Consider the following 112,365-nt stretch of genomic DNA (forward strand, 5'->3'; position numbering starts at 1 on the left):
GTGCCAGAGCAGGATCCGCATGCGGCTCCCGGTTCCCGGAACCGCGCGTCCTATGCGCCGAGAACCGCTAGCGGAATCCTTGCTCCGTGCCGCGTTTCTCGTCGGGCGACGTGAGCACGACGCCTCCCGTGGATGCCGGCGGCTCGACTCGGTGGGCCCGCTGGATCGTGGTGCTGACCGGGTCGATCAGCTGCGACATCACCAGGTCGGGCCACTGCCGCTCGTCCGCATCGTCCGACTCGACACAGGACTCGACCGCGTCGGCCAGCCAGCGGCTGATGGTGGGCAGCAGCGCGCTCATGAACGCCCGGCGTTCCGCTGGCGTGGCCAGGTACAGGGCCTGGTTCAGCTCGGCGATGAGGTCGGTCAACGCTTCGCCCCCTCTCCTACGCTGCGAGAGCCGGTACCCAGCAGTCGGCGACCTACGCGCCGGTCGTACGGGACTTTCGAAAGGCTTCAGGCTTCCGTGGTGTGAGCACGGCCGCGACCAGAGCGGCGACACCCGCCGCGACGGCGCCCGCGGCAAAGCCGCGAGTGAACCCGCTGAGGGTGTCGCCGACCAAACTGGCCGCCGCCACGCTGGAGACGACGGCGGCACCGCCGGCGGCGCCGAACTCGTGGAACGTACTCACGATGCCCGAGGCGATGCCGGCCTCGTGCGGGGCGACCTGTCCCAGCGCCGTCGCCGATGCGACGACGAAGAGGGCACCGGTGCCGGCCGCGGCGACGGACACACCGGCCACGACGGTCGCCGGATGCATCGACACCGCGGGGGCGGCCATCCCGGCCGCGGCGACGAGCAACCCGATGACGGCCAGCGGCCGGGCACCCACCCGGGCGATGGCCCGTCCGGTCAGGTTCGCGCCGGCCATCGTCGCCAGCGCGACCGGAAGGAACAGCAACCCCGTGCGTAGCGCGCCGTAGCCGCGGGCGTGCTGGAAGTAGAACGTGCCCAGGAAGAACACCGCGATCATCAGCGCGGTGGCCAGCAGGATCAGGAAGGTGCCCGTGGCTACCGGCCGGCGGGCGAGCAACCGCACATCCATCAGCGGTGACGCCGCCCGTCGCTGCCAGAGCGCGAACACCAGGTAGCCCAGGGCCGCCAGGACGACGAGCAGGCCGGTCACGGCCGTCAGCCAGCCACCGTCGCCGGCGGAGATGAACGCGTAGATCAGGGTGCCGGTCGACGCGGTCACCAGGAGTGCGCCGAGGACGTCCAGCCGGGCCCGTGGCGCGGCCGCGGCCTGCCGGGGCAGCAACCGGATCAGCGCGACGAGGATGACCAGGCCGATCGGCACGTTCACGAAGAAGACCCACGGCCAACCCGGGCCGGCGGTGAGAGCGCCGCCCAGCAGCACGCCGAGGGCCGCACCGCCACCGCCCAGAGCGGACCACACCCCCAGGGCCTTGTTGCGCTCATCGCCGTCGAACAGGGTGACGACCAGCGACAGCGCTGCCGGTGACAGCAGCGCCGCCCCGACACCCTGCGCGATGCGGCCGCCGAGCAGCAGGCCCGACGACGGCGCCAGCCCGGTGGCCAGCGAGGCGGCGGTGAAGATCACCAGGCCGGCGAGCACGACCCGCTTGGCTCCGATCAGGTCCGCGAGCCGCCCGCCCAGCAGCATCAGGCCGCCGAAGGCCAGCGCATAGGCACTGACCGTCCAGGTCAGGGCCTCGCGGCTGGCGCCGAGGTCGGTTTCGATATGCGGCAGCGCGATCGCCACCACGGTCACGTCGAGAATCAGCATCAGTTGCGCCACGCCGAGGAACCCGAGGATGCGCCAGCGCCACGGATGCGGCGTCCGTTCGGTTTCCGTTGTGTCGTACGTCATGGTTGTCGCCTCCGGATCCATAACTCGTATGTCGATGTACGAGTTCTCAGAACAGGGAGGCTAACTCGTATATTCCAGTACGAGCTAGAGTGGTGCGTATGTCTTCCGCTGTCCGCCCGCGCCGGCGCGCCGACGCCGAGCGCAGCATCGCCCGCATCGTCGCCGCGGCCCGCGACTGCCTCGGCCGTGATCCGGACGCCACCATCGACGACATCGCGAAGACCGCGGGCGTGGGCCGGATGACCCTCTACGGACACTTCCCGAACCGCGCCGAGCTGGTCGAGGCCGCGCTCGCCGACGCGCTGCGGGCCGGTGACCAGACCCTCTCCGCTGTCGACCTCACCGGCGACGCCCGCGACGCCATGGGCCGCCTGCTCGCCTCCAGCTGGTCGCTCGTCGCCGAGTCGTCGGCGCTGCTGGAGGCGGCACAGGACGTCCTACCCCCAGGCCGGGTCAGGCTCCTGCACGCCGAGGCCGCCGACCGGGTCGAGCAGCTCGTCCGGCGCGGCCAGGACGACGGCGTGTTCCGTACCGACCTGCCCGTCGCTTGGCTGGTCAGCGCCGTGCACTATCTGCTGAAGGGCGCTGCGGAGGAGCAGCGGGCCGGGCGCGTCGATGCCGCGGACGTGGCCCAGCTGGTCACCGCCTCGGTGCTGGGGTTGCTGACGCCCCCGCCGGCAGCCCCATGATCATCAAGAGTTGATGCGGCTATGACCGGGTCAACTCTTGATGATCATCGGATGGCGTCGCTGCCTCAGTCGGTGCCGAACTCCATGGCGGCGCGGTCCAGGGCCTCGTCGTCGCTGTCGACCTCGCCGCGGGAGGCGATCGCCTCGGCACCGCCCTCAGGCAGCTCGCCGACCAGATCGATGTGCGTGGCCGCGCCGAGCAGCTCGGTGTGACCGGTGCCCACCATGCCGAAGCCGGCGTACTGCTCGAGCTTGGCGCGGGAGTCGGCGATGTCGAGGTTGCGCATGGTCAGCTGGCCGATCCGGTCCAACGGGCCGAACGCGGAGTCCTCGGTGCGCTCCATCGACAGCTTGTCCGGGTGGTAGCTCAACGCCGGGCCCGTGGTGTCGAGGATCGAGTAGTCCTCGCCGCGCCGCAGCCGCAGCGTGACCTCGCCGGTGACGGCGGCACCCACCCACCGTTGCAGCGACTCGCGCAGCATCAGCGCCTGCGGGTCGAGCCAGCGGCCCTCGTACATGAGCCGTCCCAGCCGCCGCCCCTCGGCGTGGTAGTTGGCGATGGTGTCCTCGTTGTGGATCGCGTTGACCAGCCGCTCGTAGGCGATGTGCAGCAGCGCCATGCCGGGTGCCTCGTAGATGCCCCGGCTCTTGGCCTCGATGATCCGGTTCTCGATCTGGTCGGACATGCCGAGCCCGTGCCGGCCGCCGACGGCGTTGGCCGCCATGACCAGCTCGACGGGGGAGCTGAACTCGGTGCCGTTGATGGTGACCGGCCGGCCCCGCTCGAAGCCGATGGTGACGTCCTCGGGTGCGATCTCGACGGCTGGGTCCCAGAACCGCACGCCCATGATGGGCTGGACCGTCTCGACGCCGGTGTCCAAGTGCTCCAGGGTCTTGGCCTCGTGCGTGGCGCCCCAGATGTTCGCGTCGGTCGAGTACGCCTTCTCGGCGCTGTCGCGGTACGGCAGCCCGTGCTCGAGCAGCCACGCGCTCATCTCGTTCCGGCCGCCCAGTTCGCCCACGAAGGCGGCGTCCAGCCACGGCTTGTAGATGCGCAGGTGGGGATTGGCCAGCAGCCCGTAGCGATAGAACCGCTCGATGTCGTTGCCCTTGAACGTCGAGCCGTCGCCCCAGATCTGGACGTCGTCCTCGAGCATGGCACGCACCAGCATCGTGCCGGTGACCGCGCGGCCCAGCGGGGTGGTGTTGTAGTAGGCCCGGCCGGCGGAGCGGATGTGGAACGCGCCGCAGGTCAGCGCCGCCAGCCCCTCCTCGACGAGCGCCGCGCGGCAGTCGATCAGACGGGCGATCTCGGCGCCGTACAGCTTGGCCCGGCCGGGCACCGAGTCGATGTCGGGCTCGTCGTACTGCCCGATGTCGGCGGTGTAGGTGCACGGCACCGCGCCCTTGTCGCGCATCCACGCGACGGCGACCGAGGTGTCGAGCCCTCCGGAGAAGGCGATGCCGACCCGTTCGCCGACGGGCAGGGAAGTGATGACCTTAGACACAAGCAAAAGTATGCAGGGTTCTGCATGATCATGCAAGCCCAGCTCCCATCCCGATCCTGCTCTCGCGTCCCTCGCCTCACCCAACCCTCCCGCCCGTACGCGCCGACGTCACAACCTCCGCGCGTTTCTGCAGTATTTGGTGCTTGTCCGTGCCGCGTTCGTAGGCATCGAGAGTTCCGGTGCGTTCCGGCTTGCCGATGCCAGCGAACCCGTTGCGGGCGGGGTGACGCGCGTGCTCGCCGCGATGGGCGTCAGCGTGATGGTCCGCCGGTCAACGGGGCTCAGCTCTCGCCCACCATCAGGGCTGACGCACGGGGCGCGAGGAAGTGGTCCATGACGAGTTCTGCGGCACCCTGCGCTGCCACGTGCTCGCCGACGGCGGAGCCTTCGACGACGATGTGCTCGCGCGCGACGACGAGCTCCCGGGTCACCAGCTCGGGTAGGACGCGCAGGAACGACTCGCTCAGCCGGCTCCAGAGCGGGCCGCCCACGACGACGCGCGGCACGTCAAGGAGGTTCATCAGGACGCCGAGCCCGACGGCGACGCGCCCGGCCGCCCGACGCAGGATCCGGACGGCGCCGCCGTCGCCGGCCGAGGCCAGATCGCACAGCGCCGTACAGGCGTCGTCGATGGCCAGGTAGTCGTTGAGGTTCGGCAGCGGGAGCAACCCGACGTGCGCGGCTTGGATGACGAGCGCCTCGGGCACGCACGCTGCCGCCAGCCCGCCGCGCCGGCCGGTCCATTCGAGCTGCTCGGCGTCGGGATCGACGATGATGTCGCCGACCTCGCCGATGTTGTTCGTGCTGCCGCGCAGCACCTGGTTGTCGAGCACCACGGAGGCCCCGACGCCTGAGCCCAGGTAGAGGAAGACGAAGGCGTTCGTGGCGTCGGTGGACGACCGCAGCTCGGCGGTGGCGGCGGCCGTCACGTCCTTGTCGAGCAGGACGGGCAGACCGGTGGCGTGATGGAGATCGGCCCGCAGCTTGACGTTGCGCCAGTTGGGCAGCTGCGGCGGGTCGAGGATGACGCCGGCCTGGACGTCGAGGGGGCCCGGGGTGGCGATGCCCAGTCCCAGCACGCGGTCGCGGTCGACGCCGGCCTCGTCGATGATGGAGTCGACGGAGGCGGCGATGGTGGCCGTGACCTCCGGCGGGTTCGTCGCCTGCGGGGTGCGCTGCTGGCGCTGCAGCCGCACCTCGCCGTCCAGGTCGAGCAGCACCGTGGTCAGGCGCGCGGGATCGATGTGGACTCCGACGGAGAACGCGCCGTCCCGGTCGATGACCAGCGGGATGCTGGGACGCCCGCGGGCACTGCCGCCGGGGGTGGTCTCGCGGATCAGCCCGTCGTCGATCAGGCGGCGGGTGATGTTGGAGATCGTCTGCGAGCTCAGGCCCGATACGCGCCGCAGGTCGGCCCGGCTGACGCCGGGGGAGCGGCGCAGCACGTCGAGCACGACGGCCTGGTTGAAGTCGGCCAGCCGGAGCTGGTTGCTGCCTCGCCGCATGCGACTCCTTCCGCGCCGACGGCATCGGAGCCGTCTCGGGTGGTGATGAACTGCGAAGTTCGTCTACAGGATGGATGAAAGTGCGAGCAGCACCTTCTCGGCGCCGCTGCCGTTCGTCCTGGCCGGCTTGACGTCGTCGAGCGGTCACTTTAGCATCAGGACCGCTCTTTATTCCATCCGGTTGATTAAAAACCGCCCATGGGAAGACTGCAGAGAGGTGACGCAATGCAGCGCAATCGTGTCTTCCTCGCCGCGACGACCGCCGCCCTGATGGCCGGCGTCCTCGCAGCGTGTTCGGAAAGCGATGCCGGTAGCGACGGGCCCGTGACGATCCAGCTCCTCGAGTACCAGCAGAGTCGCGCCGACGTCGTCGAGAAGCTCATCCCCGAGTTCGAGCGTGCCATGGCGGAGCAGGGCAAGGACATCCAGGTCGAGTTGGTGACCGATGTCCTGACCGACGACCAGTTCCGGACGAAGATCACGCAGCAGTTCCATTCGGGTACCGCACCGGACGTGATCGACATGGGCGGCAGCCATGTGACCGGGTTCGCCGGCGCCGGCTATCTGCTGGAGCTGGACGAGTACCTCGACGAGTGGCCGACGTGGGAGGAGTACTACGCGCCCGTCAAGGAGGCGGCCCAGCAGATCGACGGCCACTATTACTCCATCCCGCACGAGGCGAGCGTGCAGAGCCTCTTCTACCGCAAGGACATCCTGGAGCAGCTGGGGGTCGACACCTCACAGCCGCAGACCTGGGACGAGCTGACCGAGCGGCTCGAGGCGGTCACGGCGCAGACCGGGCACCCGTCGATCGTCATCCCGGCCGGCACGGCGTGGGGCGGCGGCACGTGGTCCGAGGGATTCCTGCCGATCGTCGCCGGCACGGGCAGCACGTTCTACGACGAGGAAACCGGGCGATGGACGCTGGAGAGCGACGGCCTCTCCGCGACCTTCGACCTCTACGCCGAGCTCACCGAGGCCGGGCTGCTGCCCGTCCAGGATCTGCTCAACCCGAACCCCTGGGAGCCGACGAAGTACGTGCAGTTCGCGGAGGGAACTCTCCCGGTCGCGGCACAAGGCACCTGGGGCTGGCGGTACGACTGGGGCCCGGAGGGGTCGGCGCCGATCGAGGACGTCCAGAACAAGGTCGCGACGTGGGACTATCCGGCGCTGGTGCCGGGCACCGAGCCGTACTCGATCAGTGGCGGCGGGTTCGTCTACGGCGTCAACGCCGAGACGGAGCACGCCGAGGCCGCGGTCGAGCTCGCGACGTGGCTGAGCACGGGCAGCGCGGCCGCCGAGCAGCTCGTGGCCATCGGTGCCGCGGCACCGCATCCGGGGATCGCGGACATCGAGCCGTACATGAGCGAGCCGACCCTGCTCGACGCGGAGCAGAAGGTCAGCACGAGCATCCGCGCCCCCTTCGGCGACGGTGCCGACCAGGTGTCGCAGGCCGTGCAGAGCGCGACCGAAGGCATCCTGCTCGGTGACTCCGACGGCGAGCAGGCGGCGGCGTCGTTCGCCGAGGACGCCGCAGAGTTGCTCGGCGAGAGTCTGGTCGCTCAGTGACGTCCGTTCCAGTGCCGGTGGCCCGGCCGGGCCGCCGGCGCCGGGACCGCGGCATGCTGCCACTGCTCCTGGGGCCGTCGGTACTGCTCATCGCGGTGTTCGTGGTGGCGCCGGCCGGGTACGGCATCTACCTCAGCTTGACCAACACCCAGCTCACCGGCTTCGCCGCCCGGGATCCGCAGTTCGTCGGGCTCGACAACTTCCGGTACCTGCTGGGATCGGACGACTTCCTCGCGTCGCTGGGGCACACCGGCCAGTTCGTGCTCTTCTCCGCGATCATCGGCCAGACCGTGCTAGGGATGCTCGCCGCGCTGCTGCTGCGACGGACGTGGCTGCGAGGCAAGGGCCTGTTCGGTGCGGCGATCCTGCTCCCGATGGTGGTGCCCGAGGTCGTCGCCGCGCTGACGTGGGCGAGCGTGCTGTCCTCACGCGAGGACGGCACGTTCAACCGGCTGATCGGGCTCTTTGGCGGTGCGTCGGCGGCGCCGCTGCAGGAGTGGCCGATGCTCTCGATCATCATCGTCAACATCTGGCGGGGCATCGCCTTCGCGATGATCATGTTCCAGGCGGCGCTGGAAGACGTCCCCGACGAGCTCATCGAAGCCTCGCGCGTCGACGGTGCGGGCGCGATCCAGGTGTTCCGGTACGTCACGCTGCCGCTGATCCGCGGGCCGGTGTTCCTGTACCTCCTGCTGACCACGATCACCACGGTGGGGGTGTTCGGGCTCGTGTACTTCCTCACCCAGGGCGGCCCCGGCTCCGCCACGCAGCTGACGTCGATCTACATCTTCCAGCACGCGTTCCAGTACTCGCAGATCGGACTCGGCAGTGCCGCGTCCGTCATCCTCCTGGTGTTGCTCATGACGCTCGGCCTCACGTATGTCCGACTGGCGAAGGTGGACGTCTGATGGCGACCACGACGATGCAAAGGACGACCGCTGCCCGTCGGAAGCCGCGGCGCCGTATATCGCCGGTGACGACGCTCCAGCGGGCGATGCAGACCGTGCTGCTGACGATGCTCGCGCTGTTCTGCCTGGTGCCGTTCGCCTGGGTGGCGTTGAGCGCGGTGGACGCGAACGCCGGTCCCACGGTGGGCGCTCCGACGTTCTCGCTGCAGAACTTCACGGAGTTCTTCACGAACGCCGATACTCCGCGGCTGCTGGTGAACAGCCTCATCATCTCGGTCTCGGCGACGGCGCTGAATCTCGCCTGCGGCATTCTCGGCGCCTACGCGTTGTCGCGCTTCCGCTTCCGGGGCCGCAAGTTCTTCATGTTCTCGATCCTGCTCATCCGGGTGATCCCGGCGCCGGCGACCATCGTGGCGCTCTACCTGCTGATGGTGCGGATCAACCTCGACAACAGCTATCTCGGGCTGATCCTGGTCGAAGCCGCAGCCGCGTTGCCGGTGACCCTGTGGTTGTTGAAGGGAACGATCGACGCCATTCCCTTCGAGCTCGAGGAAGCCGCGTGGATGGACGGCAGCACCCGGTTCGGCGCCATCCGCAAGATCATCCTTCCGCTGGTCGGTCCGGGTCTTGGTGCCGCGGCGATGCTGACGTTCATGGCCGTGTGGGGTGACTTCCTCACCCCGCTGGTGCTGCTGCAGTCGCCGGACCTCTACCCGTTGTCGATCGGGCTGTTCCGCGCCTTCTCGGCGTTCAACCAGGTCGACTGGGGCGTGCTGGCCGCCAGCGCCGTCATCTACATGGTGCCGCCGGCGATCCTCTACGGCGTGCTGCGGCGGCATCTCCTCCGGTCCAGCCTCGGCGGTGCCATCAAGGGCTGAGACACGCGGCAGCTGGTTCCTTCACGGCCGGCGGCGCTACGCCGGCACGTCCACTGATCGGGAGATGACATCCTTGCTTGACGACTTCAATCCGAACGGCCGAGTGCAGCTCGACGCCACCGCGCTGGCGATGCTGCGGGTCCGGCGGTTCACCACGTTCTGCATCCGGCCCGCGGTGTACCGGGAGGCGCGACCGGTCGAGGTGAGCGCGTGGACGGTCGGCGGTGAGCCGGTGCCGTTCGCCGAGGCGGTGGCGCAGCGGTTCGAGCCGTTCGCGATCGGGCAGGAGTGGGGCCGGCCGTGGGACACCGTCTGGTTCGACGTCCGCGGCGAGGTGCCCCCCGGCTGGGCGCCCGAGGAGACGGAGCTCGTGGTCGACCTGGGCTTCACCGGCGAGCAGCCCGGCTTCCAGGCGGAGGCGCTGGTGTACCGGCCGGATGGTACGGTGGTCAAGGGGATCGAACCGCTCAACGCCTGGGTGCCGCTGCCCGAGCCGGGCCCGTTCCGCCTGCTGATCGAGGCCGCGGCGAACCCCGTCGTCCAGGTGCCGTACGAGTACGAGCCCACCTCACTCGGTGACAAGGCGACGGCCGGCGACGCGCACCAGTACCGGCTCACCGAGCTGTCGGTGTCGCGACGCGACCTGGTCGTGTGGGAACTGCTGCAGGACGTCCTCACGCTCGACGGGCTCGTCGACGTGCTCCCGGCACACGGCTCGCGTCGCGCCGAGATCGTGCACGCGCTCGAACGCATGGTCGACGTCATGGACCCCGACGACGTGCCCGGCACGGCGGCGCTCGGGCGGGAGGTGCTGACCCCCGTGCTGGCCAGCGGCGCGGCCGAGAGTTCGCTCATCGTGTCCGCCGTCGGGCACGCCCACATCGACTGCGCCTGGCTGTGGCCCACCCGCGAGACCGTGCGGAAGGTCGCGCGGACGTTCGCCAACGTGCTCGACCTCGCGGACCGGCATCCGGGCTTCGTGTTCGCGGCGTCGTCCGCGCAGCAGTACGCGTGGCTCAAGGAGAGCCAGCCGGCCCTGTTCCAGCGGGTGCGCGAGGCGGTGGCGGCCGGCGTCATCCGGCCCGTCGGCGGCATGTGGGTCGAGTCCGACACCAACATGCCCGGCGGCGAGGCACTGGTGCGGCAGCTGGTGCTCGGCAAGCAGTTCTTCCTGCGGGAGTTCGGCGTCGAGAGCGAGGAGGTGTGGCTGCCTGACTCGTTCGGCTACACCGCGGCTCTCCCGCAGATCGTACGAGCGGCAGGAGCGCGGTACTTCCTCACGCAGAAGCCGTCCTGGAACGAGATCAACCGGATGCCGCACTCGAGCTTCCTCTGGGAGGGCATCGACGGCTCGCGAGTGTTCACGCACTTCCCCCCGGCGGAGACGTACAACTCCGACCTCGGTGCGCAGGACCTCGCCCGGACGGAACGTTCCTTCCGGCAGAAGGGCGCGGCGCGGCACGTCCTCGGCCTGTTCGGCTGGGGCGACGGCGGCGGCGGCCCGACCCGCGAGATGCTCGCGGCCGCGGAGCGGAAGCAGGACCTGGACGGCTCGCCGCGGGTGCGGCTCAGTGACCCGCACAGCTTCTTCCAGCAGGCCGAGGCGGAGCTGGAGACCCCGCCGGTCTGGGTGGGGGAGATGTATCTCGAACTGCATCGCGGCACGCTGATCTCACAACAGCGAGGGAAGCGGGGCAATCGCCACAGCGAGGCGCTGCTGCGCGAAGCCGAGCTGTGGGCGGCGACGGCGTCCGTGCTGCGTGGGACCCCGTACCCGTACGACGAGCTCGAGCGCGCCTGGCAGACGGTGCTCCTGCTGCAGTTCCACGACATCCTCCCCGGCACCTCGATCGCCTGGGTGCACCAGGAGGCGGAGCACCAGTACGAACAGCTCGCCAAGGAGCTGACGACGCTGATCGACGCGTCCCTGGGGGCGCTCGCCGGCGACGGCGACACCCCGCTCGCCGCGAACGCGGGGCCGTACGCCCGGCGTGGCGTGGGCGCTCTCGGCATCGGGCCCGCGGCCGCGGCGCCGGCGGCGACACCCCGGCGCGACGGTGACCGCATCGTTCTCGAAGACCGCCGGCTGCGGGTCGAGGTCGGGCCGGACGGCACCCTCGCGTCGGTCGTCGACCGGACCGCGGACCGGGAGCTGCTGCCCTCCGGCGTCACGGGCGGGGTCCTCCAGCTGTTCCGCGACACGCCGCGCGAGTGGGATGCGTGGGACATCAACGACGAGGACAAGCGCAGCGGACGCGACCTGCGCGAACCGGTCTCGGTCGGTGTCCAGGACGACGCCGTGGTGATCCGCCACCAGTGGGGCGGCACGACGATCGACATGACCGTCCGGTTGGTCGAGGGCCGGCTCGACTACCGCTTCGAGATCGACTGGCACGAGTCGCAGAAGCTGCTCAAGCTCGCGTTCCCGCTCGACATCCGGGCCGAACGGGCGACGTCGGAGATCCAGTTCGGCCACCTGCACCGCCCGATCCACCAGAACACGTCCTGGGACGCGGCGAAGTTCGAGACGGCCGCGCATCGCTGGATCCACGTCGGCGAGCCCGGCTACGGCGTCGCCATCGCGAACGACGTGGTGTACGGCCACGACATCCGCAACGGCCACGCACCGGACGGACGGCCGATGACGACGGCGCGCCTCTCGCTGCTGCGTGCGCCTCGCTACCCCGACCCGGCCGCGGACCAGGGGCGGCACGCGTTCACGGTGAGCCTGCGGCCCGGCGGCATCCCCGAGGCGGTCGCCGACGGGTACGCCCAGCACCTGCCGCTGCGGGTCACCCGCGGCACCCCGGTCGAACCGCTGCTGGAGGTCACCGACCCCGCGGTGGTGGTGGAGAGCGTCAAGCTGGCCGAGGATCGATCCGGTGACGTCGTCGTGCGTCTCTACGAGGCGCACGGCAACCGCTCCCGGGCGACGGTGCGCACGTCGTTCGGCTGGCGCGAGGTCAGCGCGACCGACCTGCTCGAGCGGGCGCTACCGAGCGAGGCGGTCGACGCGGTGACCCCCGGCTCCAGCGTCGACCTGCTGATGCGTCCCTTCGAGCTGCTGACCCTGCGTTTTCGCGAACCCACGGCGTGATGGACTCGCGTCAGACCGTCGACCCCTCCGGAAAGGAACGCTCCATGCCCGACGATCAGACACCGCTGCCGCGGGACGAGTATCCGCGGCCGCAGTTCCGCCGTCAGCGGTGGCTGAACCTCAACGGCCGGTGGGGCTTCGAGATCGACCGCGGCGACAGCGGGCTCGAGCGCGGTCTGCGCGACGCCCCGCTGTCCGGCGAGATCCTCGTGCCGTTCGCGCCCGAGAGCACCCTCTCGGGCGTCGGCGACCGCGACTTCCTGCGGGCGGTCTGGTACCGGCGCACGATCAGGGTGCCGGAGGAGTGGGCCGGCCAGCGCGTGCTGCTGCACTTCGGCGCCGTCGACCACGACACGACCGTCTGGGTGGACGGCACCGAGGTCGGCCGGCACCGGGGCGGCTTCTCCAGCTTCACCTTCGACATCACCGACGTGGCTCCCGCCGGTGCGGAGGTGCCGCTGGTGGTGCGCGCCCGGGACGAACCGGAGGCGCCACAGGCGCGCGGCAAGCAGTCGCGCGACTACGCGCCGCACGCGGCCAAGTACTGGCGCACCACGGGGATCTGGCAGACGGTGTGGCTGGAGCCGGTGCCGCAGGTCGCGATGCGCCGTCCCCGGATCACGCCCAACCTCGCCGCGGGATCATTCGACGTCGAGGTGCCGCTCTCGGCCAACCTGCCCGGCGGCGTCGTGCGGGTCGTCGTGTCCGACGGCGCCGGCGAGGTGACGCGTGGCGAGGTCCGCGCCGACCTCGACCTGGCGCCCCGGCTCTCTCTCGCCCTGCCGGCCGGCCGGCGGCGCGTGTGGTCGACCACCGACCCGTTCCTCTACGACCTGCGCTTCGAACTGTCGGATGCGGACGGGCGCCTGGTCGATGCGGTCGACTCCTACGCGGGGTTGCGCAGCGTCGGCATCACCGGCAAGCAGATCCGCATCAACGGTGAGGTGGTCTTCCAGCGGCTGGTGCTCGACCAGGGCTACTACCCGGACGGTCTGATGACCGCGCCCAGCGACGCCGACCTCGTCCGCGACATCGAGCTGTCCCTGGCCGCCGGCTTCAACGGGGCGCGCCTGCACCAGAAGGTGTTCGAGGAGCGTTTCCTCTACCACGCGGACCGGCTGGGCTACCTCGTCTGGGGCGAGTTCGGCGACTGGGGGTGCAACACCGAGCAGGGTGAGACCACGAACCAGCAGCCGGACGCGTCGTACGTCCAGGAGTGGCTGGAGGTGCTGGAGCGCGACTACTCCCACCCGTCGATCGTCGGCTGGTGCCCGCTCAACGAGACCTGGCAGGCCTACGGCGACCGCATCACCGCCCTGGACGACGTGATGCGCGGGATGTTCCTCGCGACGAAGGCGTTCGACACCTCGCGCCCGGTCCTGGACACCTCGGGCTACGCGCACCGCATCGCGGAGTCCGACGTCTTCGACAGCCACGACTACGAGCAGGATCCGGGGACGTTCGCGGCGAACTACGCGCGCCTGGCCGACGGCGACCCGTACGTGAACCGTTCGGACAACACCGGCGACTCCTGGTCGATCGCGTACCGGGGCCAGCCATTCTTCGTCAGCGAGTTCGGCGGCATCTGGTGGAACCCCGCCGCAGCCGGCCGGCCGCAGTCGGCGAGCGAGTCGTGGGGATACGGCGACCGGGTCCGGGACATCGAGGAGTTCTACACCCGCTTCGAAGGACTGGTCGCGGCCCTGCTCGACCACCCCGACATGTTCGGCTACTGCTACACGCAGCTGACGGACGTGTTCCAGGAGCAGAACGGCATCTTCGGGTTCGACCGCACCGACAAGTTCGACCTGGCCAGGATCCGCGCCGCACAGCTGCGGCCCGCGGCGATCGAGCTCGCCGACGGCGCGGCAGGCGGGAGCCGTCATGGCGAATAGGCCGCCGAACGTCGTGGTCATCTACGCCGACGACCTCGGCTACGGCGACCTGGGGTGCTTCGGCGCGGACGACCTCGACACGCCGGCGCTCGACGCACTCTGCGCGACGGGCGCGAAGCTCAGCCAGTGGTACTCGAACTCACCGGTCTGCTCGCCGTCACGCGCCTCGCTGCTGACGGGCCGCTACCCGAGCCGGGCGGGGGTCGAGAACATCCTGGCCGGCTCCCGCGAGACGGTGGGGCTCCCGCCCCAAGCGACCCTTGCGTCGCAGCTGCGTGACCGCGGCTACCGGACCGGGATCTTCGGGAAGTGGCATCTGGGCGTCGACGCCTCGTTCGGCCCGCTGGAGCGCGGCTTCGACACCCACGTCGGGTTCCGGGCCGGCTGCGTCGACTACTTCTCGCACATCTACTACTGGGGCGCCACCAACCCGACCCACGACCTGTGGGAGGACGACGAGGAGATCTGGTCCAACGGGGAGTATCTGACCACGCTGATCGCGGACCGGGCGGCGCGGTTCATCCGGGACCACGCCGAGCAGCCGTTCTTCTGCTACGTGCCGTTCAACGCCCCGCACTACCCGATGCACGCCCCGGCGGAGTACGTGGCGCAGTTCGCCCACCTCCCGCCCGACCGGCGCATCATGGCCGCCATGATCAAGGCGCTCGACGACGGCGTCGCGCGGATCGTCGCGACCCTGGACGAGCTGGGGTTGCGCGAGGACACGATCGTCTTCGTGTCCTCGGACAACGGCCCATCCACCGAGGAGCGCAACTGGCTCAACGGCGAGGAGATCTCCTATCGGGGCGGCTCGGCGGGCGGCCTGCGCGGCCACAAGGGCTCGGTGTTCGACGGGGGCATCCGGGTCCCGGCCATGATCTCGTGGCCGGGACGCATCCCCGCCGGCTGGGAGAGCGCCGACGTCGGCATCATGATGGACCTGGTGCCGACCCTGCTCCACGCGATCGACGGCACCCCACCGCCCGGCGACGACCACGACGGCCGGTCGCTGCTGCCGACCCTGACGACGCCGGGAACCGAACCCGACGCCCGGATGATCTGCTGGGACTACGCGACCCAGCTGGCGGCCCGGGAGGGGACCTGGAAGATCGTCCTCGATGCGCGGGAAGCGATGGGCCCGGAGATCGCCGAGGCCCGGGGGTTGTTCGACCTGAGTGCCGACCCCGGCGAGCAGCACAACCTGGCGGACGTGGAGGCCGAACGCTTCAAGACCATGGAGGCCGACCTGCTCGCGTGGGCCGAGCGCAGCGCCCGGAGCCGGCCCGCGGGCTGGGTGTGAGCGGCCACGCGCGACGACGGCGTGGATCTGCCGGGTGTTGCGGATGTCGGCCAACGGGTCGGCGTCGAGCACCAGGAGGTCGGCGTGTCCGCACCCGCACTGGTCCTCGCTCGTCTCGCCACGGCGGCCCTCTGGCAGGTCGACGTCGAACGACGGCATCGGCAGACGACACACCACCATGCGCCCCCCGCGGGCAGGCCCGACCGCGTCGGTGGTTCCTGACCAGCTCAGAACGGTGGCGGGTCGACGGCGGCTGGCGGGTTCACTGGCGAGTCTGCTGGGGGTCTGGCCGGTGGGTCGGTTGTGGTCCCGATGGGTTCTGGGGGGACGTGGTAGGTGCGTCCGGCGGGACTGGTCCAGGTCAGGGTGCCGGGTTCGGGGCTGTGGAGTTGCCAGCCGTGCAGGGTCTTGTCGAGATGGAACCGGCGGGCTAGTGATTGCAGATTCTGCGGACTGGTGGTGCCGCCGTCGTCGTAGGGGACGCGGTGGTCGAGATCGCACGCCGAGGCTGGGGTGTCGCTGGTGGGGAACCGGCAGGTGCGGTCGCGGGCGATGACGAAGTCGACGAGTGCCTGCGGCGGTTCGTAGGTGGTGCGGCCGTAGTCGAGCAGCCCCGTCGACCGGGTCGGTGAGCAGCCTGCGCAGGGTGCCGTCGGCGGCGAGGTGCCGAGCGGCCGGTGCGGTGATCCAGCCGTGCCCGTCCAGCCAGGCCGGCTCGTCGCCGGCCCCGGCGAGGGTGTCGAACGGCATGGTCACGTTCACCGTGGCGGGCCGGCCGTGGCGGGTGGCCAGTCGCTGCCCGTTGGTGTGCTGGGTGCCGCAGCCGTCCAGGCGGCCGGTGGCCAGCGCCGTCCAGCCGAGGGCGGTGGCGATGTGGAAGCGCAACTGGTCCAGGGTGCGCGGATCGTCGTCGGCCCGGGCGGCGCGGGCGGCGGCGTCCAGAGCGGCCCAGAGGGCGGCCAGGTCCTTGGCCGGGCCGGTCAGGCTCATGATGCTGGTGGAGTCGGCGTCACCGTACGGGCCGGGGCGCTGCACGCGCCGCTGCTCGCGGCCCTGCAGGCGGCGGGTCTCGGCCGCGTCCGGGTCGGCGGTGATGACCAGCCGGTCCAGGCTGCGCGACAGCTGCCGCAGGGTCCGGGCACCGGCGGTGGGCAGTACCCTGGCCTGCACCCGCTGGCGGGCGGGCGGGTCCAGCACGCGGGTCTTCGCCGCGATCAGCTCGGCGCGCCGCTCGTCGATGGCGCCGGCGTCGAGCGCCTCCAGGGTGGCGGGGAGATCCTCGACGAGCTCGACCGCGAGCGCGACCCGGACGTCGGCGTGACCGGGTGTCCAGGCCAGCGCCGCGGACGGTTCCGACCCCTGCGGCGCGCACCGGGTCATGAGTGTGCCGCGGCGACCCAACGCCGTCGCGTCCGCCGCAGGACGCATAGTTCCCCCGGCCGGTCAGCTCCGCCATCGAGCGCAGCTGCAGCGCCCGCAGGTGCGCGATCTGCCGCTCCGCGGCGAGCACGACATCGATGACACCCGAATCCCCCAACGCGGCCGGATCGACCCGCTCCAGCACCCCCGCCAGCTCACCCCCGACCGGCAGCGCCGCCCACTCGGGCGCCGGCGGGGTGAGCTCTGCAACCATGCCCTCATTCTACGGACACCTGTTCGTTTCCGCATCCTCACGAGCAGACCTCAGCGCCGCCGGCTATGTGGTAGGCCGCTGCTCGTCGTGCTCGCGGAACCACACGGACAGTACGGCCGTGACCCCCGGCAGTGCGGCGATGACCAGGAGCGTGATGCCCAGCCACAGCGGGACGATCTGGTCGTAGGCCTCGCCGCCCATGCCTGCGGTCGCCGTCAGCGTGGACATGCCCAGCGCGAAGAGCGTCGTCACGGTGGCCCGCACCGCGCGGTCCCGCTTCGCCGCCCAGATCGCGACCAGCCACCCCGCCAGGCCCAGGACCCCGACGATCACCAGGCCGATGACGATCGCGTTGCGTTCGAGAGCGACCTCGTTCTGGTCCCATTCCGGGTAGGCGCCCTCGACGTGGCTCTCGACCGAGCCGAAGAACCACAGATCGAGAAGCGGCAGCAGGATGGACACCACCTGCAGGCCGACCCCGATCCACAACGCCTGCAGCGTGCTCTCCCAGCGGCGCACCCGCGCCTCCTGCCGTACAGCCATGTCGGCCTCCCCGTCTCTTACGGTGTATATGAGCACTGCGATGCTAGTCTTACGGCGTAAGAGAGGTCAAGGAGGAACCGTGGGCCGGTCGCGGGTGCAAGGCAAGCACGCGGGTCTGACCAGGGACCAGGTACTTCAGGCGGCGGTACGGCTGGTCGACCGGGACGGCGTCGAGGCGCTGTCGATGCGCAAGCTGGCCCGCGAGCTGGACGTCGAGGCCATGACCCTGTACCACCACGTCGAGAACAAGCGGGGCCTCGAAGACGCCATCGTCGAGTACGTCCTCGCCGAGTCACTCGACCCGCCGCGGGAGTCGGCATCGTGGCAGGAGATCATCGCCAGCCATGCCCACGAGCTGGATCGCGGGCTCGCCAGGCACCCCGGCGCCGTGATCCTCTTCGCGACCCGGCCGGCGAACACCACCCGCAACCTCGCCACCGTCGAGAACCTGCTTCGCATCCTGCACGACGCCGGATTCGCGCCCCGGACGGCGTTGCACGTGGTCCACGCGGTCGCGGCCGCCGTCGTCGGGAACCGGCTCGGGTACGCCGCCGACCAGTCGAAGCAGCTCGACGGCGCCGTCGACCTCGCGATCGAGGGGCTGCCCCTGCTCTCCGCGGCCTACGGCGAGGGCCCCGTGACGATCGAGACTCGCCTGCAGTTCACGTTGACGGCACTCATCGCCGGCTTCGAGACCCTCCTGGAAGGCCCCTGACCTACCGACCCGCGTATCAGCCGATCGGCGCCGAGCGCGGCGTGCGGTCGCGGGTCCTGGTGCGCACCACGTACGACACCGATGGTGACGTCGTGCCTGCCACCCGGCGCAAGGGTCAGATGCGGCAGCCGGCCGCGGAGCCGCTGTCACGCACCTGCTGCACGTGCACGCGAAGCTGGGGGTCAACGACCGCGCGGCCGCCGTGGCCGCCGCGTTCTCCCGCGGCTACCTGACTCCGAGCTGACCGGTGACCAGGACAGGTGCGTCAGGCCCGTAGCGGCGCGTGGGCGAACTCCGCCATGCCCGCCGCGAAGGGGACGCGCGCCTCGAAGCCGAGTGCCGCGGCGGCCCGGCCGGGGGAGGCGACGATATGGCGGACGTCGCCGAGGCGGTACTCGCCGGTGACGACGGGCGCCGGCGCGTCGGCACCGAACGCCGTGCACAGGGCGGTCGCCATCTCCAGGATGGTGTGCGGCTCGCCGCTGGCGACGTTCGCCGCGCCGGTCCACGTCGACGCGAGCGCCAGGGCGTTCGCCTGGGCGACGTCGCGGACGTGGACGAAGTCGCGGCGCTGACCGCCGTCCTCGAACACGCGCGGTGCGGCGCCGCGGGCCAGCGCGCTGCGGAAGATGCTGGCCACGCCTGCGTACGGGGTGTCGCGGGGCATCCTGGGCCCGTAGACGTTGTGGTAGCGCAGCGCGCACACGGGCGCGCCGGTCTCGCGGCCGTACCCGGCGGCCAGATGCTCGGTGTGCAGCTTCGTCGCGGCGTAGACGTTACGCGGGTCCGGTGGAGCGTCTTCGTCGACGCGGTCCCAGGCCAGCTGCGCGCCGCAGCGCGGGCAGGGCGGATCGAATCGGCGGGCGTCGAGGTCGGCGGCCGATCGCGGCCCGGGAGCGACCGGGCCGTGCGTGGCGCAGCGGTAGCGGCCCTCGCCGTAGACGACCATCGATGACGCCACCACGAGGCGGCCGGTGAACCGGCGCCGCCACAGAGCGCGCAGGAGCACGGCCGTGCCCAGGTCGTTGTCGGACACGTAGTCGACGATGTCACCGAGGTCCACGCCCAGGCCGACGCGGGCGGCCTGGTGACAGACGGCGTCGACGTCGCCGACGGCGTGCGCGACGGCGTCGGCATCGCGCAGGTCGGCGACCCTCAGGTCCGCACCGTCCGGCAGGTGGGCGGGCGGCTCGGCGTGGGCGGCCAGTGAGTCGAGGACGACCACGTCGGCGCCCCCGCCCAGCAGGTGTTCGACGACGTGTCCGCCGACGAAGCCGGCACCACCGGTGACCAGCACCTTCATGAGCTCTCCTTCTGATGGACGGCCGCGGTCACCACGGCGATCGCAGGGCTGCCTGGAGAACGACGGCCACGGCGACCTGCGGGGTGAGCCAGCGCCGGGCGCCCTGACGCGACGACGCGAGCGCACCGCCGGCCAGCAACGCCAGTGGCATGAACGGCTGCCAGATCCGCTCGGTCTCGGCCGACGACAGGCCGGACAGATCCGCCAGCAGCACGACGGTCAACCCCGAGCCGACCACCAGCCACGCCCGCCGGTCGCGGAGCCGGGCCAACCCGGCCGCCGTCGCCGGGCCGACCGCCAGCGCGAAGACCGCCAGATTCGCCAGCAGGAAGTACTCGTACGGCCGGTCGGCGCCCACACCCGCGTAGTACTGGACGCGGGTGGTGGCCAGCCCGTCGAGCCACCAGAACCCCCACAGCAGCGGCAATGCCACCACGACGGCGCTGACCGCGGCAGCGACCGCCAGCACCCCGGGCCGCCGGCGCCACAGCGCGACCGCCGCGATCGGCACGGCGAGCAGCGCGACTCCGTAACTGAACAACAGCGACAGCCCGAACACCGCACCGCCCGCTCCGGCCAGCAGCCATCGCGACCGGGCGTCCCGGCCGGTGGCCAGCACCACCAGGGCCACCCCGGTCAGGGCCAGGCCGCCGAAGACCACGTCGGCGTTGGTGTGCCAGACGGCCGCCGGGGCCAGCACGACGAACGGCGCCGCGGCGCGGGCGAACCGGTCGGACACCACGTCGCGCGCCACCACTAGCGCCGCGACGGCGGCCGCGGCGACCCCCGCCATCGCCAGTGCTGTCTCCCAGCCGGGACCGGACAGCCCGACCCGGGCGGACGCCCACAGCGTCAGCACGAGCCCCGGTGGATGCGCCTGCAGATGGACCGGGACGGCGTCCTGGTGCTCGACGTAGGTGCCAAGGAACGCCGCCGGCCCGCCGCGCTCGTCGACCAGCCCGATGTGCCGGCCGTACTGGTTGCCGATGTCGGCGAACCCGCCGGCGCCGTCGACGGCGGCCAGCACGAGGCTCCAGGCGACGGCCGTCGCCGCGACCGCACCGAGCCCGCGCCGCCACGGCCACCGGGCGATGAGCGCGGGCAGCGCCAGCACGGCCGCGGCACCGACGGCGACCGGTGCGGCCAGCCGCCAGGTGGCGACGGGATCCCACCGGCCGTAGAACGGGATGGCGTCCAGGTGCAGGTCCGGCTCGGCCGGTAGCGCCAGGCCCCAGACCCGTGCGACCACCAGGAGCAGGACCCAACCGGCCACGGCGAGCGCGACGATCGCCCGGCGCGACGGCGCCGCGGGCCTGGCCGGCCCGGCCACGACCGTAGCGGACCCCGTCACGCCGGCAGCCGGACGGTGAACCGGCAGCCTTGTTCGTGGTTGGCGACCTCGACGGAGCCGGCGTGCGCCTCGACCAGGCCGCGCGCGATGGCCAGCCCCAGCCCGCCGCCGCCGTGGTCGCGGCCGCGTGCGGTGTCGCCGCGGAAGGCGACGTCGAACACGCGGTCCAGGTCGGATTCCGGGATGCCGCCGCACTCGTCGATGACCTGCAGCACGGCGCCGTCGTCGTCGCGGCCGGCGCGGATCACCACCCGGCCGCCGGCAGGCGTGTGCCGGATCGCGTTGTCCAGCAGGTTGTTCAGCGCCCGGGAGAACTCGTGCGCCGACACCTCCGTCGCGGGCAGGTCGGCGAGCGCCTCGACCAGCTCCACGCCCTTGACCGAGGCCTGCGAGGCCGCGCCGGCCAGCGACTCGGCGACGGCGTCGGCGATCGAGACGAGCTCCGGCCCGAGCCGCACGGCACCGCTGTTGATCCGCGACAGCTCGAACAGGTCGTCCACGAGGGCCGTGAGCCGTTCCGCGTCGCCACGAATCTGCCGGTGGTAGCGCTGGACGGTCGCGGCGTCGTCGGCCACCTCGTCGTCGAGCGCTTCCGCCATCGCCCGGATCGTCGCCAGCGGGCTGCGCAGATCGTGCGACACCCAGGCGATCAGTTCACGCCGCGACGCCTCCAGCGCCCGTTCGCGCCGCCGCGACTCGTCCAGCCGGGCGGAGACGTCGGCCAGCTCGGAGGCCAGCGCTGACAGCTCGCCTGGTCCGGTGACGCTCGCCGGCCCGTCGCCGCCGTCGACCATGGTGCGGGCCAGGTGCCCGACCTGCAACGTCGCGGTGCCGATGTCGTCGCCCAGCTGCAGCGCCGCCCCGACCGCCATGGCCGTCGCCACCGCGACCACGATGAACAAGGCCACGAGGTCGTGGGTCGAGATGAACATCGCCAACGCCGCCGCGACGACCCCGGCCACGGTCACCAGCAGCGACGACACCGCGACGACCATCACCTGGGCACGTACGGGACGGCCGCGGAACCGGCGCAGGACGGTCGCGCCGCCGAGGAAGGCCGCACCGGAGGCGAGCGCCGTCACCGCGACGAGCACGACGGTGTCACCGGCCGGGATGCCGGCCGACGCGGCGATGACACCGGCGACGACGAGACCGGTCGCCAGGACGGAGACGGTGGTCGCTCGGCGGCTCATGGCTCGAACCGGTATCCGACACCGCGGACGGTCAGCAGGTGCTTCGGCGCGGACGCGTCGGCCTCGATCTTCTCCCGCAGGCGGCGCAGGTGCACCGTCACGGTGGAGGTGTCGCCGAAGCGCCACCCCCACACGGCCTCGAGCAGTTCCTCGCGGCGGTAGGCCCGGCCCGGATTCGTCATGAAGTGCACGAGCAGATCGAACTCCTTGGTCGTGAGCGCAACCAGCTGGCCGTCCCTGCGCACCTGGTGGGCGACCAGGTCGACGTCGCAGCCGGCGCCGCTCAGGCGGGGCGCCGCCGTCGCCGGCCGGACGTTGCCGGCCGCGGCTCGCCGCAGCACCGCCTTGACCCGGGCGGACAACTCACGCGGCGAGAACGGCTTGGTGACGTAGTCGTCGGCGCCGAACTCGAGCCCGGCGATGCGGTCGTTCTCCTCGCCCAGCGCGGTGAGCATGACGACGGGGATCGGCGCGACCCGGCGCAGCCGCCGGCACACCTCGAGACCGTCGAGGCCGGGCAGCATGAGGTCCAGCACGATGAGGTCGGGCAGGGTGTCGAGGGCCTTCGCGAGGCCGGTGGTTCCGTCGGCGGCGTAGTCGACCTCGAAGCCGTCGCGCTGCAGGTACCGGCCGACCACCTCGGACAGTGCCGGGTCGTCGTCCACCACCAGCACGCGCTGGCCCGGTCCGGGATCCATGGCTCCACCATGCCACTGCCGGTGACCGCTTCGCCCCAGGTCGGGCAGGTGCGGCGGCAGAGTTTCGCGCTTTGTAAGAATCACGCCAGCCGGTCACTCCTACGGTCGGGAGTGTGAACCGAACCCACGTGCTCGTGGTCGCGAAGGAGCCGATTCCCGGCCGGGTGAAGACCCGGCTCTGCCCGCCACTCGACCCTGCCGAAGCCGCGAGGGTCGCCGCGGCGGCACTGGCCGACACCTTGGACGCCGTCGCGCGATGCGGTGCGGACCGGCGCGTCGTCGCCCTCGACGGCCGGCCCGGACCGTGGCTGCCCGCCGGCTTCGAGGTGGTCCCTCAGGTCCGCGGCCCGCTCGGAGTACGGCTCGCCGCGGCGTGGCGCCGCGTCGGCGGCCCGGGCGTGCAGATCGGCATGGACACCCCGCAGGTGACACCGTCGTTGCTGGACGACGCACTGGGTCTGCTCACCGGCGGCGACTCGCGTACCGCGCTACTGGGGCCGGCCGAGGACGGCGGATGGTGGGCGCTCGGTCTGCACCGCTGGTGGCCGGGCCTCTTCGACGGGGTTCCCATGAGCACGGCGCACACCGGCGCCCGGCAGGCGGACCGGCTGCGCTCACGAGGCCTCACCGTGACGGCGCTCCCGATGTTGCGCGACATCGACACGGCCGCCGACGCGGTCGCGGTGGCCGACGCCGCGCCCGGCTTGCGGACCGCCGGTGTGGTGCGTGCGCTGCTGGCCGGGCCGGTGGCGCGGTGAACCTGCCGCGCGTACCGGGCCGGCTGCGGGCGGTGGCCGTGGCACGTGACGAGGCGCTGCGGCGGCCGGTGCACGACGCGCGCACCGCTGCGATCCTGGGGATCTGTCTCGGGGTGTGCTTCCTGGTCTGCTTCCTGACCGGCCTCTACTCGCATCTGCAGCAGAACCCGGTGACCTGGCTGCCGGTCCCGCCGCGGCCGGCGTCGCTGTACCGGGTCACGCAAGGCCTGCACGTGGCGACGGGGTTCGCCACCGTGCCGCTGCTCCTGGCGAAGCTGTGGTCGGTGTACCCGCGGCTGTTCCGCTGGCCGCCGGTGAGCGGTGCCGCCCACACCGTCGAGCGTCTCATGCTGGTGCCGCTGGTGTGCGGCGCGGTGTTCATGCTGTTCTCCGGGGTGGCGAACGTGTCGCGCTGGTACCCGTGGGGGTTCTACTTCCCGGCCGCCCACTACTGGGTGGCGTGGATCACCGTCGGAGCGCTGGTGGCGCACGTGGGGGCGAAGGCCGCCGTGGCGCGGGCGGCGCTCGCCCGGCCCGGTGACGCGGCGGCGCTGGGTGATGCGGCGGCGCTGGGTGATCCGGCGTCGGGTGACCCGATGACGGCGCCGGCGCGCGGCGCGCTCGGCCGGCGCGGCTTCCTGGGTGCGGTGGCCGTCGCCACCGGCGTTGTCACCGTCACCACCGTGGGCCAGACCGTGTCGCCGCTGCGTCCGCTGACGCTGTTCGCGCAGCGCCGGCCGGACATCGGCCCGCAGGGCGTGCCGGTGAACCGCAGCGCCGTCCAGGCCGGCGTGGTCGACGCCGCGGGCGACCCGGCGTTCCGGTTGCGGGTCACCGGCGCGGTGACCCGGCGGGTCGAGCTCACCGGGACCGACCTCGACCGGCTGGCGCGCCGCGAGGCCGAGCTGCCGATCGCCTGCGTCGAAGGCTGGAGCACGTCGGCCCGGTGGCGCGGCGTCCCGGTCGCCGACCTGCTGGCCGCGGCCGGCGTCGAACCCGACGACGGCGTCACCGTGCGGGTGGAGTCGTTGCAGGCCCGTGGCCGGTACCGGGCGTCGGAGCTGAACCACCGGCAGGCCGGCGACCTCGACACCATGCTGGCCGTAGCCCTGAACGGGGAACGCCTCGACCTCGACCACGGCTACCCGTGCCGGCTCATCGGGCCCAACCGCGCCGGCGTCCTGCAGACGAAATGGGTGCACGAACTGGTGGTGGTGCGCGCATGACCGAGCGGCCGGCAGTACCCGAGGCGACGCCCTCGGGACCGTTCTTCTGGACCTGCCTGATCGCCGGGGCCGGGATCGTCGGCTACGGCCTGGCCGGGGCGTGGGCCGATCGCGCCGACACCCGACCGGCCGACCTCGTCGTCTGGCTGGCCGGCTCCGGGGTGGCTCACGACGTGCTGGTGGCACCGGCCGTGGTCGTCGCGGCACTGGCCACTCGCCGGCTACCGGTCGCCGCCCGGCTGCCGGTTCGGCTGGGCCTGGCCGCGTCGGCGATGCTGACCGTCCTGTTCTGGCCGGTCGTGCGGGGATGGGGGCGCTCGCCGTCGGTGCCGAGTGCGCTGCCGCTGGACTACGGCCGCAACCTCGTCGTCGTCCTCGTGCTGCTCTGGCTGGCCGTCGGTGTCGCCGTGGCGGTTCGGGCCGTGCGGGCCCGCCGGCGGGAGAGGACGGCGCGGTGACGGTGCTGCTGCGTAGCCGCGACGGATCGGCGCAACCGCTCGCCGTCGCCGACTGGGCCGCGCCGGCCACGGCTGCCGAACGGGTGTTGCTGGCGTCGCTGCGCGGACCGGTCCTCGATCTCGGCTGCGGTCCGGGCCGGCTGGTGGTGGCGCTGGCAGAGCTGGGCGTCCCGGCCCTCGGGGTCGACGCGTCCGCGCACGCCATCGACCGAGCTCGGGAGCGTGGCGCCACGGCACTGCGCCATTCGGTGTTCGACGCGCTGCCGGGGGAGGGCCGATGGCAGAGCGTCCTTCTGCTCGACGGCAACGTCGGCATCGGCGGTGCGCCCGTGGACCTGCTGCGCCGGGTCGCCCGGCTGCTGGCAGGGGAGGGGCGGGCCGTGGTCGAGGCCGGGCCACCCGGTGCCGCCACCCGGTGCGGTGAGGCCCGGCTGGAACGCGACGACGAGATCAGCGGCTGGTTCCCATGGGCCTGGGTGTCGGCCGACGACCTGGTCCGGGTCGCCGCCGCGGGCGGGCTGCGACTGGTCGGCTGGCACGTGACGGCGGGCCGCTGGTTCGCCCGGCTCGGGCGGGTGACGCCGTGATCGACGTCGTCCTGCCGGTCCTCGACGAGGCCGCCGCGATCCCGTGGGTGCTGGACCGGATGCCGGCCGGGTACCGCGCCATCGTCGTCGACAACGGCTCCACCGACGGCTCGGCGGAGGCGGCCGCCGCCCGTGGAGCCACGGTCGTCTCGGAGCCGCGGCGCGGATTCGGCGCCGCCTGCTTCGCGGGACTGACCGCGGCCACCTCGCCCGTCGTGTGTTTCATGGACTGCGACGCCTCCCTCGACCCCGGCGACCTGCCGCTGGTGGCCGACCCGGTCGCCGCGGGGGAGGCCGACCTCGTGCTCGGCGCCCGGCGCGGCGGCGCGATGCCGCCGCACGCCCGCCTGGCGAACCGCTACTTGGCCCGGCGGGTGGCCGCGTACACCGGCGCGCGGGTCAGCGACATCGGGCCGATGCGCGCGGCACCGCGGAACGCGCTGCTCGGCCTGGGGTTGATCGACCGCCGGTCCGGCTGGCCGCTGGAGATGGTGCTGCGCGCCGGACGGGCCGGCTGGCGGATCACCGAACGGCCGGTGCCTTACCGTCAGCGCACCGGCAGGAGCAAAGTCACCGGCACCGTCGGCGGGACCGCACGGGCGGTGCTGGACATGCGGCGACGGCTCGCCGAGACCCGCCGCCTGATCCGGGAGGAGCCGCGGTGAAGATCGGGCTCTCACTGGTTCGCCGTCGTCGCCGACGTGGCGAGACACTGATGCCGACTGGCCGAAATGGAGACCCGATGCGTCCGTCCGTCTGGAGCATGATCGCCGCTGCCGTCGTGCTCACCGCCTGCGGTGCCGCCGACGACGGCGACACCGGCTCGGCGTCGGCACCGTCGAACACCGCGGCGACGCCGACGAGCCCGCCGGAGACGACGCCGACGGGTGCGCCGGAGACGACGCCGACGGGTGCGCCGGAGGTGACGGCCACGTCGCCGGCGCCGTCGAGCGAGGCGCCGCAGGTCTCGGTCCCGGAGGAACTGGCGTTCACGGCGTCGACCGTCGACGGCGGGACCTTCGACGGTGCGAGCCTGGCCGGCCGGCCCGCCGTGCTGTGGTTCTGGGCGCCGTGGTGCCCGGTGTGCCAGCGGGAGGCGCCGCTCATCGCCGAGCTCGCGCAGCAGTACGGGCAGCAGGTGGCGTTCGTCGGCGTGGCCGGGTTGTCCGGCGACGTCAGCGCCATGGAGGAGTTCATCGCCGACGGCGGCGTCGAAGGCATCCCGCACATCGACGACAGCGGCGGCGACGTCTACAGCAGGTTCGGAGTGACGCAGCAGTACGACATCGGGTTCGTGTCGGCCGACGGAACCGTCGAGGTGATCCGCGGGCCGCTGGAGGAGGACGAGATCAGGGCCGAGGTCGAACGGCTCGTGACGGACTGATGATGACCGGGGTGCCCATCGAGTTCGCCCTGGTTCTCGGCTCCGTAGCGGCGCTCAACCCCTGTGGCTTCGCGCTGCTGCCCACCTACCTCACCCTCCTGGTCGCCCAGAACGGACGGCCCGGATCGGCCGAGGCGCTGCGCCGGGCCGGGATCACGACCCTGGCGATGACAGCCGGCTTCGTCGCCGTGTTCGGGGCGTTCGGGCTGGTGGTGGTGCCGGCGGCGGTGTCCGTCGAGCGAGTGCTGCCGTGGGCCACCGTGGTGATCGGCATTGCCTTGGTCGCGCTCGGCTGCTGGCTGGTCGCGGGCCGCGAGCTCGCGGTGCCCGTGCCCCGGCTGCGCGGCGTCGCGCCGTCGTCGTCGGCGTGGTCGATGGTCTGGTACGGCGTCGGATATGCCGTGGCCAGCCTCTCCTGCACCGTCGCGCCGTTCCTGGCGATGGCCACGGCCACCTTCTCGTCCGCGGGTGTGGCCGGCGGATTGCTCGCCTTCGTCGCGTACGGCGTCGGGATGGGCCTGGTGGTCGGGTTCCTGGCGGCCGCGGTCGCGCTGGGCAGCGACACCGTCGTGCGCCGCGCTCGGCGGCTGTTGCCCTACGTGTCCCGGGTGAGCGGCGCACTGCTGATCCCCGCCGGCGCGTACGTCGTCTACTACGGCGTCTACGAGCTGCGGTTGCGCGCCGGCGGCGACCCACAGGACCCCGTCATCGACGCGGCACTGGCCGTCCAAGGCACCGTCAGCGGCTGGGTGATCGACATCGGACCTGCGTGGTTCGCAGCGGCAGCCGCCACGGTCGTGGGTGTCGGGCTGCTCGCGGGTCTACTGCGCCGCCGCGTCCGCCGCTGACGCGGGCAGCGCTAGGGGTCACAGCAGGGGACGTGGCCCGGCAAGGACATGGCTGGACCGCCGGCGCCCTCCGACAAGAAGCCCCGGCGCGGAACCACTACAGAACGCGCCGGGGCTCAGCCGGGATCACGGGTGTTAGAGCACCTAGCCCAACCATAATCAAGTTTACCCGTTGACGGGGATCTTGGCCGAGTGTCACGATGATCGACTAACTACATCGGGAATCCGCCCGGCGTAGTCCAGAGAGGGGCTACCGGGCGGACTGTTAGAGCGGTTCACCTGGTGCCCTCAGAACTTGGGGAGGACCTCAAGTGAACCACTACAGCAGGCGAGGACGTACGACGTTGGAGCGCTTGGAGAGGCTTCGTCGTCACACCAAGGTCCTTGGTCAGATCCTTCGGGACCTTTGGCCGTTGGTCGTGGTGGCGTTCTTGGTTCGGATGTGACCTTGCATCAGCTCGGCTGACGTCGAGCCGCAGGGAGCGAACGGGGATCGGTGAGAGCCGATCCCCTTCGTGCGTTGCGCCGAGCGTCCCCGGCGGATGTGACGTTGTGGGCGAATGGCACACGGGGCCTGCCCACGACGTGACACAAGCCAGCAAGGCGTCCCGCAGGACGGGGATGAATCTGCCCGGGTGGCGCCGGCGCCAACAGTGGGCCGTAGCGTCGCCGGTCCAGAACACGTACCGCACGCCCGGGCGGGCATGGTCCGGCACCTCGAGGCTGCCGTCGCGCACACCCCGGCTGGTCAGATCACGTGGAGGCCGAGTGCCTCGCGGACCAGCCGGACCGCCTCGCCGGGCGAGGGCAGCGCACCGGCGCTGACCGTCCGCCCGTCGACCATGATGGCGGCATATGCCGGGCCGCGCAGCACCGCCTTGACCGCTTCACCCCAGGAGAGGCCCTGGCGACGGACATCCTTGGCAATCGCCGGGGCCAGGTAGAGGTGGTTGCGCGGGTCGACGATCTCGAGGTCGACACCGGCGGGCAGGTTGTCGCGCAGGGTCAGATATATCCGGGCGAGCGGGTCCCAGTCGTCCCGCTCGCCGAAACCGCGGTGTGCCTCGTGGTGCTCAGGGTTGACGCACAACCCCTTGGTGGACCCGCCCCCGCAGCACCCCGCACCCACGCCCTCGGACATGTCCCAGGGGCGAATGAGCAGGACACGGTGGGTGGATTCGACGGGCCCGGTCACCGCTGGCCGTCTCCTTCCTCAGCCTCTGCCGGGGTGGTGTCGCTGCTGCTCGTCACGCCTGCGCGGCGCTCATTCACCAGAGTGCGCATCCGGATGACGGCCTCCACGATCAGCCACAACGCCAGTACCAGGATGATGAGGTCGAGCGGGACGAGGACCCAGCGCTCCTCGGCAGCCCAGAACTGGTCCAGCTGGATGATCAACGCCCACACCGTCATCACCAGCAGGAACACCATCGGGACCAGGACGGCGAGCGGGTTGCGCCCATTCCGGGTGACCCAGACCGCCACGACTGCCAGCGCCAGCCCGGCAGTGAGCTGGTTGGTCGTCCCGAACAGCCGCCACAGCGTTCCGAACGCGAACCCCGCATCCGTGCTGCCCGGCATCAGCGCCAGCAGCAGCGGGACGATGACCGCCACCAGGCCGGAGAACGTGAGGCTGCGGGCCAGCCAGTGCCAGCGGACGATGGTAGCGATCTCCTGCACGATGTAGCGCTGCAGCCGGACGCCGGTGTCCATCGTCGTCGCGGCGAACGAGATCACCACCACCGCTGCGAACGTGGCGGCGAGGGTGAGCTCGATTCCGAGGTTGTTCGCGAAGGCGGCGATGCCGTTCACGAAATTCGCCGTGGCCCCGCCGGAGGCCGTCGCGTAGTCGGGATAGAGCGCCTCCCACTCCACCCGAGTGGCCGCGACACCGGCGCTCACCGCCAGGATCGACGCCATCGCCAGACTGCCCTCGCCGACCGCGCCGAGGTAGCCGACGTGCCGCGCGTCGGTCTCCTTGTCCAGTTGCTTTGACGTGGTGCCGGACGACACCAGTGAGTGGAAGCCGGATATCGCCCCGCACGCGATCGTGATGAACAGGAACGGGAAGATGTTCGGCGACCCCTCGGGCAGGTCGGTGTTCAGCGCGGGCGCGACGATCCGGTCCAGGCCCACCAGGACCCCGAGGAATGTGACGCCGAGCGCGATGAACAGCTGGTGCGAGTTGATGTAGTCGCGCGGCTGGAGCAACAGCCAGACGGGCAGGCGGGAGGCGATGAACGTGTAGGCGAACATGATGACGACCCACACGTCGCGTGGCTCCATGCCGAGCGCGTCGGCCAAGCCGGTGATCTCGATCGGGTTGTTGTTGCCGATCCAGATCAGGACGTACAGGGCGATCACGCCGATGATCGACGGCACCAGTGCGGGGCTGCGCGTCCGGTAGATGTACTGGCCGATGGCGATGGCCAACGGGATCTCGAACCAGATCGGGATCACCGCGCCCGGGAAGGCCACGAACAGGTTGCCGATGACGACCGCGAACACCGCGTTGACCAGCGTGAGCAGGAAGAAGATGATCAGCAGGAACAGGATCCTGGACCGCTTGCTGATCACCTCGCTGGCCAGCGTGCCGATGTTCTGCGCCTTGTGGCGGACCGAGACGACGAGCGACCCGAAGTCGTGCACACCGGCGGCGAAGATCGTGCCGATGGTCACCCACAGCAGCGCCGGCACCCAACCCCAGAACACCGCGATCGCCGGGCCGACGATCGGAGCGGCGCCGGCGACCGAGGTGAAGTGGTGCCCGAACAGCACGTGCTTGTTGGTCGGGACGTAGTCGACACCATCGGCGAACTGATGCGCCGGCGTGACGAACGCGGGGTCCAGCGCATAGACCTTGGTGGTCAGGTACTTCGAGTAGTAGACGTATCCGAGTGCGTACAGGACGAGTACGACCACGGCTATGACGATCGCGGGCATCAATGCCCCCTCAGGTCGGAGGTACCCAGCCTCCGCCCGCGGCCGGACACCGTAGGATGTTGACGGCACTATGACGCAGGTCACAGTGGCCGGTCAATAGTCCGATACGCCTTCGAAACGGAACCGACACCGGGAGGGTCACTCTGGACGTCAGCCTGCGCCAACCGGTCCGGGCCGCCTCAGTGGCGGAGCTCACCTGGGTCGGCCCCGGCGGACGGCCGGACGCGCTGCCTGTGACGCCGTTGCTGCTGGACGAGCGGCCGGCGGTTGCCTACCCGTACGCCTACGCGGACCTGGCCCGCCAGATCGTCGGCTCTCCCGCCGTCGCCCTCACCCTTTCGGACCCGCGAATGACCGGCAGCGGCTGGCGGGCCATGACAGCGGCCGGGCAGGCCCGGCTTGTCGAGGACTCCCAAGGTGAGCTGTTCCGTGCGCAGCTGCTGCGCGAAGAGTTGCGCAAGTATCCACCGTCGCGGGCGCTGGCCGACTCGCTCATACTGCAGCGTGAGCACTGGTGGTACCTGCCGCGGCTGATCGTCATCCTCGACCTCGGCGGCCCGGTGCCGGTCGAGCCACGGGTCGACGGCCAGTCCCAGGTGCTGTCGATGTGGGCCGGCGGCCGGTTGCACGTCGACACCGTGCGCGTGACGGACACCAGCACCGACCGGCCGCACGTTGCCAGTCTGGCCGGACGGCCGATACCGGACGGACCAGCCTCGCTGCTCGGCCACGACTTCTCGGTTCCCGACCTGGAACGCTGGACGCCCTGGGTCACCGCCGGCGAGATGGCAGGTGGCGTGTTCAAGGCGTCAGGGCGACCCGAACGCACCACGCTGGAGCCGAGTCTGAGCTTGCGGCAACGCTACCGTCGCCAACGCGACCTGGAACGGGCCTGCCGAGCCAACCTCCCGCCCGGGTAGCGCCGGCAGCGGGCCAACGTGCGCCTCGATCTCCAGTTGCTCGGCGGACGGGTGATAAGGTTGCCTTATGACCCTGGCGGCAGAGTACGCCGATGCCCGGCGCGGCGCAGATATCGCGCGCCTGCGGCGGGTGCTTGCCCTGCGCGCGATGATGGCGAGCGGCATGAGTCAGCGTCAGATAGCCAAGGAGCTGGGCATTTCTCAGCCGGCGATCAGCCAGCAGCTCAAGTTCGCCGCCGAGCTGGAGAACCTGCACCCTGAGCTCTTGTTGGAGGCGGCTACGCCGATCCTCAAAGCACTGGCTGCGGAGCACGGCTACTCTCGCTTGTCCGTCTTCGGCTCGGTGGCTCGTCGTCAGGCACGTCCCGACTCCGACCTCGACCTTCTCATTGAAGCTCCCGAAGGAACGTCGACGTTTGGGTTCATCCGGTTCAAGCAGCTCATCGAGCAGGTCCTGGGCCGGACGATCGATCTGATCGAGTACGGCGGGCTCAAGGCCAGGCTGGATGACGACATCCGACGCGAGGCGGTGCCGCTGTGATGGAGCGCAAGGCAGCCAAGGAGCTACTCCATATCCAGGGATTGTGGAAGTCGTCGTTGGGGCCCTTGTTCGAGGTCGCCGAGGCGGCGATCGACGACGGGTCTGATTGAAGCGACATCCGCCTAGCTGGTCCGGCCGCGCCGGCCCGCGGTCGCACGAGAAGATCACGGCGAGCTCGAGCCGCGTGTGCAGGCGTCGACCCTGCAATCACACTCGCGGCCGAAAGCCGCGACACCAGATGGCGAGGATCGCGAAGACGGGAGCGAAAACTCGACCGATGAGTTTTGGCGTTGAGGATAATCTAACGAGGCATGACCCAATATCTACTCTCCGTCCCGCACAACTCCGACGAAGAACCGACCATGGAGACCATGGACCCGGCCGAGCTCGAGGCGGCCATGGCTGCCACCGGTGCGATCATCGAGGAGCTGACGTCGACCGGCGCGTTCGTCTTCGCGGGCGGGCTGATGCCGCCCTCGAGCGCGATCACTGTCGACAACACCGGTGAGTCACTGAGCACCGTCAACGGCCCCTTCGTCGAGGCTCCCGAGTATCTTGGAGGTTTCTGGGTGATCGATGTCGCTGACGAGGAGGCCGCCCTTGGCTGGGCCGCCCGCGCGTCGAAGGCCCTCGGCGGCCGGATCGAGGTCCGGGCCTTCCAGGTGCCCCCGGGCGAGTGAGTTCCCGCCGGGAAGCCGCACATCCGGATCCCGGCGCGGCGGCACGCAGGCGTCGAGTGCGTTGGGCTCGCGGCGTGCCGCAGGGGGCTGGTATGGCGCGGTATCCCGGCGGTCTTCGCGATGCGGGCGACCATCCAGTAGGCGTCGCGTCTGTGGATCGGCTTGCCGGTCATCGGGCGTGTACCAAGCGCCCTCAGCGAGTGCGCCGTGGTGACGCTGATGGTGGGTGCGAACGAAGTGGTCGGTGACAAATCTCGTCCGCCGTGAGCGACCCCTCCAACACGGCTGTCAGCCGATCTACGGCGACCTGCGCCAGACCGCCTTTCCAGGTCGTAAACGTCGGCCTTGCGGCCGGATTACCGACTACCGCACGGGCCTGTTCTGTCAGGAGCTCCAGGATCTCCTCGGCGACGAGCGTCTCGCCGTAATCAGGGCCGAAGGACATCAGGTTTTGGGCGCTGTGGACCGGTCGATTCCAAGAACTTTTCGGCTTCGCGGGAGCGGACGTGACCTTCAGGCACCTCGCGGCGCTCGAGACGCGCGGAGGCCGCAGCTGCCTTGCGCGCCCACCGCTTGATCGCCGTCGCGTCAACCTTGCGCGCCGCCATCGTCCCTCCCGTGATCGACCAGCACGATCCCAGGCTAGGGCAGTGGGCGGCACACCAGTCGCGTCCTGACACGTCAGTCGCGGCGGTAAGACGCATCATCATGCGGATCGAAGCCACGGTTTGTGTCTAACGTGCGGTCGTGGAGGTCGGGTCCGATGTGGGTGAGTTCCATGGGTTGAGGCATTGAACGCCGAGGGGTTCAAGGTGCTTGGTGTTGCGCGTCGCGACGGTCATCTCGGATGCCTGCGCGATGGCGGCGATGAGGGCGTCATCGAACGGCGAATGCTCGGGAACACGGTACGTGGCAAGGATCCGAGCGGCCGCCAGGTCGAACGGCAGTACACGGTTGGCAAACGTGGGCAGCACATGATCATCGAACCACCGGCGCAAGATCTCTCCTTGTGCCGGGTCGGATCGCTCTTTGGCGACGACGCCGCGCTCGATCTCGGCGACAGTCGTCGCCGTCACGAACTGGTCTGCCACGGGGACCGATGCCGCCCAGGCTTCCACCGACCGGTTGCGTCCTCGGACTCGCAGCGCGGACACCACGTTGGTGTCCAGGACGTACTTCACAGCTCAGGAGTTCGTGCGGCCAGGCCCAGTCGGGAGGGCTCGAATTCGATGTCGGCGCCCTCGTCCGTGCTGAGCAGGTCGACGATCGTGACGGGCTCTCGCGCGAGGCTGTCGGCGAGAATCTCGCGGGCTTCTGCCTCGACCGATCGGTGATGCTGCGCGGCGCGTGCGCGAAGCGCGGCCTTGGTTCCAGCCGAAAGGTTGCGGATCAAGATCTGCTCCATGATGACCACCTCCACGATATCGCATCAACGATATCATTCCGCGGATGTGGCCACCACCACGCCGCTCCTCGGCACCCTTCCACCCTGGGCCGCGGCCTGGGGTGCGCGCCCCGGAGATCTGGGCGTCGCGCGGCAGATCGCTGGCGTCGAGGGCGTCGTGATGCGGCGTGCCGCAGCGAATGCAGACCGCTCGCGCCGGGACAGCGGCCAGTCGCGGCGGTGTGACGCATCTAACGACGGCGATAAATCGACATCGGTGCCGGTGACCGAGGCGCCCGGACGTAACGAACGGGTCGGCCCGAGGACTTGACCGGCAAGGTCGAGCCAGCCATCCCGCGGGTTCTCCGGCGACCTCGCCGCCACATGCGCACGCTGCGTAGAATCCCGTCGTGAAGGACTCGATGCACCATTGGCTGCCTGATCACCACCTCGGTGTGGCCGCGACCCTGTCGCATGCTGATGAACTGGTCGGTGAGGTCGCCGACGTGCTCTTCGCCTACCAGACGCGGCCCGATGGACCTTTCGAACTCGAGGAGCAGCTCGCCTTCCCCAACACGCGGACCGTCGTGACGCACGTGGCCCCGATGCCGCGGAAGGTTCCGCTGCTCGTCGCCGATGCTCTGATCGCGCTCCGAGCCGCGCTTGAGCACGCTCTGTTCGCGGAGGTCGAGTTCCGCGATGGAACCCTGGACGAGAAGACCGCGCGCCTGGTCGAGATCCCGGCGACCCGCAAGGCCGAGGACTTCGAGTCCTGGGCGAAGGGTCGCGTGAAGAACGGCCCTGCGTCGCTGCATCCAGGCAGCGACCTGGTGAAGCGGGTTGAAGGGCTCCAGCCCTTCAACCGGAAGGACATCGAGAACCACCCATTGGCCCGCCTCGTGCTCCACACGAACCATGCGAAGCACCGGACTCCAGCGGTCACGGCGGTCCGCATCGCCGCCATGTACAACGAGGACCAGATGCCGCGCTCGGTCCGCAGTCTCCCGCCGTGGCCCGAGGTGCCGCTGCGGGTGGGGGACGTCATCGCGGAGACGCCGTTCGGCACGCGGGTGCCGGTCACGCTCTTTCCGACGATCGGCATCAACCGGCCCGGCACGGACCGGTGGCCGGTGCTCATGCAGGAGCTCGAGGAGATCCCCCATTGGGTCCGCACCCAAGCGGTTCCGCGCCTCGTCACCGGCATGGAGCCGCCCAGACCCGAGCTGCCGACGCGCTACGAGATCGCCGTCGGGCACGTCAACGAGCGCCGCGCGATCTCGGCGGGGGCGACCATGTCAGCAGCCGACCGGCACAGGCAGCGCCTGGGCGCGGCGTCGGTCCGGATCGACATGGTCGACACGCTCAGCCAAATGGACGGCTCCCCAGGCGCCGAGCAGATCGCGGCGTGGCTGGACCACCTGACCGACGAAGAGGTGCTCGAGCGGATCTCCCAGCTGAAGCCGACCCACACCTACAATCTCGATATCGTGCTGCGCAACTTCGAGGTTCTGAAGGGCATGCGCGACGAGGCCGTGGCGTTCGGGGCTGACGAGGCGGCAGGCGACTGAGCGGCGGAGCAAACTGCGGTCTTCGACGCCACGCACCCCTCCACTCGGTCAGCTCTTCGGGGTCCGGCGGGAGGGGTGGACCTGCGCATCTGCGATCCGTTCCAACTCCTCGAGCGACAAGAGACAGTCGAGGCGGCGGACTCCGCGCTTGCGGCTGTCCATGATGCGGCGGAACTCGGAGAGCATCCGCAGGTACGTGTCGAGCATGGGCATGTGCGAGTTGCCGCTATCGTTTCGCTCGACCTGGGGCTGCAGCTCGGTCCAGCGCTCGCCATCGCGCATGAGGAATTCGACGTAGCTCGCCATGTGCCCCTCGAGCGCGTCATTGTGGTCGAAGCCCAGGAACTCGAGCTGGGCCAACTTCTCGGGGACACGCTTCCCCTCGCCTTCGAGGTGGCTGATGCTGTAGGTAATGATGCGGAACATCTGCAAGATGTCCGACACTCGGCTGCAGTCGCGCTTCGACAGCTCCGTCCTGAAGCCCGCGGCCTCGTACCAGTACTCGCCCGTGAAGCCTTCCTCAAGGATCTTCGCCCGCATCAGCTGGTACTCCAGGTCGCCGTCGACATCGTTGGCGTCCTTCGGCAGCACACGGCCCAGGATCCGGTGCAACAAGGAGAGCACCTGCCGGTCGACGATCCGCATGCTCTCAGCCGGGGGCACGTCGCCGTGCTCCACCTCGCGCTCGAAGACTGGCACGACTGCCTCCATCAGGAGATCGCGGACATACTCGCTGGTCGTCACGCCCTGGCCGTCGGCCAGCTCCTTCAGCTGGTCGCGGACCCGGTCGTCGACTCGGATGTTCAGAACTGCCACAACTACTTCCTCCCGTAGCGCCGTATGACGGATTCGTAATCTTGTCATACAAGGCGGCGTCGTGTCGACTGAGGACCGCGAAGCCCTGCCGAGGCGGGAGGCTCGCTCGTGATGAAGTTCGGTGAAGCATTCAACCGGTGGCCTCGAGCCCCTGGCGCCCGACGGCGTCGAGGGATCGTTCGCGGCGTAAAGACGCGGATCGCGGCTTACGCGTGACTGCGGCACCGCGAGCAGCGGAACAACACTGTCGCTGTTGCCGGTCAGACTGTGTTCATGCCTAAGATGCGCACCGAGGAGCTTTGGGTTGGCGCCTGCATGGAAGCCGCGCTGCCAGGGATCAAGGTCGTTCAGCACGATGACGGGTCTCGGTCAAGCATGCACGACCTCGACCTCGTCCGCGATGGTGTGGTCTTCGCCGCGTGCGAGGTCACCGCCGCGGCCGACGCTGAATCCATCGAGCTCTGGAACTTGGTGAATGGCTCGGAAGAGCGCTGGATCGAACAGGACCTTCTCGGCGGCTGGCTGATCACTGTTACCACGAGGTGCCGGGTGAAGTTCCTGAAGGCAGAGCTTCCTGCTTTGCTCCGCGTCGTGGAGAACGAGCCAACGGACCCGTGGCGGCAGAGCGCGATTGAGCGCATCAAGGCGCTCGGCGTCGTAGCCGCGGATCGCGGAGACACTGCCTTTCCGGGGTCCATCTACGTCACGCTCGAGCGCGACGCGGAACGTGCCGGTGGCGTCGTCCCCAACAGCGGCCACGGCCTCGTCACGTGGCTGGATGAGTGGATACGCGAGCCCACGCAGGAACATAACCTCGAGAAGCTACGGACTGCCTTGCCCGTGGAGCGACACCTGTTCGTGCTACTCCCCGGGTTCACGACGGCACCGTTCAGGGCATCGGATCTGCTCATGCGGGCGGACGCGCCGCTGCCGGACGCGGCTCCGAGGCTTCCGCAAGGAATCACCGATGTTTGGCTTATGAGCACTTGGTCCACCGGTGACGTCTTCCACTACGGCGGCAGCGGCTGGAGCCGCTCAGGCAAGGTGTTCAAGGTCACGAGCGACTAACCGGGGACGGCGGGCTTCCCGACCGATGGGCAGTCGATCGCAAGGCCCGCGACGCGGCGCAAAGACGCACCTTGCCGGCTGCGCGGATCGCGGCAGTTCCGGGTGTGCTGGATGGGGATCCCCCTGTGGGAGCGCGGATCGCGGTCGGCGCCCGGCGCCGAGCGCCGTCGTCCCCAGGCCAAGTCGAGTTGAGAACATCGGCAGCCGGCAACGGCGTGAGCGGACCGGTTGCCCCTCGCGAAAGCATTGGCGAACCGACTTGCTCCGCTGATGTACTGATGTGCCAGCGTGAGTCTGCCGCGTGACGGGGTAGTGGTTGTGACGGGCTATGACGTGCTTGCCGAGGTGTACGAGTGGCTTATCTCGGACGCGAAGTTGACGCCCCCCGAGTTCGCCGCGGCGTTCGCTGACGTCACCTGTCTCCTTCCGTCAAACGCTCAAGTCCTCGATTGTTCGTGCGGTACCGGGCAACTCGCGGTTGGCCTCGCTGGTCTTGGCATGCAGGTTGTCGCGACTGACGCCAGCGAAGCGATGGTTCGTCGGACTGCGGAGTTGTCTGAGGAGTTCAGGGCATCTGTCCGGACAGTGCGGGCGGACTGGCAAGAGCTGCCCGACCATTTCAATGACGCCACCTTCGACATGGTGTTCTGCGTGGGCAACTCGCTGCACCATGCCGTGGGCGCGAGAGGCAGGCTTGCTGCCCTGGAGTCGATGTCACGGCTTCTGCGCCGTGGCGGACGCTTGGTACTCACCTCCCGCACTTGGGAACTCGTGAGGGCCAGAGGTTCCCGGCTAGACATCGGTGATCGACTCGTCCGCCGGAACGGTCGCGATGCCGTCGTCGTCTACCGCTGGGAGATTGCGCCGAATTGGGAGGAGGAGCACCACATCGAGATTGCGGTCGCGCAAGTTGATGCGGCCGGGTCGGTTCTTGTCCGCTCGGAACTGCTGTCGTGCTGGCCCTACCGACACGACGAACTCGAAGTCGAGTTGCACCGGGTCGGACTCCGCGCGGAAAGGAGCACGTTCAACCCGGAGGCCGAGAACTACATGGTGGTGGCGAGCAAGATATAGACAACGGGCTCACAGCCGCTGGGTCGGGCCGCGCGGTTGCTCGCAGCAGGCTTCTTGCTCTCATCGGCTATGTCCGTGCGTTTTTCGGCCGAGCGTTCATTCGCCGTCCCGATTGGCGAACCACCAACAAGACGGAGCTACGTGGGCGCACCTGCGGCGCGTCGACCGTCCCGATAGACCCGTCCGGTCGAGATCTTCACATCGGTGCGGCAATCGGGACGCCGCAGATGAAGCCTTCCGAGGGCACAAAGCGCTGTGGCACTGGCGAGCAGTGACCGAGCGACTCGCTTCAAGGGATGCACGGATCTCAGTAGATCCGTACGCGCGACAGGCGGCGGTATGACGCAGTTCCCATGCCGGACCGCGCCTGGCTGACGCGATCCGAGAACCCGACACTGTCGTGGGCAGGAGAGCTTTAGTCGTGGGCACCCGGCGGCCGACGCCATCTCACTCAGGTCAGCGCGGTTCACAGCCTCGATCATGTCCGCCGCCTACACCGTGCATGCTTGTACCGTGCCGACGCCGAGTTCTCCCCTGCCGAGTCCCGACCTTCTGCGTCCAGACCTGTGGGAACATCTCCTGCCTGGGTTGCTCGCCGCGCGGCACGCGGGACGCGCCTACGCCGAGACTGGGCGATATCTGCCGAGGCAATCGAGGACTGACTACTCCGAGAACGACGCGGGCTGGCCGCAAACAACCGCCGACCTGCTATCGAGCGGAAGCAAGGGAGTCCTCGATTGGGGCGAGCTGTTCAGCCTCCACGAAGGCCGGTACACACACCTACTCGCCACCGATATCCCGGATCTAGCGTCGTCGCTACGCCGAATCTCCGACCAGGCTCTCGCCGACGAGGCCCTGCTGCGCGGGCTAAGCAGATTGGCTCCGCACATCGACGATGCGGACGAGCGTCGTGAGCAGATCGAGTTCGAGACACTCCGACTACTCCTCGGCCGGATCCTCAACCGGGCGGACGCGGTTGATGCTGAAGCCGAAGACGACTTGCGTCGGATCTACGCTGAACTGGAGCAGGCGCGTTTCGCCGCCGAGCTGACCGGCGATGTCGTCGTCCCATTGGTGGCGGTGACCTTCGAACTCGACGAGCCCATCCGCCTTGACACCGACATCTGGCTCGAGCCGCTCACAGAGGCAGACCACCGGGCGCGCGCACTGCCGTGGCACCGCCACGACACTGTCAATCCCTACGTAGCCGCCGGGGCCACTCACGCAGTCGTCACTCGAGGGGTTCGCTTTCCCAATACCCTCCGCCAGTTGCGCCCGCCGTCCCCACCCGATGGGCTGTCGACGATCGTCGCGGAATCAGTCCACGAGGCCGTGGACATCGTGACGGGGCGGGCAACCGGCTACGCGCAGATCTTGGTCCGACCCCACGGCTGGGCGGAATCGTGGGTCGCAGACTTGCCGCCGTTGTGGTCCGCCTGGACCGGGCGCGGGTATCCCGAGGAACTGAACGAGCGGCGCTGGGACAGGTCCTTCGAGACCATCAATGCGGCTGATACCGAGCAAATCGTGCAGATCGCGCGCGCGTTGACTACAGCGCCGAACAACGTCCGCATTGCCGCGCGACGCTGCCGCCGAGTCAGCTTTCGAGACGATGCAGAGGATCGCCTGCTCGACGCGGCCATCGGCCTAGAGGCTTTGCTCGGTAAGGAGCCGGATGCGCTCACCCACCGGCTCGCCCAGCGCGCCGCAGTCGCCCTGGCGGATCAGATGCCACCCGAGAATACCTACAGCCTCGTCAAGCAGTTCTATGGCACCCGGTCCAAGATCGCCCACGGCGTCACGCCGAAGCGCATGACCTGCAGACTCGGCGACAACGAGTGGTCGGCGGTATCGGTGGGTCGCTTCCTTCTGCGCGAACTGCTCAAGACGCGGCTCCTCGCCGACGAGCCATGGGACGCGGAGTCGCTCGACGAGAAGATGCTCACCGCGCTAGGGAGACTGGACGGCTACCCGATGGCGGGCGACGGATGAGCACCTGTCCCTGATGCGTCACCCGGAGCGCCGGTCGTGGGACCGCTCCCGACGTCCCCTGTATCGCACGCCACGAGCGCAGTAGTCGACGATATGCAACACGCCCGGGGGATTGGCAGATCAGTGTCGCTACCAGCCGGCTGACAGGCGGCGGTATGACGCGCCGGCGGACGCCGTCCGTGCACAGACCGGGCATCATCCGGTTGACGGCTGATTGGATACAGCGCACCGGTGACCGAAACCGGACTGCGGGGCTGGCGCTGATCACCGCGTCGTCGGCTATTCGAGCGTGCGAACCGAGACAATTCGGGCCCAAGCCCGGCGATCGCGTCCGTCGCGCGCCCTTCGTTGTGTTCAGGCATCTGGCCACGCCTGTCCCGATCGGCGGTTCACTAGATGCTGACAACCCTCGTCGCCATCAACTTATGATCGCCGGCATCTGGCACCGTTCCTCGAGCACTGCAACATCCTGCTCGGTGATTGTGCTCCGAAGCTTTCCACCGACCCGCCAGTTGTTGGTGAGATGTCCGTGCTGTCCGGCGACAATTGGCAGGCCCAGCTTCAAGTCTGCAGCTAGCAGAATGAGTTCTTGGCGAGTGGTGGCCTTGGCGATGCGATCTCTCGCTTCGCCCGGAAACAAGACGGAGGCCGCGTAATCGTTGGCCTCGATCTCAGCCTCGTCGTCGGTGTGGCGGTCATCTTCGAGATCGAGGAAGGTCTTGCGCCGCGGGTGCAGCAGCAGGTGTCCGATCTCGTGGAGCAGGCTGAACCAGAAGATATCGGGCTTCTTGTGTCGTTCGGTTATACCGATTGCCGGCTTGTCGTCGATCCACCAAGTAGCCGCACACACTCGGGTCTCAGGTGCCTGCCTGACGAACACGAGAGCTACGCCAGCTCTGGCGAGTGATGTCTGGGCGGCCTCGAACCCGGTTGTGAACGGCATACTGGTGAACGCAGGGATCTGGGCTGCAGACTTCCGCAGGTCGGCGGGCCTGTACGGGCTGACGTCGATGCCTTGAGCGCAGTGCTCGACGAGTCTGAGCCAGAGGGCGGTGTTCTGCTCATCCACTGTGTAGGCCTGGCTTCTCTTGAAGGAGACGCGTGGGCGCATCCAGGTTTGCTCGAAGGCCTCTGGGTTCGCGACCCCGAAAAACCGCAGCAATTTGCTGGCGCGCTCGGGAAGACTGTCAGACCTTCCGACAATTCCGTACCGCACGAGTGTGCCCGAATCGAACTTACTCGCCCAGGCGGTGAAATCTTTCAGGCTGGCACTGGCCCTCTGTTCACTTAGATACACTTCCCAGTCGGCGCCAATGTTGGCCCAGAATCGTGGCGGCGTATCCAGGGCTCTCTCAAGGAGGACGGCAACGTCGGGAGTTATGCCCACGGCTTGCTTCACGATCTGGTTGACGTGCTTTGGCGTCAGGCCAGTCCGCTCAGCGAGCTCCGCTTGGCGCATGGCTCGCCGTGCCAGCACCTGGCTGAGTACGACTCCAGGGTGAAGCGACCAATCGGTGTGGATCTCTGTAGGGGTGGTGCTTGGGGGCGTTTCGTGCGTCATTTCGCAACCTTCCCTGCTGAGCGACCTTCGGCGACGACGGCGACGATGTCGATGCGGACCACGTCGTTGGCGTTTCGTCTGGGGTCTGTGACCGGCTCGCGATCTTTGGTCTGCGCTTGCCCTGTCAGCTCCGCCAGCCCGAGGCCAAGCGACATCCCGGCAGCGCTTGGGGTGGCAGAGGTCAGGCTGACGAGTCCGGTCGAGAGGACTTCCGCCAGGGACGGCAACGTGACCTTGATGAGGTGGACCAACAGGAAGACGTCGTCGCTCGCCTGAGGCCATGTCTGAGCGATCAAGGTCGAGGACGCGAGCACCTCAGCAAGCGACGCGTCCGAGGAAACCATGATCATGACGGCGATTCTCCCCCAAGTCGGTGAAGGAACAAAGCATATACGGCGTGCATGTTGACATCAGAACTTTACCGAGCGCGCGATTTTTCGTGTGCTATCGTCGACGTGGGTCGGTTGATCGCCTTCACATCATGCGCGATACGAAGTGCACGGAGCCCCAGGACATGGTCCTGGGAGATTGGGTGTGGGATATGGCCAGCAACAACCGGCACGTGCCGAAGCCCGTCGGCGGCTGGGTTGGCGCGGCGGCCGGCGCGGAGCGCGCTAGCACTCACCGCAACACGCAGTCGAACGCGAAGGACGGCGACGCCTTCGTCAGCGTCCGACAGCGCGCGCAGGTCGCCTAGTGTCGGCGGCTTACCACTGTCGGGGCGCTTTCGAAGCCTGCGGTGGCAGCATTTTCGTTGCAGCACGGCGCGGGAGAACAGGACGATGAGCGGGTACACCAGGGCTCAGTTCGGGGCGACGGTCCGCAACGGTTTCACTAACCGCCGTGTCCGCAACGAGATCATCGAGAAGAAGGCGCTGTATGCCAGCGCGGGCTCGGCACTGGAGACCCGCTCGCTCGGACACCCGGACTTCGAGGATCTTCCCGTCGGGGCGATGCGCACGGCTCCGATGGTCACCGTGTTCCTCGACCTCACGAACTTCACGGGCCGCACGTTCTGGGACGACCAGGAGGAGGCGGCCGACCTCGCCGACGCAGTGCTCTCGGGTTTTATCGAGATCGTCAGCAACTTCGGTGGGCACCCGCTCGGCCTGCGAGGCGACGGCCTCTTCGCAGGGTTCAGCCCGGGCGACCCGGCTTTCGCTGCTGGCATGGCGCTGAGCGCCTGCGCGTTTGCACTCGACGGGGTCGAGAACGAGGTCAACCCGTGGCTCGACCGACGAGGGATGGCCCGGGTGCAGGCGCGAGCAGGCCTCGACTACGGCCAGATCACGTTCGTGCGCACCGGGAACCACAACAGCAGCGAGATCAACCCCATCGGCTTCGCCGCCAACTTCGCCGCAAAGTGCGAGAAGGTGGCGAACTCCTGGGAGATCGTCGTCGGCGAGGGCCTCTCCGCCCTGCTCCCGGACTACGGGCACTTCGCCGAGCACGAGCGGTCGCCCAAGCGGTACACCCGCGACTACAAGTCCGAGTCCTACAGGTTCTTCTACTACCGGTGGCGCAACACGCTGCCGCATCTGCCCGGCGTGATCGAGACCCTCGGCGGCACGCCCACCTCGTACATCTACAGCCGCTAGGAGATTGACATGACCATGCCCGCCTTGCTTAGCCACTTCGGCATTGATGCCGCTCGCTTCGTCACCCAAGCCGGCGAGGTCGTCTTCGACGGCGCCACGAAGGTCGGTGGCGGCTACGCTCACGCCGTTCACGGAACGGTCACCCCGGTCGCAAAGCACACCTTCCACGGCGGCGAGGATGAGCCCGACGACGGCCACGACGGTCCCACAGTCTGGTGGTACGACGAGAACCGGATCAACCGGCACATCCAGGCCATGGACAAGGCGTTCCCGAACTTCGTCTACCTCCCGCCCCACGACGATTCCGGCCCCTGCTGGGGCGGCATCATCGACACCGGTCGAGGCAAGTTCGAGATCGGCATCTTTCCCCGCGCCGACCAGGGGCTGCCGAGCATCGTGGTCTTCAACCGCCGCCTCGGCGCCCATGCGGGCCGCTGGTGGCAGTCCGCTCCTCACCTGTACAACAACGGGAACCTGTGTGTCGCCGACCGCGACGACTGGGACCCCGCCGAGCACACTGTCGCCACCGCAGCCACGTGGGCCGCGCACTGGCTCGCCGCCTACACTGAGTGGCGCATGAGCCGCCAGTGGCCTGCCGAAGGGGTTCAGGCAGTTGCGTCCTAGTCGCAAGCAGCGGCAGAAGCCCCCGGAGACTCTTCCCGAGGACAAGCCCGACGTGAAGCCTCCCGACGGAGGGTTCCAAGCCATGGACCAGATGGCCAACTGGGTGCGGTTCGCCGACACCAAGGCCACAATCCTGACCGCCGGTCTCGGCGTCGTCCTCACCATGCTGATGACGAACGCCGACACCGTCACCGACGCGATCAAGCAGGGTCATCCCGATGCCTACGTCGTCGGCACACTGGCCGGTCTCGCACTCCTCGCGGTCGGCTACACGCTGTTCTGGCTCGTGCGCGCCATCGGTCCCCAGAACAACGTCCCTTACAACACCCTCAACCGGTTCGCGTGGCCGACGCTTATCAAGGCCACCACAGTCCAGTTGACCGACCACACGCACAACGTTGACGTGCGAACCGACGCCTGGCGACAGGTCATCGACCTGTCTGTCCTCGCCAACCGCAAGTTCGATGCCTGCGGTCGCGCGGTCAAAGGCTTCGCGATCCTCGCCATCCTCGGCGTCGCGACCGTGGCAACCGCCGTCGGGTTCACGTCCTGACCCAGGCCCATGTTGAGTCCTCTGCTCCAGCAGGTCGCCGCATCGACGGAGCGCGAGCAACGCATCATGTGTCGGCCTGGAGCTGAAGCCTCCTTAGCGGACCAAGTCACGCCACTGTTCAGCGCCCTCGGGTGTGTCTGATTAACGGTGGATCCGGTCTTGGCATCGGCTAGTTTCCGGTTGGTGTGATGCGGCCTTCGAACGTGATCGCGAACGCGTTGAGGGCCGGTTTCCACCTCATGGCCCATCGTGCCCGGCCTCGGCCGGTCGGGTCCAGCGACCGGGTCACCAGGTAGAGGCACTTCAGGGCGGCCTGTTCGGTGGGGAAGTGTCCGCGGGCGCGGATCGCGCGTCGGTAGCGGGCGTTGATCGACTCGATCGCGTTGGTCGAGCAGATCACCCGCCGGATCTCCTGGTCGTAGTCCAGGAACGGCACAAACTCCGACCAGGCGTTCTCCCACAACCGCACGATGGCCGGGTACTGCTGCCCCCAGCTGGCGGCGAACTCGTTCCAGCGTTCTTTGGCCGCGGCCTCCGAAGGTGCGGTGTAGACCGGTTTGAGCTCGCGTGACATCTGGTCCCAGTACCGGCGGGAGGCGTACCGGAACGTGTTGCGCAGCAGGTGGATGATGCAGGTCTGCACGATCGCGAGCTCCCACACGGTGGTGATCGCCTCGGGAAGCCCCTTCAAGCCGTCGCACACCACGATGCACACGTCCTGGGTGCCGCGGTTCTTGATCTCGGTCAGCACCTGCAGCCAGAACTTCGCGCCTTCACCGCCGTCGCCGGCCCACAGCCCGAGGATGTCCCGCTCGCCGGTCACGGTGACGCCGATGGCGACGTAGATCGGGCGGCTGGTGACCTGACCATCGCGGATCTTCACGTGAATGGCGTCGATGAACATCACCGGATATACGCGTTCCAGTGGCCGGGCGCACCACTCGGTCATCTCGCCGACGACCTTGTCGGTGATCCTGGAGATCGTGTCCTTGGACACCTTCGCGCCGTAGACCTCGTCGAAGTGCGCGGCGACCTCACCGGTGGTCAGGCCTTTGGCAGTCAGCGACAACACGATCTCATCGATCCCGTTCAGGCGGCGCTGCCGCTTCTTCACGATCTGCGGTTCGAACGAGGACTCGGTGTCGCGGGGGACCTCGATCTCGACCGGCCCGATCTCAGTCAGCACCGTCTTCGTGCGGGTCCCGTTGCGCGAGTTCCCGCTGTCCCGCCCGGCCCGGTCGTGCTTCTCATAGCCCAAGTGCTCGCTCATCTCCGCCTCCAGAGCGGTCTCGAGCACGTTCTTCGTCAACTGGTTGAGCAGCCCGTTCGGACCCACCAGATCGACGCCCTGCTCCTTGGCCTGCGCCAGCAACTGCTCGGCCAGCGCTTGCTGATCCACCTCGTCCGCCACGGGCTCCAGTGTCTCGGTCAAGATCAATCCTTTCCGCCAAGCACCCCTGCTCGGCGTGTCAGACCAAGACCAAGATCCACCGTTTTTCAGACAGTCCCGCGCCCTCCGATGGGCGCTGACTTCAGGCCTTCTGCGCGCCGTACGTGTGCGTCTTTGCGCATAGGACGCGTTGTTGGGTCAGACGCCGGCGACGAAGGCGGTGAGGAAGTGGACGCCGTGGCGGTCGAGGTTGCCGCGGGCGCGGTCGTAGTGCTCGGTGGTGCGTGGGTCGGCGTGGCGGGCCAGGATCTGGGCGTCGCGCAGCGGGACGCCGGCGTCGAGGGCGTTGGTGATCGCGGCGTGTCGCAGCGAGTGCGGGCTGATGTGGCGCGGTATCCCGGCGGTCTTCGCGATGCGGGCGACCATCCGGTAGGCGTCGCGTCTGTCGATCGGTCTGCCGGTCATCGGGCGAAGAATCAGGCTTCCTTGGGTGCGTTCGCCGCGGCAGGCCTCCAGTACTCGCAACACCGGCACCGTGAGCGGCATGGTGGCGGGCTTGTTGCCCTTGCCGACCAGGTGCAGCACCCGGTGTCCGCGCAGGGTTTCGGCGTAGTCCTCGATGCGAACCGCCGCTGCTTCGGAGGCGCGTAGGGCGTTGATGCCCAGCAGGTAGGCGAGCGCGCCGTGGTGGACGCTGATGGTGGGGGCGATCTGGAGGAACCGGATCAGCTCGAGCCGGTCCAGGCCTTGGGTGCGGGACTCGTCGCGGTGGATCTTCGGCAGCCGGGCGTAGACCGCGGGGTCGGCCACGATCAAGCCGTCGATGTGGGCGAACCGGAAGAACCCGCGTACTGCGTGCATGGAGGTGTTGACCGAGGAGGCCATCAGCCCTGAATTGCCGAGGTGTCGGATGTAGAGCTCGACATGAGCGCGCTCGATGCCTACCAGCGGGTCCAGACCGTTGGCTTCACACCACGCGAACCAGCGTCGCAGCTGGTAGGCGTAGAGGGTGTGGGTGTGCCCCGTGTAGCGGGCCAGGTAGGAGACGGCGGCCCGCTGGGCCGGTGTCATCGCGTCGGGCTGGAACGGGAGAAGCGTCATAGCGGTCATGGCGGGCACCTGGCGAGTGAGACCGAGCCTCGCCACGGATCGCCGCACACGAGGCGAGGCACCTGCCCCGACGCTAAGCCGCCCCTGCAGCCAGGCCCGAGTCGCGGCGGAATTACGCGCCTCTGGTGCTGGCGTTCTCGCAGGGCTAGAGCCGGTTCTTCTTCGCGATTATCGGCGACGTCTCGACCGCGTGGAGCTGGTCATCATGTGTCATGCCATGACGGTTGGTGGCCAGGGCCACCCTTCGCGCTCGCATCCTCTCTGGATCATCACGAAGCCCGGCTGGTCCTCCCAGTCCGCAGGAAGACCGGTATCCGGAAGCGACGTCGCGGCAAGGAACGTTTCGTCGGTCACGTCGACGATTCCCAGGGTCCGCAGGCCGGCAGCTTGGTGCAGGGCCATGAGCCCACGCATGTCGCCCTCGCCCAACGAGTCCGCACGCTCCGCAGCGCGACGATACCAGCGCATGCCGGTGTCGAGGTCACCCGCGGCGAGGTAGGCCAGTCCGCGAGTGGCGATCGGCACGTAATCGTCGTCGCCATGAAGGTGCTGATCCAGCACGGTTAGAGCTGCATGCGGCATCCCTCCGAGCGCCATCACGTAGGCGGCGTTGTTCACAAGGATGTCGTTGAGCGGAACGCGCGCGACCCAGCGGTTGGCCTTTTTCGCAGCCGACTCCCACGTGCCGAGGTGCCATCCCTCTAGGAGCAGCGCCTGAGCGCACGCTTCGGCGTTCATCGAGTTTTCTTCGACGGCCTGCCGTGCAAGGTCCAGAGCAAGGCCGAAGTCGCAGCTAATGAACGCGAGCTTCTCTTCGACCTGTAGACGGGTTGAGGTAGTCAAGGCGCCGGCCGCGGCGATCGCGTTCCGCAGCGCACCGGCGTGGTGACGACGGTAACTGTAGGCGGCGAACTGTCGCAGCGCGGCGACGTTGTGAGGACTCTCGGTCACGCAACGGCGCGCGATGCGCCACAAGTCAGCTCGTTCCTTGCCGGCCTCCGAGGCCTCGAACACACGCAGGTTGGCATCCACCTCGGCGACCAGGCGCTTGTCTCCCTCAGCGACGGCAGCCGTCCGTGCGCGCCTCATCAACGTGAGGGCTGTCTTCCTCTCGCCCTTGGCCAGTGCCGCTTGGCACTCGATGAGCAGGAGACGGGCGCACTCGACGACGCCGGCCTTGCGGAGCCGCTTGGCCTCAGCGCTGGCGAGGTCCGGCTGGTTGTTCTCGATGAGTAGCTCCATGTAGGCAATGGAGATGTCCTGCCGGCTCGGCTCAAGACGCGTTGCTCGGAGCGCGGACGCGACCGCCTTCTTGCGCGAGCCGAGCTTCCAGTACGCGGTGGCCAGGTTAATTGACGTCTCCGCATCCGTCGGGTTCCGCCGCAGCGACTGGCGCAGGAAGTGCACCGCCCTTTGCGTCTGGCCCTGCACCGCGTAGATGTAGCCACGCAACGCGTCGGCGAGCGCATCTTCGGTGCTGATGAGCACCTGGAGTGCGTCCACCAAACGATCAGCTTCGATGAGCAGCGAGGCGTAGGTCAGCTCAAGCGACGGAGACGGGCCGACGCGCTCCATGAGTCGCAGAGCATCGTCCTGCCGATCGAGCTGGGACAGAAGGGTGGCGCCCGACCCGAACACCAACGCCAGCTCGTTGACATCGCACTGGCCGGACTCAACCAGACCGACAGCATCAGTCATCGCTGAGATGGCACTCTCGGCGGCCTCTGGGCTGTCACCGGCGACGTACTGAGCCTGTGCGAGCCTGATCAGGTTCGTCGGGGACGGCACCGCGGCAGCGCGGGCCTGGGCGACCGACACCACCTGCTTGGCGCTCTCAAGCCAGACCTCGAACTGGTCTTCCTCGGGCGCGCTCGGTCGCCAGCCGCCGACCGACGGCGGTGGAGTGGAGTCCACGCTCGGTTTCATCAGCGACTTCTCAGTGATAAACGCGTCGCGGACCTGGCTGTCTTCAAGGGTCAGCATCGGCATTGTGAACTCGACTTTCTTAGTCGCCGGTCAGGCAGCGCTTGACTTCTTGTGGGGACGCGCCGCGTTGTGCTTGAGGCGCTTCTGCAGAATGTCTGCTTTCCGGAGGAGCCAGTTCAGACCCTCACCGCGTATCGGGCGGCGGCTGCCGACCTTCATCCCACGTGCACTGGGATCAGGATCGCACAACTGCCTGATCAGGTTAGTCGTCTCGTGGCGAATGGCCGGAGGGCAAGCGTGGTGGAACTGCGCGAGTGGTATCTCGTATCGCGGGCGCAGCGCACCAAGGTCGCGTCGGATGCCGGCCTGACGGTCTGCCAGCGCTATCTGGACCACGTCATGAGGAGTCGGCAACGCTGCCGCGGTGATGCCTTGGCCGGTGCCGAGCTCGAACAACAGAGATCCGAGAGCGTACAGGTCTGCAGCGCGGTGAGCATCCTCGTCGTCGGGCGTGCCTCGGAGCCACAGCAGCTCGGGCGGTGCGAAGCGGAGGTCTCCGCGGCCTGCGATGTAGTCCTGAGCTGGCAAGTGCGCCAGCTTGTCGAGGTCGCGGGCGCGGCCGAGGTCGGAGACCTTGCATGGCACGTCCTTGTTCTTCAAGAAGAGCAGGCAGTTGCTCGACTTCAGGTCACGATGCACGACACGTTTCAGGTGCATCTCGTGGATGCCGAGAATGCAGGCTCTCCAGTGCGTCAGACGCTCGGCCCAGTCCCAGTCCTGGCGGACGACGTCGCTCTCGACCAGTTCTTCGAGCATTCCGTCGCCGTACTCAAGAACGTGGGTGTGCAGAGACATCGGAACCGGAACGCCGACCGGGCTCTGCAGCTGAATCGTGTCAACTCTGGTCTCGACGATGTCGACGATCGCCCGAGCCTTTCTGAGCTTGTGGAGCAGAACGCCCTCGTTCTTGAAGTCGACCTGGTCCTCGACCTGGGCACTGGGTTCCAAGACCTTCAGGGCGACTTGGCCCTTAGGCGAAGTTCCTTGACCCTCAAGAACGACGCAGAAGTTGCCCTCGCCGATGGGGTCGCCGACCGTGTACTGACCCAGGTTTGTTCCCTTGAGGACCGGGCCCCAAATTGCCGCCTTACTCATCGGGCTCCCCGTGCCGCTGGTCTACGCCGCCCTGGCCGTCAACAGGCTTCTCTTGGTACTTCGCACGCAGTCGCTCCAGCTCGTCGGGATGTTCAGCAAGGATCAGCAGAACATCCTCGGGCACCCGGCCCTCCGCAAGTGCGACGACATCCGCGGACACGCCGTAATAGTCAGCGATGCGCTCCGGAAGCCCTTCGCCGAGGCCGCGTTGCCCCCGTTCAATGCGTGAGAGCTGCGACGCAGCGACGCCAAGGTCCTCGGCGACGACCCGCAGCGAACGTCCCTGGCTCTCACGAAGACTGCGCAGCAGCGAAGCGGCCGACCCCGTCGAACCAGTCGACTTGGAGCCGGGCCGGCGCGGAGAACCCGGGGAAGACGAACTCATTCCACAAGAATACGCACTGTTGCCAAAAGTGGCAACAGTGCGCAAGGCTTGGTCCTCGAGGACCGGAGGAGAAGATACAGGATGCCTATCAGCCGCGACGAGCTGCTGGTCCAAGCAGCCGCCTTCGACCTGAGCGAGGCCAACGTCCAACGAGACTACGTCTTCGGCTGGATCATTAGTGGCCTGTTCACCGAGTCGACGCTGAATCAGACGGCGGTCCTCAAGGGTGGCAACGCGCTGCGCAAGGGCTACCTGCCGATGACCAGGTTCTCCGACGACCTCGACTTCTCCACCCCACACGAACTGGACCCGGACGCCGTCCTCGAGCAGCTGAACCTCGTGTGCGAGTTCGCCCGGGCCGGCGCCGGCGTCGACTTCGACATCGACCGCAACCGCCTCTCGGGCGAGCAACAGGTCGACAGCCAGCGGCACGTATACAAGTACCAGCTGTACTTCAAGGACCTTATCGGGGACCGAGACCACATCACCCTCTCGCTGCGCGTCGACATGACCGAGTACGACCGGCTGCACCTGCCGGTCCAGGAACGCCAGCTAATCCACCCATATTCCGACGCTGACGAGTGCGCCACCACGCTGCGCTGCGTCGCCATCGAGGAGGCCTTGGCCGACAAGATGAAGTGCCTGCTACAGCGCCGGTACTGCTTCGACCTGTTCGACCTGGTCTACGGCGCGTTCATCACCGACGCCGTGGACGTCGACCGGAGCGCGATTCTCGACGTGTTCCTCCGCAAGACACTGTTCAGCCGGAGCCCTGCCGCTGCCCGTTCCTTGCTCCTCGACCTGCCGCTCGACCTGTTTCGAGGATTCTGGGGCAAGGTGCTCGTTCCGGCGGCGGCTCGGATATCGTTCGACGATGCCGTCGCCAGGCTCCAGGAGGGCATCTCTGAGCTGTTCATGCCCTACGACGACTACCGAGGCGGCCAGCTCGCCTTCTACCCCTCACAGCTGCGCAACCTGATCCTTCAGGCTGGCGCCGGCCGGAAGCTGATGGCGCTGACCTACCAAGGCATCCAGCGCATCGTCGAGCCGTACTCGTTAGTGTTCAAGACCCGGATCTCTGACGGGGTGGGGCAGGAGTACCTGTTCGTCTACGACCTAACCGGAGGCCGCTCATCAGGGCCCGGACTGAGGTCTCTGCTGCACTACAACATCAATGCACTGGAGATCCTCGAGGACACCTTCGACCCGCGGTACGAGGTCACTCTAGCCAAGTCCGGCGACGCCGACCGTACCGGCGTATTCACCGGCAGTCGGCGAAGCGGGTTCTCCGGGTACTCGGCGTACGGCCACAGGCCTACCAAGCCGAAGCCGTATGCCGTGTACTGCCCCAGGTGTGGGCGCACCTTCCGCAGGAGCACCAGCTCGCTCCGCCTGAACGCGCACAACGACTCCTACAGCAACCGGTGCAGCGGCCGATCCGGGCGCCGGGCTTAGTCGCAGCTCGGGCGAGCCTCGGTACGCCGCATCACCCGGCTGCAAGGACGACGAGGCGGACGGCCACGGCACGAGGTCTCCGCGTGCCTCGACCTTGTGCTGGCGGGGTTACCGACTGCGCTGAAGGGTGCGAGTCATTCTGGGCGGAGTGACGCACTGTCACTGAGGTCCCGGTTGCATGGCCCAAGCCTTGGGGCGCGTCCTCGTGTGCGTCTGGGCTACGGCACAGTGCGGCAGTCGAAGGCGTCAGATCCAGTGCACAACGCGGGCGCGGCGTCGTACGAGGAAACAGAGACCATGGCTGGGTACAGGGACGGCTGTGGCGGGGTCGCCGTTCTAGCGGGCAGCTCAGGTGGTCCTCTGGCGCTGCCGCTCGCCGTCGACGACGACGGGTGCCCGTCGGCGAGGCCGAACAGCACTGCGGGCCAACGGCGTCACCGCCCACCCGATGCTGTCGCCCGACGGGTCGCTCTGGGGCTGAACGGTCGGTTCAGATCGTGTTGCGATCGCCGGTCGACGGGTCGGAGTTGAGCATTGACCGTGCGATACCGATTTCGTCGGTCAGTGCCCGAAGCAATTCCGGCGCATGGGCCGCCACAACCGCCCAGACGATGTCGTCGTCGACAGTCCAGTAGTTGTGGGCGATGCGGTTGCGCATACCCCTGATGAGCTTCCACGGGACGGCCGGATGAGCATCCAGCCAGTGCTGGCCAAGGCGTTCGAGATCGGCAGCCAGACGGATGACGTTGTATTGGCAGGCGCGCGCCACCGCGATATCCGTGCTGTAGGCGCTTCGGCCGCGCTTGGCCAGCTGGGTCATCTCGGTCAGGGTTGCATCCACGTACAACAGTCGTTCAGCAGTGCGTTCGTCCATCTCAGGCCGCGACAACCAGTGGCTTGCGGTGCCGGTTGACGCCTCGCCGGAGAAGGTCGTTCGACGTCAACTCTGTTGTGGTGACGATCTCGACCGGGCATCCGAGCACGGCGGACAGCTCCTCGTCCAGGCCGATGATGTCGACCACCGATGCGTCCGGCGTGAGCTCGACCAACAGGTCGAGGTCCGAGTCCGGACGATCGTCGCCTCGTGCGACCGATCCGAACACCCACACTCCGGCGATGGGGAAGCGTGCCAGCACGTCTCCGACGGCGCGACGATGGCGCTCGAGCAACGTGGACGGCCGGATGGTGTTCACCAGGCGGCTCTCGAGGCTGAAGCCGGCGGCGTCCAGCAAGCACTCGAGCATCGCGACCGACGGCTGGCGCCGGCCCGACTCGATCGCTGCCACCGTCGACTGAGGAACGCCCGCCGCGCGTGCGAGCTCCCGCTGCGTCACGCCACGGCGTCGACGTGCACCGGCTACCAACGCCGCGGCCGTGCCGCGCTCGCTGGCGTCCATGGCATCCTCAGCCTGCGCCATACGGGCCATGATAGCGAATCCGCCGTCAAGCTCACCGGGGGAGCGGGGCGGCGGAGGTGCGCTGGACCAGCTCGGCCGGGCGGGTGAGGAGGATCGGGTCGGCGTCGGCACCGCCGGTGGGGAGGATGCGCCGCAGCAGCAGCTGGGTGGCCTGTTCGCCGACGCGGACCACGTCGCTGTCGATGGTGGTGAGGCCGATGCCCGGCAGTTGGCCGACGGTGACGTTGTCGAATCCGACGATGGACACGTCGCCCGGCACGGTCAGCCCGAGGTCCGCGCACGCGATCAGGCCGCCGAGCGCCATGGTGTCGGTGGCGAAGAAGATCGCGCTGGGCGGTCGTTCGACGTCGAGCAGCCGGCGGGTGGCGGCGCGGCCGCCCTCGATGGTGGACGGGGTGGTTGCCAGGGGCAGGTCCACCTGACCGGTGAGGTCCGCGGTCTCCAGTTCGAAGCCGCGGCGGCGGTCGGCGAACGGTTTCACCGTCGCCTCGCCGGCGACGTGGGCGATGTGCCGGTGGCCCAGGTCCCGCAGGTGGCGCACGGCGGTCCGGGCGCCGGCGAGGTTGTCGACGACCACTGTGTCGGCCACCAGCTCCGGCAGGTCGCGGCTGGCCAGCACGATGTGGATGCCGCGCTGACGCAGGTACTCGATGTTGTCGCTCTCGGAGCGCACCGCGACGAGCACCACGCCGTCGACGCGGCGGTGTGCCATGGAGCGGATGATGTCGAGCTCGCGGGACGGGTCGTCGCCGGAGCTGCCGAGCACGAGCGTGTAGCCGGCGGCTTCGGCGGCGGCCTGGATGCTGTCGACGAGCTCGGGGTAGAACTGGCTGCGGATGTCGGCGACGACCAGCCCGATGGTGCTGGTGGCGCCGCGGGTCAGCCCGCGGGCCAGCGGGCTGGGCTGGAAGTCGAGGTCCTGGATGGCTGCCCGGATGCGCTCCCGGGTGGCCGGAGCCATGGCGTAGCCGTGTGCCCGGTTGAGGTACTTCGAGACGGTCGCCTTCGTGACGCCGGCACGTTCGGCGACGTCGTTGATGGTGACCCGATGGCGTCCGGGCTCGGCGTCGTCGCGCATGGTCATCACGCTACTGAAAGTACAAGGGGTCCATGGTCGCGACGTCGCCGGTGAGCACGTCGAACGGGATCTGGTCGAGCACGTCGCGGCGGACGTCGACGCCGGGCGCGACCTCCAGCAGCCGCAACCCGTCGGCGGTGAGGTCGAACACCGCCCGTTCGGTGACGTAGCGGACCCGCTGGCCGCGGGCGACGGACTCGCGGGCGCTGAACGTCACCTGGGTGACCTCCTTGACGAACTTGGCGTGCCGGCCCTCCGCCTCGACGTGCAACTCGCCGCCGCCCACCCGCACCGCCAGACCGCCGGCGGTGAACGTCCCGCAGAACACGACGGTGCCGGCGTTCTGGCTGATGTCGACGAAGCCGCCGGTGCCGACGACGCGGTCGGCGAACTTCGAGACGTTGACGTTGCCGGCCGCGTCGATCTGGGCGAAGCCGAGGAACGCGATGTCGAGTCCGCCGCCGTCGTAGAAGTCGAACTGTGCCGGCTGGTCGAGGATCGCCTCCGGGTTGGTGGCGACGCCGAAGATGACGCCGCGGGCCGGGATGCCGCCGACGGCGCCCTGCTCGATGGTGGCGGTGAAGTCGTCGAGCCGGCCCTCCTCGGCCGCGACCGACGCGATGCCGTCGGCGATGCCGACACCGAGGTTGACGACGTCGCCGGGCCGCACCTCGGCGAGGGCGCGCCGGGCCACCACTTTCCGCGCGTCGAGCGGGAACGCCGGCAGGGTGGAGACCGCGGCCCGGACCTCGCCGGAGAACGCCGGGTTGTACTCGTGTGTCACCACCTGCCGCTGCGCCGGGTGGTGCACGACGACGTCGACGCAGATGCCGGGGACGGCGACCAGCCGCGGGTCCAGCGTCCCGGCTTTCGCCACGTTCTTCACCTGCGCGATGACGGTGCCGCCGCGGTTGCGGGTGGCCTGCGCGATGGCCAGCATCTCCAGCCGGGCACCCTCCTGCGCGAAGGAGATGTTGCCGCGCTCGTCGGCGGTGGTGCCGCGGATGAAACACACGTCGAGGTCGAACCCGGGGTAGAACAGCCACTCGCGGCCGGCCAGCTCGACCACCTCGACCCGGGTCTGCGGGCTGACGTCGTTGAGCCGGCCGGCCTCCAGCCGCGGGTCGCAGAACGTGCCGAGCCCGACGTGGGTGACGACGCCCGGGCGCCCGGCCGCGATCTCCCGGAACAGCTGGCTCATGACGCCCTGCGGGAAGTTGTACGCCTCGAACTCGCCGGCCACGGCCATCGCGCTCATCGCCGGGGCCATGCCCCAGTTTCCGGCGACGACGGAGCTGACCAGCCCGCGCTGGGCGAGGTGGTCCATCCCGCCGCCCCGCCGGTCGCCGATGCCGGTGGTGTGCACGAGGTGCAGGCCGCGCGGTGACCCGGTCTCGCGAAAACGGCGGCCCAGCGCCGCCAGCAGTGCATCCGGCTCCAGCAGCCCGCCGCCGGAGCCGCCGATCGCCAGCGTCTGCCCGTCGTGGACCAGCTCGGCCGCGGCGGCCGCGGAGAGGAACCTGATCTGCCGCCTGGTCATGCCATCACGCCGCCGCCGTTGAGGTGCAGCGTCTGCCCGTGCAGTAGCTCCGCGCCCGGCCCGGCGAGGAACACGACGGCGGGGCCGATCTCCTCCGGAGCACCGAGCCGGCCGACGACGGAGTCGCGGGTGCGTTCATGGACCCACTCGCGGGTCGCGTACGGCTGGACCATCGGGGTGTCGATCGGCCCGGGCGCGATGGCGTTCACCCGCACCCGCGGCCCGGTCTCCCGCGCCAGCGCCTTGGTGAAACCGAGCACGCCCGCCTTCGCGGTGGCGTAGGCGACGTAGTCGACCGCGCCCTTGAACGCCAGCTGGGAGGAGACGTTCACGATCCGCCCGTGTCCGGCGAGCATGCCGGGCAGGACGTGCCGGGTGACGACGAAGACGCCGTCCAGGTCGACGCCGAGGGTGCGGCGCCAGTCGTCCATTCCGGAGTCGACGATCCGCCGCGGCTCCATGAACCCGGCGTTGTTGACCAGGACGGTGATGGTGCCGAGCCGGGTCGCGACGGCGTCCACCGCGGATGCCACCTGGTCCCACGACGTCACGTCCGCCGCGACGGTGGTGGTGCGGACGCCGTGGCCGGCCAGCTCCTCGGCCAGCGCCGACGCCTCGTCCGGCAGGTCGAGGTGGTGGACGGCGACGTCGGCACCGGCTCGGGCCAGGTCGCGGCAGATCGCCGCGCCGAGCGCCCCGGTCGCCCCGGTCACCAGGGCCACCTCGCCGGCCAGCGGTCGTGTCCGGTTCATGCGCACACCTCCTCGGCGCCGTCGCCGACGAACGCCGTCAGCGGCTCGCCGCGGGCCCACTGGCGCAGCGCGCGGCGGCCGAGCATGGTCTCGTGGATCTCGCTGGTGCCATCGAAGATCTGGGTCACCTTGGCGTCGCGGTGCATACGGTTGACGTCCTCGTCGGCGACGACGCCGAGCGCGCCGTGGATCTGCATGGCCTCGTCGGTGTGCCGGCGGGCGGCGTCGGAGGCGAACATCTTGGCCATGGAGACGACGTCCTGGTCGCCACCGCCGCCGCCGGCGAAGGACTTCGCGGCCCGCCGGGTCAGCTCGCGGGCGGCGCGGTAGTCCGCGGCCATCCGGCCCACCTTGCGCTGGATGATCGCGAGGTCGCCGATGGGCCGGCCGAACGCCTGCCGCGTGCTCGCGCGGTCCAGGCTGGCCAGCAGTGCGCCGCGCAGCAGTCCGCATGCGTAAGCCGCGGCGTCGATGCGGGCCATGTTCAGCCCGTCCATCATCCCGGCGAACCCCTCGACGTCGAGCCGGTCGCCGGCCGGCACGCGGACCCCGTCGAACAGCAGCTCGCCGTTCGGCATCCCGCGGAACCCGGACAGGGTGGGCCCGGCGCGGCCGGTCGCCCCCGCTGCGGACATGTCCACGACCAGGGCGACCATGGGTGCGTCGCGGTCGGCCGATCCGACCTTCGCCAGCACGATCGCGAAGTCGGCCACCGGCGCGAACCCGACCCAGCACTTGTGCCCGCTGAGCAGGTAGTCGTCGCCGTCGGGCACCGCCACCGTGGTCAGGGCGCGCACGTCGGTGCCGGCATCGGGCTCGGTGATGGCGAACGACCCGTACGTCCGGCCGGCCAGCGTCGGCTCCAGCCACCGGCCGGCCACGTGCGCCGGCGCGTACTTGGCCAGCAGGTACGCCGAGAGCCGGGAGCCGGCGATGCCGAGCGCCACCGCCGGGCTGTGTACCGCGATGCGCTCGGTGACCTCGCGGGCCAGGTCCATGCGCGACACGTCGAGCGAGCCGGCGCCGTCGTGCACGATCCGCTGCAGGCCGAGCTGCGCGGCCTCGGCGAGCAGGTCGGGGAAGAACGCCGCGTCGGCGTCGATGCGGCGCGCGGCCGGCCGCACCCGCGCTTCGATGAACTCGTCGACGTCCAGGAGGGTCGGGCGAGGCCGGATCGGCGACCCGGATGTCTGCGGCATCACGCCTCCTCGTCGGGTGGGTAGCAGTACAGGATGTGGACGCCGACGAGGCACGGCTCGCGGTCGGAGGTGGACGCCGTCATCGCCGCATACGCCTTGCGCGCGGCAGCGTCGACTCGCTCGACGACGTAGTCGACGGTCACGGTGTCGCCGAGGTACACCGGGCGCAGGAAGCGCACCCGGTCGTAGCCGTAGGAGACGGCGGTGACGTCGTGCGCCGCGCACAGCCTGGCCGCCGCGGTGGATGTCAGCCCGAGGGTCAGCACGCCGTGCGCGATGCGGCGGCCCTGCGGGCGGGCCCGCATGTACTCCTCGTCGACGTGCTGCGGCGCGAAGTCGCCGGTGATGCCGGCGAACAGGCCGACGTCGGCCTCGGTGACGGTCTTGCGGAAGGTGCTGCGCGCGCCCACGGGCGGGAATCCCGGTGTCGTCGTCATCGCCCGGCCCTCCGGTCCGCCGGGGCCTCGACGACGCCGTCGGCCAGCAACTCGTCGACGTCGAGGCCCAGCTCCATCAGCAGCTCGACGGTGTGTTCGCCGAGCAGGGGAGCGGACCGCCTGGCCGGCAGCGGCTGCCCGTCGAGGGTGATCGGGTTGCCGACCAGCTCGACCCGCCCGGCCACCGGGTGCTCCACCTCGAGGCGGCGCTGCTCCCAGCGCACGTACGGGTCGGTGGTCATCTGCCGGTGGTCGTTGACCGGTGCGCACCAGACGCCGGCCGCGTCGAGCGCGTCCAGGACGTCCTGGGTCGGCCGCGTCGCGACCAGGCCGGCCACCAGCGCGTTGAGTTCGTCGCGGCCGGCGGTCGCGGCGGCCTTGTCCGGGAACCGTTCGAGGATCTCCGGCGCCTCCAGCCCGGCTGCCAGGGCCTCCATCGTGGTCAGCGAGATGGCGATGTGCCCGTCGGCGGTGGCGTGCACCCCGTACGGCGCCTCGATGTAGGCGCTGCCGGGCGCCGTCGAGCGGCGCGGCGGCTCGCCGGAGTTCACGGCCGCGACGACCTCCTGCACCGTCTGGTGCAGCATCGCGCCCACAAGGTCGACCTCGACCAGCCGGCCCCGCCCGGTGCGGTCGCGGTCCAGCAGGGCGGCCGTGGCGCCGAGCGCGAGCATCGTCGCCGCGTGCACGTCCGCCACGAAAGGTCCGCACGGCGTGGGGAGGTCGTCGCCGGTGCCGGTGAGCCACAGCGCGCCGGTACGAGCCTGGGCCAGCAGGTCCTGGCCGGGCTTGCGCGGGTCCGGCACGTCAGCGCCGTAGCCGCTGGCGGTGCAGTAGACCAGCCGGGGGTTGAGCTCGTGCGCGCGCTCCCAGCCCAGGCCCAGCCGGTCCATCACGCCGGGGCGGAAGTTCTGGATCAGGACATCGGCCGTGGCCAGCAGCGCCTCGGCCACACGGACACCGGCGGCCGTCTTGAGGTCGACGGCGAGCGAGCGCTTGTTGCGGTTCATGGCCAGGAACTGGGCACTGGTGCCGTCGAGGAACGTGGTACCGGACTGCCGGCCGCGTTCGCCGGTGCCCACCACCTCGACCTTGATGACGTCGGCGCCGAGGTCACCCAGCATCTCGGCGGCCCAGGGCCCCTGCATCATGTGCGCGAAGTCGAGGACCCGGACGCCGGCGAGTGGAAGGGGGTGGGTGGTGCTCACGTCGGTGTTCACGGCGGTGCTCACGTGCAGGCTCACTTCCCGTCGAAGTCCGGTGCGCGCTTCTCCAGGAAGGCGGCCGTGCCCTCCTGGAGGTCATGGGTGGGCAGCGTCTCCTCCACGAGCGCCGTCAGCGCCCGCCGCACCTTCGGCAGCCCGACCGTCACGAGCTCCTCGTTGAGGAACCGTTTGGTCATCCGGATCGCGTGCGGCGAAGCGGCGCGGATGCGCTCGACGGTGGCGGCGACCTCCGACTCCAGGTCCGCGGCGGCGACCACCCGGTTCACGATGCCGAACCGGCGCGCCTCGGCCGCGTCGAGCCGGCCCATCTCGAAGGCCAGCTCGTTGGCGAGCTTGCGGCCGCTGACGTGCGGCGCCACCCCGACCGCGACGGTGGGCCAGGCGCCGATACGTCCCTCCGGCAGGCTGAACGTCGCCTCGTCCGCAGCGACCGCCAGGTCGCTGACCAGCACCAGCTCACAGCCGCCGCCGAACGCCAGCCCGTTGACGGCGGCAATGACCGGGTAGGGGTGGGTGGCGATCGTCTCGATGGTGCCGTACAGCCCGCCGATGAAGAAGTCCATGCCCTGCTCGGCGGTGGCGTGCTCCTGGAAGGTGGCGATGTCGTCGCCGGCGCAGAACGCGCGGCCGCTGCCGGTGAGCACCACCGGACCGGGTGCCTCGTCGGCGGCTCGCCGCAGGTGTCCGGTGATGGCGTGCCACCCGGACAGATCGAGCGCGTTCAGCTTCTCCGGGCGCTCGATCCGGATCCACGCGGTGCCCTCGCGGATCTCGTAGGTCACGTACATGCTCTCCCTTTCCGCTCCCCGTCGGTCGACGGCGTCGTCACTTGATGGCGCCCGCGCCCCAGCCCGCGACCAGGTAGCGCTGGACGAACAGGAACGCGATGAGGACCGGGACGTTGATCAGGACCGCGGCGGCCATCAGCAGCGGCCAGTCCTGCAGGCTGGCGTTGTAGAGGTCGTGCAACGCGATCGGCAGCGTCTTCAGGTGCTCCTGGGTGATGAGCACCCGCGCGAACAGGTAGTCCTCCCAGGCCAGCAGGAACGTGAAGACCGAGACGGCGATGAGCCCCGGCGCGGCCTGCGGCAGCACGACGTACCAGGCGCTCTTGACCCGGTTGGCCCCGTCGACGAACGCCGCCTCCTCCAGCTCGGCCGGGATGGCGCGGAAGAACGGCTGCAGCAACCACAGGCTGAACGGGACGCCGAACGAGGCGTAGGCGAGGATCATCCCGAGGTAGTTGTTGATGAGCCCGGCCTCGCGGAACATCCCGTACAGCGGTACGACGATGACGATCGGCGCGAACGTGTAGGCGTAGAGGATCGCGGTGCTGAACGCCCTGCTGCCGGGGAAGGGGAAGCGCGTCAGGCCGTAGGCGGCCAGTGCCGAGACCGCCACCGAGACCGCGGTCGCGCCGGTGGCGATGATGAGGCTGTTCTTGGCGTACGTGAGGAAGTTCGTCGTCTCGAACAGCCGCTGGAAGCCGCCGAAGTCCGGTGCGGTGGTGAAGAACGTCGGCGGGAACGAGAACAGCTCGGTCCCGGGCTTCACCGAGGTGAGAGCCATCCAGTAGAACGGGAATCCGTTGACGGCGACGAGCAGGACGATGCCGATCAGCAGGTACCAGCGGACCCTGGCGACGCGGTGCAGTGCGGCGGTCATGCCGTCTCCTCCCTCTGCCGGTACAGCGTTCGCAGGTAGACGGTCGTGAAGATCATCAGCAGGACGAACAGGATCATGGCGACGGCGGCACCGGAACCCAGCCGGGCCTCGCCGAAGATGCGCTGGAACGTCAGGACCGGCAGGGTGCGCACCTCGGTCCCGGTTCCGGCGAAGAGATACACCACGTCGAACTTGGTGAACATGAACATGAAGCGCAGCAGGATCAGGGTGTAGAGCACCGGCTTCAGCTCCGGCAGCACGATGTTCCAGAAGCGGCGCCACGCCCCGGCACCGTCGACGGTGGCGGCCTCCACTGTCGACGGGTCGATGGTCTGCAGCCGGGCCAGCACGCTGATCACGATGAACGGTGTGAACATCCACACCGAGACCGCGATCAGCGACCAGAAGATCAGGTTCGGGCTGAGCAGGTTCGGTGGCTGTGATCCGGGCCAGACCTTGTCGATGAACCAGGAGTAGGCGCCGGTCGTCGGGTCCAGCAGCCACCGCCACACCAGGGCCACCACGATCGACGGGACCATGTACGGCGCGAGCGCCACCAGCCGGACCACGCCGCGGCCGTGGAACTTCTGGTGCAGCAGCAAGGCGATCAGCACACCCAGCACCAGTTGAAGCCCGACGGTCAGCCCGGCGTACCAGACGGTGGTGCGCACGGAATCCCAGAAGTGCGGCGCCCGCAACAGGGCGGCGTAGTTGTCGAACCCGACGGAACCGAACCTCGGCAGGTAGGCATGCGCGTCGGTGAAACTCAGCCGGACCAGGTAGGCAATCGGCGCCGCGATCACGCCGAGCACCAGCAGGAACGCGGGGCTCAGCAGGAGGGCGCCCCAGAACCAGCCAGGCATCCGCGGGCCCTGCGGGCGCGCCAGGGGTCGCCGGCCGGAGCCCGCGTGCGGCGGGCCGCCCGTCGTCGTTCGCGTCAGAGACATCGTTGTTCCCTTCGCGCGTGGTCGGTCGTCGGAGTCGTGGTCAGTCGTCGTAGAGCGGGGAGAGCAGCTCGTCGGCGCGGGCCTGGGCGTCGCGCATGGCCTCGTCGATGTCGGTGTCGTTCTCGACGACCTCCATGACCATGTCGACGAGGATCTCCGAGCCGTACAGGTCGCTGAGGTACGGCAGCTCCAGATCCGAGGGCTGCGTGACCATCAGCGGATACGCCCGGCCGGACTCGAGCGTCGCGCGTTGCTGATCGATCCAGAAGCCCCAGGTGCGCACCTCGGGCAGCGACCGGTAGTCGGGATCGTCGAAGGTGGATGCCCGCACGGGCAACAGCTGGGTGGGCACCGAGCCGATCCAGCGCAGGTAGTTCTGCTTCTCGAAGAAGAACGTCAGGAAGTCCGCGGCCGCCGCGGCGTCGGGGGAGTCGCGGAAGACCACCCACGGTTCGGCATCGAGCTGGGTGATCCAGTCGTCACCGGACGGACCGACCGGCCGGCTGGAGGCGACCTTGATGTCCTCGCCCGGCACCAGGTCCGGTGCCTGGTCCTCGAACGTGTACGTGGCGCGGCCGAAGGAGAAGATGGTGGCCGCCGTGCCGCGGGCCAGTGAGCTGAGGCTGTCGGCGTAGGTCTGCGAGGACCACGCCGGTGACAGCGCTCCGCTGTCGCGCAAGTCGACCCAATACTCCAGCACCTCGCGCATCTGCGGCGTGTCGATGGTGACGTGGCCCTTCTCGTCGAACAGGCGCCCGCCGTTCGAGCCGAGCCACAGGTACACCTCCTCGTTGACGTTGTGGGCGGCGTCGCCGGCCAGCATCAGCCCGTACGTGTCGTCGTTGGCGTCGGCCACCGCCGACCACTGCTCGACGGAGTCCGCCCAGGTCTCGAGGTCCTCCGGGGTGCCGGCGCCGGGGGCGTTGGCGTAGAGGTCGGTCCGGTAGACGGTGGTGTCGGTGCCCCAGGCGTGGACGACGCCGTAGTCGTGCCCGTCGGGCAGCGCGAACATCTCCCTCAGCTGGGGCAGGTAGTCCTCGCCCAGGTCGTCGACGACCTCGTCCAGCGGCTGCAGAAGGTCGTGCGCGTACAGGCTGCGCACGAACATCGGCTCCACCTGCGTGATCTCCGGCAGGTCGCCGGCGGCCAGCGCCGCCTGCAGCTTCACCTGCAGGTCGCCCCAGCCGACCGACTCCTGGGTGACGGTGACGCCGGGGTTGGCAGCTTCGTAGTCGGCGATGATCTGGTCCATCGCCTCGACGGTGGTCGGCGTGGATTCCGTGTGCCAGACGGTGATCTCGACCCGGCCGTCCTCAGCACTGGACTCACCGGCGCAGGCGGCCAGGACGAGGGACGCCCCGGCCGCGAGCAGTGCTGTGCATCGACCCTTCGCGCGCATGCGGCCTCCTTTGGCGACATCGTGCGGGTGGGCGTGGTGCGGGGCGCGTCGGGCGCCCGTCGCCCTGACCGGTGTCCGGGGGAACCAGGATGGAAACCGGTATCCATCGCCATGGTGGACACCGGTTTCCGTCCTGTCAACACCCTCGTTTCGAATTGTTCGTCCGAGCCTGGCAGGTCGCGAACCGCGGGCGCAGTCCCGATCGGCTGTCCCGGCGCGGGTCTGACCTGCGGTGTCGACGGCCGGCGCGCAGCGTCCGTGGTGGTCGCGTGGCCTGGCTACCATCCTGTGATGCCGCCCGCGGAATGGGCCTGGGACGAGACGCTCTATGCCGGAAGCGCCCGGTACTACGCCGAGGGCTACGGACGATGCTCGGCGCCGACGGCGCGTGGGTGCACGTGGGCGCCACGACGCATCGAGGCATACGGGGCGACGATCCGCTGCCGTATCCGCGGCCGCCGTGGGACGATGTCGACGGGCTGGTCAGGCGCTACCTCGGTCCCGTCCGGCGCGCAGGGCGCGGTACCTTGCCGGCCGGCACCCGAGGCGGCGAGGAGGACGTCATGCGGCGGGCCGGTTACACGGGACTGTCCCGCGTGACCGTCGGCGATGGCGAGGTCGTCGACCGCCACGCCGACCACCTGGTGGCCGCGGTGTTCTCCCTGTCCAGCTCGGCACCGCACCTGTTCGGTGACCGCCTGCCTGTCTTCGACGCCGAACTGCGCCGGTTGCTCGCGTCCGCATCGCCGACCGCCGGTTCAGCGAGCGCCGGCGACCCGTGGAACTGGTGATCTGGCGACCCTGACCTGGTCAGCGGCGGCCGTTCGACGGTGGACGGACGGCCGGCGCCGATCTTCCGTCACATGACGGGTGCGGCTGGAGCCCGCTGCCGGTAGCGTCCGTGCGCGTTCGTCGTTCGCGATGCACGGTGAGATGGAGCCTGAGATGAGAAGACACGTCGTCGCCGCGCTCGCGCCGGCGGCCCTGGCCGCCGGGTTGCTGACGGTCCCGATGACCGAGACCCCGTCCGAAGCCAGCGAGACCGTGGAGACACCGGTGACCGCGGCGTCACTGCCGGCGTGGCCGGAGGCCGGCAGCGCACGCGTCGTGCCGCTGCAGGAGACCGGAGCTCCGGGGGAGCGGCTGAACCTGATCGTCATCTGCGACGGCTACCAGTACGCCGAGATGGACCGGTGCGAGGAGGACGTCGACCGCAACCAGGCCATCCAGTGGAGCGTCGAGCCGTTCCGCACCTACCGCGACTACATCAACATCTACCTGCTGCAGATCGTGTCCACCGACTCCGGTGTGCGCCGTGACCCGGAGGAGGACGCGCCCGCCGAGGTCAGGGACGCGAAGAACACCCCGCTGCGGCTGTGGTACTCCGACGGCCTGACCGACCCGCTGGCACGCGGCATCACCTACGGCCAGCCGCTGCAGGGCGACAGCCGGGGCGCGGACTGCCCCGGCCACCCGACCGCCACCACCAACCCGTCCTATCCGCTGGGCGACGGCATCCTCGGCGACCTGCGATGCAACGGCAACCAGCAGCGGGCCATGTACCTGAACAGCTACATCGCGCCGGTGCTGGGGCTGCCGGCGGGGAGCTTCGCGCCCACCGGCGGTGCCAGCTCCGGTCCGCAGAACGTCCAGACACTGGCCATCTCGAACACCTTCACCTACGGCGGTATCGGCGGCCGGGACGCGACGGCCTCGGGCGGCAGCCCCCAGTCGCCGCTGATCTCGCTGCACGAGCTGGGGCACTCCCTGGGCACTATGGCCGACGAGTATCCGTACTCCAACCGGCCGAACCCCGGACCGCCGCACGGCCTGAACGAGCCGCGCTCCTTCCACCACACCCGGTTGTCGTCGGAGGAGATGACCGAGAACCAGGTCAAGTGGTGGCGGTGGCTGGGCGAGGAGAGTGAGTCCGGCGGCACCATCCACGCCGCCGACCCGCACGGCCACGAGAGCGGCACCTACAACGGCTCCAACGTCTGGCGGCCGAGTTCGCACTCGATGATGCGCTGGATCGGGTTCTACTTCGACCAGGTGGGCCGCGAGCACATGGTCGCCCGCATCACCGGTCAGCGCGACAAGGGGCAGATGAGCCTGCTGAACACGCCGGAGGGCGAGGTACCGCGCGACGGCGTGCTGTGGCTGGAGACGATGCACCCGAAGTTCCACCAGCTGGAGGTCACCTGGCGGGTCGGCGGGCCGGACGGCGAGGTGCTGCCGGCCGGGAACACCCGCAACCTCGATCTCGGCGCGCTGGACCTGGAGCCCGGCACTGTCGTTCACGTCGAGGTCCGCGACCCGGTCGGCCCCGACGGCATCGACTGGGTGCGCAACCCGTCGACCAACAACACCGCCACCGACTCCGGCTACAACGGCCCGCGCTTCGTGCAGACCCGGCAGTGGACGGTCGGCGCCGGGACCGCCGAGGCGAGCGACACCCCGGTCGAGATCACCGCGTCCACCCCGACCGTCCGCCCGGTCAGCGGCGGTGAGGTCGTCTACGTCGAGACGACCCACCCGGCCGACCGCGTCCTCGACGTGACCTGGACGGTGGACGGCGAGCCGGTGGCGAACCCGGCGAACGCCCGCAACCTCGACCTCGGTGCCCTGGGCCTGGAGTCGGGCAGCTACGAACTGACCGCGACCGTCACCGACCCCGCCGTGCCGGGGGCGTCGGACAGCGTCACCTGGCAGGTGGACAATGTGCTGCCGACCGCGCCGCGCACGCTGTCAGAGCCGCTCACGACCGGTGCCGACGGCAACCCGATCTACTTCGAGGGCTGGGACATGTGGCTGGAGCCGCAGGACGACCGGACCGGCTATGAGGGTGAGCCGTACGTCGTCGGCGAGTTCCGGCTCAACGGTCAGGGCTGGTTCAACTACTTCGGCTTCCCGGAGGAGCCGATGCCCGAGTCACCGTACCGGTTCAGCCACTCCGGTGAGAGCGTCAAGGCCCTCACGTACGGCAACCTCGGCACCGGCGGGCTGTCGAAGGCCACGTTCGAGCAGTACTACGGCCCGGACGACCCCAACGGCCCGTTCGTGCCCGGCTACGGTACGCACACCGTCGAGCACCGCGCCATCGACCCGGCCGGCAACATCGGCGACGCCGACGAGTACACGGCCACGGTTCTCCCCGGTGAGCTGCCCGAATGCACCCGGACCGTCACCGGCCGGCACGCCGGCTCGCTCCTGGTGACCAGCGGCGTCACCTGCATCGAGGACGCCCAGGTGAACGGGACGGTGACGGTGCGCTCCGGCGGCTCGCTGGTGGTCCGGGACAGCTCGCTGGCCGGCAGTCTGCTGAGCGACGGCGCGGACCAGGTGCTGGTCCTCGGGTCGACGGTGGCCGGCCAGGTCCGCATCTCCGGCACGGTCACCGGCGTCACCGCGGCGGGCTCGACGTTCCGCGGTTCGGTCAACCTCGCCGGGAACGGGCGGGTACCGCACCACGAGTGGGCCGACCGCTTCACCGCGTACGGCTACGAGTACGGGCCGATCCTGGCCGGCAACTCGTTCGCCGGCCGGCTGAGCTGCACCGGCAACAGCGCCCCGGTGCGGGACTTCGACGCGCCGAACGCGGTGAACGGCGCCGCGAGCGGGGAGTGCGCCGAGCTCTGACGCACCACGTCTCTTCCCCATGATCATCGAGGGTTGGTCCGGTCATAGCCGGGTCAACCCTCGATGATCATGGGGAGGGGGCCGGCTCCGGCTCCCAGGCGGTGACCGCGACCTGCCCGCCGTCGACGATGTCGAGCGTGGTGAGCGGGTGCCAGGTCCCGAGGCCGGCCGCCTGCGCGTCGGCCGGTGTCAGACGGTGCGAGGCGAGCGGCACCTCGGCCGGCTCGGCACCGGCGACGGCGCTCAGCAGCAGCTCGGCGGCGACGGCCGGGCGGTTGCCGGAGCCCTCGGGGTACTCAGCGGTCGGCATCGCGTCCCAGCCGACGATGGCGATGACGCGCGCGCCGGGCGGGATCACCACCCGTGCGGGGCCTGGGTCCGTCGCCACGAACGACGAACCCGGGATGACCGAGACGTCGAGAGTGCGCTCGTCGAGGGCACGGAAGGCAAGGTCGGGGTATCCGGCGACGGCGCACGGCTCCGGGCTCACGTTGGTGGCGGTGACCATCATGGCGCGGTGTCCGGTGGCGGCGTCGTGGCCGCCGATCGCCGGGAACAGGTGGCCGGGGGAACAGTCCGGAGCGGCGGGATCGTCCGGCCACGGCACCGGGACGGTGACGTGTTCCGGCCGGGGCGGCACGTCGGCGACGGCGAGGCTCGCGGTGTCGTCGGCGGTGTGGATGGTGTCGACGGCGACCCCGTGGACGGCCGCGACGTCGCCCACCTTCGCCAGGTCGGACTCGTCGCGCACCTGGACGTCGCCGCCGTCGCCGTCGAATACCGCCCGGACGACGCCGGGGGTGGCGGCCAGCAGGAAGGCGTCGCGCACCGGGTCGGTCCCGTCCGCCGCCGGCGGGTAGGCGCGCGCCGCCACCTCGGGCTCGGCGGTCGGGTGCAGCCAGATCTCCAGGTTCGGGTCCTGGCCGACGGCCTGCGGGTCCAGCCCGGCCACGGTCTCCGCGGCCCACGTGGCCCCGTGGTCGATGCCGTGCACGATGCCGATGCGCGCCACCCAGCCGGTCCGCTCGTCCACCGCGTCCGGCAGCGCGTCGTGTTCGCCGCCGTCCGGGTCGACGTAGACCAGGCTGACGTCGTCGACGCCGCTGACGGCGCGGGCCTGTTCGGCCAGGTCGGCGGCGGTCGGGCCGGTCGGGGTCGCCGCGGGACCGCCGGAGCGGGGATCGGCGCCGGCGTCGGCGCAGCCGGTCAGGGCCGCGGCGACGACGAGGAGGACTGACACCGGAGCGGGACGTAGGCGCACCAGCGTGACATTACGCCGCCGCATGGGCGTCGGGGCATTGGGTACCCGGCCGATATCGATCACGGCGCGGGGAGGAACTCCCATGAAGGACAGCCACCGGGCACGCCAGCGTCTTCCGTGGGCACTGGGCTGGATGAGTCTCGGCCTGGGTATCCCGGCGCTGGTGGCCAGCCGGTCGGTGGCCCGTGCCGCCGGCGTCGACGACTCGCCGATGGCTCCGGCGGTGATCCGGATGATCGGGATCCGGGAGCTCGGGCACGCCGCGGCGTTGCTGGCCGGACCGCCACGCGCGGCATGGACTCGGGTCGCCGGCGACGCCATGGACCTCACGGTCGTCGCGCTGGCGATGTCCGGCCGGGACGGTGAGCGTCAGCGGCGCCTCGCGGCGGTCGCGGCCGGCGTCGGTGTCATCGGCGCGGTCGACGTGTACGCCGCCCTGCGGACACGGCGGGCCGACCAGTTCGGACCCGGCCGGCCCGGCCCGTTGCGGTTGCGCGCGTCGGTAACCGTCGACTGCGACCCGTACGAGGCGTACGCGCGGTGGCGCGCGTTCGAGCACCTCCCGGCGTTCATGCGGCACGTGCAGTCGGTGACGCGGCGCGACGACCGGCACTGGCACTGGGTGGTCAGCGCACCGCTGGGGCGCAGCGTCGAGTGGGACGCCGAGCTGACCGGCGACGAGCCGGGCCGGCGCATCTCGTGGCGCTCGGTCCCCGGCGGCGACGTGGACAACTCCGGGACCGTGCACTTCGCGCCGGCTCCCGGCGGGCGGGGGACCGAAGTCACCGTCGTCCTGCACTACGACCTCCCCGGCGGCCTGGTCGGCACGGCGCTGACGACCGCGTTCGGCGAGGAGCCGGACCAGCAGGTCCAGGACGACCTGCAGCGGTTCAAGCAGGTGCTCGAGGCCCGGCGGTGACGGGCGGGCGTGCGCCCTCGCGTCGTGGGTAAGGGGCCCGCACGTCCACACGGAAGGAGACCGCGACCATGACCGGACGCGAGGAGAGCCCGCCCGACGAGGGGATCCGGCGCACCACGCAGGAAGAGCGCGACCGGGCCGCAGCTGTCCACTCGGTCGACGACGAAACCCGCGTGCACGGCGACCCGGACGAGACCGAGGTGGTGCAGGGCGCGGCCGGTGAGCTGCGGCATCTCGACGACGAGGACGACGCACCGGCGTCCGCCACCGACCAGACCTGACCGGCGGCGGACACCGAGGGTTGGCGCGCGGCCGTCAGCAGTACGGCGGCGCGGCGCCCACGTTCGTCACGTAGCGCGCCGCCACCCACTGCCCTCCGCCGTCGCTGACGAGCTGGTACCAGCGGGAGTTGCCGTCGATGCGCTGGCTGTCGACCTTGCAGACGATGAACACCTGGCCACCGGGTGGCACCGAACTGACCTTGGCGTTGGCCGTGTGGGGGCCGCTGCGCACGGCGAGAGAGGTCTGGCTGGACACCCGGCCGCTGTGCTCCGTGCCGGACCCGCAGAACCGGGGCGCGGCGCCGACGTTGTCGATGTAGCGGGCGGTCACCCAGCGGCCGGTGGACAGCTTGTACCAGAGGTCGTTGCCCGCGACGGAGGGACCGTAGACCTTGCACTGGATGGTCACGGTGGTGCCCCGGGCCAGCGAGCCGGTTTTCGGTGCGGCCGACGTTGGCGCGCTGCGCACGTAGACTCCGGTGGTGACCTTGCCCTGATACGTCGTGGCCGCGTGGGCGGGCCCGGCCGCCGCGAGCAGGCCCAGGGGGATGACGGTGACTGCGGCGAGCGCGATGACGGCCCGCCGGATCCGATGCCGGACGATCATGATGACCTCCTGACGTCGCCGGCCGGTCGAGGACGACCGGTTCACCGGCTTCTCAGTGGGAAACACCCGTGAGGTGCCGCCGCGGTTGCATCGGCGGAAGGTACCGCTCACCTTCGAGCTGGTTTGCGGTGAAAGATCCCGGCCGAAATTCCGCGGCGTCGCGCCGGCGCCGTCTGCTAGCGTCACGACCATGAAGCGCGCCGCATGGACGACGACGCCGGAGACCGTCCCGGCGCGCTGACTCATGTCCGTCACACCAGGCCCCGGGGCGAGTGCCCCGGGGCCTTCGTCGTCGCGCCGTCACTCGCTCCACCGCCGCGAGGAGACCACCATGCACGACCACCGCAGACTCGGCCGCGAGCTGAGCATCTTCGACACCGATCCGCTGATCGGCGCCGGGCTTCCGTACTGGCTGCCCGACGGCGCCGCGGTGCGGCACGCGTTGGAGGACTACATCCACGCTGTCGAGCGGCGCGCGGGCTACCAGCACGTGTATTCGCCGGCGCTGGGCAAACGCGAGCTGTACGAGATCTCCGGGCACTGGTCGCACTACGGCGACGACATGTTCCCGCCCATGGAGCTCGGCGGTGAGCAGCTGGTGCTGCGGCCCAGCCTTTGCCCGCACCACGCCGTCATCTACCGCTCCCGCGAGCACAGCTACCGTGAGCTGCCGTTCCGGCTGGCCGAGCTGGGCGGCATGTACCGCTCCGAACTGTCCGGCGTCCTCGGCGGGCTGACCCGGGTCCGCGCCGTCCAGCTGAACGACGGGCACATCTTCTGCGCCGAGGGCCAGGCGGCGGCCGAGGCGGGCGCGGCACTGCGGCTGATCCGGGGCGCACACGCGGCGATGGGCATCGTGCCGGTGCGGTACCGGCTGTCGCTGCCGGGGTCGGGCGGCAAGTACGTGGGCGCGTCCGCCCGCTGGCGCAAGGCCGCCGCGTTGCTGAGCGAGGCACTCGACACCGCCGGCGTGCCGTACGAGCCGGCCGAGGGAGAGGCCGCCTTCTACGGCCCGAAGATCGACGTCCAGATCGCCGACGGCGCCGGCCGGGAGACCACCCTGTCCACCATCCAGATCGATTTCCACCAGCCGGAACGGTTCGGCCTGGAGTACATCGGCTCGGACGGGGCCAGGCACCGGCCGGTCATGGTGCACCGCAGCATCATCGGCGGGCTCGAGCGGGCCGTCGCGCACCTGATCGACGTGCACGGCGGCGCGTTCCCGCCGTGGCTCGCGCCCACCCAGCTGGTGGTGGTCCCGATCTCCGCCGCCGAGGTGCCCGCGGCCGACGCTCTGGCGCGGCGCTGCGCCGAGCACGACCTGCGGGTACGGGTGGCCGGCCCGGAGCGGGGCAGCCTGGGTGCGCGGATCCGCGCCGAGCGGCTGGTCCCGTACCAGGCGGTCGTCGGCGCCGCGGAGGCCGCCGACGAGTCCGTCGCCGTCCGACTGCGCGATGGCCGCCGGCTGCCGCCGCTACCCGCCGCCGAGGTGGTGGCACGGATCGCCGAGCTGGTGTCCGCGCACAGCACCGAGCTGTGGGACGCGCCGGTGCCTGCCCGCTGACGTTCGCGGTTGCATCGGTTCGGAGCGCTCGTGGCGGTGGCCGGGCGCCCGTCTAACGGGTCGTCACCTGTCACCTCGTCGACGTTTCCCGCTCGGCATCCCAGGCGGCGGCGATGCGCTGGCAGGCCGCGTGCTGCTCCGGGTCGACGACGAGGACGAGGCGATGGTCGTGGTCGCTGTACTGGACGCGGATGTCGATGCGGGCGTCCGCGATCCTCCGGGCGAACGCACCGAGCTGACCGGGGACGTCCTGGTCGAGCCGGAGCGTGACGACGTCATGGACGACCACCGGGCCGATGCCGCGGGCTTCGAGCGCGTCCTTGCCGCGGTCGGCGTCGTCGACGAGGAAGTGCGCGATGCACGTCCCGTCATGGGTGAACACTCCACCGCCCTCGAGGCTCACTCCGGCTGCGCCGAGGGTTTCGCCGAATTCGGCCAGCGAACCGGGACGGTTGGCGAGGATGACCTCGAGGTCGCGAGGTGTCTTCTGCGTCGGCATGACCGCACCGTACGGATGGAACGCTTCGGCGCGCGCCGAAGTGTGCGTGCGTAACCTGACGGGATGAGCCGCGACCTGAGCACCATCGGGAGCGCCCTTGCCGCGCCGGTCCGCTCGGCGTTCCTGAACCTGCTCATGGACGGGTCGACGCGGCCCGCGAGCGAACTGGCCGCCTTCGCCGGGGTGAGCGCGTCGACGGCGAGCCAGCACCTCACCGTCCTGCTCGACGCCGGCCTGGTCAGCTGCGTTCCGCGGGGCAGGCACCGCTTCTACGCTCTCGCCGACGCGAATGTCGCCGCCACGCTCGAACAGCTCGGCCAGCTCTGCCCGCCCGCGCCGGCCATCACCGAGACGCAGCGCAGGGCCGGTCGTGGCCTCGTCCACGCGCGGCTCTGCTACGACCACCTCGCCGGCAAACTGGGCGTCGCCGTGGCCGACGCGATGATCGCGAACAACTGGGTCGACCCGGCGTTGACGACGGTCACGGCCGCCGGCGTCGAGCACCTCGCCGCCGGCGGAGTCGACGTCCCGGCCCCGCGGAAGGGCCGGCGCCCGCTGCTGTGGCCGTGCCCGGACTGGACCGAACGCCGGCCCCACGTCGCCGGAGCGCTCGGCGCCGCGATCGCGACCCACTTCGCGCAGCGGGGCTGGATCCGGCGCCGTCCGCACGGCCGCGGCCTCCTCATCACCGACGACGGCGCCGATTCCATCAGGTCACGCTGGAACGTCGAGCTTGATCATGGCGCGTTCTGTGTTGCTGGGGCAGTACGAAGAACGCCATGATCACGCTCGGGCGCCGGTGAGGCCGGTGGCCGCGGTGGTCAGTGGTCGTGCTCGTGGCCGCTGCCGACGGACCCGGCCTCCTCGCCGGGCTCGACCACCACGAACTGGCCCATCATGCCCTCGTCCTCGTGCCAGAGCAGATGACAGTGGTACATGTACGGCACCGACGGGTCGGTGTACTCGGTGAACCGCATGATCAGCCGGAACCGCACGTCCGGCGGCAGGTAGATGGTGTCCTTCCAGCCCGACAGCTGCGCCGGGGGGTCGTCGCCGTCGACGCTGAGGACCTGGAACTGCACGTCGTGGACGTGGAAGTTGTGCGGCTGCCGGTGGCCGTTCCAGACCTCCCAGACCTCGGTGGTGTCGACGGTGACGACGTCGTCGATGCGGTCCATCTCCATCGACTCGCCGTTGATGCGGTTGTTGCGCAGCTCGAACTCGCGGGTCTCGGTCGCGTCGGACTCGTCCAAGCGCTCGACGGAAACCAGTTCGGCGGGCAGGTCCGGGGACGGGTCCAGGTCGTCCTCGGCTCGTAGCAGCAGGACGTCGAGGGTGTCGCCGGCACCGGTGCTCCTGGTCCGGCCGCTGGACAGGCCGAGGTCCTGCGGATACGAACGCAGCGTGACCTCCTCGCCGGGCTCCAGCTCGACGACGATCTCGGCCCGCTCGCCGGGGGTCAGCAGGATGCGGTCCAGTGTGGCCGGCTCGCGCAGGAGTCCGCCGTCACTGCCGATCATGGCGAACTCGCGGTCCTCGAAACCGAAGGAGTAGCTGCGCGCGGTGGAGGCGTTGAGCAGCCGCAGCCGGGTGCGCTGCGCGGTGACGTCGAACACCGGCCCGGCGGTGCCGTTGACCAGGATGGTGCCGCCGATCATGCCATTGTCCTGGCGCGACGTCTCCTGCAGCCGCCCGTCCGCGTCGAACGTCTTGTCCTGGACGATCACGGGGATGTCGTCGACGCCGTAGGTGCGGGGGAGGTCGAGGCCGGCCTCGTCATCGTCGTCGATGATGAACAGCCCGCCCAGGCCGCGGTAGACGTGACGCTCGGTCTCGCCGTGCGGGTGCGGGTGGTACCAGAGCGTGGCGGCGGGCTGGTCGATCCGCCACGACGGTGACCACGTGTCGCCGGGCTCGATCATCTGGTGCGGGCCGCCGTCCGCGGCAGCCGGCAGATGCATGCCGTGCCAGTGCAGCGTGGTGGACTCGTCGAGGTCGTTGGTCACGTTGATCTCGACGGACTCACCGCGTCGTGCCCGCAGCGTCGGGCCGAGCAGGGAACCGTTGAGCCCCCACGTGTCGGCTTCGCCGGCGGGCACGATCGCGCTGCGCCCGGCCTGGGCGGTCAGCTCGAAGACGGTGGTGCCGTCGCGGCGGCTGGACTCCGCCAGTGGCGGGATGTGCAGCGGGTTGCTGAAGTCGATGTCGCCGACGGTGTCGATCGACTCGCGCTGGTCCAGGAACGAACAGCCGGACAGCGCCGGCGCGGTGGTCACGGCCAGGCCGGCGGCGGCGCCGAGCTTGAGGAACCCGCGCCGGTCCAGGCGGGGCCCGGGACGCTGCGTGGTCATGCGAGGTCCTTTCCGGCGGCGGCGGTCGCGGCGGCGACGGCGCGTACGCCGCGGGCCGGACGGCGGGCCGCCAGGACGCACAGGTACACGGAGGCGACGACGATCCCGACGCCGAGCGGCAGGTGGATGACGAGGATGTCCGCGTACCCCATGCCGAGTTGGAAGGTCTCGGCGGCGAACAGCGCGACGACCAGCAGTGGCGCCCAGATGGTTCCGCGGCCGGGCCGCCACCACAGGATCCCGAGTCCGAACAGCACCATCGACAGCGTGAGAATGAAAGACCCGTTCGTGCCGTGCAGGTCGAGGGCGGTGCCGTCGGCGTCGAGGCTCCAGCCGGCCAGCAGCGGCTGGATGCACGCCAACGCGGCGTGCAAGATGGCGACTGTCAGGAACAGCGCGTGGACGAGGGAGGCCAGACGGGCGGTGAAGCTCTTCGGCTGCTCAGACACGCTCCGCCTCGGGCCTCGTGACGCGGCGCGGCCGCTCGTCGATCCGGTAGCTGTACTGCTCCGTGGTGGCCTTTCCGCCCATGCGCAGGAAGAACCCGAGCGTGAGGTCGCGGAAGAGGCTCCCGGCGGCCGACGCGACCTTCCGGTCACCGATCTGCCGGCCGAAGCGCACGATCTTCTCCGCGCGTGCCTTGCGTTCGCCGACGAAGCCGGTCAGCGCCGCCGTGGGGTCGGCCTCGTCGGTGAGCCAGCGGGCGAGGACCACCGCGTCCTCGATGGCCAGGCTCGCGCCCTGGCCGCTGGACGGGCTGACCGCGTGCGCGGCGTCGCCGATGAGGCAGACCCGGTCGGTGTTCCATGCGGTGAGCGCGGGCATGTCATAGACCGGCCAGGCGCCGACCGCTCCGTCGGCCGCTCGCAGCACGGCGCGCACCACCTCGGGGTCGTCGCTGTGCAGCCGCCGGATGGTGTCCATCCACGCACGCTGGTCCAGGTCGTCCAGTTCCGTGCGGCCCGGTTCGTCGGCGCGGGGCACGTTGGTGAACCAGTACGCGGTGGAATCCTTCACGGCATAGCCGAAGAAGGCCCGGCGTCCGAAGTACATCTGCTGCCGCGCGGTGTCGGGCAGGTCGACCGATGCCCAGCCGCCGCAGTCCACGATGCCGGTGTACGCCGGCGACGGGGCGTCGGGCCAGGTGAGCCGACGCACCGCGGACCAGATGCCGTCGGCGCCGATCACCACGTCCGCGTCGAACTCCTGGCCGTCGGCGAAGGTGGCACGCAGGCCGGCACCGTGGTCGCCGAGCTCGACCAGGCGGGCGCCGTGGACGTATCGGACTCCGGCGGCGCGCGCCCGGGTGGCCAGCTCGGTGTGCAGGTTGGCCCGGCGCATGACGACGCTGCGGGCCCCGTACGTCACCTGATCGTTCTCGCCGGGAATCTCGGCGATGCGCCGTCCACGGGCGTTGTGGAAGTCCAGGCCGGACAGTTCGAATCCGCCGGCCGCGGCCGGGACGTCACCGAGGCGGATCGACCGCAGGGCGTTGACACCGTTCGGTGCCAGGGTCAGGAACGCTCCACCGGTGGTGCCGATGTCCGGGCGCGCCTCCGCGACGACGGCCTGGGCTCCGGCCCGATGGAGCGCATAGGCCAGCGTCGACCCGGCGATACCGCCGCCGACAACGAGAATCTTCATGAACCAGGCCCCGTTCGAATTAGTTCGTTCGAGCGAACGATTGAAAGGTAACATTGGTCTCATGCGCCGGTCAACGCAAACGGGTCCAGAGCGGGCCGAGGTGCTGCAGGCGATCGCCGACTCCGGCCGGCGGCTGAGCACGGCGATGATCCTGTTCCACACGAACCTCTCCAAGCGCGTCGGCCTCGGCACGACGGAGGAGAAGGTCCTGGAGCTCGTGCGCCGCCACGGTCATCCGTCGGTGCGCGAGCTCGCCGAACAGACCGGGATGGCGAAGAACTCGATCAGCGACGTCCTGGATCGTCTGGAACGCAAGGGGTTCGTCACCCGCGAACCGGACCCCGCCGACGGGCGCCGGGTCGCCATCGTCGCCACCGAGGAGGGCGCTGCCCGCATCGGGCGGCTCTTCGGCGGCATGATGGCGCGGCTGGGGGAGCTGAACGCCGAGTACTCCGACGCCGAGCTGGCCCTCATCGCCGAGTATCAGCGCCGTGCCGCGGAGATCCAGGCCGACGAGGCGCGGGCGCTCGCCGACGGGTCCAGCTGACCGCGTCGAACGGGCTCAGCGGTGCTGGGCGATGAGGTCCTTGCCCATCGACTTGGCCCGCCGCGCCGCACCGGTGTCGCCCTCCAACGCGGCGATGATGGAGCCCTTCATCAAGATGTGCCAGGCCCGCGCGAACTCCTCCGGCTCACGCAGCCCGGCCTCCTCCGCCCGCCGCCGGGTGATGGCCCGCAGGTTGGCCAGGTGCTCGATGCTGGCCTGCCCCAGCGGATGGTCCTTGCCCATCTCCAGCAGCACCGTGATGAACGCGATGCCGTCGAAGTCGTCGCTGTCGAACCACTCGTCGAACACGTCGAACACGGCCAGCAGCCGCTCCTCGGCATTGTTGCCGCGGGCCTCGGAGCCCTGCTCGACCAGCCCGTGCGTCCACTCCTGCTCGCGCCGCTCCAGATACGCCAGCACCAGCGCCTGCTTGGACGGAAAGTGCCGGTAGAAAGTGGCCTTCGCCACGTGCGAACGCTCGATGACCTCGTCCACACCCACCCCGTTGACGCCCCGCCGGGCGAACAACCGGTAGCTCGTGCTCAGGATGCGTTCTCTCGCCTTCACTGGCGTGCTCGTCGCTTCCGGCCCGTGCATGGCGACCGACCCTACCGGGTGCGCGGGGCGAAAACCCGTTGCCCCCGCCGGCTCGGCTCTGGTGGACTGCGCGGGTCCACCGGATTCGGCCGAGGAGGGGTCATGCGAGGAGCTGTCGTGTCCACCCAGCAGGTCGCTCACGCCTATCCGAAGGACATGACGCTCGTTGCGCACGCTCAATCTGGGGATCCTGGCCCACGTCGACGCCGGTAAGACCAGTCTGACCGAGCGGCTGCTGTACGCCGCCGGGGTCATCGACGAGGTCGGCAGCGTCGACGCCGGCAGTACCCGCACCGACACCCTCGCGCTGGAACGCCAGCGCGGCATCACCATCAAGTCCGCCGTCGTCTCGTTCCTGGTCGGCGACACGACGGTGAACCTCATCGATACCCCGGGTCACCCCGACTTCATCGCCGAGGTCGAGCGGGTCCTCGACGTACTCGACGGCGCCGTCCTGGTGGTCTCCGCGGTCGAAGGCGTGCAGGCACAGACCCGGGTGCTCATGCGGGCCCTGCGACGGCTGCGCATTCCCACGCTGCTGTTCGTGAACAAGCTGGATCGCGCCGGTGCGCAGCCGGACCGCGTGCTCGCCGAGATCGCGGCGAAGCTGTCGCCGGCGGCCGTGCCCATGGTGGCGACGACGGCGCCGGGCGGCCGCGCGGCGGCTGCCGTCGCGTTCGGTCCCGGCGACGACGGATTCGAGTCGCGGCTGGCCGACGTGCTGGCCGACCACGACGACGACCTGCTCGCCGCGTACGTCCACGACGCCGCGGCCGTCCCGTACCGGCGGCTGCGGCGTGACCTCGCGGTGCAGACCGGCCGGGCGCTCGTGCATCCGGTGTACCTCGGCTCGGCCATCACCGGTGCCGGCGTGAACGCACTGATGGCCGGGATCACCGAGCTGCTGCCGGCCGCGGGCGGGGACCCGTCCGGTCCGGTGTCGGGCACGGTGTTCAAGGTCGAGCGCGGCCCCGCGGGGGAGAAACTGACCTGGGTACGGATGTTCGGTGGGACGCTGCGCATTCGTGACCGGGTCAGGCTCGGCGACGGTCGCGAGGGGAAGATCACCGCGATCCGGGTCGTCGACCCGACGGGTGACGGTTCGGCGTCGTCGGTCGGGCCCGGCCGGATCGCGACACTCTGGGGTCTGGGCGACGTCCGGATCGGCGACGTCATCGGTGTTCCGCGCGAGGGGGCGCGGACGGGAAAGCGGTTCGCCCCGCCCACCCTCGAGACGGTGGTGGTGCCCCGGCTTCCCCTGCAACGCGGTGCACTGCAGGTCGCCCTGGCCCAGCTGGCGGAGCAGGACCCGTTGATCGCCCTGCGCCAGGACGACCTGCGCCGGGAGATCTCGGTGTCGCTCTACGGCGAGGTGCAGAAGGAGGTCATCGAGGCCACCCTCGCCGGCGACTACGGGCTGGAGGTGGATTTCCGGGAGTCCACCACGATCTGCGTGGAGCGGCTCACCGGCACCGGCAGCGCGGTGCAGCGCATCCGGCAGGACGGCAACCCGTTCCTAGCGGGTGTCGGGCTGCGGGTCGAGCCCGCGCCGCCTGGCGGCGGCGTCCGGTTCGGCATCGAGATCGAGCTGGGCTCGCTGCCGCCGGCGTTCCTGCGCGCCATCGAGGAGACGGTGCGGGAATCCCTCGGCCAGGGGCTGCACGGCTGGGAGATCCCGGACTGCCAGGTCACCCTGTGGCACTCCGGTTACGCGCCGCGGCAGAGCCACGCGCACGCCGTGTTCGACAAGAGCATGTCCAGCACCGCCGGCGACTTCCGGTTGCTCACCCCGCTGGTGCTGGTGGACGCGCTGCGGGCCGCGGGGACGCGGGTCCACGAACCGTGGCACCGGCTCCGGCTGGAGATCCCTGCCGACACGCTCGGACAGGTGCTGCCGGCCCTGACCCGGCTGCGCGCGGTGCCCGGTGCGCCGGCGCCGGCCGGCGCCGGGGGCGAGGCCTACCTGCTGACCGGCGACATCCCGGCCGCGACAGTGCACCAGCTGCACCAGGAGCTGCCGGCGCTGACCCGCGGTGAGGGCGTCCTGGAAACCGAGTTCGCCCGGTATCAGCCGGTCACCGGCGCGGTGCCGGAGCGGCCGCGCACCGATCACAACCCGCTGGACCGCAAGGAGTACCTGCTGCACGTCGTCCGGCGGGTGTGACGGTGTTCGGCCTCGGTGCCCTTCCGCCCGGCACGGCGAGCTGCCAGACTCCCGGCATGGTCGGCCAGACCTTCCGGGAACGGCCCCCGCCGGCGCGGCTGGCTGGGCTCGTCTCGGCGGCCTGGGTGCAGCGGGTGCTGCCCGGCGCGCCGCCGTATCCGCATCGCGACATCCCGAACGGCTGCGTGCACCTGGTGTGCCGGTCCGGCGCGACGCCGTGCGTGGTGGGGCCACTGACCGCGCCGCGGACCGAGGTACTCGCACCGGGCAGTGTCGTCGTCGGGCTGCGGTTCCGGCCCGGCGCGGCCGTGGCGGTGCTCGGCATGCCGGCCGCCGAGCTCACCGATCTGGTGGTGGACGCGACCGACCTGTGGGGGGCGACGGCGCTGGCCGCCGGCGAACGGGTGGCGGCCGCCGCCTCGGGCGACGACGCGGCGATCGCGGCGCTGGAGGGTCTGGTGGAGACGGCCTGGCAGGCCGGGGCGCACACCCCGGACCCGCTGATGGCCGAGGCGGTGCGCCGGCTGATGCCGTGGCACGCCGGTGACGTCCGCAGTGTCGGCGCCCAGCTGAGCCTGTCCGAGCGCGGCTTCCGGCGGCGTTGCCGCGACGTGGTCGGCGTCGGGCCGAAGACGTTGCAGCGGATGCTGCGCTTCCAGGGCTTCCTCGCCCGGGCCCAGTTCGCTCTGGCCCGCGGCGGATCGCCGGCGGACGGTGGACTGGCGCGGCTGTCCGTCGACACCGGCTATGCCGACCAGGCGCACCTGACCCGCGAGTGCGTGCGGCTGACCGGGGCCACTCCGCGCGAGTTCCTGCGCGCGACCCAGGAGACCTGCGGGTGCGGACACGACCACGCCGCCTCCTTCGTCCCACTGCTGGGGCCGCGGCCGGGCTGAGCCGTCCACCGGCTGGCCGTTTCGTTCAAGAACCGCCCACCCGGCCGGTCCTACCGTCGTCGGCATGACGACCACACACGGCGGCCCGTCCGCCGGCACGTGGCGTGCGTTCCAGGACAGCGTGGACGGCGACGTCCTGCGGCCCGGCATGCCGGGGTTCGACACGGCCCACGCACCGGCCTTCGGAGGCGGCGGGACCGCGGTGCCGCTCGCCGTGGTGCGCTGCCACACAACGGCGGATGTCGCCGAGGCTGTCGGCCTGGCCCGCCGGCACCGGCTCCCGGCCGTCCCGCGCAGCGGCGGGCACTGCTTCGTCCGCCGCTCGTCGACCTCCGGCCTGCTCATCGACGTGGGGCCGATGCGGGCGGTCGCGGTGGACGGCGACGTCGTCACCGTCGGCGCCGGCGCCCGGCTCGGTGAGCTCGCCGGCGCACTGGGCACGCACGGGCTGGCGCTGCCGGCCGGCTGCGGCCCGACGGTCGGCGTCGCCGGGCTGACCCTCGGCGGCGGCTTCGGCATCCTCGGACGCAGCCACGGACTGATGGCGGACCGGCTGCTGGCCGCGCGCGTCGTGCTCGCCGACGGCCGGATCGTCGAGTGCGACGAGCACCACGACGGCGACCTGTTCTGGGCGTTGCGCGGCGCCGGCGGCGGCCAGTTCGGCATCGTCACGGCGCTGACGTTCCGGGCGGTCGCGGCGCCGGACGCCACTGCTTTCCACGCCGTGTGGCCGGTCGCGGCCGCCGCGCGGATGCTGGACGCCTGGCAGCATTGGTCACCGTCGGCGCCGGATCGGTTGGCCGCCAGCCTCCTCCTGGTCGCGGGCCCGGAGCCGGAGGAGCAGCCGGTGGTCAACCTGTTCGGTGCGATGCTGGACACCGAGCCGGCGACGACGGCGGCACTGGAGCGGTTCGCCGGCGTCGTGGGCTCGGACCCGGTGAGCTGTACCGCGGCGACCCGGGACTATCCCGAGACGAAGCGCTACCTGGCCGACCTCGGCGCCCGGATGGGCGCCTCGATCCCGGCCGGGCTGCAGGCCAGCCGCTCGGAGTTCGTCGCCCGGCCGCTGTCGTCCTCGGCCGTGGAGGCGCTGATCGGTCACTTCACCACGGACCGGACACCGGGGCAGACGCGGGAGCTCGATCTCAGCCCGTGGGGCGGAGCCTATGCGCGCACGCCCGCGGCGGCGACCGCCTTCGCCCACCGGGACGCCAGCTTCCTGCTCAAGCACGCGGTGGCGGCGCCGCGGGGCGGTGACCGTGCCGCGGCGGAGACCTGGCTGGATCGGTCCTGGGGCATCGCGCACCCGTGGGGGACCGGCGGCGTCTACCCGAACTTCCCCGACCCCCGGCTGACCGACGGGCCGCGCGCCTACCACGGAAACAACCTGGAACGTCTGCGCCAGGTGAAGTCGCGCTACGACGCCGATGAGTTCTTCCGCTTCCCGCAGTCCATCCGACCGTGACCACCGACCGTCCGTCGAGGAAGGGAACGACCATGCCCGAACTGACCGACGAGGCTCGCCGGCTCCTCGGTGGCGCCCACCGCGCCCACCTGGCGACCCTCCTGCCCGACGGCTCCCCGCACAGCGTCCCGCTCTGGATCGGCCTGGAGGGCGACCTGATCAGCTTCCAGACGTCGCCGAACTCCCGCAAGGCCCGCAACGTCGCACGAGACCCCCGGGTGGCGGTGTCGGTGATCGACCGTGACGACCCGCACCGGACCGCCCTGGTCCGCGGCCGCGTCGTCGAACAGGTCGACGGCGACCGCGGCTGGGCGATGATCGACCGGATGTCGCAGGCCTACCTGGGCATGCCGTATCCGGAACGCGCGGACCGGGTGGCCTATCTGATCGAACCCGAGCACGTCCGGACCGTCGCCTTCTGACGAGCCACCACCGCCGCGCCGTGCTCGGCGTGGCAGGGTAGGCGCGTGCATGTCGCGATCCTCGGCCCGCTGCAGCTCACGGACGCCGGCACGGTGGTCGAGGTGGGCGGTGCGCGGTTGCGCGCGCTGCTGGTGAGGCTCGCGGCCGAGCCCGGCGGAACGGTGAGCGCCGGCGCGCTGTCCGAGGCGCTGTGGCCCGGCGAGGCTCCGGCTGATCCCGTCAACGCGGTGCAGTCGCTGGTGTCGCGGCTACGTAAGGTCCTGCCTGCCGGTGCCACCGTGGTGCCGGTGTCCGGCGGTTACCGTCTCGACCTGCCGCCGGGCGCCGTCGACCTGACTCGCTTCGAACGGCTGGTCGCGGAGGGGCGGAGGTCGCTGCGGGCCGGCGACCCAGCGGCCGCGGTGCCGCCGTTGCGCGAGGCGCTGGGCCTGTGGCGGGGTGAGCCGCTGAGCGACATCGCAGCCGCGCCGTTCGCGACCGCCCTCGCCGCCCGGCTGGAGGAGTTGCGGCTGACGGCGGCCGAGGACCTCGCGGAGGCGGAACTCGCCAGGGGCGGCGGCGCCGACGTGGTCGCCCGGCTCGAGCAACTGGTCGCGGCGCATCCGCTGCGGGAGCGGTTGCGGGCCCTGCAGGTGCGGGCACTGACCATGACCGGCCGGCGGGCCGAAGCACTGGCTGCCTTCGAGGCGGCCCGCGGCGCGCTGGCCGACCAACTCGGCAGTGACCCCGGCCCGGACCTCCGTGCGGCACATCTCGCCGCGCTGCGCGACGACGAGCACCCACCCGCCCGGCCCGCGAGCACGCTGCCGCGCCCGCTGACCACCCTGATCGGCCGCGACGACGAACGCGCCCAGGTGCGGGGAGCGCTGCACCGGTCCCGGCTCGTGACCCTGGTGGGCCCCGGCGGTACCGGCAAGACCCGCCTGGCCACGGAGGTGGGGGCCGACCTGGCGGGTGAGACCGCCGGCGGGGTCTGGCTGGTCGAGCTCGGCGCCCTGGCCGACCCGGCGGACATCGCGCCCGCGATCGCCGACACGTTGCACCTGGCCGCCGACTCCGGGCTGACCGTCGCCGGCACCCGCCCGCCGGACGCGCTGACCCGGATCGTCGAGGCGATCGGCACCAGTGACACCGTCGTCGTGCTCGACAACTGCGAGCACCTCGTGGACGCGGTCGCGCCGCTGGCGGAGACGCTGCTGAGGCGGTGCCCGGGCCTACGGGTGCTGGCGACCAGCCGAGAACCGCTGCGGGTGGCGGGGGAGGCGCTGCAGGAGGTGCCGCCGCTGGCCGAGGCCGACGCGATCCGGCTCTTCACGCAACGGGCCCGCGACATCCGGCCGGACGCGGTGAATGACGGATCCGACCGGCCGGTGGCGGCGGAGATCTGCCGCCGGCTCGACGGGCTCCCGCTGGCCATCGAGCTGGCGGCGGCCCGGCTGCGCACCCTGCCGCTGGCCGAGCTGGCCCGCCGGCTCGGCGACCGGTTCGACGTGCTCAGCCATGGCACGCGCACCGCACCGGCCCGGCACCGCACGCTGCGCGATGTCGTTGCCTGGAGCTGGGAGCTCCTCGACGCCGGTGAACAGCGGTTCCTGTCCCGGCTGGCCGTCCTGCCCGGCACCGTCTCAGCGGACGCTGCCGCCCGCGTGGGCGACGACGCCGGCGGACCGGATCTGCTCGCCGCACTGGTCGACAAGTCGCTGCTGCAGCTCGTCGACGGCCCGCAGCCGCGGTACCGGATGCTGGAGACGATCCGCGAGTTCGCGGCGGACCGGCTGGCCGCGGCCGGCGAGCTGGCCCGCGCGCAGGCCGCGCTCGTCGGCTACGCGACCGAGCTGGCCGAACGGGCCGAGCCGCACCTGCGCACCGGCGACCAGCTGGTGTGGCTGGCCCGGCTGCGCGACGAGCACGACACGCTCGGTGCAGCGATGCGCTGCGCCGAGCGGTCCGGCGACGGCGCGGCGGCCCTCCGGCTGGCGGCCGCGCTCGCGCAGTACTGGACGGTTCGCTCCGATCACTCCCGGGCCACCGGCCGGCTGCGGCAGGCACTCGTCGGCGCCGGCAGCGGTGCGGCGGCTGAGCACGTCGCCGTCGTCGCCACGTATCACCTGCTCAACGCCGCGATGTCCGGTGAGCTCCCGGACGCGGCGACGGTCGCGGACCTGGTGACCGGCCGGGTGGACGAGCTGTGCGCCGCGAGCTCCCACCCGGCGGTGACGCTGCTACGCCCACTGCTCGCCCTGGTGGCGGATGAGGTCGGCGACGGTGTCGCGCTCGCCGACGAGTTGCTGGCCACGCAGGATCCCTGGACCAGAGGCAGCCTCCTGCTGGTCCGGTCGCTGCTCGGCGGTGCGCACGGCGACATGGTCGAGGCCTGTGACCGGCTGGCCGAGGCCGCTCAGGAGTTCGGTGCGGCCGGCGAGCGATGGGGCCGGATGACCGCGCTCACGTTCCTGGCGATCATGCGCACGATGTTCGGCGACACCGACGCCGCTGCGGCCCTGCAGGACGCGGTGCGGCTGCGCCGCGAGCTGGAACCGGACGACGACGCCGTCGAGCAGCGGGCCTGGCTGGCCCAGCTGCTGGCCTGGACCGGCGACGAGCAGCGCGCCCGGGCCGACCTGCTGGAGCTGGTCCGTCCGGTCGCCGGCCGGCCGGCCCGCTACGTCATCCTCGCCCAGGTGGTCCTCGGCGATCTGGCCCGCGGCGGGGGCGATCTCGTCGACGCAGACCGGTGGTACCGAGCCGCCGACGAGGGCGTGCGCGCGTCCGGCGAGTCCATGTTCGTGGCCGTCCTGAAGACCTCCCGGGCGCAGCTGGCGGTAGCCGCCGGCGAGCTCGACGGCGCCGCGAAGCAGCTGCGCTCCGCCCTGGGCGTCGCCCTCGACATCCGGGACCTGCCACTGGCGGCGGCCGTCGCCGTCGGCGTGGCCGCGATGCTGGCGGCCGGCGGGCGGGACCGGGAGGCCGCGACGACGCTGGGCGCCGCCCACGGCTTGCGCGGCGCCGCGGACCCGCTGAATCCGGACGTCATCGCGGTGACGGAGCGGCTGCGGGACAGGCTCGGGCCGGATGCGTTCGCCGCCGCCTACGAGCACGGCCGCTCCCTGGACGCCACGGCAGCCACCGAGCTGGTCCGCGGCTACACCCGGCGCTGATACGCGCGCACCGCCAGCGGCACGAACACCACCAGGAACGCCGCCGACCACGCCAGCGTCGCCACGACCGACGAACCCAGCGGCTCGTCGAGCAGCAACGCCGACGTCGCGTCCATCACGTGCGTCACGGGGTTGATGTCGACCCAGGCCTGCAGCCAGCCGGGCAGCGTCTCCGTCGGCGCCACCATGTCGGTGCCGAACGCCAGCGGGAAGATGCCGAGGAAGGCGATGGTGGTCACCAGCGTCTCCTCCTTCACTACAACCCCGATCAGCACGTTCACCCAGCTGAGGGCGAACCCGAACAGGACGGCCAGTCCGGCCGCAGCCAGCGCCGACAACACATCCGTCTGCACCCGGAACCCCAGCACGAACCCGAGGACGAACAGGCTGCCGACGGCGATGACGTACCGCACGCCGTCGCCCAGCACCGAGCCGATCAACGGCGCCGACCGGGGGATGGGCAGGCTGCGGAACCGGTCGAAGACGCCCTTCTTGATGTCGAGGTTGATGCTGAGGCCGGTGGAGGTCATCCCGGTGAGGATGGCGGTCATCACCAGCACGCCGGGGAACACGTACTGCAGGTAGTCCTGGGTCGATCCGGCGACAGCGCCGCCGAACAGGTACACGAACAGCAACAGGAAGATCACCGGCAGCATGACGGCGTCGGTGAACAGGCCCGGGTTGCGGCGCATCTTGGTGAGGTTGCGGCCGGCCAGCGCAAAGCTGTGCCGGGCCAGTGCGTACGGACGGTGGGTGGTCATCGGCGGACCTCCGCGCGGGCGGTTCGGTCGGTGAGGGCATGGAACACGTCGTCGAGGCTCGGCAGCCGCAACGACAACTCGGTGACGGCGATGCCGGCGTCTGACAGCGCGACCACCGCGGAACGCAGCGTCGCGTCGTCGTCGGCGGCGACGGTGAGCACGCCGCGACCGGCCGTCTCGGGGGTACGGCCGGTCGCCCCCGCGAGCAGCGCGCCGGCCTCGCCGAGGCGGTCCGGGTCGGCCGGCCGGACGACGAGCGTCCTGCCCCCGACGATGCGTTTGAGCTCCGGCGGGGTTCCGTGCGCGACGATCTGGCCGCCGTCGAGGACGGAGATCTCGTCGGCGAGCGCATCGGCCTCCTCCAGATACTGGGTGGTCAGCAACACGGTGCCGCCGTCGGCGGTCATGGCGCGGATCATGCGCCACACGTCCTCGCGCTTGCCCGGGTCGAGCCCGGTGGTGGGCTCGTCCAGGAACACGATGCTCGGATGGCCCACCATGCTGGCCGCCAGGTCGAGGCGCCTGCGCATGCCGCCGGAGTACGTCGACACCCGCCGGTCGGCGGCCTCGGTGAGGTCGAAACGCTCCAGCAGCTCACGGGCGCGGGCCCGGGCGTCGGGTCCGCGACGATCGAGCAGCCGGCCGAACAGGACGAGGTTCTCCGTGCCGGTGAGGTCCTCGTCGACCGACGCGTACTGGCCGGTCAGCCCGATTCGCCGGCGGACCGCGGCCGCGTCGGCCTGGACGTCGAGGCCGTCCACCCAGGCGCGGCCCTCGTCGGGGCGCAGGAGAGTGGCCAGGATGCGCACCGCCGTCGTCTTGCCGGCACCGTTCGGCCCGAGGACGCCGAGCACGGTCCCGCGTTCGGCGGTGAGGTCGACGCCGGCCAGCGCGGTGGTGTCGCCGAACCGCTTGACCAGGCCTGCTGTCTGGAATGCATACGTCATACGGGTGAGCGTGCGGGACGGCACTGGCAGACCGCGCACATCCGGCTGACAGCGCGGGATCATGCTGCCTGAACGTGATCGGGTAGGTCCTTGTGTTTAAGATGCGACGGTTGAGCAAGCGCTTACCCGGTTGTCCGGACCTGGGCTCCGGCTGGTAGGCAGGTAACCTACGCCGACGTCCCGGAGGAACCGATGACCGACGAGCGGGTCAAGGTCATGCTGGTCATGGGTGAGCGCCCGTACCAGGACCTGTTCGACGACGAGCTTCTACGCCGCCTCGACGCGCTGGCCGACCGGGTCCTGCCCGGCCCGGTCGCCGGCTTCGAGGCGCCCGGGGTGCGCGACCGGCTGGCCGAGACCGACGTGCTGCTCACGTCGTGGGGCTGCCCGCCGCTCGACGAGGCCGTCCTCGCCGCCGCACCCCGGTTGCGGGCCGTGCTGCACGCGGCCGGCAGCGTGAAGCACCACGTCACCGACGCCTGCTGGGACCGCGGCCTCACCGTCACCACGGCGGCTGCCGCGAACGCCGTCCCGGTCGCCGAGTACACGCTCGCCGCGGTGCTGACCGCCGGGAAACGGATCCGGCAGTTCGCCGCCGGGTTCCGGGCCAGGCCGGGTGAAGTGGCCTGGCGGTACACCGTCCCGGGCGCGTCCAACTACCGAAAGGTCGTCGGCGTCGTCGGGTTCTCCCGCATCGGCCGGCTGGTCACCGAGTTGCTGCGGCCGTTCGACCTGCGCGTTCTCGTGGCCGACCCGTACGTCGACGAGGCCGAGATCGTGGCCGCGGGTGCGGTGCCGGCCGAGCTGGACGACCTGTTCACCCGCAGCGACATCGTGACGCTGCACGCGCCGTCGCTGCCGTCCACCCGGCACCTGGTCGATGCGCGCCGGCTGGCGCTCATGAGCGACGACGCCACCCTGATCAACACGGCTCGCGGCGCACTGGTGGACACCGCGGCGCTCACCGCCGAGTGCGCGCGAGGCCGGCTGCACGCCGTCCTCGACGTCACCGATCCCGAGCCGCTGCCGCCGGACTCCCCGCTCTACCGGCTGCCGAACGTCGTGCTCACGCCGCACGTCGCGGGTGCCATGGGCACCGAGCGCCGTCGGCTGGCCGCGCTGGCCCTGGACGAGCTGTCGCGACTGCTCGACGGCGTCCCGCTGCACCACCAGGTGTACCGGTCGGACCTGGCGGTGCAGGCATGAGCGGGCGGCTGGTGCCGGGCCTGGTGTCCATCACGTTCCGGCAGTTCGGCGTGGCCGAGGTGCTCGACCTGATGACGCGAGCGGGGCTGCGAGCGGTCGAATGGGGCGGCGACGCCCACGTGCCGGCCGGTGACATCGAGGCGGCGCGCCGGACCGCGGAGCTGAGCGCCGCGGCCGGCATCGAGGTGGCCGCCTACGGCTCCTACTACCGTGCCGGCGACGACGACCCCGAGGCGTTCGAGCCGGTGCTGCGGACCGCGGTCGCCCTGGGCGCGCCGCGGATCCGGATCTGGGCCGGCACCGTCGGCTCGGCCGAGGCGGGCCCGGCGGTCCGGGAACGCGTCGCCGCCGACCTGCGCCGCATCGCCGGACTGGCCGCCGGTCACGGCGTCGGGATCGCCGTGGAGCACCACCCGAACACACTGACCGACACTCTGGAGACCGCGCTCGAGCTCTACGCCGCCGCCGGTCACCCGGGTGTTCGGCCCTACTGGCAGCCGCGGGTCGGCCAGGACGTCACGTCGTGCCTGGCGGAGGTCACGGCGCTGTTGCCGTCGCTGGTGACCGCCCACGTTTTCACCTGGGCCGCCGACGGCGAGCGGCTCGCCCTGGCGGACGGCGCGGAGCTGTGGGAACCGACGCTCGCCACCCTCGCCGGTGCGGACGAACACGGCGCCGGCGCCGGCGACGGTGCCCGCTATGCGTTGCTGGAGTTCGTCCGCGGCGACGACCCGGCGGCTTTCCTGGACGATGCCGCCACGCTGCACGGCTGGCTCGCGGCACTCCCGCCCGAAAGTGTGAGGGGGTGAAATGTCGGAAACCCTGTCTGTTGCGTAGCTTGGTACGCGATCATGGTGAGGCAATGGGGGGCCTGGGCGGAGGCACTCGGAGGTTTTGATCGATGGATCATGCGTACGACGACGGACGGAACGACGGTGGCGCACAGCGTCCCGGCTCAGCCGGTGAGCACGTGCTCCAGGAGGTGAACGGCAGCGTCGAGCGGGCCGACCGGTTCTACCGGGAGCAGATGTCCGATCACCTGAACGCGCGGATGCGTGAGTTCGTCGGGCGCATGGAGATGGTCTTCGTCAGCAGCGCGGACGGGAAGGGCGAGTGCGACGCTTCGTTCCGGGCCGGTCCGCCCGGTTTCGTCCGCGTGCTCGGTCCCACCACGCTGGCCTGGCCGGAGTACCGCGGCAACGGTGTGCTGGCCAGCGCCGGAAACATGACCGAGAACCCGCATGTGGGCCTGTTGTTCATGGACTTCGTCCAGGACCTGGTCGGGCTGCACGTCAACGGCGCGACGGAGTTGCTGTCGCCGGCGGCGTTCGCCGAGCGCTTTCCGGATGAGCAGGTCGACACCGACGTGCCCGGGCGGCGGCCGGAGCGGTGGGTCGTCGTCGACGTCGAGGAGGCGTACATCCACTGCTCCAAGCACATACCGCGGATGGTTCCGGTTCCGCGTACCCGTGACTGGGGCACCGACGACCGCCGAAAGAAGGGCGGCGATGCCTTCGACGTGGCGGCGGAGCGCGGCTACGGCCGGGGTGCCGCCGCCCGGGCGCTGGGGGCCGGTGACGGGCCGGTACCGCGGCACGCGGCCGGCCAGCGCACGACGCTGGGGTGAGCGGCTACCCGACCGTGGTCGCGGCGGCGTGGCCGGCGCCGCGGCCGACGGCTCGTGCGGCCACCCGGTGCGACTCGACCCGCACGGCCGCCTCGGTGGCGTCGTCCACGACGGTGACCCCCGCGGCCGCCGCCACCGTGCCGTCCGGGTCGGCCACCACGCGCAGCGCAGGCCGGGCAGCCGGCCCGACGGCGTGACTCAGCAGTCCGCGCGCCTCGGTGACGACGAGCTCGGTGAGAGGCATCAGCTCGCCCGGCGCCGCCGTGACGACCACCGCGGTGACCGCGCACCCGGCACGAGCGGCCCGGACCGCCTCCTCGATGGCGCCGAGCCGGTGCACGCCGAGCACGGCGACCACGCCGTCGTCCTCCAGCCGGGCCGGCCGGCCGGTGAGCAGGTCGGTCCGGGCGGGGGGAGCCCAGTGCTCGTGCGCGGGCCGGGCCGGCGGCACGTGCGGCAGGTGGGCCGGTTGCCAGGTGTCGTGGTCGTCGAGGCCGGCCAGCCGCTCGCAGGCGCGGACAACGTCGAACGGCTCCACGAAGCCCGGCGCCGCCGCGGCCAGCTGGTTCGCCCCGTGCAGGAGCGTGAGTGCGGTGCGAGCCACCCGGACCCGGCGGCCGGCGGCCGGCGCGCCGGATTCCAGGGCGAGCCCGACGACGATCGCCTCGAACTCGATGAGCTGGGCGTAGGCGGTGCGCAGGCGGTCGTCGGCGCGGACCTCGGTCATGAGGTCGGCGCCGATGCGGGCGTGCGCGTCCGGAGGGTCGCCGGCCAGTGGCGCGCGGGCCATCCAGGCTCGGGCGATCCGTCCCAGCGTGCTGGCCGGGTCGTCGGCCGCATCGCCGACCTCGGCCGCGGCGGCCGCAGGGGTGAGTACGGCCCGGGCGGCCGTGGCCGCGTCGTCGGCGAGGACGGCGAAGTAGAGGGCACGTTTTCCGGCGAAGTTGGAGTAGACGGCCCCTCGGGTGAGTTCCGCGCGCTCGGCGATGCCGTCGACGGTGGCGTCGCGGAAGCCGCGCCGGAGGAACTCGTCCCGGGCCGCAGCGAGGATGCGGGTGCGGTTACGCTCCTGCGTCTGCGCTCTGGTGAGGCGCGCCATGGTCCTCCTCGTTGCCTCGGGTCGCGATCCAAGATACCGTCACCATTCAAATGATGGGACCATCTGAGAAGCTGCTCCAGTGCGCGTTCTGTGGCAAGAACCAGCGTGAGGTCGCCCGGCTCATCGCCGGTGCCGGGCGGGTGTGCATCTGCGACGAATGCGTCGAGCTGTGCAACGAGCTGATGGAGGAGGACGCTCCAGCCGGGGTCGAGGTCGGCGAGCCGCCGAAGCCGCGCGACGTCCACGCCTACCTGGACCAGTTCGTCATCGGCCAGGACGCGGCGAAAAGAGCGCTGTCGGTGGCCGTCTACAACCACTACAAGCGCGCTCGGGGGGACTGTCTGAAAAACGGTGGATCTTGGTCTTGGTCTGACACGCCGAGCAGGGGTGCTTGGCGGAAAGGATTGATCTTGACCGAGACACTGGAGCCCGTGGCGGACGAGGTGGATCAGCAAGCGCTGGCCGAGCAGTTGCTGGCGCAGGCCAAGGAGCAGGGCGTCGATCTGGTGGGTCCGAACGGGCTGCTCAACCAGTTGACGAAGAACGTGCTCGAGACCGCTCTGGAGGCGGAGATGAGCGAGCACTTGGGCTATGAGAAGCACGACCGGGCCGGGCGGGACAGCGGGAACTCGCGCAACGGGACCCGCACGAAGACGGTGCTGACTGAGATCGGGCCGGTCGAGATCGAGGTCCCCCGCGACACCGAGTCCTCGTTCGAACCGCAGATCGTGAAGAAGCGGCAGCGCCGCCTGAACGGGATCGATGAGATCGTGTTGTCGCTGACTGCCAAAGGCCTGACCACCGGTGAGGTCGCCGCGCACTTCGACGAGGTCTACGGCGCGAAGGTGTCCAAGGACACGATCTCCAGGATCACCGACAAGGTCGTCGGCGAGATGACCGAGTGGTGCGCCCGGCCACTGGAACGCGTATATCCGGTGATGTTCATCGACGCCATTCACGTGAAGATCCGCGATGGTCAGGTCACCAGCCGCCCGATCTACGTCGCCATCGGCGTCACCGTGACCGGCGAGCGGGACATCCTCGGGCTGTGGGCCGGCGACGGCGGTGAAGGCGCGAAGTTCTGGCTGCAGGTGCTGACCGAGATCAAGAACCGCGGCACCCAGGACGTGTGCATCGTGGTGTGCGACGGCTTGAAGGGGCTTCCCGAGGCGATCACCACCGTGTGGGAGCTCGCGATCGTGCAGACCTGCATCATCCACCTGCTGCGCAACACGTTCCGGTACGCCTCCCGCCGGTACTGGGACCAGATGTCACGCGAGCTCAAACCGGTCTACACCGCACCTTCGGAGGCCGCGGCCAAAGAACGCTGGAACGAGTTCGCCGCCAGCTGGGGGCAGCAGTACCCGGCCATCGTGCGGTTGTGGGAGAACGCCTGGTCGGAGTTTGTGCCGTTCCTGGACTACGACCAGGAGATCCGGCGGGTGATCTGCTCGACCAACGCGATCGAGTCGATCAACGCCCGCTACCGACGCGCGATCCGCGCCCGCGGACACTTCCCCACCGAACAGGCCGCCCTGAAGTGCCTCTACCTGGTGACCCGGTCGCTGGACCCGACCGGCCGAGGCCGGGCACGATGGGCCATGAGGTGGAAACCGGCCCTCAACGCGTTCGCGATCACGTTCGAAGGCCGCATCACACCAACCGGAAACTAGCCGATGCCAAGACCGGATCCACCGTTAATCAGACACACCCCGCTCGGGCCGCCGGCGGATCGGTGGAGCTGTCGAAGTCGAACATTCTGTTGATCGGTCCGACGGGGTGTGGGAAGACGTATTTGGCGCAGACGTTGGCGAAGATGTTGAACGTGCCGTTCGCGATCGCGGATGCCACGGCGCTGACGGAGGCGGGGTATGTGGGTGAGGATGTCGAGAACATCTTGTTGAAGTTGATCCAGGCGGCTGACTATGACGTGAAGAAGGCCGAGACGGGGATCATTTACATCGACGAGGTCGACAAGATCGCGCGGAAGTCGGAGAATCCGTCGATCACCCGGGATGTGTCGGGTGAGGGTGTGCAGCAGGCGTTGTTGAAGATCCTGGAGGGGACGACGGCGTCGGTGCCGCCGCAGGGTGGTCGGAAGCATCCGCATCAGGAGTTCATCCAGATCGATACGACGAATGTGTTGTTCATCGTGGGTGGGGCGTTCGCGGGGTTGGATGATCTGATCCAGCAGCGGGTGGGTAAGCGTGGGTTGGGGTTCGGGGCGGAGATCCGTAGTAAGGCGGAGCGGGATGCGTCGAATCCGTATGGTGATGTGATGCCGGAGGATTTGTTGAAGTTCGGGTTGATCCCGGAGTTCATCGGTCGGTTGCCGGTGATCACGACGGTGTCGCCGTTGGATCGGGCGGCGTTGATCCGGATTTTGTCGGAGCCGCGGAATGCGTTGATCAAGCAGTACATGCGGATGTTCGAGTTGGATCATGTTGATCTTGAGTTCACCGATGATGCGGTGGAGGCGGTCGCTGATCTGGCGTTGTTGCGGGGGACCGGGGCGCGGGGGTTGCGGGCGATCCTGGAAGAGGTGTTGTTGCATTCGATGTATGAGGTGCCGTCGCGGGAGGATGTGGCGCGGGTGGTGATCACGCGTGAGGTGGTCAACCAGAACGTGTTGCCCACGCTGGTGCCGCGCGAGGGTCCCCGTAAGCGGGAACGCCGCGAGAAGACCGCCTGACGCCTCCCCTTGATCATGTTCCCTCGCGGTCACCTGACGACCCTCAGCGAACATGATCACGAGAAGGCTGTGGCGGCGCTCAGGTGAGCTCGGCCCAGGTGAACCGGACCGCGTCGCCGGGGCGCAGCTGGGCCGCCCGCGGCAAGTCGGCGGTGACCACCACGCCGATCACCGGGTAGCCGCCCGTGACCGGATGGTCGGGGAGGAAGAGCACCGGTTGCCCGCTCGGCGGCACCTGCAGGGCGCCGGTCACCATCCCCTCCGACGGCAGCGAGCCGGCGGTGTGCGAGTGGGCCGTGGATGGGCGCAGCGCCGGCCCGGCCAGCCGGAGGCCGACCCGGTCGCTCTCGGTGGTCACCTCGTACCGTTCCGTGGCCAGGGCCGTCAGCGCGGCCGGGTCGAACCGGTCGGCGCGGGGGCCGGCGATCACCCGCAGTGGTTCGTCGGACGGGGGCCACCGCACCGGTGCGACGTCGGCGACGGGCGGGCCGCCGGCGTCGTCAGCGATCGGCAGCACGTCGCCGGACCGCAACGGCGGCGGGCCGATCGCGGCGAGGGTGTCCCGGGACCGCGAACCCAGGACCGCTTCCGCACCGAGACCGCCACGGACGGCCAGGTAGCCGCGCAGCCCGCGAGAGGGCCGGCCGACCCGCAGCACCTCGCCGGCGTGGACCGGGAACGGCGCGTTGAACGCCGCGCCGCGGCCGCCGACGCGCACCGGCGCCGGCGCGCCGGTCAAGGCCACCGTCGCGGCCCGGCGGAACCGGAACGCCACGCCGCCGAGGACGAACTCGACGGCGGCGGCCGTCTCGGCGTTGCCGACCAGCCGGTTTGCCAGCCGGAAGCTGTCGGTGTCGGCGGCGCCGGACCGGCCGACGCCCAGCTCGGCCAGGCCGGGCCGGCCCAGATCCTCGATCAGGGACAGCATCCCCGGGTCCACGACCTCGACGACCTCTGTGGGCCGGACAGCGCCGGTCACGCGAACGGGGCGATCGTGACGCCGTCGGCCACCAGAGCCGCGCGGGCCCGGCGCACCAGCTCGACCGCGCCGGGAGTGTCGCCGTGGATGCACAGCGACCGTGGCCGCACCTCGACCGGGTGGCCGTCCAGGCTGGTGACCCGGCCGGTGCGCGCGAGTTCGAGGCAGCGGGCGGCGACGGCGTCCGGGTCGGTGATCAGCGAACCGGGCACGCGGCGCGGGACCAGCCGGCCGTCGGCCTGGTAGGCGCGGTCGCCGAAGGCTTCGGCCACCGTGGGCAGCCCGTGCTCGGCGGCGATCTGCAGCACCTGCGAGCCGGGTAGCCCCAGAACGGTGAGCTCGGCGTCGTAGGCGTGGACCGCATCGACCACCGCGGCCGCCTGCTCGGCGTCGTCGACGATGGCGTTGTAGAGCGCGCCGTGCGGTTTGAGGTAGCTGACGCGGGTGCCCACGGTGCGGGCGATGCCGTCGAGCGCGGCCAGCTGGTAGAGCACCTCGGCGGTGAGCTCGGTGGGCGGGACGCGCATCGCCCGGCGGCCGAAGCCGGCGAGGTCGCGGTAGGCGACGTGGGCGCCGACGGCGACGCCGCGTTCGGCCGCGACGGCGCAGACGCGGCGCATGATGGTGGGGTCGCTGGCATGGAACCCGCACGCGACATTGGCGCTGCTGACGAGGCCGAGCAGGGCGTCGTCGTCGACCAGCGTCCAGGCGCCGAAGCCCTCGCCGAGGTCGCAGTTGAGGTCGAGCGTCGTCACGAGGACCATTCTCGCGTGCGGTCGACGAAGCGGACCGGTGTACCCGGCGGCAGCAGCGCCGGCGGCGTGCGGGCCGGGTCCCAGAGGACCGCGTCGGTGCGGCCGAGGAGGTTCCAGCCGCCCGGCGCCGGCCGGGGGTAGATGCCGCAGAACCGTTCGGCGACCGCGACAGCACCTGCCGGGACCCGGGTGCGGGGCGTCTCGCGCCGCGGCACGGTGAGCGCCGGGTCGAGGCCGCTGAGGTAGGCGAACCCGGGCGCGAAACCGATGAAGGCGACCGTGTAGCGGGCCGCCAGGTGGCGCGCGACGACGTCGTCGCTGCTCAGGCCGGTGCGCCGGGCGATATCGGCGAGGTCGTCGCCGTCGTAGACGACGGGGATCTCGACCAGCGGCAGGTCGGCGGGAGCGGTGGCGGCGCGGGGGAGCGTCGCGACCGCGTCGGTGACCCGCCCGGCGGTGGTGACCAGCGGGTCGAACACGACCAGGACAGTACGAGCGGCCGGAACCAGGTCGACGACGCCGTCGGGCCGGTGCGCTCGCAGGGTGGCGTGCAGGGCCCGCACCTCGTCGAGCGCGCCGGCCTCGTCCGGGGCGGTGACCTCGAGCAGCACGGCGGCGTCGCCGCACGGCCGGACCGTGGGCGGGGCCGTGGTGCTGCCAGGTCGTTCGGCCGCCGTCATGGCGTGAGACTACCGAGGCCGGGTCATGGCGGACCGTCGGCGGGCGGGGCGGTCGGGAGGGTGTAGCCGGCGGGCATGGCCTGCCGGATGGCCGCCGAGAGCCCTTGGTCGTACGCGGCGCCGCCGCGGACCGTCTCGCCGCGGTGAGCCCGGCGCAGCTGGCGCGGATCGAAGGCGAACCACCCCCACCGCCACGACCACGCCAGCCGGCCCTGGTGATCCTCGCGCCGGGCGGGCCAGAGCACCAGCGCGTACGACCATGCCCGCTCGCCGCGCGGGCGCGCCCACGCCGCCAGGTGGCCGCGGACCGGCCGGGCCGACCGCTCACCGATGACCACGGGCACCGCGCTGTACAGCCCGGACGGTTCGGCCCGCACCCGCGACACCATCTCCAGCCCGGCCGGGTCGAGGTCGAGGATGGCGACCGGTGGATCGTCGAGCCAGCGCGCGGGAGACATGACGCCAGTATCGAACATACGTTCGCATGATCGGTAGTCGAGTCGCCGGGCGGCGCGTGGTCACCCGTCGGCGCCGAGGCCGGTGACGTCAAGCCCGTCCAGCCGCTGCGGGTCGTACAGGACGTCCAGCGCGACGACGCGCCCACCGGCGACGGTGAAGGCCATGACGGCGAACACCCGCTCGCCGATGACGACGACGGCGCCGGCCGTGCCGTTCACCAGGGCCGGCCGGACGAACCTGGACATCCGCCGGGCCAGCGCGGCCTGGCCGGCCACCGTCCGGGCGCCGTACAGCGTCATGCTGGGCCGGGCGCGCGCACCGCCGCCGTCGGCCCGCAGGACGACGTCCGGGTCGAGCACGGCGACCAGGCCGTCGACGTCGCCGTCGCGGGACGCGGCGAAGAACGCGTCGACCACCTCACGCTGCCGGGCGAGGTCCGGATCGGGCGCGGGCGCCGCGTCGCGAACCCGGCGGCGAGCCCGTGAGGCCAGTTGCCGGGCCGCGTCCGGCGACCGATCCACCAGCGGCGCGATGTCATCGAAGGGGACGGCGAACATGTCGTGCAGCACGAACGCCAGCCGTTCCGCCGGCGCCAGCGTGTCCAGGACGACCAGCAGCGCGAGCCCGACCGCGTCGGCCAGCAGCGCCTCCTGCTCCGGGTCGGTCCCGGAGGCGGGGCTGACGACGGGGTCGGGCAGGTGTACCTGCTCCAGCGGTTCCTCCCGCCGGGTCTCGCGGGCTCGCAACAGGTTCAGGCAGACCCGGGCGGTGACCGTCGTCAGCCAGCCGGCGAGGTTGCGCACGTCACTGGTGTCCGTCCGGCTCAGGCGCAGCCAGGTCTCCTGCACCGCGTCGTCGGCCTCGCTGACCGAGCCGAGCATCCGATAGGCGACCGCCCGCAGCCGCGGCCGGTGTTCCTCGAAGCGTTCGACCAGCAGATTCGGTGCGTTCACGGCGGCCGTCACGTTCCTTTCCTCCGGCGGGTCAACACAGTAGCCCCGCGAACGCGACCCGCGAACGCGGGCCGACGTGGCCGGGAGGCGGGCTCCCGGCCGGATCGAGTGAGGAGTGACTTCCATGACGCCACCCATCCTGCTGACCGGCGGCACCGGCACCCTCGGGCGCCTCGTCACGCCGCTGCTGCGGCGGGCCGGCCATGACGTCCGCGTGCTGAGCCGGCACGACCACGCCGACGGCGACGGCGTGGAGTACGTCACCGGGGACCTGGCCACCGGGGCCGGTGTCGAGCGAGCCGTCGCCGGGGTACAGACCGTCGTGCACTGCGCGGGCGGCCCCAAGGGCGACGGTGACAAGGCGCGTGCGCTGGTCCGGGCCGCGGTCCCGGCGGGTGTGCGGCACCTCGTGTACATCTCGGTGGCGGGCGCGGACCGGCTGCCCGTGGTGAGCCGGGCGGACCGGGCCATGTTCGGCTACTACGCGGAGAAGGCGGCCGGGGAACAGGCGGTCGCGGAGTCGGGCATCCCGTGGACCACACTGCGCGCCACTCAGTTCCACGAACTCAGCCTGCTGACGGTCCGGACGCTGGCGAAGCTGCCGGTGGTGCCGGTCATGAGCGGGTTCCGGTTCCAGCCGGTGGACGCCGCGGAGGTCGCGGCCCGGCTGGCCGAACTGGCGCTCGGAGACCCCGCCGGGTTGGTGCCCGACCTCGGAGGCCCGCGGGTGTACACGATGGCGGAGCTGGTCCGCGGCTACCTGCGCGCGGCCGGAAAGCGCCGGCTGACTCTGCCGGTGCGGGTGCCGGGCCGGGCCGCGCGGGCGATGCGCGACGGCGCCAACCTGGCCCCGGACCAGGCCGTCGGGCAGCGGACCTGGGAGGACTTCCTCGCGTCGCGGGTCGGTGACGCGCCCGACCCAGCGGTCCGCTGACGATTAGGGTGCCCGCATGACCGTCGTCCGCTCCATCGCGCTGTTCCTGCTGGCCGCCGTCGCGGAGATCGGCGGTGCGTGGCTGGTGTGGCAGGGCATCCGCGAGCACCGGGGGTTGCTGTGGGCCGGTGCCGGGGTCATCGCGCTCGGCCTCTACGGCTTCGTCGCGACGCTGCAGCCCGACCCGAACTTCGGGCGGGTCCTGGCCGCGTACGGCGGCGTCTTCGTGGCCGGGTCGCTGGCCTGGGGGGTGATCGTCGACGGGTTCCGGCCGGACCGGTGGGACGTCGTCGGCGGCCTGGTCTGCCTGGTCGGGGTCGCGATCATCATGTACGCCCCGCGTCCGTCCTGACGCCCTGACCGTCCTCGCCGGCGACGAAGATGCAGAACGGATGCCCGGCCGGGTCCGCGTAGACCCGCAGCGGCTCCTGCGGATCGGCCGAATCGTCGCGTAGTAGCCGCGCCCCGAGCGTCAGCGCCCGCTGGTGCTGGATGTCGAGCTGCGTGGTGTCGGGCACGGTGAAGTCCAGATGGAGCTGCTGCGGCACAGGTCCCTCCGGCCACGTCACAGCGGGCAGCGTCGGCACCGGCTGGAAGGCGATCCACGGCCGCCCGGCGTCGTCGCGCAGCACCAGCCAGCTCGCGGCCTGCGGGTCCGGCTCACCTGGGGCGGGCGGCTCGTCGCCGGGCCGGTAGGTCAGCCCGAGCAGCCGCCGGTAGAACTCCGCCAGGCCGCGCGCGTCGGTGGCGTCGAGCACCACCTGACGCAGCCGCGGATAGGTCGCGTCATCCGTCATGGTCGTCCTCTCCTCGCCGGCACTGTCACGGCCGCTCGGGCCGGATCGATCAGGAATCGAGAAGCGCCGGTCACCGAGCCATGCCAGCGTAGGTCACGAGGTGATCGCGATGGTCGAGCGCAATGCCGCCACGAAGGGCACGACGACGCCCGCCAGGAGCACCACCGGCGACGAGGCGCGGCTCGCCGAGCTCGTGACCAAGGCGGTGGGTTGAGGTGTGCCTATTCCCGCAGCGTTGCGCTGAAGCTGCGGCCGTAGGCCTGGTGGGTGTCGACCTCCAGGTGGGTGTCGCCGCCGGCGTGGGTCACCCTGACGGCGCGGTCGCCGGCGACTTTCCTGAGCCGCCGGCCGGCGACGGTGACCTGCACGACGTCGCGGTCCATGGTCGGGTCGGAGACGGCGATGGTGGTCAGCCGCGATCGGGTGCGCGCGATCACGGAAGCCGGGCCGCCGATTTGTAGGCCGGCCACGTCGTGCCAGCCGGTGCCGAAGACGTTCGCGGCCACCAGCCCGAGGCCGGCGTGCCGGACCGCCTGCACGTCGGTGCCGTTGGCCAGCACGACCACCGTTCCGGCCGCGTATCTCCGCAACAGTTCGGGTGTCGCGTGCGGCACGAGCGCGTAGGCGAGCGCCGTCGTCGTCGGGGAGTGGTCCACGTGCACGCCGAACACGGACTTCGTCACGGCTGTGTCCGGGTTGGCCGTGCGGACGACGCGCCGGCTGCGGGTGACCTGGTCCAGCGCGACTCGCACCGGCTGGGCGGTGAGGAACGCGTAGCCGACGGCGCTGCCCGTGGTGTCGTTGGCGTAGCGCAGCCAGACGAGGTCGGCGGTGCCGGTTCCCGACCAGACCTGGCCGTCGCGCGACTCCCCGGCGACGGTGACCGTGTCGGCCGGTGCCGCGATGCGGGCGTCGACGGCGGTGCTCACGGGGCGGCCGGCCGGGTCGGCGACCCCGGCGACCAGCGCCACGACCTCGTCGTCGAGCATGAACCACGATTTCGTCGCCGTCGTGTTCTGGTAGGCGACGAAGTCGTCGGGCAGGATCCCGGCCTGCTTGTCCACCCAGGCGACGTCGCTGGAGAGCACCATCCCGGCCGCACCGAAAGCGTCGAAGGTGGCGCCGCCGGAGTGGCCGTTGGTGCCGCGCGGGAAGTAGACGTAGGTGTTCTGGGACTCCGACGACGGGGTGAACCCGAGCGGGTGGCCGGGGTTGTCGTAGTACGGCGTGCCGTACAGCTCCGGGATGGTGCGCCGCTGTTCCACCGGTGCGGTCACGCCGGCGAGTGCGTACGGCGACACCGTCGTGTAGTAGTCGACGCCGAACGCCTGGGTCTGGTCCTCGCCGGCCAGGTACAGGTAGTAGGCGCCGTCGCCCTGGAACCAGGGCATCAGGTTCTCGCCGTTCATGTACTCGTACTTGCTGATCCGGTCCGAGCTGCGGGCCAGCGCGAACGCGAACCCGGGCCGGCGGTGCACGTTCTTGTCCATCGCGTTGAACGCGACGCTGCGGGCGGCCGGGTTGACGTCGGCGGGTTCGATGGCGTCGTCGTCGAGGATGTCGGTGTACCGCGCGATGCTCATCGGTGACACGAACGTCGCCGGGTTCAGCGCCGCCCGCGAGGTCGACCGGATGAACTTCACATAGCCCTTGAGCGCGGTGGCGTCGGCGCCGGTGCTGTAGTCGGAGAGGTCGACCACGGCCTCGACGACGGTGGCGACGTCGGTGTAGCCGGTGGAGGTCCGCACCACCGACCGGCCCTTGACGACCTCCATCATCCAGCCCTCGAAGATCAGCGGCGCGAACCCGTCCGTGACCCAGCGCTGCACCACCGGGACCAGCGCGTCGCCGTCGGCGGCACCCGTCCCGTCCAGGATCTTGAGCGTCTGCACCACGCGGGTCAGCAGTGCCCGGCCGTAGGAGCCGGTGTAGGCGACCGAGTGGTGCTGGATGAACGAGCCGTCGGCGTAGTAGCCGTCGGTGACGCCGTGCCGCAATGCGTACGGGTCGATGGGGAGGAAGACGGTCAGCTGGTCCTCGAGCGCCTTGGTGATGCGGGCGTCGTCACCGAGCAGCGCACCCTGCAGGATGCGGTTGGTGGTGATGTCGGCGAGGTTGGCGCCGGTGTGGAACCGCGAGTCGAGGTCGACGTCGCCGTCGCGCCCGTTGCGCAGGTAGGCGTCCATGCTGGCGACGTACGTGGCGACAAGGTCCGGCTGGTGGTCGGCGACGGTGTCGGCCAGCAGCACCAGGGTCTTGCTGACGTGGGTGGAGATGCCGATCTCCCAGGTGAACCAGTTGCCGTAGTAGCCCTGGTCCTGGTCGCCGTAGTAGTGCTCGTGCAGCCAGGCCAGGCCGTCGAGCACGCGGAGCTGCACGTCCGTGTCGCCCGCCAGTGCGCTACCCGGCGTGCGGGTGGCCAGCGCGATCTCGTAGAGGTGCAGGAACGAGGCGTTCAGGTTGGGGTCGCGGGTGCCGAGCGGCACGCCGGCGAAGAGTTCGCCGTCCTGTGCGGCGTCGAGGGCTGCGAGCCAGGTGCGCGCCGTTTGTTCGATCGCGCTGACCTTGCCGGCCACGTCCGGCCGCGCGTTCGTCTCAGCCGTCCCGGTGAAGATCGCCGCCGTGTTGGCGAGCAGGTGGCCGTGGTCGATTCCCGTGACGGCCGGAGCGCCGGCGGATGGCGTTCCGGCAGCGCCAGTTCCGGCGGCCAGGCCGGGCCGGGCGACGGCCAGCAGACCGGTGGCGGACAGGAGCGACAGCATCCGGCGACGAGTGATGTCCACGGGCAGTAACCTCCGGCGCTCTCGACATGAGGTCTAGACCACAACAAACCGGAGTCAAACAGACGGACCGGCTGTCGGCAAGGGCTTTCCGGTCAGAGGCTTGCCCGCGAACATCGCTCCCATGATCATCAAGAGTTGGTACGGCTATGGCCGGGTCAACTCTTGATGATCATGGGCGTGGGGCGACGGCGGCGGCGGCGGGAGATGGCCACGCCGGCCAGGCTGATGGCGCCGCCGGCCAGGCCGTACGCCGTAGGGATCTCAGACAGCAGCAGCCAGGACAGCAGCACGGACACCGTCGGGACGGCGTAGGTGGTGGCGCTGAGGCGGCCGGCGTCCATGCGGCTCAGTGCGTAGGCCCAGGTGCTGAAGCCGATGGCGGTCGGGAACAGGCCGAGGTACACCGCGCCGAGGATCGCGCTGGCCGGTGCGGACGCCAGTTCGTCCACCAGTTGTGGCGTCCAGGGCAACAGCACCACGGCGCCGACGAGGCAGGCCAGCCAGGTGGTGGTGAGCCCGTCCACCCGGCGCAGCACCACTTTCTGGATGAGCACGCCGGCGGTGTACAGCAGGGCGGCCAGCAGGCACAGCACGACGCCGAGGCCGTCGCGGTCGCCGCCGGAGCCCATCGCGATGACCGCCACGCCGCCGAACGCGACCAGTGATCCGGCGATGAGGGCGCGGGGGAACCCCTCGCCGAGGAACAGGCCCGCGCCGAACGCGATGAGCAGTGGTGCGACGTTCACCAGCAGCGCCGCGGTGCCGGCGTCGACGTGCTGTTCGCCGGCGTTGAGCGCGACGGTGTAGCCGGCCAGCCAGAGCACGCCGCACGCGGCGATCAGCCCGAACGAGCGCCGTGACAGGGGCACCGGGATCATCCGCCGGCCGCGTTTGGCCAGCACCAGGACGGTCAGCGCCAGCCCCGCGACGGCAAGCCGGACCAGGGCCATCGGTGCCGGTGAAATGGCGTGCCCGACGTCGCGGATGGCGACGAATGCCGATGCCCACAGCAGGACGGTGATGCCCGCGGCGACGGCGGCCTTGCGGGACTCGGTGGGCGCTGGCGGTGTGGGTGGGGTGTTGGCGGGGGCCTGGAGTTGCTGGGTCACATCGACCATGGTCGCCGGAGATGATTAGACAGCACAAGCGACTATTTCTGCATCATTGTTAAGCGGTGCTGTACGGTTGCGCCATGCTGGATGTCTCCCGTCTGCGGCTGCTGCGTGCGGTCGTCGCCACCGGGTCCATTCGTGCGGGCGCCGACGCCCTGGGCTACACCCCGTCCGCCGTCAGTCAGCAGCTCGCCGCCCTGCAGCGCGAGACCGGACTGCGGCTGCTGGAACGGGTCGGCCGCGGCATCGAACCCACCACCGTCGGGCGCACGCTGGCCGCCGAGGCGGAGCCGCTGTTCCAGGCGATCACCCGCATCGAGGGACTGGTCGGCGACCTGCGGGCCGGCCGGGTGGGCAGCCTGTCCATCGGCTACTTCGCGTCCGCGGGTGCCGTCTGGCTGCCGCCGGTGGTGGCCGCCTTGCACGCACAGTTCCCGGAGCTGCGGCTGGAGTTGCGGATGACCGAGGTGAAGACGCCCGACGCCGCGGTGCCGGACGTGGACATCTTCGTCGAGCGCCCCGGTGACACACCGGCGCCCGGCACCGATGTGCGCCGGCTGGCCGACGACCCGTACGTCGCCGTCGTCCGGGCCGACGACCCGTTCGCCCAACGCGATGAGGTGCCGCTGGCCGAGTTGCGCGAACGCCGGTGGATCGACAACGACCTCGACGACGGTGCCTGCCGGCGGGTGCTGCTGGCGGCCTGTGCGGAAGTCGGCTTCGTGCCTGAGTTCGCGGTCGAGACGCACGACTACCACACGGCGATCCCGTTCGTGTCCACCGGCATCGGCATCACCGTCGTGCCCGAGCTCGGTATCCGCGATCTACCCGCAGACGTCACGACGGTACGTATCGTGGCGCCCACGCCGGTCCGGAACATCAGCGTGGCCGTACGCAAGGCAGCCTCGCAGCACCCGGCGGCACGTCGCGCCGTCGAACTGCTCGACCACGTGGTCACCGGTCGCTGACGGCGGCCCCCGGCCACTCGAACCGCACGTTGCGGGCGTACTCCCGGAAGCCGATGGACTGGTACGTGGCCCGCGCCGACGGGTAGGCGTCGTCACCGCGGGCGCACACCCGCGCGTGGGTGCCGCCGAGCCGGCGGGCAGCGTCCAGGGCCGCCAGCGACACCGCGCTGGCGAGCCCGCGGCGGCGGTGCGCCGGGTCCGTTCCCACCGGTTCCAGCACCGCCGCGCCCGTGTGGTCGTCCAGCCAGGCCAGGCAGAACGCGGCCGCCGTGCCGTCCGGCGCTTCCACCAGCCAGTCCAGCTCCGGGCGGTAGGCCGTGGAGCGCATGAGCGTCCGGTAGGCGGCGCCGGTGAGTTCCGACGGTGGCCGGCCGGGCAGTGAGAACGCCGCGTTGTGCGCCGACGCCCGCAGCTCGGCGTCGTCCTCGCCGCGCACCGGCCGCAGCCGGTAACCGTCGGGAACCGCGGGCTCGGGCACCGTGTCCACCGTGCGGCCCAGGTGAACGAAGTACGGGCCGGAGGTGTCCGGCCGGTATCCGTGCGCGCGCACGACGCCGGCCAGGTCCGTCTCGGCGTCCAGCACCGTGACGACGCGGCGGCTGTCACCGGCGATGCCGTGGAACCACTGCAGCACGTCGGCTGCCACGCCGACATGAGCCGGGTCGACGTGCAGGTCCAGCTGCCGGCCGTGCTTGGCCCAGGCCCACGCGACGGTGCGGTCGCCGTCGTCCCAGAACGACACGGACCAGCCGGGATCGGGTGTGCCGTGCTCCAGCCAGAACCACGCGAGCTCACCCGGGTGCCACCGGCTGGTCGGGCCCCACAGCCGCCGGGTCAGCTCCTGCATGGCCGGCAGTACGTCGGGGGAGCCGAGGCGGTGCTGTCGGTAGCGGGAGGACACCGGGGAACCCTACGTCGTCGCCGGCGCCGTGAGAGGCTGACAGCCGGCATGGACAGCCGTAGCAGCACAGGGGAGTGATCGCTCGTGCCCAGACGTGTCGTGCGTGTACCCGCTGAGGCGATGACCGCCGACGGCGCCGCGTTGCGGGCCGGCGTGGACGTCATCCAGGCGGAGTTGGGTGTCACGCCCGCGTTCCCCGACGACGTCGAGCGTGCGGCCGCCGACGCGGCGAAGAACCCGCGGCTGCCCGGGCTGGACCGCACCGACCTCCCGTTCGTGACCATCGACCCGGAGACCGCGCTCGACCTCGACCAGGCGCTGCACATCGAGCGGGCCGGCCGCGGCTACGTCGTCTACTACGCCATCGCCGACGTCGGTGCGTTCGTCGCGCCCGGTGACCCGGTCGACCAGGAGGCGCACCGCCGCGGCGAGACGCTGTACGGCGCGGACGCCAAGGTGCCGCTCTACCCGAAGTCGCTGTCCGAGGACGCCGCCTCGCTGCTGGCCGACCAGGTCCGCCCGGCGCTGCTGTGGACCATCGAGGTCGACGCCGACGGCGAAGGTACGGCCGTACGGGTGGAGCGTGCGCTGGTGCGCAGCCGGGCCAAGCTGTCCTACGCCGGCGTGCAGGACCAGCTCGACGCCGGCACCGCCGACCCCGTCTTCGAGCTGCTGCGCGAGGTGGGTGAGCTGCGGCTGGCCCGCGAGGCCGACCGCGGCGGTGTCTCCCTGCCGCTGCCTGAGCAGGAGGTGCGGGTCGACGGCGGTCACTGGTGGCTGGAGTTCCGGCAGCAGCACCCGGTCGAGCAGTGGAACGCACAGATCTCCCTGCTCACCGGTATGGGCGCGGCGTCGCTGATGGTGGCCGCCCGGGTCGGGCTGTTGCGCACCTTGGCGCCGGCCGACCCGCGCGACGTACGCCGGCTGCGGCGCACGGCGCGGGCGCTGCGGGTCGACTGGCCGGACGGCAGGAGCTACCCCGACTTCGTCCGCTCTCTGGACCCGGCGAAGCCCAGCCATGCCGCGACCTTGGTTGCCTGCACCCGGCTGCTGCGCGGCTCCGGGTACGCCGGCTTCGACGGCAAGCTGCCCGAGCAGACCGGGCACTCGGCGCTGGCGGCGGAGTACGCGCACGTCACCGCGCCGCTGCGGCGGCTGATCGACCGCTATGCGGGCGAAATCTGCCTGGCACTGAGCGCGGACCAGCCGGTGCCGGACTGGGTGCGCGAGCGGCTCGCTGAGCTGCCGGACACCATGCGCGGCTCGACCCGGCGCGCCAACCAGTACGAGCGGCAGGTCCTGGACCTGGTGGAGGCCGCTGTCCTGCACGAGCACGTCGGCGCCACCTTCCCGGCGGTGGTGGTCGAGGTGGACGACCGCGACGCCCGCCGCGGCGACCTCGTCATCCAGGAGCCCGCCGTCGAGGCACCGGTGCGCGCCGCCGCCGACCTGCCCCTCGGCACCGACGTCGAGGCACGGCTCACGGTCGCCGACCCGGCCACCCGCTCCATCCGCTTCGAACTGCCCTGACCGCCGGCCCTGACCGCCGCTCGACGGATTGTCGGGCCGGACGGCCCGTGGATGCGACAGCTGTCCGATGACATGACGTCGCGGCGTCGCTAGCGTCCGACCATCCTGCCGCCCGAGGAGGGATGGTCGATGACCCTGCCCGTACCCCGCCATCGCCGAGCTGCCGCCGTCACCGGACTGCTCACGGCGACCGGCCTGCTCACCGCCGCCGCGCTCGCCGGCACCACCGCGGCCGGCGCAACTACCACGACCGGCACCGAGCCGGTCTTCGTCGACGGCCTGGCCCAGCCGGTGTTCGAGGGGCCCTGGATCCGGCACGAGCTGTGGGTGGAGACGGAGTTCGACACCGACGGCGACGGCGAGCTCGACCGCATGCACGTCGAGGTCGCCCGCCCGGCCGAGACCGACACCGACGGCCTCACCGTCCCGGTGGTCTACGAGACCAGCCCGTACTACTCCGGCTCGGCCAGCACCCGGCGGGAGTTCTTCTGGAACGTCACCCACGAGCTGGGGGAGCGGCCGCCGCTGCGGGTGTCGCCGCCGCCCATCGCGGCTCCGGGCCGGACCAGCCCGGTCATCTCCAACAGCCACGTCGACACCTGGGTGCCGCGCGGGTTCGCCGTGGTGCACTCCGAGTCGCCTGGCACCGGGCTGTCGCAGGGCTGCCCGACGGTGGGCGGGCCGAACGAATCACTGGCACCGAAGGCCGTCGTGGACTGGCTGAACGGCCGGGCGAGGGGCTTCACCAGCGCTGACGGCGGCGAGGAGGTGACGGCGTACTGGTCCACCGGCAAGGTCGGCATGACCGGCACGTCGTACAACGGGACGCTGCCGCTGGCGGCCGCGACCACCGGCGTCGACGGCCTGGAGGCGATCATCCCGGTCGCGCCGAACACGTCGTACTACCACTACTACCGCTCGAACGGCCTGGTGCGCAGCCCGGGCGGGTGGGTCGGCGAGGACATCGACTACCTCTTCGACTACATCAACTCCGGTGACCCGGAGAAGCGGCAGTACTGCATCGACACCGTCCGCGACGTCATGCAGGCCGAGCACGACCGCGTCACCGCCGACTACAACGACTTCTGGGCCGGCCGGGACTACCTCGAGCAGCTCGACGACGTCCGGGCCGCGACACTGATGGCGCACGCGTTCAACGACTGGAACGTCATGCCCGAGCACAGCGTCCGCATCTCCGAGGCGCTGAAGGCGAACGGTGTCACCGTCCATCAGTACTTCCACCAGGGCGGGCACGGCGGGCAGCCGCCGCTGGACATGATGAACCGCTGGTTCTCGCAGTACCTCTACGGTCAGGACAACGACATCGTGGGCGACGCGGACACGGCGTTCATCGTCCGCAACGAGACCGGGCCGAGCACCTTGACGACGTATCGGGACTACCCGAACCCCGCGGCGTCGACGGTGACGCTGAACCTGGAGCCCGGTGGCGCGACCGCGGGCGGCCTGAGCTCGCTCGTGCTGCCCGGCTCGGGGACGGAGACGCTGGTCGACGCCGGCGACACCGCCTGCAACGTCGGGGCGCTGGCCACTCAGGCGTCGCCGAACCGGCTGCTCTACGTGACCCCGACCCTGACCGACGACGTGCACCTGTCCGGTACCGCGTCGGTCACGCTGCGGATGAGCTCCAGCGCGGCCCGCGCGAACCTGTCCGTGGCGCTGGTCCGGCTGCCCTGGACCGGCGGGTCGGACTGTGCGTCGTCCACCCGCTCCGCCTCCACCAGCGTGATCACCCGCGGCTGGGCCGACCCGCTCAACCGCGACTCGCTGGTCGACGAGAAGCCGCTGACGCCGGGCGGGTTCGTCGATGTGACGGTGCCGCTGCAGCCGGACGACCAGGTGATCCCGGCCGGCCAGCAGCTCGGCCTCATGGTCTTCTCGACCGACCCCGAGTTCACGCTGCGGCCGCGACCGGGCACCGAGCTGACCGTCGACCTCGCCCGGACGTCGGTGGAGCTGCCGGTGGTGGGCGGACCGCTGGCGATGCCGCTGTGCGGGGAGCGGGACGAGCGCGACACCGTCGTGATCGGCGGCGTCGACTCCGGCGTGCCGAACGCGGCGCTGGCCGGCACGTGCACCGTCAACGACCACATCCTCGACGAAGCGGACTGGCCGAACCACGGCCAGTTCGTGCGGCACGTCGGCGACGTCGGCCGTGACCTGGTCGACGCCGGCGTCGTCACCGAGCGGCAGCGGGCCGCGCTGATCCGCGCCGCCGCCACCAGTCCGGCGGGCTGACGCGGGACGACACGACGAGGGCGGCTCACCGGCGCTGCGGCGCCGGTGAGCCGCCCCTTCCTCGTGCTGGTCGCGGCTACCGGAGGACGGTGATCTCCGGAGTGGTGATCTGCTGGTTCACGCTCTCCAGGTAGACCACCTGCTGGCTCTGCCGCCGCGCCGACGCCGGCATCCGGACCGGGAGGTCGAGCACCCGGCCCAACTCGTCCGCCGTGGCCTCGCCGACCAGAACGTCCTGGCCGCGCTCCACGTTGCGGACGTAGACGTCGACCGTCTCGCCCGGGTCGTACCCGTAGGCGGAGACGTTGACCGTGCCGCGGAACTCGACTTCGGTCGTGTCGGCGACGACCTGCTCGCCCACGGTGTTCTCCGGCGTGCGGATCTCCTGGACGGTGCGCTCGCCCGCGTCGTTCTTGCGGATGACGACACCGTCGTGGTGCTCGCCGTTGGCGTAGCGGGCCTCGTAGGTGATGGAGTCGTCGGCGACGTCGATCATCTGGTACAGCTGCTTGTCCTCGGCGGTGCTCATGACGTCGGCGCCGTTGTCGGTCCAGACGTCACCGCTGACGTCGTACATCTTGCCGCCGGACACGGACACCGCGTAGACGGTGCTGTCGTGGACGGTGGCGGACTTGCGCGACGTGCTGACGCTGCCGCGGCCGTAGGTGTGGTCGTGGCCCTGCAGGACCAGGTCCACGCCGTACTCCTCGAACAGCGGGCCCCACTGGTCGCGGACGGTCGGGTTGTTCCGGCCGGACGCGGTCGAGTACACCGGGTGGTGGAACGTCACGACGGTCCACTTGTTCGGGTTGCTGGCGAGGGTCTGCTCCAGCCACTCGGTCTGCGCGGCCATCCGCGCGGCGTTGCCCTGGTGGTTGGAGTCCAGGGAGATGAACCGCACGCCCTGGTAGTCCAGGTAGTAGACGGTCTCCTCAAGCTCCGGCACGGCCGGGCCGTTCTTCGGGTTCGGGAACTGCGGACGCCAGAAGGTCGAGAGCTGGCCGCCGCTGTACTCGTGGTTACCCGGCGTGGAGATGTTGACGACCTGGCTGTTGATGAACCCGTCGGCCGCATGCCACTGGCCCCACTGCTCCTCGCTGTTCGCGTGGTCGATGAGGTCGCCGGCGTTGACGATGACCCTCGCCGTGGGCCGGTCGGCGAATGCCTGCCGGAACACGCGCGGCAGCGCGGAGTCGAGGTAGTTCTGTGCGTCGCCGTAGTAGATGAACGAGAACGGCTCGAAGCCCTCCGCGGCGGTGGTGAAGTCGATCCATTCGCTCCAGTTGACGCCGTCGCCGACCCGGTAGGTGTAGCGGGTGCCCGGCTGCAGTTCGGTGAACTCCACCTGGTGGTACACAGAGGCATATCCCAGCGAGGTGTTCACCGGGTTGGTGGAACTGGCCATGACGGTTCGCAAGGACCCGGGCGGCGCCACCTGCCCCAGCGCCGCGGGCGCCTCCACGATCTGCGCCTGCGCGAACTCGCCACCGACCTCTGACCGCCACGTCACCTTCTGCGACGTCGCCGGGCTGGTGGTGGGGACGAGGATGATCCGGTCGGGCACGGCGGACGGCTGGTAGATCTCCGCCGCCGGCACCTTGACCGGTGCCTCGCTGTCGGCTCCGACCGCGGCCGGGACGACGGCTATTCCGCCCCCGATCAGCGCTACGCCGACGGCGGCGCCGGCCACGCGGCGGGGGCTGAGTACCAGCCTCCGCCTACTGACGTCACTCACGATGAGTCTCCTCCCTGGGACACTCGGACAGATCTGCCGGCACGCGCGCGGCAGTGTGTCCGATTCACCCAGGTGCGGACGAAAGATCGCGGACGCTGAGAACACCGCCGGCTGGACCGGCGATGAACAAACGACGTGGTCGTCCGCTCCTGCGACCCGGTCGCACCCGAGGCGGCGATCGGCCACCAGGTGGCGGCCGGGCGGGCACGTCGGCGACACCGGCCGTTCACCGCGACCTGCCTACGATTCCGGCCGTGCCGCCTCGCAGATGCTCGCTGACGATCAGCGCCGTGGCAGGCGCCGGGCTGGCGCTCGCGGTGCTGAGCGGATGCGGCGGCACCACGCACAAGGACGACACCCTGATGGACGCGCAGACGACCGGCGTACTCGACATCGAGGGCGGCGAGTGCTTCTCCGACCCGACCTACTCCGAAGCCGCCGCCGAAGAGGTGGTCCTGTACACGTCCTGCGAGGACGGCGCGGACAACCAGTCGTACCACTTCGTGCATGCCCCCGACGGCGCGTGGGACCGCGATCAGGTGGCTGAGCTGGGGTGGGAGGGCTGCGGCGAGGAGTTCAGGAACCGCTGGATCAGTCAGGAGGAATCCGACCTGGACTTCTTCCCGATTCTGCCGACCGAGCAGACCTGGGCCGACGGCGACCGTGTCATCATGTGCGCCGTCTACGACCCGGACGGACAGCTCACCGAGTCGGCCCTGCCGCTGCTTCGCTGAGCGAGCTCAGCTCGAGGGCGGCGCCGGGATCGGGGCCGCCGCCAGCGCCGCCGCCACCGCGACCAGATTGGACGCCATGGTGTGGCCCGTCGAGTGGGACCACTCGCGGCCCTGGTCGCTGTCCAGGTAATCGGGGCCGGGCCCGGGGCCGAGGTGCCAG

At 70.6% G+C, this 112,365-nt stretch carries 105 protein-coding genes and 3 pseudogenes (2 of these 108 only partly in view); 52 read left to right on the top strand and 56 right to left on the bottom strand.

What is annotated here, in order from left to right; genetic code table 11:
- The 3 genes in view from JIAGA_RS31520 to JIAGA_RS0121380 are tightly spaced (at most 52 nt apart) and all read right to left on the bottom strand, a layout consistent with a single transcriptional unit that may run on beyond the window.
- Positions 1-21, bottom strand: the 5' portion of a protein-coding gene (locus tag JIAGA_RS31520; protein ID WP_051426358.1) for a glycosyltransferase. Its footprint begins 993 nt before the window's first position; only the first 21 of its 1,014 coding nucleotides appear in the window; the start codon lies at positions 19-21; its stop codon lies off the left edge, out of view.
- 46 nt (positions 22-67) lie between these two features.
- A complete protein-coding gene (locus JIAGA_RS0121375) occupies positions 68-370 on the bottom strand; it encodes a hypothetical protein (RefSeq protein ID WP_026877223.1) in 303 nt (100 codons plus the stop codon).
- Between the two features lie 52 nt (positions 371-422).
- Positions 423-1,832, bottom strand: a complete 1,410-nt coding sequence (locus JIAGA_RS0121380) for an MFS transporter (RefSeq protein ID WP_026877224.1) — start codon at positions 1,830-1,832, stop codon at positions 423-425.
- Between the two features lie 98 nt (positions 1,833-1,930).
- Here JIAGA_RS0121380 and JIAGA_RS0121385 point away from each other — a divergent pair, with 98 nt between their 5' ends.
- The gene (locus JIAGA_RS0121385; protein ID WP_026877225.1) at positions 1,931-2,521 is read left to right on the top strand and encodes a TetR/AcrR family transcriptional regulator; all 591 of its coding nucleotides are present in this window, start codon (positions 1,931-1,933) and stop codon (positions 2,519-2,521) included.
- 65 nt (positions 2,522-2,586) lie between these two features.
- Here JIAGA_RS0121385 and argG read toward each other — a convergent pair whose 3' ends face one another.
- Positions 2,587-4,029: an argininosuccinate synthase gene (argG, locus tag JIAGA_RS0121390; protein ID WP_026877226.1), complete on the bottom strand. Its 1,443-nt coding sequence runs from the start codon at positions 4,027-4,029 to the stop codon at positions 2,587-2,589.
- A 281-nt stretch (positions 4,030-4,310) separates the two neighbouring features.
- Positions 4,311-5,534 (bottom strand): ROK family transcriptional regulator, encoded by a 1,224-nt coding sequence (locus tag JIAGA_RS0121395; RefSeq protein ID WP_026877227.1) that lies wholly within the window; start codon positions 5,532-5,534, stop codon positions 4,311-4,313.
- Positions 5,535-5,759: 225 nt separating this feature from the next.
- Between JIAGA_RS0121395 and JIAGA_RS0121400 the strand changes: the two genes are divergently transcribed.
- The 6 genes from JIAGA_RS0121400 (at position 5,760) to JIAGA_RS31525 (ending at position 15,181) form a co-directional block, all read left to right on the top strand.
- The gene (locus JIAGA_RS0121400; RefSeq protein WP_026877228.1) at positions 5,760-7,103 is read left to right on the top strand and encodes an ABC transporter substrate-binding protein; all 1,344 of its coding nucleotides are present in this window, start codon (positions 5,760-5,762) and stop codon (positions 7,101-7,103) included.
- Entirely contained in the window at positions 7,100-8,011 is a 912-nt protein-coding gene (locus JIAGA_RS0121405; RefSeq protein ID WP_035812815.1) for a carbohydrate ABC transporter permease, read from the top strand. The genes JIAGA_RS0121400 and JIAGA_RS0121405 overlap by 4 nt, the downstream gene beginning before the upstream one ends.
- A gap of 65 nt (positions 8,012-8,076) precedes the next feature.
- Positions 8,077-8,889, top strand: coding sequence for a carbohydrate ABC transporter permease (locus JIAGA_RS0121410; RefSeq protein ID WP_211239780.1), 813 nt, complete (start codon positions 8,077-8,079; stop codon positions 8,887-8,889).
- Positions 8,890-9,019: 130 nt separating this feature from the next.
- Positions 9,020-11,986: a glycoside hydrolase family 38 N-terminal domain-containing protein gene (locus JIAGA_RS0121415; RefSeq protein WP_035814876.1), complete on the top strand. Its 2,967-nt coding sequence runs from the start codon at positions 9,020-9,022 to the stop codon at positions 11,984-11,986.
- Between the two features lie 44 nt (positions 11,987-12,030).
- The gene (locus JIAGA_RS0121420; protein WP_026877231.1) at positions 12,031-13,881 is read left to right on the top strand and encodes a glycoside hydrolase family 2 protein; all 1,851 of its coding nucleotides are present in this window, start codon (positions 12,031-12,033) and stop codon (positions 13,879-13,881) included.
- On the top strand, positions 13,871-15,181 hold the full coding sequence (locus JIAGA_RS31525; RefSeq protein WP_051426359.1) for a sulfatase-like hydrolase/transferase: 1,311 nt from the start codon (positions 13,871-13,873) through the stop codon (positions 15,179-15,181). The genes JIAGA_RS0121420 and JIAGA_RS31525 overlap by 11 nt, the downstream gene beginning before the upstream one ends.
- 618 nt (positions 15,182-15,799) lie before the next feature.
- Here JIAGA_RS31525 and JIAGA_RS36405 read toward each other — a convergent pair.
- Together JIAGA_RS36405 and JIAGA_RS0121440 are read right to left on the bottom strand one after the other, a co-directional pair.
- Positions 15,800-16,609 (bottom strand): annotated as a pseudogene (locus JIAGA_RS36405) (DUF222 domain-containing protein); the annotation flags it as partial.
- Between the two features lie 268 nt (positions 16,610-16,877).
- Positions 16,878-17,357, bottom strand: coding sequence for a hypothetical protein (locus JIAGA_RS0121440; protein WP_035812821.1), 480 nt, complete (start codon positions 17,355-17,357; stop codon positions 16,878-16,880).
- A 79-nt stretch (positions 17,358-17,436) separates the two neighbouring features.
- Here JIAGA_RS0121440 and JIAGA_RS31530 point away from each other — a divergent pair, with 79 nt between their 5' ends.
- Positions 17,437-18,072, top strand: a complete 636-nt coding sequence (locus JIAGA_RS31530; RefSeq protein ID WP_035812823.1) for a TetR/AcrR family transcriptional regulator C-terminal domain-containing protein — start codon at positions 17,437-17,439, stop codon at positions 18,070-18,072.
- A 265-nt stretch (positions 18,073-18,337) separates the two neighbouring features.
- Here JIAGA_RS31530 and JIAGA_RS0121455 read toward each other — a convergent pair whose 3' ends face one another.
- The 4 genes from JIAGA_RS0121455 to JIAGA_RS0121470 are packed head-to-tail and all read right to left on the bottom strand — an operon-like array spanning position 18,338 to position 22,617.
- The gene (locus tag JIAGA_RS0121455; protein WP_026877235.1) at positions 18,338-19,375 is read right to left on the bottom strand and encodes an NAD-dependent epimerase/dehydratase family protein; all 1,038 of its coding nucleotides are present in this window, start codon (positions 19,373-19,375) and stop codon (positions 18,338-18,340) included.
- A gap of 28 nt (positions 19,376-19,403) precedes the next feature.
- Positions 19,404-20,726 carry a hypothetical protein gene (locus JIAGA_RS31535; RefSeq protein ID WP_051426360.1) on the bottom strand — a complete coding sequence of 441 codons (1,323 nt, stop codon included), beginning with the start codon at positions 20,724-20,726 and terminating at the stop codon, positions 19,404-19,406.
- Positions 20,723-21,919, bottom strand: coding sequence for a sensor histidine kinase (locus JIAGA_RS0121465; RefSeq protein ID WP_084469923.1), 1,197 nt, complete (start codon positions 21,917-21,919; stop codon positions 20,723-20,725). The genes JIAGA_RS31535 and JIAGA_RS0121465 overlap by 4 nt, the downstream gene beginning before the upstream one ends.
- Entirely contained in the window at positions 21,916-22,617 is a 702-nt protein-coding gene (locus JIAGA_RS0121470; RefSeq protein WP_026877237.1) for a response regulator transcription factor, read from the bottom strand. Before JIAGA_RS0121470 ends, JIAGA_RS0121465 begins: the two co-directional genes overlap by 4 nt.
- A 113-nt stretch (positions 22,618-22,730) precedes the next feature.
- Between JIAGA_RS0121470 and JIAGA_RS31540 the strand changes: the two genes are divergently transcribed.
- The 7 genes from JIAGA_RS31540 (at position 22,731) to JIAGA_RS0121505 (ending at position 27,878) form a co-directional block, all read left to right on the top strand.
- Positions 22,731-23,375: a TIGR04282 family arsenosugar biosynthesis glycosyltransferase gene (locus tag JIAGA_RS31540; protein WP_051426361.1), complete on the top strand. Its 645-nt coding sequence runs from the start codon at positions 22,731-22,733 to the stop codon at positions 23,373-23,375.
- Positions 23,372-24,601 (top strand): molybdopterin-dependent oxidoreductase, encoded by a 1,230-nt coding sequence (locus JIAGA_RS0121480; RefSeq protein WP_026877238.1) that lies wholly within the window; start codon positions 23,372-23,374, stop codon positions 24,599-24,601. Before JIAGA_RS31540 ends, JIAGA_RS0121480 begins: the two co-directional genes overlap by 4 nt.
- Positions 24,598-25,059 (top strand): hypothetical protein, encoded by a 462-nt coding sequence (locus JIAGA_RS35415; protein ID WP_051426362.1) that lies wholly within the window; start codon positions 24,598-24,600, stop codon positions 25,057-25,059. Before JIAGA_RS0121480 ends, JIAGA_RS35415 begins: the two co-directional genes overlap by 4 nt.
- Positions 25,056-25,646, top strand: a complete 591-nt coding sequence (locus JIAGA_RS35790) for a methyltransferase domain-containing protein (RefSeq protein ID WP_051426363.1) — start codon at positions 25,056-25,058, stop codon at positions 25,644-25,646. The genes JIAGA_RS35415 and JIAGA_RS35790 overlap by 4 nt, the downstream gene beginning before the upstream one ends.
- Complete coding sequence (locus tag JIAGA_RS0121495) at positions 25,646-26,311, top strand: glycosyltransferase (protein WP_035814889.1); 666 nt, start codon at positions 25,646-25,648, stop codon at positions 26,309-26,311. Before JIAGA_RS35790 ends, JIAGA_RS0121495 begins: the two co-directional genes overlap by 1 nt.
- A gap of 77 nt (positions 26,312-26,388) precedes the next feature.
- Entirely contained in the window at positions 26,389-27,030 is a 642-nt protein-coding gene (locus JIAGA_RS0121500) for a redoxin domain-containing protein (RefSeq protein WP_026877240.1), read from the top strand.
- A 2-nt stretch (positions 27,031-27,032) separates the two neighbouring features.
- Positions 27,033-27,878 carry a cytochrome c biogenesis protein CcdA gene (locus tag JIAGA_RS0121505; RefSeq protein ID WP_026877241.1) on the top strand — a complete coding sequence of 282 codons (846 nt, stop codon included), beginning with the start codon at positions 27,033-27,035 and terminating at the stop codon, positions 27,876-27,878.
- A gap of 748 nt (positions 27,879-28,626) precedes the next feature.
- Here JIAGA_RS0121505 and JIAGA_RS0121510 read toward each other — a convergent pair.
- Both JIAGA_RS0121510 and JIAGA_RS31555 read right to left on the bottom strand, forming a co-directional pair.
- Positions 28,627-29,073: a hypothetical protein gene (locus tag JIAGA_RS0121510; RefSeq protein ID WP_026877242.1), complete on the bottom strand. Its 447-nt coding sequence runs from the start codon at positions 29,071-29,073 to the stop codon at positions 28,627-28,629.
- A complete protein-coding gene (locus JIAGA_RS31555; RefSeq protein ID WP_051426365.1) occupies positions 29,070-30,821 on the bottom strand; it encodes a carbon starvation CstA family protein in 1,752 nt (583 codons plus the stop codon). The genes JIAGA_RS0121510 and JIAGA_RS31555 overlap by 4 nt, the downstream gene beginning before the upstream one ends.
- Positions 30,822-31,003: 182 nt before the next feature.
- On the opposite strand from JIAGA_RS31555, the gene JIAGA_RS0121520 reads away from it, so the two are divergent.
- From JIAGA_RS0121520 to JIAGA_RS0121535, 3 genes are all read left to right on the top strand, one after another.
- Complete coding sequence (locus JIAGA_RS0121520; protein ID WP_211239782.1) at positions 31,004-31,741, top strand: pyridoxamine 5'-phosphate oxidase family protein; 738 nt, start codon at positions 31,004-31,006, stop codon at positions 31,739-31,741.
- Positions 31,742-31,808: 67 nt separating this feature from the next.
- Positions 31,809-32,282: a nucleotidyltransferase domain-containing protein gene (locus JIAGA_RS33400; RefSeq protein WP_026877244.1), complete on the top strand. Its 474-nt coding sequence runs from the start codon at positions 31,809-31,811 to the stop codon at positions 32,280-32,282.
- A gap of 311 nt (positions 32,283-32,593) precedes the next feature.
- The gene (locus tag JIAGA_RS0121535; RefSeq protein WP_026877245.1) at positions 32,594-32,962 is read left to right on the top strand and encodes a YciI family protein; all 369 of its coding nucleotides are present in this window, start codon (positions 32,594-32,596) and stop codon (positions 32,960-32,962) included.
- A gap of 734 nt (positions 32,963-33,696) precedes the next feature.
- Here the strand turns inward: JIAGA_RS0121535 and JIAGA_RS0121540 are convergent.
- Both JIAGA_RS0121540 and JIAGA_RS0121545 read right to left on the bottom strand, forming a co-directional pair.
- Positions 33,697-34,143 carry a type II toxin-antitoxin system VapC family toxin gene (locus JIAGA_RS0121540; RefSeq protein ID WP_026877246.1) on the bottom strand — a complete coding sequence of 149 codons (447 nt, stop codon included), beginning with the start codon at positions 34,141-34,143 and terminating at the stop codon, positions 33,697-33,699.
- The gene (locus tag JIAGA_RS0121545; protein ID WP_026877247.1) at positions 34,140-34,367 is read right to left on the bottom strand and encodes a FitA-like ribbon-helix-helix domain-containing protein; all 228 of its coding nucleotides are present in this window, start codon (positions 34,365-34,367) and stop codon (positions 34,140-34,142) included. The genes JIAGA_RS0121540 and JIAGA_RS0121545 overlap by 4 nt, the downstream gene beginning before the upstream one ends.
- On the opposite strand from JIAGA_RS0121545, the gene JIAGA_RS34765 reads away from it, so the two are divergent.
- A complete protein-coding gene (locus JIAGA_RS34765; protein WP_157553396.1) occupies positions 34,366-34,677 on the top strand; it encodes a hypothetical protein in 312 nt (103 codons plus the stop codon). The two genes, JIAGA_RS0121545 and JIAGA_RS34765, sit on opposite strands and share 2 nt — an antisense overlap.
- Positions 34,678-34,756: 79 nt before the next feature.
- A complete protein-coding gene (locus tag JIAGA_RS0121550) occupies positions 34,757-35,914 on the top strand; it encodes a hypothetical protein (RefSeq protein WP_026877248.1) in 1,158 nt (385 codons plus the stop codon).
- Positions 35,915-35,962: 48 nt separating this feature from the next.
- Here JIAGA_RS0121550 and JIAGA_RS0121555 read toward each other — a convergent pair whose 3' ends face one another.
- A complete protein-coding gene (locus JIAGA_RS0121555) occupies positions 35,963-36,730 on the bottom strand; it encodes a YfbU family protein (RefSeq protein ID WP_026877249.1) in 768 nt (255 codons plus the stop codon).
- 273 nt (positions 36,731-37,003) lie between these two features.
- Between JIAGA_RS0121555 and JIAGA_RS0121560 the strand changes: the two genes are divergently transcribed.
- The 3 genes from JIAGA_RS0121560 to JIAGA_RS0121570 all read left to right on the top strand — a co-directional run bounded on the left by JIAGA_RS0121560 (position 37,004) and on the right by JIAGA_RS0121570 (position 40,864).
- Positions 37,004-37,798, top strand: coding sequence for a hypothetical protein (locus JIAGA_RS0121560; protein WP_157553398.1), 795 nt, complete (start codon positions 37,004-37,006; stop codon positions 37,796-37,798).
- Between the two features lie 318 nt (positions 37,799-38,116).
- On the top strand, positions 38,117-38,872 hold the full coding sequence (locus JIAGA_RS0121565) for a methyltransferase domain-containing protein (protein WP_026877251.1): 756 nt from the start codon (positions 38,117-38,119) through the stop codon (positions 38,870-38,872).
- Positions 38,873-39,352: 480 nt separating this feature from the next.
- The gene (locus tag JIAGA_RS0121570) at positions 39,353-40,864 is read left to right on the top strand and encodes a HEPN domain-containing protein (protein WP_157553400.1); all 1,512 of its coding nucleotides are present in this window, start codon (positions 39,353-39,355) and stop codon (positions 40,862-40,864) included.
- Positions 40,865-41,282: 418 nt separating this feature from the next.
- Here JIAGA_RS0121570 and JIAGA_RS0121575 read toward each other — a convergent pair whose 3' ends face one another.
- Positions 41,283-42,425, bottom strand: a complete 1,143-nt coding sequence (locus JIAGA_RS0121575; RefSeq protein WP_169738918.1) for an ImmA/IrrE family metallo-endopeptidase — start codon at positions 42,423-42,425, stop codon at positions 41,283-41,285.
- Positions 42,422-42,775, bottom strand: a complete 354-nt coding sequence (locus tag JIAGA_RS35065; RefSeq protein ID WP_026877254.1) for a hypothetical protein — start codon at positions 42,773-42,775, stop codon at positions 42,422-42,424. Before JIAGA_RS35065 ends, JIAGA_RS0121575 begins: the two co-directional genes overlap by 4 nt.
- Positions 42,776-42,939: 164 nt before the next feature.
- Between JIAGA_RS35065 and JIAGA_RS34770 the strand changes: the two genes are divergently transcribed.
- The 4 genes from JIAGA_RS34770 to JIAGA_RS0121600 all read left to right on the top strand — a co-directional run bounded on the left by JIAGA_RS34770 (position 42,940) and on the right by JIAGA_RS0121600 (position 45,200).
- On the top strand, positions 42,940-43,122 hold the full coding sequence (locus JIAGA_RS34770) for a hypothetical protein (protein ID WP_157553402.1): 183 nt from the start codon (positions 42,940-42,942) through the stop codon (positions 43,120-43,122).
- Between the two features lie 85 nt (positions 43,123-43,207).
- Positions 43,208-44,023: an adenylate/guanylate cyclase domain-containing protein gene (locus tag JIAGA_RS0121590; RefSeq protein WP_026877255.1), complete on the top strand. Its 816-nt coding sequence runs from the start codon at positions 43,208-43,210 to the stop codon at positions 44,021-44,023.
- A gap of 9 nt (positions 44,024-44,032) precedes the next feature.
- Entirely contained in the window at positions 44,033-44,647 is a 615-nt protein-coding gene (locus JIAGA_RS0121595; protein WP_035812828.1) for a type II CBASS E2 protein, read from the top strand.
- A 52-nt stretch (positions 44,648-44,699) separates the two neighbouring features.
- The gene (locus JIAGA_RS0121600; protein WP_483790127.1) at positions 44,700-45,200 is read left to right on the top strand and encodes a Pycsar system effector family protein; all 501 of its coding nucleotides are present in this window, start codon (positions 44,700-44,702) and stop codon (positions 45,198-45,200) included.
- Positions 45,201-45,369: 169 nt separating this feature from the next.
- Here the strand turns inward: JIAGA_RS0121600 and JIAGA_RS0121605 are convergent, their stop codons facing one another.
- From JIAGA_RS0121605 to JIAGA_RS34060, 5 genes are all read right to left on the bottom strand, one after another.
- Positions 45,370-46,632 (bottom strand): IS256 family transposase, encoded by a 1,263-nt coding sequence (locus tag JIAGA_RS0121605; protein ID WP_026876777.1) that lies wholly within the window; start codon positions 46,630-46,632, stop codon positions 45,370-45,372.
- Between the two features lie 156 nt (positions 46,633-46,788).
- Positions 46,789-47,700, bottom strand: a complete 912-nt coding sequence (locus tag JIAGA_RS0121610) for a tyrosine-type recombinase/integrase (protein WP_035812830.1) — start codon at positions 47,698-47,700, stop codon at positions 46,789-46,791.
- Positions 47,701-47,910: 210 nt separating this feature from the next.
- Positions 47,911-49,689: a tetratricopeptide repeat protein gene (locus JIAGA_RS0121615; RefSeq protein ID WP_026877259.1), complete on the bottom strand. Its 1,779-nt coding sequence runs from the start codon at positions 49,687-49,689 to the stop codon at positions 47,911-47,913.
- Between the two features lie 27 nt (positions 49,690-49,716).
- Entirely contained in the window at positions 49,717-50,781 is a 1,065-nt protein-coding gene (locus tag JIAGA_RS0121620; RefSeq protein ID WP_084469931.1) for a protein kinase domain-containing protein, read from the bottom strand.
- Positions 50,774-51,166, bottom strand: a complete 393-nt coding sequence (locus JIAGA_RS34060) for a helix-turn-helix domain-containing protein (protein WP_084469933.1) — start codon at positions 51,164-51,166, stop codon at positions 50,774-50,776. The genes JIAGA_RS0121620 and JIAGA_RS34060 overlap by 8 nt, the downstream gene beginning before the upstream one ends.
- Positions 51,167-51,247: 81 nt before the next feature.
- Between JIAGA_RS34060 and JIAGA_RS0121630 the strand changes: the two genes are divergently transcribed.
- Positions 51,248-52,621, top strand: coding sequence for a nucleotidyl transferase AbiEii/AbiGii toxin family protein (locus tag JIAGA_RS0121630; protein ID WP_026877262.1), 1,374 nt, complete (start codon positions 51,248-51,250; stop codon positions 52,619-52,621).
- A 490-nt stretch (positions 52,622-53,111) separates the two neighbouring features.
- On the opposite strand, the gene JIAGA_RS31565 is transcribed toward JIAGA_RS0121630, so the two are convergent.
- Genes JIAGA_RS31565 through JIAGA_RS0121690 form a run of 12 tightly spaced genes read right to left on the bottom strand, consistent with a single transcriptional unit; the run spans position 53,112 to position 64,282 of the window.
- Entirely contained in the window at positions 53,112-53,495 is a 384-nt protein-coding gene (locus tag JIAGA_RS31565; RefSeq protein ID WP_035812832.1) for a HepT-like ribonuclease domain-containing protein, read from the bottom strand.
- A gap of 1 nt (position 53,496) precedes the next feature.
- On the bottom strand, positions 53,497-54,039 hold the full coding sequence (locus JIAGA_RS0121640) for an XRE family transcriptional regulator (protein WP_084469935.1): 543 nt from the start codon (positions 54,037-54,039) through the stop codon (positions 53,497-53,499).
- Positions 54,040-54,070: 31 nt separating this feature from the next.
- Positions 54,071-55,117 carry a LacI family DNA-binding transcriptional regulator gene (locus JIAGA_RS0121645; protein ID WP_169738919.1) on the bottom strand — a complete coding sequence of 349 codons (1,047 nt, stop codon included), beginning with the start codon at positions 55,115-55,117 and terminating at the stop codon, positions 54,071-54,073.
- A gap of 10 nt (positions 55,118-55,127) precedes the next feature.
- Positions 55,128-56,657, bottom strand: coding sequence for an acyl CoA:acetate/3-ketoacid CoA transferase (locus JIAGA_RS31570; RefSeq protein ID WP_035812835.1), 1,530 nt, complete (start codon positions 56,655-56,657; stop codon positions 55,128-55,130).
- Positions 56,654-57,409, bottom strand: coding sequence for an SDR family NAD(P)-dependent oxidoreductase (locus tag JIAGA_RS0121655; RefSeq protein ID WP_026877265.1), 756 nt, complete (start codon positions 57,407-57,409; stop codon positions 56,654-56,656). The genes JIAGA_RS31570 and JIAGA_RS0121655 overlap by 4 nt, the downstream gene beginning before the upstream one ends.
- Positions 57,406-58,608, bottom strand: a complete 1,203-nt coding sequence (locus tag JIAGA_RS31575) for an acyl-CoA dehydrogenase family protein (protein WP_051426717.1) — start codon at positions 58,606-58,608, stop codon at positions 57,406-57,408. Before JIAGA_RS31575 ends, JIAGA_RS0121655 begins: the two co-directional genes overlap by 4 nt.
- A complete protein-coding gene (locus JIAGA_RS0121665) occupies positions 58,608-59,045 on the bottom strand; it encodes a MaoC family dehydratase (RefSeq protein WP_026877266.1) in 438 nt (145 codons plus the stop codon). The genes JIAGA_RS31575 and JIAGA_RS0121665 overlap by 1 nt, the downstream gene beginning before the upstream one ends.
- The gene (locus JIAGA_RS0121670; protein WP_157553406.1) at positions 59,042-60,277 is read right to left on the bottom strand and encodes a CaiB/BaiF CoA transferase family protein; all 1,236 of its coding nucleotides are present in this window, start codon (positions 60,275-60,277) and stop codon (positions 59,042-59,044) included. The genes JIAGA_RS0121665 and JIAGA_RS0121670 overlap by 4 nt, the downstream gene beginning before the upstream one ends.
- An 8-nt stretch (positions 60,278-60,285) precedes the next feature.
- Positions 60,286-61,059, bottom strand: a complete 774-nt coding sequence (locus JIAGA_RS0121675) for an enoyl-CoA hydratase/isomerase family protein (RefSeq protein WP_026877268.1) — start codon at positions 61,057-61,059, stop codon at positions 60,286-60,288.
- Positions 61,060-61,096: 37 nt separating this feature from the next.
- A complete protein-coding gene (locus tag JIAGA_RS0121680; protein ID WP_051426370.1) occupies positions 61,097-61,936 on the bottom strand; it encodes a carbohydrate ABC transporter permease in 840 nt (279 codons plus the stop codon).
- On the bottom strand, positions 61,933-62,883 hold the full coding sequence (locus JIAGA_RS0121685; RefSeq protein WP_084469937.1) for a carbohydrate ABC transporter permease: 951 nt from the start codon (positions 62,881-62,883) through the stop codon (positions 61,933-61,935). Before JIAGA_RS0121685 ends, JIAGA_RS0121680 begins: the two co-directional genes overlap by 4 nt.
- A 40-nt stretch (positions 62,884-62,923) precedes the next feature.
- Positions 62,924-64,282 (bottom strand): ABC transporter substrate-binding protein, encoded by a 1,359-nt coding sequence (locus tag JIAGA_RS0121690; protein WP_026877271.1) that lies wholly within the window; start codon positions 64,280-64,282, stop codon positions 62,924-62,926.
- A 368-nt stretch (positions 64,283-64,650) separates the two neighbouring features.
- On the opposite strand from JIAGA_RS0121690, the gene JIAGA_RS31580 reads away from it, so the two are divergent.
- The gene (locus tag JIAGA_RS31580; protein WP_051426372.1) at positions 64,651-65,073 is read left to right on the top strand and encodes a hypothetical protein; all 423 of its coding nucleotides are present in this window, start codon (positions 64,651-64,653) and stop codon (positions 65,071-65,073) included.
- 154 nt (positions 65,074-65,227) lie between these two features.
- Positions 65,228-67,921 (top strand): M64 family metallopeptidase, encoded by a 2,694-nt coding sequence (locus tag JIAGA_RS0121700; protein ID WP_026877272.1) that lies wholly within the window; start codon positions 65,228-65,230, stop codon positions 67,919-67,921.
- Between the two features lie 67 nt (positions 67,922-67,988).
- On the opposite strand, the gene JIAGA_RS33405 is transcribed toward JIAGA_RS0121700, so the two are convergent.
- On the bottom strand, positions 67,989-69,182 hold the full coding sequence (locus JIAGA_RS33405; protein WP_157553408.1) for a DUF4232 domain-containing protein: 1,194 nt from the start codon (positions 69,180-69,182) through the stop codon (positions 67,989-67,991).
- Between the two features lie 82 nt (positions 69,183-69,264).
- On the opposite strand from JIAGA_RS33405, the gene JIAGA_RS31590 reads away from it, so the two are divergent.
- A complete protein-coding gene (locus JIAGA_RS31590) occupies positions 69,265-70,101 on the top strand; it encodes an SRPBCC family protein (RefSeq protein ID WP_051426375.1) in 837 nt (278 codons plus the stop codon).
- Positions 70,102-70,169: 68 nt separating this feature from the next.
- Positions 70,170-70,382, top strand: a complete 213-nt coding sequence (locus JIAGA_RS0121715; RefSeq protein WP_026877273.1) for a hypothetical protein — start codon at positions 70,170-70,172, stop codon at positions 70,380-70,382.
- A 34-nt stretch (positions 70,383-70,416) separates the two neighbouring features.
- Here JIAGA_RS0121715 and JIAGA_RS33410 read toward each other — a convergent pair whose 3' ends face one another.
- The gene (locus tag JIAGA_RS33410; protein WP_157553412.1) at positions 70,417-71,235 is read right to left on the bottom strand and encodes an SH3 domain-containing protein; all 819 of its coding nucleotides are present in this window, start codon (positions 71,233-71,235) and stop codon (positions 70,417-70,419) included.
- Here JIAGA_RS33410 and thrS point away from each other — a divergent pair.
- Positions 71,234-72,553 (top strand): threonine--tRNA ligase, encoded by a 1,320-nt coding sequence (gene thrS / locus JIAGA_RS0121725; protein WP_084469945.1) that lies wholly within the window; start codon positions 71,234-71,236, stop codon positions 72,551-72,553. The genes JIAGA_RS33410 and thrS overlap by 2 nt on opposite strands.
- A 70-nt stretch (positions 72,554-72,623) precedes the next feature.
- On the opposite strand, the gene JIAGA_RS0121730 is transcribed toward thrS, so the two are convergent.
- Positions 72,624-73,052 (bottom strand): hypothetical protein, encoded by a 429-nt coding sequence (locus JIAGA_RS0121730; RefSeq protein ID WP_026877275.1) that lies wholly within the window; start codon positions 73,050-73,052, stop codon positions 72,624-72,626.
- Between the two features lie 63 nt (positions 73,053-73,115).
- Between JIAGA_RS0121730 and JIAGA_RS31605 the strand changes: the two genes are divergently transcribed.
- Positions 73,116-73,835 (top strand): ArsR/SmtB family transcription factor, encoded by a 720-nt coding sequence (locus tag JIAGA_RS31605; RefSeq protein ID WP_051426377.1) that lies wholly within the window; start codon positions 73,116-73,118, stop codon positions 73,833-73,835.
- Positions 73,836-73,873: 38 nt separating this feature from the next.
- Here JIAGA_RS31605 and JIAGA_RS31610 read toward each other — a convergent pair whose 3' ends face one another.
- The 3 genes from JIAGA_RS31610 to JIAGA_RS0121750 are packed head-to-tail and all read right to left on the bottom strand — an operon-like array spanning position 73,874 to position 77,047.
- Positions 73,874-75,403 (bottom strand): multicopper oxidase domain-containing protein, encoded by a 1,530-nt coding sequence (locus JIAGA_RS31610; protein WP_035812836.1) that lies wholly within the window; start codon positions 75,401-75,403, stop codon positions 73,874-73,876.
- Entirely contained in the window at positions 75,400-75,852 is a 453-nt protein-coding gene (locus tag JIAGA_RS31615) for a hypothetical protein (protein WP_035812837.1), read from the bottom strand. The genes JIAGA_RS31610 and JIAGA_RS31615 overlap by 4 nt, the downstream gene beginning before the upstream one ends.
- Positions 75,845-77,047 (bottom strand): FAD-dependent monooxygenase, encoded by a 1,203-nt coding sequence (locus tag JIAGA_RS0121750; protein ID WP_026877276.1) that lies wholly within the window; start codon positions 77,045-77,047, stop codon positions 75,845-75,847. The genes JIAGA_RS31615 and JIAGA_RS0121750 overlap by 8 nt, the downstream gene beginning before the upstream one ends.
- Positions 77,048-77,108: 61 nt before the next feature.
- On the opposite strand from JIAGA_RS0121750, the gene JIAGA_RS31620 reads away from it, so the two are divergent.
- Positions 77,109-77,594 (top strand): MarR family winged helix-turn-helix transcriptional regulator, encoded by a 486-nt coding sequence (locus JIAGA_RS31620; protein ID WP_035812838.1) that lies wholly within the window; start codon positions 77,109-77,111, stop codon positions 77,592-77,594.
- Positions 77,595-77,609: 15 nt separating this feature from the next.
- On the opposite strand, the gene JIAGA_RS0121760 is transcribed toward JIAGA_RS31620, so the two are convergent.
- A complete protein-coding gene (locus JIAGA_RS0121760) occupies positions 77,610-78,191 on the bottom strand; it encodes a TetR/AcrR family transcriptional regulator (protein WP_026877277.1) in 582 nt (193 codons plus the stop codon).
- 166 nt (positions 78,192-78,357) lie between these two features.
- Here JIAGA_RS0121760 and JIAGA_RS0121765 point away from each other — a divergent pair, with 166 nt between their 5' ends.
- From JIAGA_RS0121765 to JIAGA_RS31630, 5 genes are all read left to right on the top strand, one after another.
- On the top strand, positions 78,358-80,355 hold the full coding sequence (locus tag JIAGA_RS0121765; protein WP_026877278.1) for an elongation factor G: 1,998 nt from the start codon (positions 78,358-78,360) through the stop codon (positions 80,353-80,355).
- A gap of 56 nt (positions 80,356-80,411) precedes the next feature.
- Complete coding sequence (locus JIAGA_RS0121770; protein ID WP_026877279.1) at positions 80,412-81,251, top strand: DUF6597 domain-containing transcriptional factor; 840 nt, start codon at positions 80,412-80,414, stop codon at positions 81,249-81,251.
- Between the two features lie 64 nt (positions 81,252-81,315).
- Entirely contained in the window at positions 81,316-82,716 is a 1,401-nt protein-coding gene (locus JIAGA_RS31625) for an FAD-binding oxidoreductase (protein ID WP_051426380.1), read from the top strand.
- Between the two features lie 32 nt (positions 82,717-82,748).
- Positions 82,749-83,138, top strand: a complete 390-nt coding sequence (locus JIAGA_RS0121780; RefSeq protein ID WP_035814905.1) for a PPOX class F420-dependent oxidoreductase — start codon at positions 82,749-82,751, stop codon at positions 83,136-83,138.
- A gap of 45 nt (positions 83,139-83,183) precedes the next feature.
- Entirely contained in the window at positions 83,184-86,297 is a 3,114-nt protein-coding gene (locus JIAGA_RS31630) for an AfsR/SARP family transcriptional regulator (RefSeq protein ID WP_035812839.1), read from the top strand.
- Here JIAGA_RS31630 and JIAGA_RS0121790 read toward each other — a convergent pair.
- Both JIAGA_RS0121790 and JIAGA_RS0121795 read right to left on the bottom strand, forming a co-directional pair.
- Positions 86,282-87,058, bottom strand: a complete 777-nt coding sequence (locus JIAGA_RS0121790) for an ABC transporter permease (RefSeq protein ID WP_026877281.1) — start codon at positions 87,056-87,058, stop codon at positions 86,282-86,284. The two genes, JIAGA_RS31630 and JIAGA_RS0121790, sit on opposite strands and share 16 nt — an antisense overlap.
- Entirely contained in the window at positions 87,055-88,005 is a 951-nt protein-coding gene (locus tag JIAGA_RS0121795) for a daunorubicin resistance protein DrrA family ABC transporter ATP-binding protein (protein ID WP_026877282.1), read from the bottom strand. The genes JIAGA_RS0121790 and JIAGA_RS0121795 overlap by 4 nt, the downstream gene beginning before the upstream one ends.
- A 192-nt stretch (positions 88,006-88,197) precedes the next feature.
- Here JIAGA_RS0121795 and JIAGA_RS0121800 point away from each other — a divergent pair, with 192 nt between their 5' ends.
- From JIAGA_RS0121800 to JIAGA_RS31635, 3 genes are all read left to right on the top strand, one after another.
- The gene (locus JIAGA_RS0121800) at positions 88,198-89,211 is read left to right on the top strand and encodes a hydroxyacid dehydrogenase (protein WP_026877283.1); all 1,014 of its coding nucleotides are present in this window, start codon (positions 88,198-88,200) and stop codon (positions 89,209-89,211) included.
- The gene (locus JIAGA_RS0121805; RefSeq protein WP_026877284.1) at positions 89,208-90,020 is read left to right on the top strand and encodes a sugar phosphate isomerase/epimerase family protein; all 813 of its coding nucleotides are present in this window, start codon (positions 89,208-89,210) and stop codon (positions 90,018-90,020) included. Before JIAGA_RS0121800 ends, JIAGA_RS0121805 begins: the two co-directional genes overlap by 4 nt.
- 92 nt (positions 90,021-90,112) lie before the next feature.
- Positions 90,113-90,838: a pyridoxamine 5'-phosphate oxidase family protein gene (locus JIAGA_RS31635; RefSeq protein ID WP_084469949.1), complete on the top strand. Its 726-nt coding sequence runs from the start codon at positions 90,113-90,115 to the stop codon at positions 90,836-90,838.
- A gap of 4 nt (positions 90,839-90,842) precedes the next feature.
- Here JIAGA_RS31635 and JIAGA_RS0121815 read toward each other — a convergent pair whose 3' ends face one another.
- Entirely contained in the window at positions 90,843-91,937 is a 1,095-nt protein-coding gene (locus tag JIAGA_RS0121815; protein ID WP_026877285.1) for a TetR/AcrR family transcriptional regulator, read from the bottom strand.
- A gap of 53 nt (positions 91,938-91,990) precedes the next feature.
- On the opposite strand from JIAGA_RS0121815, the pseudogene JIAGA_RS35795 reads away from it, so the two are divergent.
- From JIAGA_RS35795 to clpX, 3 genes and pseudogenes are all read left to right on the top strand, one after another.
- Positions 91,991-92,116 (top strand): annotated as a pseudogene (locus tag JIAGA_RS35795) (ClpX C4-type zinc finger protein); the annotation flags it as partial.
- A 231-nt stretch (positions 92,117-92,347) separates the two neighbouring features.
- Complete coding sequence (locus tag JIAGA_RS35420) at positions 92,348-93,610, top strand: IS256 family transposase (protein WP_026876777.1); 1,263 nt, start codon at positions 92,348-92,350, stop codon at positions 93,608-93,610.
- Positions 93,611-93,663: 53 nt separating this feature from the next.
- Positions 93,664-94,629 (top strand): annotated as a pseudogene (gene clpX / locus JIAGA_RS31640) (ATP-dependent Clp protease ATP-binding subunit ClpX); the annotation flags it as partial.
- A gap of 79 nt (positions 94,630-94,708) precedes the next feature.
- Here the strand turns inward: clpX and JIAGA_RS0121830 are convergent.
- The 5 genes from JIAGA_RS0121830 to sigJ are packed head-to-tail and all read right to left on the bottom strand — an operon-like array spanning position 94,709 to position 98,467.
- Positions 94,709-95,608, bottom strand: coding sequence for a 5-oxoprolinase subunit C family protein (locus tag JIAGA_RS0121830; protein WP_026877286.1), 900 nt, complete (start codon positions 95,606-95,608; stop codon positions 94,709-94,711).
- Positions 95,605-96,363 (bottom strand): LamB/YcsF family protein, encoded by a 759-nt coding sequence (locus JIAGA_RS0121835; protein ID WP_026877287.1) that lies wholly within the window; start codon positions 96,361-96,363, stop codon positions 95,605-95,607. The genes JIAGA_RS0121830 and JIAGA_RS0121835 overlap by 4 nt, the downstream gene beginning before the upstream one ends.
- Positions 96,360-97,043 carry a 5-oxoprolinase subunit B family protein gene (locus tag JIAGA_RS0121840; RefSeq protein WP_051426381.1) on the bottom strand — a complete coding sequence of 228 codons (684 nt, stop codon included), beginning with the start codon at positions 97,041-97,043 and terminating at the stop codon, positions 96,360-96,362. The genes JIAGA_RS0121835 and JIAGA_RS0121840 overlap by 4 nt, the downstream gene beginning before the upstream one ends.
- 23 nt (positions 97,044-97,066) lie before the next feature.
- Positions 97,067-97,501 carry a hypothetical protein gene (locus JIAGA_RS0121845; RefSeq protein WP_157553414.1) on the bottom strand — a complete coding sequence of 145 codons (435 nt, stop codon included), beginning with the start codon at positions 97,499-97,501 and terminating at the stop codon, positions 97,067-97,069.
- A 60-nt stretch (positions 97,502-97,561) separates the two neighbouring features.
- The gene (gene sigJ, locus JIAGA_RS0121850) at positions 97,562-98,467 is read right to left on the bottom strand and encodes an RNA polymerase sigma factor SigJ (RefSeq protein WP_245597218.1); all 906 of its coding nucleotides are present in this window, start codon (positions 98,465-98,467) and stop codon (positions 97,562-97,564) included.
- Positions 98,468-98,579: 112 nt separating this feature from the next.
- Here sigJ and JIAGA_RS0121855 point away from each other — a divergent pair, with 112 nt between their 5' ends.
- Together JIAGA_RS0121855 and JIAGA_RS0121860 are read left to right on the top strand one after the other, a co-directional pair.
- Entirely contained in the window at positions 98,580-99,389 is an 810-nt protein-coding gene (locus JIAGA_RS0121855) for an SDR family oxidoreductase (protein WP_026877291.1), read from the top strand.
- 16 nt (positions 99,390-99,405) lie between these two features.
- Positions 99,406-99,741 carry a YnfA family protein gene (locus tag JIAGA_RS0121860; RefSeq protein ID WP_026877292.1) on the top strand — a complete coding sequence of 112 codons (336 nt, stop codon included), beginning with the start codon at positions 99,406-99,408 and terminating at the stop codon, positions 99,739-99,741.
- Here JIAGA_RS0121860 and JIAGA_RS0121865 read toward each other — a convergent pair.
- From JIAGA_RS0121865 to JIAGA_RS0121880, 3 genes are all read right to left on the bottom strand, one after another.
- Positions 99,716-100,186, bottom strand: a complete 471-nt coding sequence (locus JIAGA_RS0121865) for a VOC family protein (RefSeq protein ID WP_026877293.1) — start codon at positions 100,184-100,186, stop codon at positions 99,716-99,718. The genes JIAGA_RS0121860 and JIAGA_RS0121865 overlap by 26 nt on opposite strands.
- A 221-nt stretch (positions 100,187-100,407) precedes the next feature.
- Complete coding sequence (locus JIAGA_RS0121875) at positions 100,408-102,969, bottom strand: polysaccharide lyase family 8 super-sandwich domain-containing protein (RefSeq protein ID WP_026877294.1); 2,562 nt, start codon at positions 102,967-102,969, stop codon at positions 100,408-100,410.
- Positions 102,970-103,124: 155 nt separating this feature from the next.
- Entirely contained in the window at positions 103,125-104,087 is a 963-nt protein-coding gene (locus tag JIAGA_RS0121880) for an EamA family transporter (protein ID WP_026877295.1), read from the bottom strand.
- A 74-nt stretch (positions 104,088-104,161) separates the two neighbouring features.
- Between JIAGA_RS0121880 and JIAGA_RS0121885 the strand changes: the two genes are divergently transcribed.
- Positions 104,162-105,049, top strand: coding sequence for a LysR family transcriptional regulator (locus JIAGA_RS0121885; RefSeq protein ID WP_026877296.1), 888 nt, complete (start codon positions 104,162-104,164; stop codon positions 105,047-105,049).
- Here JIAGA_RS0121885 and JIAGA_RS31645 read toward each other — a convergent pair.
- Positions 105,036-105,950: a GNAT family N-acetyltransferase gene (locus JIAGA_RS31645; RefSeq protein WP_051426382.1), complete on the bottom strand. Its 915-nt coding sequence runs from the start codon at positions 105,948-105,950 to the stop codon at positions 105,036-105,038. The genes JIAGA_RS0121885 and JIAGA_RS31645 overlap by 14 nt on opposite strands.
- 120 nt (positions 105,951-106,070) lie before the next feature.
- On the opposite strand from JIAGA_RS31645, the gene JIAGA_RS0121895 reads away from it, so the two are divergent.
- Positions 106,071-107,480, top strand: a complete 1,410-nt coding sequence (locus JIAGA_RS0121895; RefSeq protein ID WP_026877297.1) for an RNB domain-containing ribonuclease — start codon at positions 106,071-106,073, stop codon at positions 107,478-107,480.
- A gap of 129 nt (positions 107,481-107,609) precedes the next feature.
- Positions 107,610-109,736, top strand: coding sequence for a Xaa-Pro dipeptidyl-peptidase (locus tag JIAGA_RS31650; RefSeq protein ID WP_051426383.1), 2,127 nt, complete (start codon positions 107,610-107,612; stop codon positions 109,734-109,736).
- Between the two features lie 76 nt (positions 109,737-109,812).
- Here the strand turns inward: JIAGA_RS31650 and JIAGA_RS0121905 are convergent, their stop codons facing one another.
- Positions 109,813-111,471, bottom strand: coding sequence for a metallophosphoesterase (locus tag JIAGA_RS0121905; protein ID WP_084469953.1), 1,659 nt, complete (start codon positions 111,469-111,471; stop codon positions 109,813-109,815).
- Between the two features lie 254 nt (positions 111,472-111,725).
- Between JIAGA_RS0121905 and JIAGA_RS0121910 the strand changes: the two genes are divergently transcribed.
- Positions 111,726-112,205, top strand: coding sequence for a hypothetical protein (locus tag JIAGA_RS0121910; RefSeq protein ID WP_157553416.1), 480 nt, complete (start codon positions 111,726-111,728; stop codon positions 112,203-112,205).
- 6 nt (positions 112,206-112,211) lie between these two features.
- On the opposite strand, the gene JIAGA_RS0121915 is transcribed toward JIAGA_RS0121910, so the two are convergent.
- A protein-coding gene (locus JIAGA_RS0121915) for a flavodoxin family protein (RefSeq protein ID WP_026877300.1) crosses the window boundary here: on the bottom strand, positions 112,212-112,365 show its 3' end. The gene runs 455 nt beyond the window's last position; only the last 154 of its 609 coding nucleotides appear in the window; the start codon falls outside the window, past its right edge; it ends in the stop codon at positions 112,212-112,214.

This window comes from Jiangella gansuensis DSM 44835, assembly GCF_000515395.1.
Lineage (GTDB): Bacteria > Actinomycetota > Actinomycetes > Jiangellales > Jiangellaceae > Jiangella > Jiangella gansuensis.

Excerpts from the sequence above, each read along its gene's own strand:
- JIAGA_RS0121380 (WP_026877224.1), bottom strand. The coding sequence starts at position 1,832 with ATGACGTACGACACAACGGAAACCGAACGGACGCCGCATCCGTGGCGC.
- JIAGA_RS0121385 (WP_026877225.1), top strand. The coding sequence starts at position 1,931 with ATGTCTTCCGCTGTCCGCCCGCGCCGGCGCGCCGACGCCGAGCGCAGC.
- JIAGA_RS0121395 (WP_026877227.1), bottom strand. The coding sequence starts at position 5,534 with ATGCGGCGAGGCAGCAACCAGCTCCGGCTGGCCGACTTCAACCAGGCC.
- JIAGA_RS0121400 (WP_026877228.1), top strand. The coding sequence starts at position 5,760 with ATGCAGCGCAATCGTGTCTTCCTCGCCGCGACGACCGCCGCCCTGATG.
- JIAGA_RS0121415 (WP_035814876.1), top strand. The coding sequence starts at position 9,020 with ATGCTGCGGGTCCGGCGGTTCACCACGTTCTGCATCCGGCCCGCGGTG.
- JIAGA_RS0121420 (WP_026877231.1), top strand. The coding sequence starts at position 12,031 with ATGCCCGACGATCAGACACCGCTGCCGCGGGACGAGTATCCGCGGCCG.
- JIAGA_RS31525 (WP_051426359.1), top strand. The coding sequence starts at position 13,871 with ATGGCGAATAGGCCGCCGAACGTCGTGGTCATCTACGCCGACGACCTC.
- JIAGA_RS0121440 (WP_035812821.1), bottom strand. The coding sequence starts at position 17,357 with ATGGCTGTACGGCAGGAGGCGCGGGTGCGCCGCTGGGAGAGCACGCTG.
- JIAGA_RS0121455 (WP_026877235.1), bottom strand. The coding sequence starts at position 19,375 with ATGAAGGTGCTGGTCACCGGTGGTGCCGGCTTCGTCGGCGGACACGTC.
- JIAGA_RS0121465 (WP_084469923.1), bottom strand. The coding sequence starts at position 21,919 with ATGAGCCGCCGAGCGACCACCGTCTCCGTCCTGGCGACCGGTCTCGTC.
- JIAGA_RS0121470 (WP_026877237.1), bottom strand. The coding sequence starts at position 22,617 with ATGGATCCCGGACCGGGCCAGCGCGTGCTGGTGGTGGACGACGACCCG.
- JIAGA_RS35415 (WP_051426362.1), top strand. The coding sequence starts at position 24,598 with ATGACCGAGCGGCCGGCAGTACCCGAGGCGACGCCCTCGGGACCGTTC.
- JIAGA_RS0121500 (WP_026877240.1), top strand. The coding sequence starts at position 26,389 with ATGCGTCCGTCCGTCTGGAGCATGATCGCCGCTGCCGTCGTGCTCACC.
- JIAGA_RS0121505 (WP_026877241.1), top strand. The coding sequence starts at position 27,033 with ATGACCGGGGTGCCCATCGAGTTCGCCCTGGTTCTCGGCTCCGTAGCG.
- JIAGA_RS31555 (WP_051426365.1), bottom strand. The coding sequence starts at position 30,821 with ATGCCCGCGATCGTCATAGCCGTGGTCGTACTCGTCCTGTACGCACTC.
- JIAGA_RS33400 (WP_026877244.1), top strand. The coding sequence starts at position 31,809 with ATGACCCTGGCGGCAGAGTACGCCGATGCCCGGCGCGGCGCAGATATC.
- JIAGA_RS0121535 (WP_026877245.1), top strand. The coding sequence starts at position 32,594 with ATGACCCAATATCTACTCTCCGTCCCGCACAACTCCGACGAAGAACCG.
- JIAGA_RS34765 (WP_157553396.1), top strand. The coding sequence starts at position 34,366 with ATGATGACCACCTCCACGATATCGCATCAACGATATCATTCCGCGGAT.
- JIAGA_RS0121545 (WP_026877247.1), bottom strand. The coding sequence starts at position 34,367 with ATGGAGCAGATCTTGATCCGCAACCTTTCGGCTGGAACCAAGGCCGCG.
- JIAGA_RS0121560 (WP_157553398.1), top strand. The coding sequence starts at position 37,004 with ATGCCTAAGATGCGCACCGAGGAGCTTTGGGTTGGCGCCTGCATGGAA.
- JIAGA_RS0121570 (WP_157553400.1), top strand. The coding sequence starts at position 39,353 with ATGTCCGCCGCCTACACCGTGCATGCTTGTACCGTGCCGACGCCGAGT.
- JIAGA_RS0121575 (WP_169738918.1), bottom strand. The coding sequence starts at position 42,425 with ATGACGCACGAAACGCCCCCAAGCACCACCCCTACAGAGATCCACACC.
- JIAGA_RS35065 (WP_026877254.1), bottom strand. The coding sequence starts at position 42,775 with ATGATCATGGTTTCCTCGGACGCGTCGCTTGCTGAGGTGCTCGCGTCC.
- JIAGA_RS34770 (WP_157553402.1), top strand. The coding sequence starts at position 42,940 with ATGGTCCTGGGAGATTGGGTGTGGGATATGGCCAGCAACAACCGGCAC.
- JIAGA_RS0121590 (WP_026877255.1), top strand. The coding sequence starts at position 43,208 with ATGAGCGGGTACACCAGGGCTCAGTTCGGGGCGACGGTCCGCAACGGT.
- JIAGA_RS0121595 (WP_035812828.1), top strand. The coding sequence starts at position 44,033 with ATGACCATGCCCGCCTTGCTTAGCCACTTCGGCATTGATGCCGCTCGC.
- JIAGA_RS0121610 (WP_035812830.1), bottom strand. The coding sequence starts at position 47,700 with ATGACCGCTATGACGCTTCTCCCGTTCCAGCCCGACGCGATGACACCG.
- JIAGA_RS0121615 (WP_026877259.1), bottom strand. The coding sequence starts at position 49,689 with ATGCCGATGCTGACCCTTGAAGACAGCCAGGTCCGCGACGCGTTTATC.
- JIAGA_RS0121620 (WP_084469931.1), bottom strand. The coding sequence starts at position 50,781 with ATGAGTAAGGCGGCAATTTGGGGCCCGGTCCTCAAGGGAACAAACCTG.
- JIAGA_RS34060 (WP_084469933.1), bottom strand. The coding sequence starts at position 51,166 with ATGAGTTCGTCTTCCCCGGGTTCTCCGCGCCGGCCCGGCTCCAAGTCG.
- JIAGA_RS0121630 (WP_026877262.1), top strand. The coding sequence starts at position 51,248 with ATGCCTATCAGCCGCGACGAGCTGCTGGTCCAAGCAGCCGCCTTCGAC.
- JIAGA_RS31565 (WP_035812832.1), bottom strand. The coding sequence starts at position 53,495 with ATGGACGAACGCACTGCTGAACGACTGTTGTACGTGGATGCAACCCTG.
- JIAGA_RS0121640 (WP_084469935.1), bottom strand. The coding sequence starts at position 54,039 with ATGGCGCAGGCTGAGGATGCCATGGACGCCAGCGAGCGCGGCACGGCC.
- JIAGA_RS0121645 (WP_169738919.1), bottom strand. The coding sequence starts at position 55,117 with ATGCGCGACGACGCCGAGCCCGGACGCCATCGGGTCACCATCAACGAC.
- JIAGA_RS31570 (WP_035812835.1), bottom strand. The coding sequence starts at position 56,657 with ATGACCAGGCGGCAGATCAGGTTCCTCTCCGCGGCCGCCGCGGCCGAG.
- JIAGA_RS0121655 (WP_026877265.1), bottom strand. The coding sequence starts at position 57,409 with ATGAACCGGACACGACCGCTGGCCGGCGAGGTGGCCCTGGTGACCGGG.
- JIAGA_RS31575 (WP_051426717.1), bottom strand. The coding sequence starts at position 58,608 with ATGCCGCAGACATCCGGGTCGCCGATCCGGCCTCGCCCGACCCTCCTG.
- JIAGA_RS0121665 (WP_026877266.1), bottom strand. The coding sequence starts at position 59,045 with ATGACGACGACACCGGGATTCCCGCCCGTGGGCGCGCGCAGCACCTTC.
- JIAGA_RS0121675 (WP_026877268.1), bottom strand. The coding sequence starts at position 61,059 with ATGTACGTGACCTACGAGATCCGCGAGGGCACCGCGTGGATCCGGATC.
- JIAGA_RS0121680 (WP_051426370.1), bottom strand. The coding sequence starts at position 61,936 with ATGACCGCCGCACTGCACCGCGTCGCCAGGGTCCGCTGGTACCTGCTG.
- JIAGA_RS0121685 (WP_084469937.1), bottom strand. The coding sequence starts at position 62,883 with ATGTCTCTGACGCGAACGACGACGGGCGGCCCGCCGCACGCGGGCTCC.
- JIAGA_RS0121690 (WP_026877271.1), bottom strand. The coding sequence starts at position 64,282 with ATGCGCGCGAAGGGTCGATGCACAGCACTGCTCGCGGCCGGGGCGTCC.
- JIAGA_RS31580 (WP_051426372.1), top strand. The coding sequence starts at position 64,651 with ATGCTCGGCGCCGACGGCGCGTGGGTGCACGTGGGCGCCACGACGCAT.
- JIAGA_RS0121700 (WP_026877272.1), top strand. The coding sequence starts at position 65,228 with ATGAGAAGACACGTCGTCGCCGCGCTCGCGCCGGCGGCCCTGGCCGCC.
- JIAGA_RS31590 (WP_051426375.1), top strand. The coding sequence starts at position 69,265 with ATGAAGGACAGCCACCGGGCACGCCAGCGTCTTCCGTGGGCACTGGGC.
- JIAGA_RS0121715 (WP_026877273.1), top strand. The coding sequence starts at position 70,170 with ATGACCGGACGCGAGGAGAGCCCGCCCGACGAGGGGATCCGGCGCACC.
- thrS (WP_084469945.1), top strand. The coding sequence starts at position 71,234 with ATGTCCGTCACACCAGGCCCCGGGGCGAGTGCCCCGGGGCCTTCGTCG.
- JIAGA_RS33410 (WP_157553412.1), bottom strand. The coding sequence starts at position 71,235 with ATGAGTCAGCGCGCCGGGACGGTCTCCGGCGTCGTCGTCCATGCGGCG.
- JIAGA_RS0121730 (WP_026877275.1), bottom strand. The coding sequence starts at position 73,052 with ATGCCGACGCAGAAGACACCTCGCGACCTCGAGGTCATCCTCGCCAAC.
- JIAGA_RS31605 (WP_051426377.1), top strand. The coding sequence starts at position 73,116 with ATGAGCCGCGACCTGAGCACCATCGGGAGCGCCCTTGCCGCGCCGGTC.
- JIAGA_RS31610 (WP_035812836.1), bottom strand. The coding sequence starts at position 75,403 with ATGACCACGCAGCGTCCCGGGCCCCGCCTGGACCGGCGCGGGTTCCTC.
- JIAGA_RS0121750 (WP_026877276.1), bottom strand. The coding sequence starts at position 77,047 with ATGAAGATTCTCGTTGTCGGCGGCGGTATCGCCGGGTCGACGCTGGCC.
- JIAGA_RS31620 (WP_035812838.1), top strand. The coding sequence starts at position 77,109 with ATGCGCCGGTCAACGCAAACGGGTCCAGAGCGGGCCGAGGTGCTGCAG.
- JIAGA_RS0121760 (WP_026877277.1), bottom strand. The coding sequence starts at position 78,191 with ATGCACGGGCCGGAAGCGACGAGCACGCCAGTGAAGGCGAGAGAACGC.
- JIAGA_RS0121770 (WP_026877279.1), top strand. The coding sequence starts at position 80,412 with ATGGTCGGCCAGACCTTCCGGGAACGGCCCCCGCCGGCGCGGCTGGCT.
- JIAGA_RS31625 (WP_051426380.1), top strand. The coding sequence starts at position 81,316 with ATGACGACCACACACGGCGGCCCGTCCGCCGGCACGTGGCGTGCGTTC.
- JIAGA_RS0121780 (WP_035814905.1), top strand. The coding sequence starts at position 82,749 with ATGCCCGAACTGACCGACGAGGCTCGCCGGCTCCTCGGTGGCGCCCAC.
- JIAGA_RS0121790 (WP_026877281.1), bottom strand. The coding sequence starts at position 87,058 with ATGACCACCCACCGTCCGTACGCACTGGCCCGGCACAGCTTTGCGCTG.
- JIAGA_RS0121795 (WP_026877282.1), bottom strand. The coding sequence starts at position 88,005 with ATGACGTATGCATTCCAGACAGCAGGCCTGGTCAAGCGGTTCGGCGAC.
- JIAGA_RS0121800 (WP_026877283.1), top strand. The coding sequence starts at position 88,198 with ATGACCGACGAGCGGGTCAAGGTCATGCTGGTCATGGGTGAGCGCCCG.
- JIAGA_RS0121805 (WP_026877284.1), top strand. The coding sequence starts at position 89,208 with ATGAGCGGGCGGCTGGTGCCGGGCCTGGTGTCCATCACGTTCCGGCAG.
- JIAGA_RS31635 (WP_084469949.1), top strand. The coding sequence starts at position 90,113 with ATGGATCATGCGTACGACGACGGACGGAACGACGGTGGCGCACAGCGT.
- JIAGA_RS0121815 (WP_026877285.1), bottom strand. The coding sequence starts at position 91,937 with ATGGCGCGCCTCACCAGAGCGCAGACGCAGGAGCGTAACCGCACCCGC.
- JIAGA_RS0121840 (WP_051426381.1), bottom strand. The coding sequence starts at position 97,043 with ATGACGGCGGCCGAACGACCTGGCAGCACCACGGCCCCGCCCACGGTC.
- JIAGA_RS0121845 (WP_157553414.1), bottom strand. The coding sequence starts at position 97,501 with ATGTCTCCCGCGCGCTGGCTCGACGATCCACCGGTCGCCATCCTCGAC.
- JIAGA_RS0121855 (WP_026877291.1), top strand. The coding sequence starts at position 98,580 with ATGACGCCACCCATCCTGCTGACCGGCGGCACCGGCACCCTCGGGCGC.
- JIAGA_RS0121860 (WP_026877292.1), top strand. The coding sequence starts at position 99,406 with ATGACCGTCGTCCGCTCCATCGCGCTGTTCCTGCTGGCCGCCGTCGCG.
- JIAGA_RS0121865 (WP_026877293.1), bottom strand. The coding sequence starts at position 100,186 with ATGACGGATGACGCGACCTATCCGCGGCTGCGTCAGGTGGTGCTCGAC.
- JIAGA_RS0121880 (WP_026877295.1), bottom strand. The coding sequence starts at position 104,087 with ATGGTCGATGTGACCCAGCAACTCCAGGCCCCCGCCAACACCCCACCC.
- JIAGA_RS0121885 (WP_026877296.1), top strand. The coding sequence starts at position 104,162 with ATGCTGGATGTCTCCCGTCTGCGGCTGCTGCGTGCGGTCGTCGCCACC.
- JIAGA_RS0121895 (WP_026877297.1), top strand. The coding sequence starts at position 106,071 with ATGACCGCCGACGGCGCCGCGTTGCGGGCCGGCGTGGACGTCATCCAG.
- JIAGA_RS31650 (WP_051426383.1), top strand. The coding sequence starts at position 107,610 with ATGACCCTGCCCGTACCCCGCCATCGCCGAGCTGCCGCCGTCACCGGA.